This is a genomic window from Herminiimonas contaminans, assembly GCF_015645465.1.
In the GTDB taxonomy this organism is placed as follows: Bacteria; Pseudomonadota; Gammaproteobacteria; order Burkholderiales; family Burkholderiaceae_D; genus Oxalicibacterium; species Oxalicibacterium contaminans.
Map to the genome: position 1 here is coordinate 170407 of NZ_JADOEL010000003.1, position 115343 is coordinate 285749.

Annotated in this window: 107 protein-coding genes and 3 tRNA genes (2 of these 110 only partly in view); 68 read left to right on the top strand and 42 right to left on the bottom strand. The window is 53.6% G+C overall.

Annotated features, from left to right (window positions below; all coding sequences use genetic code 11):
- Window positions 1–409, bottom strand: partial view of a putative toxin-antitoxin system toxin component, PIN family gene (locus IXC47_RS05320; protein ID WP_175626866.1) — the 5' portion only. 65 nt of this gene lie to the left of the window's left edge; only the first 409 of its 474 coding nucleotides appear in the window; the start codon lies at window positions 407–409; the stop codon falls past the left edge of the window.
- A 30-nt stretch (window positions 410–439) separates the two neighbouring features.
- On the opposite strand from IXC47_RS05320, the gene yaaA reads away from it, so the two are divergent.
- From yaaA to IXC47_RS05355, 7 genes are all read left to right on the top strand, one after another.
- The gene (gene yaaA, locus IXC47_RS05325; protein WP_175626638.1) at window positions 440–1216 is read left to right on the top strand and encodes a peroxide stress protein YaaA; all 777 of its coding nucleotides are present in this window, start codon (window positions 440–442) and stop codon (window positions 1214–1216) included.
- Between the two features lie 453 nt (window positions 1217–1669).
- On the top strand, window positions 1670–3331 hold the full coding sequence (locus IXC47_RS05330; protein WP_195874925.1) for a TolC family protein: 1662 nt from the start codon (window positions 1670–1672) through the stop codon (window positions 3329–3331).
- 21 nt (window positions 3332–3352) lie between these two features.
- Window positions 3353–4132 carry an OmpA family protein gene (locus IXC47_RS05335; protein ID WP_175626640.1) on the top strand — a complete coding sequence of 260 codons (780 nt, stop codon included), beginning with the start codon at window positions 3353–3355 and terminating at the stop codon, window positions 4130–4132.
- Window positions 4129–5499, top strand: coding sequence for an HlyD family type I secretion periplasmic adaptor subunit (locus IXC47_RS05340; RefSeq protein WP_175626641.1), 1371 nt, complete (start codon window positions 4129–4131; stop codon window positions 5497–5499). Before IXC47_RS05335 ends, IXC47_RS05340 begins: the two co-directional genes overlap by 4 nt.
- A 51-nt stretch (window positions 5500–5550) precedes the next feature.
- Window positions 5551–7212, top strand: a complete 1662-nt coding sequence (locus IXC47_RS05345) for a biopolymer transporter ExbB (RefSeq protein ID WP_175626642.1) — start codon at window positions 5551–5553, stop codon at window positions 7210–7212.
- A 17-nt stretch (window positions 7213–7229) separates the two neighbouring features.
- The gene (locus IXC47_RS05350; protein ID WP_195874926.1) at window positions 7230–8987 is read left to right on the top strand and encodes a peptidase domain-containing ABC transporter; all 1758 of its coding nucleotides are present in this window, start codon (window positions 7230–7232) and stop codon (window positions 8985–8987) included.
- A gap of 52 nt (window positions 8988–9039) precedes the next feature.
- Entirely contained in the window at window positions 9040–17118 is an 8079-nt protein-coding gene (locus tag IXC47_RS05355) for a beta strand repeat-containing protein (protein WP_195874927.1), read from the top strand.
- 66 nt (window positions 17119–17184) lie between these two features.
- On the opposite strand, the gene IXC47_RS05360 is transcribed toward IXC47_RS05355, so the two are convergent.
- Window positions 17185–17982 (bottom strand): outer membrane protein assembly factor BamD, encoded by a 798-nt coding sequence (locus IXC47_RS05360; RefSeq protein ID WP_195874928.1) that lies wholly within the window; start codon window positions 17980–17982, stop codon window positions 17185–17187.
- A gap of 92 nt (window positions 17983–18074) precedes the next feature.
- Between IXC47_RS05360 and IXC47_RS05365 the strand changes: the two genes are divergently transcribed.
- Window positions 18075–19055: an RluA family pseudouridine synthase gene (locus IXC47_RS05365; RefSeq protein WP_230089407.1), complete on the top strand. Its 981-nt coding sequence runs from the start codon at window positions 18075–18077 to the stop codon at window positions 19053–19055.
- A 35-nt stretch (window positions 19056–19090) separates the two neighbouring features.
- On the opposite strand, the gene IXC47_RS05370 is transcribed toward IXC47_RS05365, so the two are convergent.
- Window positions 19091–19612 (bottom strand): hypothetical protein, encoded by a 522-nt coding sequence (locus IXC47_RS05370; RefSeq protein WP_195874929.1) that lies wholly within the window; start codon window positions 19610–19612, stop codon window positions 19091–19093.
- A gap of 198 nt (window positions 19613–19810) precedes the next feature.
- Between IXC47_RS05370 and pgeF the strand changes: the two genes are divergently transcribed.
- Entirely contained in the window at window positions 19811–20563 is a 753-nt protein-coding gene (gene pgeF / locus IXC47_RS05375; protein WP_175626647.1) for a peptidoglycan editing factor PgeF, read from the top strand.
- An 11-nt stretch (window positions 20564–20574) separates the two neighbouring features.
- Here pgeF and IXC47_RS05380 read toward each other — a convergent pair whose 3' ends face one another.
- Complete coding sequence (locus IXC47_RS05380) at window positions 20575–20817, bottom strand: hypothetical protein (protein WP_195874930.1); 243 nt, start codon at window positions 20815–20817, stop codon at window positions 20575–20577.
- A gap of 69 nt (window positions 20818–20886) precedes the next feature.
- On the opposite strand from IXC47_RS05380, the gene IXC47_RS05385 reads away from it, so the two are divergent.
- From IXC47_RS05385 to IXC47_RS05430, 10 genes are all read left to right on the top strand, one after another.
- Complete coding sequence (locus IXC47_RS05385) at window positions 20887–22509, top strand: PHA/PHB synthase family protein (protein ID WP_195874931.1); 1623 nt, start codon at window positions 20887–20889, stop codon at window positions 22507–22509.
- A 181-nt stretch (window positions 22510–22690) separates the two neighbouring features.
- Window positions 22691–23263: a polyhydroxyalkanoate synthesis repressor PhaR gene (gene phaR / locus IXC47_RS05390; protein WP_012079253.1), complete on the top strand. Its 573-nt coding sequence runs from the start codon at window positions 22691–22693 to the stop codon at window positions 23261–23263.
- A 101-nt stretch (window positions 23264–23364) separates the two neighbouring features.
- Window positions 23365–24726, top strand: a complete 1362-nt coding sequence (rimO, locus tag IXC47_RS05395; protein ID WP_195874932.1) for a 30S ribosomal protein S12 methylthiotransferase RimO — start codon at window positions 23365–23367, stop codon at window positions 24724–24726.
- On the top strand, window positions 24723–25220 hold the full coding sequence (locus tag IXC47_RS05400) for a hypothetical protein (protein ID WP_195874933.1): 498 nt from the start codon (window positions 24723–24725) through the stop codon (window positions 25218–25220). The genes rimO and IXC47_RS05400 overlap by 4 nt, the downstream gene beginning before the upstream one ends.
- A 19-nt stretch (window positions 25221–25239) precedes the next feature.
- A complete protein-coding gene (locus IXC47_RS05405) occupies window positions 25240–26412 on the top strand; it encodes a cystathionine beta-lyase (RefSeq protein WP_195874934.1) in 1173 nt (390 codons plus the stop codon).
- Between the two features lie 328 nt (window positions 26413–26740).
- Entirely contained in the window at window positions 26741–28348 is a 1608-nt protein-coding gene (locus tag IXC47_RS05410; protein WP_195874935.1) for an ABC transporter substrate-binding protein, read from the top strand.
- 62 nt (window positions 28349–28410) lie between these two features.
- Window positions 28411–29361, top strand: a complete 951-nt coding sequence (locus tag IXC47_RS05415) for an ABC transporter permease (RefSeq protein WP_195874936.1) — start codon at window positions 28411–28413, stop codon at window positions 29359–29361.
- A 2-nt stretch (window positions 29362–29363) separates the two neighbouring features.
- Entirely contained in the window at window positions 29364–30260 is an 897-nt protein-coding gene (locus IXC47_RS05420; protein WP_195874937.1) for an ABC transporter permease, read from the top strand.
- A complete protein-coding gene (locus tag IXC47_RS05425; RefSeq protein ID WP_195874938.1) occupies window positions 30257–31318 on the top strand; it encodes an ABC transporter ATP-binding protein in 1062 nt (353 codons plus the stop codon). Before IXC47_RS05420 ends, IXC47_RS05425 begins: the two co-directional genes overlap by 4 nt.
- The gene (locus tag IXC47_RS05430) at window positions 31315–32313 is read left to right on the top strand and encodes an ABC transporter ATP-binding protein (RefSeq protein WP_195874939.1); all 999 of its coding nucleotides are present in this window, start codon (window positions 31315–31317) and stop codon (window positions 32311–32313) included. Before IXC47_RS05425 ends, IXC47_RS05430 begins: the two co-directional genes overlap by 4 nt.
- Before the next feature lie 56 nt (window positions 32314–32369).
- On the opposite strand, the gene IXC47_RS05435 is transcribed toward IXC47_RS05430, so the two are convergent.
- The 3 genes from IXC47_RS05435 to mfd all read right to left on the bottom strand — a co-directional run bounded on the left by IXC47_RS05435 (window position 32370) and on the right by mfd (window position 37129).
- On the bottom strand, window positions 32370–32729 hold the full coding sequence (locus IXC47_RS05435; RefSeq protein ID WP_195874940.1) for a DUF4870 family protein: 360 nt from the start codon (window positions 32727–32729) through the stop codon (window positions 32370–32372).
- A 98-nt stretch (window positions 32730–32827) separates the two neighbouring features.
- Window positions 32828–33673 carry a phosphoserine phosphatase SerB gene (gene serB, locus IXC47_RS05440; RefSeq protein WP_175626659.1) on the bottom strand — a complete coding sequence of 282 codons (846 nt, stop codon included), beginning with the start codon at window positions 33671–33673 and terminating at the stop codon, window positions 32828–32830.
- A gap of 12 nt (window positions 33674–33685) precedes the next feature.
- Window positions 33686–37129: a transcription-repair coupling factor gene (mfd, locus tag IXC47_RS05445; RefSeq protein ID WP_175626660.1), complete on the bottom strand. Its 3444-nt coding sequence runs from the start codon at window positions 37127–37129 to the stop codon at window positions 33686–33688.
- A gap of 192 nt (window positions 37130–37321) precedes the next feature.
- Between mfd and ispD the strand changes: the two genes are divergently transcribed.
- From ispD to IXC47_RS05460, 3 genes are all read left to right on the top strand, one after another.
- The gene (gene ispD, locus IXC47_RS05450) at window positions 37322–38017 is read left to right on the top strand and encodes a 2-C-methyl-D-erythritol 4-phosphate cytidylyltransferase (protein ID WP_195874941.1); all 696 of its coding nucleotides are present in this window, start codon (window positions 37322–37324) and stop codon (window positions 38015–38017) included.
- The gene (gene ispF / locus IXC47_RS05455; protein ID WP_175626662.1) at window positions 38014–38520 is read left to right on the top strand and encodes a 2-C-methyl-D-erythritol 2,4-cyclodiphosphate synthase; all 507 of its coding nucleotides are present in this window, start codon (window positions 38014–38016) and stop codon (window positions 38518–38520) included. The genes ispD and ispF overlap by 4 nt, the downstream gene beginning before the upstream one ends.
- A 254-nt stretch (window positions 38521–38774) precedes the next feature.
- The gene (locus tag IXC47_RS05460) at window positions 38775–39083 is read left to right on the top strand and encodes a hypothetical protein (protein ID WP_175626663.1); all 309 of its coding nucleotides are present in this window, start codon (window positions 38775–38777) and stop codon (window positions 39081–39083) included.
- 111 nt (window positions 39084–39194) lie between these two features.
- On the opposite strand, the gene IXC47_RS05465 is transcribed toward IXC47_RS05460, so the two are convergent.
- Together IXC47_RS05465 and ompR are read right to left on the bottom strand one after the other, a co-directional pair.
- Window positions 39195–40562: a sensor histidine kinase gene (locus IXC47_RS05465; RefSeq protein WP_195874942.1), complete on the bottom strand. Its 1368-nt coding sequence runs from the start codon at window positions 40560–40562 to the stop codon at window positions 39195–39197.
- A gap of 29 nt (window positions 40563–40591) precedes the next feature.
- On the bottom strand, window positions 40592–41359 hold the full coding sequence (ompR, locus tag IXC47_RS05470) for an osmolarity response regulator transcription factor OmpR (protein WP_041296449.1): 768 nt from the start codon (window positions 41357–41359) through the stop codon (window positions 40592–40594).
- 173 nt (window positions 41360–41532) lie between these two features.
- On the opposite strand from ompR, the gene IXC47_RS05475 reads away from it, so the two are divergent.
- Window positions 41533–41868, top strand: a complete 336-nt coding sequence (locus tag IXC47_RS05475; RefSeq protein WP_326838371.1) for a hypothetical protein — start codon at window positions 41533–41535, stop codon at window positions 41866–41868.
- Window positions 41869–41970: 102 nt separating this feature from the next.
- Here the strand turns inward: IXC47_RS05475 and IXC47_RS05480 are convergent, their stop codons facing one another.
- Genes IXC47_RS05480 through flgA form a run of 3 tightly spaced genes read right to left on the bottom strand, consistent with a single transcriptional unit; the run spans window position 41971 to window position 43590 of the window.
- Complete coding sequence (locus IXC47_RS05480; protein ID WP_195874943.1) at window positions 41971–42450, bottom strand: flagella synthesis protein FlgN; 480 nt, start codon at window positions 42448–42450, stop codon at window positions 41971–41973.
- A 6-nt stretch (window positions 42451–42456) separates the two neighbouring features.
- Window positions 42457–42816, bottom strand: coding sequence for a flagellar biosynthesis anti-sigma factor FlgM (flgM, locus tag IXC47_RS05485; protein ID WP_326838372.1), 360 nt, complete (start codon window positions 42814–42816; stop codon window positions 42457–42459).
- Between the two features lie 57 nt (window positions 42817–42873).
- Window positions 42874–43590 (bottom strand): flagellar basal body P-ring formation chaperone FlgA, encoded by a 717-nt coding sequence (flgA, locus tag IXC47_RS05490; protein ID WP_195874944.1) that lies wholly within the window; start codon window positions 43588–43590, stop codon window positions 42874–42876.
- A 198-nt stretch (window positions 43591–43788) separates the two neighbouring features.
- On the opposite strand from flgA, the gene flgB reads away from it, so the two are divergent.
- From flgB to flgL, 11 genes are all read left to right on the top strand, one after another.
- Window positions 43789–44208: a flagellar basal body rod protein FlgB gene (gene flgB, locus IXC47_RS05495; RefSeq protein ID WP_175626668.1), complete on the top strand. Its 420-nt coding sequence runs from the start codon at window positions 43789–43791 to the stop codon at window positions 44206–44208.
- Between the two features lie 2 nt (window positions 44209–44210).
- Entirely contained in the window at window positions 44211–44618 is a 408-nt protein-coding gene (gene flgC, locus IXC47_RS05500) for a flagellar basal body rod protein FlgC (RefSeq protein WP_124575058.1), read from the top strand.
- Between the two features lie 17 nt (window positions 44619–44635).
- Window positions 44636–45313 carry a flagellar hook assembly protein FlgD gene (locus IXC47_RS05505; protein ID WP_195874945.1) on the top strand — a complete coding sequence of 226 codons (678 nt, stop codon included), beginning with the start codon at window positions 44636–44638 and terminating at the stop codon, window positions 45311–45313.
- A gap of 30 nt (window positions 45314–45343) precedes the next feature.
- Window positions 45344–46594 carry a flagellar hook protein FlgE gene (gene flgE / locus IXC47_RS05510; RefSeq protein ID WP_175626670.1) on the top strand — a complete coding sequence of 417 codons (1251 nt, stop codon included), beginning with the start codon at window positions 45344–45346 and terminating at the stop codon, window positions 46592–46594.
- A gap of 67 nt (window positions 46595–46661) precedes the next feature.
- On the top strand, window positions 46662–47402 hold the full coding sequence (flgF, locus tag IXC47_RS05515; protein ID WP_195874946.1) for a flagellar basal-body rod protein FlgF: 741 nt from the start codon (window positions 46662–46664) through the stop codon (window positions 47400–47402).
- Window positions 47403–47468: 66 nt separating this feature from the next.
- Window positions 47469–48251, top strand: coding sequence for a flagellar basal-body rod protein FlgG (flgG, locus tag IXC47_RS05520; RefSeq protein WP_175626672.1), 783 nt, complete (start codon window positions 47469–47471; stop codon window positions 48249–48251).
- Window positions 48252–48305: 54 nt separating this feature from the next.
- Entirely contained in the window at window positions 48306–48977 is a 672-nt protein-coding gene (locus IXC47_RS05525) for a flagellar basal body L-ring protein FlgH (RefSeq protein WP_175626673.1), read from the top strand.
- Between the two features lie 23 nt (window positions 48978–49000).
- The gene (locus tag IXC47_RS05530; RefSeq protein WP_175626674.1) at window positions 49001–50128 is read left to right on the top strand and encodes a flagellar basal body P-ring protein FlgI; all 1128 of its coding nucleotides are present in this window, start codon (window positions 49001–49003) and stop codon (window positions 50126–50128) included.
- 7 nt (window positions 50129–50135) lie between these two features.
- Window positions 50136–51098: a flagellar assembly peptidoglycan hydrolase FlgJ gene (gene flgJ, locus IXC47_RS05535; protein ID WP_175626675.1), complete on the top strand. Its 963-nt coding sequence runs from the start codon at window positions 50136–50138 to the stop codon at window positions 51096–51098.
- A 111-nt stretch (window positions 51099–51209) separates the two neighbouring features.
- Entirely contained in the window at window positions 51210–53156 is a 1947-nt protein-coding gene (flgK, locus tag IXC47_RS05540) for a flagellar hook-associated protein FlgK (protein ID WP_195874947.1), read from the top strand.
- A gap of 12 nt (window positions 53157–53168) precedes the next feature.
- On the top strand, window positions 53169–54383 hold the full coding sequence (gene flgL / locus IXC47_RS05545) for a flagellar hook-associated protein FlgL (RefSeq protein ID WP_175626677.1): 1215 nt from the start codon (window positions 53169–53171) through the stop codon (window positions 54381–54383).
- Window positions 54384–54457: 74 nt separating this feature from the next.
- Here flgL and fliR read toward each other — a convergent pair whose 3' ends face one another.
- The 13 genes from fliR to fliF all read right to left on the bottom strand — a co-directional run bounded on the left by fliR (window position 54458) and on the right by fliF (window position 65561).
- On the bottom strand, window positions 54458–55249 hold the full coding sequence (gene fliR / locus IXC47_RS05550) for a flagellar biosynthetic protein FliR (RefSeq protein WP_195874948.1): 792 nt from the start codon (window positions 55247–55249) through the stop codon (window positions 54458–54460).
- Window positions 55250–55277: 28 nt separating this feature from the next.
- Window positions 55278–55547: a flagellar biosynthesis protein FliQ gene (fliQ, locus tag IXC47_RS05555; protein WP_124575048.1), complete on the bottom strand. Its 270-nt coding sequence runs from the start codon at window positions 55545–55547 to the stop codon at window positions 55278–55280.
- Between the two features lie 7 nt (window positions 55548–55554).
- Complete coding sequence (fliP, locus tag IXC47_RS05560) at window positions 55555–56313, bottom strand: flagellar type III secretion system pore protein FliP (protein ID WP_175626679.1); 759 nt, start codon at window positions 56311–56313, stop codon at window positions 55555–55557.
- Window positions 56303–56755, bottom strand: coding sequence for a flagellar biosynthetic protein FliO (gene fliO / locus IXC47_RS05565; RefSeq protein ID WP_230089408.1), 453 nt, complete (start codon window positions 56753–56755; stop codon window positions 56303–56305). Before fliO ends, fliP begins: the two co-directional genes overlap by 11 nt.
- Window positions 56752–57171, bottom strand: coding sequence for a flagellar motor switch protein FliN (gene fliN / locus IXC47_RS05570; RefSeq protein ID WP_175626680.1), 420 nt, complete (start codon window positions 57169–57171; stop codon window positions 56752–56754). Before fliN ends, fliO begins: the two co-directional genes overlap by 4 nt.
- Entirely contained in the window at window positions 57164–58162 is a 999-nt protein-coding gene (gene fliM / locus IXC47_RS05575; RefSeq protein ID WP_124575044.1) for a flagellar motor switch protein FliM, read from the bottom strand. The genes fliN and fliM overlap by 8 nt, the downstream gene beginning before the upstream one ends.
- A 4-nt stretch (window positions 58163–58166) precedes the next feature.
- Window positions 58167–58676 (bottom strand): flagellar basal body-associated protein FliL, encoded by a 510-nt coding sequence (gene fliL, locus IXC47_RS05580; RefSeq protein WP_175626681.1) that lies wholly within the window; start codon window positions 58674–58676, stop codon window positions 58167–58169.
- A gap of 358 nt (window positions 58677–59034) precedes the next feature.
- On the bottom strand, window positions 59035–60225 hold the full coding sequence (locus IXC47_RS05585) for a flagellar hook-length control protein FliK (RefSeq protein ID WP_195874949.1): 1191 nt from the start codon (window positions 60223–60225) through the stop codon (window positions 59035–59037).
- Between the two features lie 23 nt (window positions 60226–60248).
- Complete coding sequence (gene fliJ, locus IXC47_RS05590) at window positions 60249–60689, bottom strand: flagellar export protein FliJ (RefSeq protein ID WP_175626683.1); 441 nt, start codon at window positions 60687–60689, stop codon at window positions 60249–60251.
- Between the two features lie 35 nt (window positions 60690–60724).
- A complete protein-coding gene (gene fliI, locus IXC47_RS05595) occupies window positions 60725–62128 on the bottom strand; it encodes a flagellar protein export ATPase FliI (protein WP_175626684.1) in 1404 nt (467 codons plus the stop codon).
- The gene (gene fliH, locus IXC47_RS05600) at window positions 62128–62826 is read right to left on the bottom strand and encodes a flagellar assembly protein FliH (RefSeq protein WP_175626685.1); all 699 of its coding nucleotides are present in this window, start codon (window positions 62824–62826) and stop codon (window positions 62128–62130) included. The genes fliI and fliH overlap by 1 nt, the downstream gene beginning before the upstream one ends.
- Window positions 62819–63814 (bottom strand): flagellar motor switch protein FliG, encoded by a 996-nt coding sequence (gene fliG, locus IXC47_RS05605; RefSeq protein WP_175626686.1) that lies wholly within the window; start codon window positions 63812–63814, stop codon window positions 62819–62821. The genes fliH and fliG overlap by 8 nt, the downstream gene beginning before the upstream one ends.
- Window positions 63807–65561 (bottom strand): flagellar basal-body MS-ring/collar protein FliF, encoded by a 1755-nt coding sequence (fliF, locus tag IXC47_RS05610; protein WP_195874950.1) that lies wholly within the window; start codon window positions 65559–65561, stop codon window positions 63807–63809. Before fliF ends, fliG begins: the two co-directional genes overlap by 8 nt.
- 266 nt (window positions 65562–65827) lie before the next feature.
- On the opposite strand from fliF, the gene fliE reads away from it, so the two are divergent.
- Complete coding sequence (fliE, locus tag IXC47_RS05615; protein WP_175626869.1) at window positions 65828–66181, top strand: flagellar hook-basal body complex protein FliE; 354 nt, start codon at window positions 65828–65830, stop codon at window positions 66179–66181.
- Window positions 66182–66331: 150 nt separating this feature from the next.
- Here the strand turns inward: fliE and IXC47_RS05620 are convergent, their stop codons facing one another.
- The 11 genes from IXC47_RS05620 to IXC47_RS05670 all read right to left on the bottom strand — a co-directional run bounded on the left by IXC47_RS05620 (window position 66332) and on the right by IXC47_RS05670 (window position 78023).
- On the bottom strand, window positions 66332–67090 hold the full coding sequence (locus IXC47_RS05620) for a flagellar brake protein (RefSeq protein WP_175626688.1): 759 nt from the start codon (window positions 67088–67090) through the stop codon (window positions 66332–66334).
- Between the two features lie 53 nt (window positions 67091–67143).
- A complete protein-coding gene (locus IXC47_RS05625) occupies window positions 67144–67431 on the bottom strand; it encodes an EscU/YscU/HrcU family type III secretion system export apparatus switch protein (protein WP_175626689.1) in 288 nt (95 codons plus the stop codon).
- A 4-nt stretch (window positions 67432–67435) separates the two neighbouring features.
- The gene (gene fliK, locus IXC47_RS05630; RefSeq protein ID WP_230089409.1) at window positions 67436–68533 is read right to left on the bottom strand and encodes a flagellar hook-length control protein FliK; all 1098 of its coding nucleotides are present in this window, start codon (window positions 68531–68533) and stop codon (window positions 67436–67438) included.
- Between the two features lie 55 nt (window positions 68534–68588).
- Window positions 68589–68930, bottom strand: a complete 342-nt coding sequence (locus IXC47_RS05635; protein WP_407651071.1) for a flagellar protein FliT — start codon at window positions 68928–68930, stop codon at window positions 68589–68591.
- Between the two features lie 3 nt (window positions 68931–68933).
- Entirely contained in the window at window positions 68934–69422 is a 489-nt protein-coding gene (gene fliS / locus IXC47_RS05640) for a flagellar export chaperone FliS (RefSeq protein ID WP_175626691.1), read from the bottom strand.
- Window positions 69423–69443: 21 nt separating this feature from the next.
- Window positions 69444–71465, bottom strand: a complete 2022-nt coding sequence (gene fliD, locus IXC47_RS05645) for a flagellar filament capping protein FliD (RefSeq protein ID WP_175626692.1) — start codon at window positions 71463–71465, stop codon at window positions 69444–69446.
- Window positions 71466–71561: 96 nt separating this feature from the next.
- The gene (locus IXC47_RS05650; RefSeq protein WP_175626693.1) at window positions 71562–71939 is read right to left on the bottom strand and encodes a flagellar protein FlaG; all 378 of its coding nucleotides are present in this window, start codon (window positions 71937–71939) and stop codon (window positions 71562–71564) included.
- An 83-nt stretch (window positions 71940–72022) separates the two neighbouring features.
- Complete coding sequence (locus IXC47_RS05655) at window positions 72023–73534, bottom strand: flagellin N-terminal helical domain-containing protein (RefSeq protein WP_175626694.1); 1512 nt, start codon at window positions 73532–73534, stop codon at window positions 72023–72025.
- Window positions 73535–73995: 461 nt separating this feature from the next.
- Window positions 73996–75588 carry a GGDEF domain-containing protein gene (locus IXC47_RS05660; protein ID WP_195874952.1) on the bottom strand — a complete coding sequence of 531 codons (1593 nt, stop codon included), beginning with the start codon at window positions 75586–75588 and terminating at the stop codon, window positions 73996–73998.
- A gap of 232 nt (window positions 75589–75820) precedes the next feature.
- Entirely contained in the window at window positions 75821–76468 is a 648-nt protein-coding gene (locus IXC47_RS05665; RefSeq protein ID WP_175626696.1) for a response regulator, read from the bottom strand.
- A gap of 109 nt (window positions 76469–76577) precedes the next feature.
- Window positions 76578–78023 (bottom strand): PAS domain-containing sensor histidine kinase, encoded by a 1446-nt coding sequence (locus tag IXC47_RS05670; RefSeq protein WP_230089410.1) that lies wholly within the window; start codon window positions 78021–78023, stop codon window positions 76578–76580.
- A 399-nt stretch (window positions 78024–78422) separates the two neighbouring features.
- Between IXC47_RS05670 and IXC47_RS05675 the strand changes: the two genes are divergently transcribed.
- From IXC47_RS05675 to oxlT, 4 genes are all read left to right on the top strand, one after another.
- Window positions 78423–78499, top strand: a tRNA-Arg gene (locus IXC47_RS05675).
- 790 nt (window positions 78500–79289) lie between these two features.
- Window positions 79290–80633: an NADP-specific glutamate dehydrogenase gene (gdhA, locus tag IXC47_RS05680; RefSeq protein ID WP_175626698.1), complete on the top strand. Its 1344-nt coding sequence runs from the start codon at window positions 79290–79292 to the stop codon at window positions 80631–80633.
- Between the two features lie 282 nt (window positions 80634–80915).
- The gene (locus IXC47_RS05685) at window positions 80916–81233 is read left to right on the top strand and encodes a hypothetical protein (RefSeq protein WP_175626699.1); all 318 of its coding nucleotides are present in this window, start codon (window positions 80916–80918) and stop codon (window positions 81231–81233) included.
- Window positions 81234–81477: 244 nt separating this feature from the next.
- Window positions 81478–82785 (top strand): oxalate/formate MFS antiporter, encoded by a 1308-nt coding sequence (gene oxlT / locus IXC47_RS05690; RefSeq protein WP_175626700.1) that lies wholly within the window; start codon window positions 81478–81480, stop codon window positions 82783–82785.
- A 158-nt stretch (window positions 82786–82943) separates the two neighbouring features.
- On the opposite strand, the gene bamE is transcribed toward oxlT, so the two are convergent.
- The gene (gene bamE / locus IXC47_RS05695) at window positions 82944–83429 is read right to left on the bottom strand and encodes an outer membrane protein assembly factor BamE domain-containing protein (RefSeq protein WP_326838376.1); all 486 of its coding nucleotides are present in this window, start codon (window positions 83427–83429) and stop codon (window positions 82944–82946) included.
- 175 nt (window positions 83430–83604) lie between these two features.
- On the opposite strand from bamE, the gene rpsO reads away from it, so the two are divergent.
- The 21 genes from rpsO to IXC47_RS05800 all read left to right on the top strand — a co-directional run bounded on the left by rpsO (window position 83605) and on the right by IXC47_RS05800 (window position 103472).
- Window positions 83605–83874, top strand: coding sequence for a 30S ribosomal protein S15 (gene rpsO / locus IXC47_RS05700; protein WP_012079314.1), 270 nt, complete (start codon window positions 83605–83607; stop codon window positions 83872–83874).
- A gap of 201 nt (window positions 83875–84075) precedes the next feature.
- Window positions 84076–86211: a polyribonucleotide nucleotidyltransferase gene (pnp, locus tag IXC47_RS05705; protein WP_175626702.1), complete on the top strand. Its 2136-nt coding sequence runs from the start codon at window positions 84076–84078 to the stop codon at window positions 86209–86211.
- A gap of 143 nt (window positions 86212–86354) precedes the next feature.
- Window positions 86355–87113, top strand: coding sequence for a triose-phosphate isomerase (gene tpiA, locus IXC47_RS05710; RefSeq protein ID WP_195874954.1), 759 nt, complete (start codon window positions 86355–86357; stop codon window positions 87111–87113).
- Between the two features lie 44 nt (window positions 87114–87157).
- Complete coding sequence (secG, locus tag IXC47_RS05715; RefSeq protein ID WP_175626704.1) at window positions 87158–87544, top strand: preprotein translocase subunit SecG; 387 nt, start codon at window positions 87158–87160, stop codon at window positions 87542–87544.
- Window positions 87545–87628: 84 nt separating this feature from the next.
- A tRNA-Leu gene (locus IXC47_RS05720) sits at window positions 87629–87713 on the top strand.
- 119 nt (window positions 87714–87832) lie between these two features.
- Window positions 87833–88192 (top strand): NADH-quinone oxidoreductase subunit A, encoded by a 360-nt coding sequence (locus tag IXC47_RS05725; RefSeq protein WP_175626705.1) that lies wholly within the window; start codon window positions 87833–87835, stop codon window positions 88190–88192.
- A gap of 3 nt (window positions 88193–88195) precedes the next feature.
- Entirely contained in the window at window positions 88196–88672 is a 477-nt protein-coding gene (locus IXC47_RS05730) for a NuoB/complex I 20 kDa subunit family protein (RefSeq protein WP_012079319.1), read from the top strand.
- A gap of 13 nt (window positions 88673–88685) precedes the next feature.
- Window positions 88686–89282 (top strand): NADH-quinone oxidoreductase subunit C, encoded by a 597-nt coding sequence (locus IXC47_RS05735; protein ID WP_175626706.1) that lies wholly within the window; start codon window positions 88686–88688, stop codon window positions 89280–89282.
- Window positions 89282–90535, top strand: coding sequence for an NADH-quinone oxidoreductase subunit D (locus IXC47_RS05740; protein WP_175626707.1), 1254 nt, complete (start codon window positions 89282–89284; stop codon window positions 90533–90535). Before IXC47_RS05735 ends, IXC47_RS05740 begins: the two co-directional genes overlap by 1 nt.
- Before the next feature lie 27 nt (window positions 90536–90562).
- Window positions 90563–91042, top strand: coding sequence for an NADH-quinone oxidoreductase subunit NuoE (nuoE, locus tag IXC47_RS05745; protein ID WP_175626708.1), 480 nt, complete (start codon window positions 90563–90565; stop codon window positions 91040–91042).
- Window positions 91039–92334: an NADH-quinone oxidoreductase subunit NuoF gene (gene nuoF / locus IXC47_RS05750; RefSeq protein WP_175626709.1), complete on the top strand. Its 1296-nt coding sequence runs from the start codon at window positions 91039–91041 to the stop codon at window positions 92332–92334. Before nuoE ends, nuoF begins: the two co-directional genes overlap by 4 nt.
- Before the next feature lie 62 nt (window positions 92335–92396).
- Window positions 92397–94736, top strand: a complete 2340-nt coding sequence (gene nuoG / locus IXC47_RS05755) for an NADH-quinone oxidoreductase subunit NuoG (RefSeq protein WP_175626710.1) — start codon at window positions 92397–92399, stop codon at window positions 94734–94736.
- Window positions 94736–95809 carry an NADH-quinone oxidoreductase subunit NuoH gene (gene nuoH / locus IXC47_RS05760; RefSeq protein WP_124574999.1) on the top strand — a complete coding sequence of 358 codons (1074 nt, stop codon included), beginning with the start codon at window positions 94736–94738 and terminating at the stop codon, window positions 95807–95809. The genes nuoG and nuoH overlap by 1 nt, the downstream gene beginning before the upstream one ends.
- Window positions 95810–95841: 32 nt before the next feature.
- Window positions 95842–96330, top strand: a complete 489-nt coding sequence (gene nuoI, locus IXC47_RS05765; protein ID WP_012079326.1) for an NADH-quinone oxidoreductase subunit NuoI — start codon at window positions 95842–95844, stop codon at window positions 96328–96330.
- Between the two features lie 67 nt (window positions 96331–96397).
- Window positions 96398–97039 (top strand): NADH-quinone oxidoreductase subunit J, encoded by a 642-nt coding sequence (locus tag IXC47_RS05770; RefSeq protein ID WP_175626711.1) that lies wholly within the window; start codon window positions 96398–96400, stop codon window positions 97037–97039.
- Window positions 96999–97358 (top strand): NADH-quinone oxidoreductase subunit NuoK, encoded by a 360-nt coding sequence (gene nuoK, locus IXC47_RS05775; protein WP_175626712.1) that lies wholly within the window; start codon window positions 96999–97001, stop codon window positions 97356–97358. The genes IXC47_RS05770 and nuoK overlap by 41 nt, the downstream gene beginning before the upstream one ends.
- A gap of 28 nt (window positions 97359–97386) precedes the next feature.
- Window positions 97387–99486, top strand: a complete 2100-nt coding sequence (gene nuoL / locus IXC47_RS05780; RefSeq protein ID WP_175626713.1) for an NADH-quinone oxidoreductase subunit L — start codon at window positions 97387–97389, stop codon at window positions 99484–99486.
- A gap of 26 nt (window positions 99487–99512) precedes the next feature.
- Window positions 99513–101003: an NADH-quinone oxidoreductase subunit M gene (locus IXC47_RS05785; protein WP_175626714.1), complete on the top strand. Its 1491-nt coding sequence runs from the start codon at window positions 99513–99515 to the stop codon at window positions 101001–101003.
- Between the two features lie 45 nt (window positions 101004–101048).
- On the top strand, window positions 101049–102533 hold the full coding sequence (nuoN, locus tag IXC47_RS05790) for an NADH-quinone oxidoreductase subunit NuoN (protein ID WP_195874955.1): 1485 nt from the start codon (window positions 101049–101051) through the stop codon (window positions 102531–102533).
- Between the two features lie 11 nt (window positions 102534–102544).
- On the top strand, window positions 102545–102850 hold the full coding sequence (locus tag IXC47_RS05795) for a DUF2818 family protein (RefSeq protein WP_175626716.1): 306 nt from the start codon (window positions 102545–102547) through the stop codon (window positions 102848–102850).
- A 67-nt stretch (window positions 102851–102917) separates the two neighbouring features.
- Window positions 102918–103472, top strand: coding sequence for an NUDIX domain-containing protein (locus IXC47_RS05800; RefSeq protein WP_175626717.1), 555 nt, complete (start codon window positions 102918–102920; stop codon window positions 103470–103472).
- 55 nt (window positions 103473–103527) lie between these two features.
- Here IXC47_RS05800 and IXC47_RS05805 read toward each other — a convergent pair whose 3' ends face one another.
- A complete protein-coding gene (locus tag IXC47_RS05805) occupies window positions 103528–105216 on the bottom strand; it encodes an electron transfer flavoprotein-ubiquinone oxidoreductase (protein WP_230089411.1) in 1689 nt (562 codons plus the stop codon).
- 161 nt (window positions 105217–105377) lie between these two features.
- Between IXC47_RS05805 and IXC47_RS05810 the strand changes: the two genes are divergently transcribed.
- Window positions 105378–106154 (top strand): SDR family oxidoreductase, encoded by a 777-nt coding sequence (locus IXC47_RS05810; RefSeq protein ID WP_175626871.1) that lies wholly within the window; start codon window positions 105378–105380, stop codon window positions 106152–106154.
- A 55-nt stretch (window positions 106155–106209) separates the two neighbouring features.
- Here IXC47_RS05810 and IXC47_RS05815 read toward each other — a convergent pair whose 3' ends face one another.
- The 3 genes from IXC47_RS05815 to IXC47_RS05825 form a co-directional block, all read right to left on the bottom strand.
- Window positions 106210–106614: a DUF1801 domain-containing protein gene (locus IXC47_RS05815; RefSeq protein ID WP_195874956.1), complete on the bottom strand. Its 405-nt coding sequence runs from the start codon at window positions 106612–106614 to the stop codon at window positions 106210–106212.
- Between the two features lie 28 nt (window positions 106615–106642).
- The gene (locus tag IXC47_RS05820) at window positions 106643–107029 is read right to left on the bottom strand and encodes a hypothetical protein (RefSeq protein ID WP_195874957.1); all 387 of its coding nucleotides are present in this window, start codon (window positions 107027–107029) and stop codon (window positions 106643–106645) included.
- 85 nt (window positions 107030–107114) lie between these two features.
- A complete protein-coding gene (locus IXC47_RS05825; RefSeq protein ID WP_230089413.1) occupies window positions 107115–107699 on the bottom strand; it encodes a LuxR C-terminal-related transcriptional regulator in 585 nt (194 codons plus the stop codon).
- Window positions 107700–107803: 104 nt separating this feature from the next.
- Between IXC47_RS05825 and IXC47_RS05830 the strand changes: the two genes are divergently transcribed.
- Together IXC47_RS05830 and IXC47_RS05835 are read left to right on the top strand one after the other, a co-directional pair.
- Window positions 107804–108502 (top strand): CoA transferase subunit A, encoded by a 699-nt coding sequence (locus tag IXC47_RS05830; RefSeq protein WP_175626721.1) that lies wholly within the window; start codon window positions 107804–107806, stop codon window positions 108500–108502.
- An 18-nt stretch (window positions 108503–108520) separates the two neighbouring features.
- Window positions 108521–109174: a CoA transferase subunit B gene (locus IXC47_RS05835; RefSeq protein ID WP_175626722.1), complete on the top strand. Its 654-nt coding sequence runs from the start codon at window positions 108521–108523 to the stop codon at window positions 109172–109174.
- Between the two features lie 22 nt (window positions 109175–109196).
- On the opposite strand, the gene IXC47_RS05840 is transcribed toward IXC47_RS05835, so the two are convergent.
- Window positions 109197–109991, bottom strand: a complete 795-nt coding sequence (locus IXC47_RS05840; protein WP_195874958.1) for a 3-hydroxybutyrate dehydrogenase — start codon at window positions 109989–109991, stop codon at window positions 109197–109199.
- A 153-nt stretch (window positions 109992–110144) separates the two neighbouring features.
- Here IXC47_RS05840 and IXC47_RS05845 point away from each other — a divergent pair, with 153 nt between their 5' ends.
- The 5 genes from IXC47_RS05845 to thrS all read left to right on the top strand — a co-directional run.
- Complete coding sequence (locus tag IXC47_RS05845) at window positions 110145–111011, top strand: alpha/beta fold hydrolase (RefSeq protein ID WP_195874959.1); 867 nt, start codon at window positions 110145–110147, stop codon at window positions 111009–111011.
- 33 nt (window positions 111012–111044) lie between these two features.
- Window positions 111045–111395 (top strand): RidA family protein, encoded by a 351-nt coding sequence (locus tag IXC47_RS05850; protein ID WP_195874960.1) that lies wholly within the window; start codon window positions 111045–111047, stop codon window positions 111393–111395.
- Between the two features lie 7 nt (window positions 111396–111402).
- Window positions 111403–113679 carry a RelA/SpoT family protein gene (locus tag IXC47_RS05855; RefSeq protein WP_195874961.1) on the top strand — a complete coding sequence of 759 codons (2277 nt, stop codon included), beginning with the start codon at window positions 111403–111405 and terminating at the stop codon, window positions 113677–113679.
- 105 nt (window positions 113680–113784) lie between these two features.
- Window positions 113785–113861: transfer RNA gene (locus tag IXC47_RS05860), tRNA-Val, on the top strand.
- A 222-nt stretch (window positions 113862–114083) separates the two neighbouring features.
- Window positions 114084–115343, top strand: the 5' portion of a protein-coding gene (gene thrS / locus IXC47_RS05865) for a threonine--tRNA ligase (protein WP_195874962.1). 648 nt of this gene lie beyond the right edge of the window; the window shows 1260 of its 1908 coding nt (coding positions 1–1260); the start codon lies at window positions 114084–114086; its stop codon lies off the right edge, out of view.

Sequence of the window (115343 nt, forward strand, 5' to 3'; positions counted from 1 at the left end):
ACAGGCCATCACGTCGTGTCTTGCGTGCGAGTTTTAACAAGGCCTTGTCCTTGGTAATCAGGACGTCGGCTTTGATGTCGCGTGACAGCTCCAGGAATTTTTGATCATCCTTGTCCTTGCAGACCGGCAGTTTAAGCGGTGCTTCGTCCGGCTCCGGTATCGGCAGGCAGCGTATCAGCGCATCGAATTCCGTCGTCACTTGTACGCGCGCAGCGTCATCCAGTTTGAGATGTGGGTAGCCGAGCACGATGCTCCACTCCTTGCGGCAGTCATCGCGTGTCAACGCTTCTACCTCACCGTTTTGCATGGCGTTGAGCAGCAGTGTCCAACGCGGATCGCGAAAGACGAACAGATCGAGGCAGACATTTGTGTCGAGCACGATGCGCTGAGGAATCAGCTTCGGTATCATAGGCAAAATTATTCTTGTCCGGATGTAGAAATGCTTATTGTTTTATCGCCTGCCAAAACCCTGGATTACGACACGCCCGCCCATACCGAGATCAGCAGCAAACCTGACTTCATCAAACAATCCGCTGAGTTGATTGATATCCTGCGCTTGTCATCACCGGCACAGATTGCGAGCCTGATGCGTATCTCTGATCCGTTGGCGAGCCTGAATGCTAATCGTTTTGCGGCCTGGTCGCCCAAATTTACGCAGAAAAATTCCAAGCAGGCGATGCTGGCATTCAATGGCGACGTTTATGAAGGACTGGATGCTGCCAGCCTGAGCGAGCAGCAACTGGCTTATGCGCAGTCGCATATCCGTATTTTATCCGGCTTGTACGGTGTCTTGCGTCCGCTCGACCTGATGCAACCGTATCGGCTGGAAATGGGTACCCGTCTGGCGAATCCCGCTGGCAAGGATCTGTATGCATTCTGGGGCAGCAGGGTGACAGAGACGCTGAATCAGCGTATCGCCGAGCAGCAGTCGGAGGCGTTGGTCAATCTGGCATCGGAAGAATACTTCAAAGTAGTGAAGCCGACTTTGCTTAAGGCTCCAGTCATTACACCTGTGTTCCAGGACTGGAAAAACGGGCAATACAAGATCATTTCTTTTTATGCAAAAAGAGCGCGTGGGCTGATGGCAAGGTATGCCGCAACCGAGGGTATAACGCGTCCAAATGACCTTAAATCTTTCGACGTTGACGGTTATGCATTTGATGCAGATGCGTCAAATGAAAAAACCTGGATGTTCCGACGCAAGGTTGGGATTTAATTTCCGCGGGGAAATAATATTTCCACATAGAAATCAATTACTTGCCTCGTGGAAATATTCTCAGGTTTCGTCAGAAATTTTTTAATGACAAGTATTTGTTAAATAATTGTCTAGGCTTTATATCATTTTTTACAGCAATATTGCTGCAATGCAATGAATTCCCTGCTGGCAAGCGCTTTCTGCCGAGAAAATTTCAAAATTGTTACAACAGCCATATTGAAAACAATTGTTAAATCAATGGCTTATCGTACAAATTTACAGTTGTGAAGCTACAACTTATTGTAAGTTGGCCGCTCGGGGTGCATGCAAGTTCCCATATAATGCTTTCTGCATATAAACAATAAGAAAAAATTCTGTTTTTTGGTGTTGGGGCAAGGTGCAGTAATGCATTGCATGCGCGTTTTTGCGGCACACACAGTTGCCGGTTAGAGATATTGATCGGCCAGTTGTTAGATGATTAGTACATTGAAATACAGATTACTTTCGAGTATCCCTTTGCTGATTGCCTCACAATTGGCATTTGCGGCCCCATCGACTCCGGACACAGTTGCTCAATCAAATCTGTTTCGTTCCCGTCCTGGTTCAGGCGAGCAGCCTTTTACACAAGATATACAACGGCAAAAGCCGACCTCTGGCGACGAGGCGGTAGCACCTGTCGCGCCACCAGCGCTGCGTCTGCCGTCTGATGTGCCCAAGCGCAGCAAAGGTGAGAGTACTAATGCTGCCAAGGCTTCCGAAACCATGCAGGCAGATGGTTCGCGTGACGATGAAATCCTGCAATTGCTGCGCCAGTCAGACAAGGCATTTACCAATCCTGCCGTGCCTTTGCCGGATGGGATCACGGCCTTAAGCGATGGCCCGCTGCAAAACATGTTGTCGCTGGAGGAGGCGCTGGCACGTACCCTGCAAAACAGTTACAGCTACGCTGCTGCAAGTGCGCAGGCAGAAGGTGCGTTGTACGGCAAAAAAGCAGCGTTGGGACAATTGGGCCCGACCCTGGATGTACGCGCACAACGTGGTCGTGAGTACTCGGCGCCAGCTTCCATCATTAATCCAAATACTGGCCGTGCGTTGAGCAGCGATACGCATATCCGCTGGGATAACAGCGTGATCCTGCGTCAGCCGCTGTTTGCACCAGCTTCCTATTTCGAGTACCGCAAGCAGGCGTCACTGGCGAATGCCGCAGACCTGCGCAAGGAAGATGCACGCGAAGCGCTGTACTACACCACTATCAAGGCTTATTACGATCTCTTGCGTAGCTATGTCGCGCTGACGTTTGCGCGTAGCTATACCGAGCGCATGGATACGCTGCAGGATTACATGAACAAGCGCTTGCAGGGCGGCGGCGCGAGCAAGGTTGATTTCGAACGTGTGCGTGGTCGTGCATTGAATGCGCGCTCGACCATGATCGAAGCGGAAGGCGTGCTCGAAAGTGCGATGGTTACATTGGCGCAATTGACAGGTGTACGCACTCAGCAATTGGGTGTGCCGACCAAGATGATGCCGCTGGTACCAAACACTTCGCGCCTGGCGCTGGAACAGATTTACGAAAACAATCCGGCAGTGCGTGCGGCGCGTCAGGACACCGCAGCGGCAAGCGAAGAATTGAAATCAGCACGTTCACGTTTCTCTCCTAACTTTTCGATCGAAGTATCGCAGGCTCGTACTGATAATGCAGGTGGCGATGGTCGTCTGACCACAGATCGTCGCTACATGTTCGTGATGAATATGAACTTGCTCAACGGTGGTTCCGACTACTACTACCAAAAGCAAATCGGCAGCAAATACGTTGAGAAAGCGAATACGGCATCGGACCTCGAACGCAAGCTGAAAGAACAAATCGAGATCAACTACCGCACGCTGGACGCGGTAAAAAAACGCATCACCATCGCGCGCCAGGCTTATCAGACCAATGCCGATGTGGCGGACGTCTTCCTGGAGCAACTGGCAACCGGCAACAAGCAATTGCTGGATGTACTCGATGCCTACCAACAGGCTTATCTGTCGCGTGTCGAGTTGTCACAGTTGCTGTTCCTGCAGGCCGATATCAGCTATCAAATTTTGCGTAACACCGGGCGCGCTTCTTCCTTCGTGGAAGGCATGCAGCAGCCTTAATGCAGTAATCCAGGGGGAAAGATGGAAGGTGGTAAGGAACAGAATTTCTGGCCGGGCTTCGTAGACGCGCTATCCAACGTTGTGTTGGTGATGATCTTTGTCGTCGTCGTTTTCGTCGTCACGCTGTTCTACTATTCGCAAAAACTGGCTGCATTCAAGGCAGTGAAGTTCATCGAGAAGAAAGAGCTGCAGGAGCAGGTGCATACTCCATCCAAGGACCAGCCGAATATCAGTCGCCTGGATGATGGACAGAATCCGGATGCGGCACGCCTGAAAGCAGAGAGTCAGGAGCAGATCAAGGAAATCGCCGCATTGAAAGGGCAGGTCGCGCTGCTGCAAGCCAAGCTGAATAACAGCAGTACGTCCTTGCAAGGCAGCTTGCGCAGTGATGAAGGCGCACCGACCAAAGCGATCCAGATAGAAAAATCGCGTACTTCGACTGCCAGCGATACGCTGGCCGGTATCAAGCTCGATGGCCGCAGCGATGCGGTCACTTTGCATTTTGATACAGACGGCGTCGAGCTCGACAAGAAAGCAGTGGCGGCGCTGGAAGCCAATCTCAAAGGCTGGACCCAGAAAATCAAAAGTAGTCAGGGCAAGCTGGTGGTGACCGGTGTGGTCGGTACGCTGGCGTATACCGAAGGTCGTCGTCGTGCCTACTACCGCACGATCGCTGTGCGTAACTACCTGATCGACCAGGGCGTAGCGCCTAGCAGCGTCATCAGCCGCGTGGTACCGGGCAATGAAAATGTAGAAACCGATTCCAGCGTCGTGATCCAATACTCAGCGTCGGCCAAATGAAATTCACCCGTCTATCCAGCTTTATAGCGCAGCGCCTCAAACGTGTCGAAAGTGCGACACGCAAGGCCGTGCCTGCGCTGGATCGCGGGATAGAGTCGTATCGCGAAATGCCAGGGCCTAAAGTATTTGTCCTGGCTTTGACGTTCGGTTTGTTGCTGCTGGTGATCTGGGCATACTTCGCGCCTATCGATATGGTGGTGCGCGGACAGGGACGTATCGTGCCATCTGACCATAACCAGATCATCCAGCATCTGGAAGGCGGCATCGTCTCGACTTTGGCAGTGCGTGAAGGTGCGGCCGTGCGCAAGGATCAGGTTTTGATCACGATACGCGATGTACGTGCAGCGTCGGATCAGGGCGAAGGCCAGGTCAAGCTGGCCGGTTTGCGCGCGCGCGTGGCGCGCCTGACTGCTGAAGCAAATGGTGCCAGCCAGTTGACCTTGCCAGCCGATATCGCGAACGATGCATCGGCGCAGAATGAACAGGCTGCATTTATTGCACGCCAGGCCAAGTTGAGTGGCGAGCTGAGCATATTGCGTGAACAAACCACGCAGCGCCAGGCTGAGCTGAATGAAACCATCAGCCGTCAAAAAAGCCTGACCGATGAATTTAATCTCGCGCAACAGCAATACCAATTGGTACATGCGATGTTTTTGAAAAGCGCCGCGTCGCAGCTGGAAGATATCCAGTCGCAAGCACGTGCGCAGGATGTACGCAGCCGTCTGAATGCGGCCAGTTCCATGATCCCGCGTTTGCGCGCAGCGATTTCGGAAGCACAAGCCAAGGTGACTGATGGTGTCTCACGTTTCCGCGCTGAAGCACGCGCCGACCTGACGACCGCTGAAACCGAACTGGCGCGTTTGTCGGAAGAAATGAAATCGCGTAACGACCGGGTGCTGCGTTCTGAAGTCAAGGCACCTATGGATGGCGTGGTCAACCGCATCTTCGTCAATACCGTCGGTGGTGTGGTCAAGCCGGGTGATCCTATCCTGGAGATGACGCCTATCGATGACAAGGTGGTGGTCGAAGCGAATATCAGTCCTACTGACCGTGCTGAGCTTGCCATCGGCAAACCGGCGCGCGTCAAGGTGACCGCATATGACTATGGCGTGTTTGGTTCGATGGCAGGCAGGGTGACGGAGATCAGTGCCGATACAGTGCCGGAAGAACGCGGCGAGCGTCACTACCGCGTAAAGATAGAAGTCAGTCGTGACCCGGCACAACTCAAGAGCGCCAGCGATGGTTTGCCTTTGATGCCGGGTATGACAGCCACTGCAGATATTGTGGTTGGCCGCCGCACCGTATGGCAATACCTGATGTCCCCGATTAATCGTTTCACGCAAAGTGCTTTGCGTGAGCCGCGATGATCCTGATAACAAAAATTTAATTTCAATTACCCGATCGGAATATCCAGCACCATGAAAACGCTCCGCAAATACTACCTTCTTGCGCTGATTCCCTCCCTGGTCCTGCTGACAGGCGGAATCATGTTCAGGGAGTTCGTACTCCACGCGATCCATATCAATCCGGTGCTGAACCTGTTCATCATCGGCGTTGCGGTATTCGGTGTGGCACTGATCATGTACGACATCTACAAGGTCAGCTGGGAATACAACAAGCTGAAAGTGTTTTATGCACGTTCGCAGGCGGGTGAAGCGCTGGAAGACCTGGTCAAGGATCCGACCTTTGAAGGTACCGAGATTGCCAAGGTCCTGGTCAGCGTCGCCAACACCAAAGGTCGTCTGACGACCCGTATCGAACAGGAAACCATCGAGCGCTCGCTGGCTGAATTGCACGCGCATCTGGAAGCGCGTATGGAGTTCCCGCAATACCTGACCGGTTTCATGATTGCCTTGGGTTTGCTTGGTACCTTTATCGGTTTGCTGGAAACCCTGGTGAGTACCGCCGACCTGATTAACGGTTTCGGCCAGGCGACCCAGGGTAGCGATATGGATGCATCGTTTGCCACCCTGGTGACTGACCTGAACAAGCCGTTGGCGAGTATGGGTACCGCTTTCAGTGCATCGATGTTTGGTTTGATCGGTTCGCTGACATTGGGCCTGACCCTGGTCTGCCTGCGCGGTGCGGGCAAACGCCTGGTGGTTGCAGCACGTGAATGCATCAGCGTCATGGTCGAGCACGTGGTGCATGAAATGTCCGGCCCGGGTGCTTCGCAACGCCAGGGTATTTCCGAATCCTTCCTGACTGAATTCCTGCATGACCTGATGGTCTTGCAACGTGAATCGGTACTGACCTCGCGCAATAGTTCGGATGCGTCGCTGCAGGCTGGCATGAAGCTGGAAGCGATGAACGAACGCCTGGCTACTGTGGCGCGTCTGTTCCAGGAAAGCATAGATGAATCGAAAAACGTGCGCCAACTGGTCAGCTTTGGCCCGCGCATGCATGAAGTAGGGCAGCAGACGCTGGAAGAAATTCGCGGCCTGGGCCAATTGATCAATCAAAAACTGGAATCGACACAGGACATTACACAAAGCTTGTCGTTGTTGAATGAACGCCTCAGTGTGAACGGCGATATTGCGTTGCGCAGCTTTGATGTGTTGCCGCAAATTGTCGGTGCGATGCAAAGCGGCCAGACCGCTGTATCGTCGGCCTTGTCGTCCTTGCACGCACAGCAGGCTGATCTGGCTAACGTGCATGAAAAAACTGCACAGCATATTGCGCAATTGCCAGGTCTGTTGTCACAGGTTTCGATACGTCTGGGTGACGAGTTGAATGCGATTCAGCATCAGGCAGAAATCCATTCGAACGTGGCGACCCGCCTGGGTCAGCTCGGTACCGTCATTGGTGAAAACTCCGGCAACATCACCCGCGATGCGCTGGCCGCACGTCAATTGCAGATCGACCTGGCCAAACATATGGCTATGCAAAATGAACGCATCAAGGGGCTGGATGCGATTCCGCAGGCACTGGCCAATATCAATGAAGCATTGGTACGTCAAAACGTGATGTCGCAAACCATCATCGAAGAAATGCGCAATGGTCGTCAGACCATGATCAAGGATTTGCGTCTTGAGTTGCGTGAAGCGATGCGTGAATTGTCGAATCGCGATAGCAAGTAACAAGGACCAGCAGGTTTATGAGCAAGTTGCCCGATCTTCCTGACGCAGCCATTCCGGCCGCCAACAACATCGCCCCGGCGCAGGGCGATGTCGGCGTGTTGCGCGAGGCGTTAAGTGAGATCACGCGTGATCCGATGTACATCACGATGTTGCGGGCATACGGTAAGCGCCTGGTAGAGATCGTGGTCGCCGGTTTCCTGATCAATCTGTTTGGTCTGTTGCTGCCGGTGTATTCGCGCCTGGTGTACGACAAGGTAATCGGTAATCACATACCGGATACCTTGTGGGCACTGACGTTGGGCATGTTGCTCTTCCTCGCGCTGGAATTTGTTTTGCGCGTGATACGTACTTTCTATGTCGAGCAACTGGCTGGCAAGTTCGATATCGATTTCGATCAGGCAGTGGTCAAGAAATTGCTCGCTGCACGCGTGAGCTGGCCGGTCGGCGTGGTGTTGGCAAAGTACCGCGATATCACCGGTGCACGCGATTTATTGTCGTCAAACTATATGCTGGTCATCATCGATTTTCCTTTCCTGTTGCTGTATTTGCTGGCGATCGGTTTGATAGGCGGGCCTATTGTGTGGGTGGTATTGGTCGGCGGCGCTTTGTTGGTGTCGGCGCAATTGCTGTGCAAAATTCCAGCGAATGACTACGCACGGACCGCGATGATGGTAGGCGCGACGAAGACCGACAAACTGGCTGGATTGGTATACGGCATAGAAACGCTGAAGACCTCGGCCTTGCAAAAGCGCGTATTTGAACTCTTCACAAAGGATGCGGAAGATTCGGGTGTGACGCAGGCAAAAAGTCGTTTCTGGTCTTCCGTCGGATTTACGATTTCATCCAGTGGTTATACCTTGATGACCGTGGCTACCCTGGTGGTCGGTGTGTATATGGTGGAAGCCAATGCACTTACCGTAGGTGCATTGATTGCCTCTTCAATGCTGGTCGGTCGTGCCGCTTCCATGTTGTCTTCAGTCGCGATGGTGTTGGGACGTATCGATGCATTTAAACAGGCACGTACCTCGTTTGAGGAATTATTTGTAGAAGCACCGAATACAAATCCGACGAATGAAGTCGATCGGCAGCAAATAGAAGGAAAGATACAGGTAGCCAACCTGGGTTTTAGTATCAAACCGGGTGAGCCAGCAATGTTGAAACAAATTTCCTTTGTTATTAATCCTGGTGAAAAGGTAGGTCTGGTTGGTCGTTCCGGTTCAGGCAAATCGACCTTGCTGCGCTGTCTCGCAGGAGTGCATGCGCCGGATACCGGGCAAGTCTTGATGGATGGCATCTCGGTTGCGGCTTATCCGCAAGAGGTGCGCATGCGTTCGATTGCCTACAAACCGCAAGATCCCTTCCTGTTCGATGGCACGCTGGCTTCCAATATTTTTGTGGATAACACCATCAGTACATCGATTTACCAGACTGCATTGCATGTATCGTGCATGGATGAGCTATTGGCCGGCGGTCAGTTGCGGCTGGACCAGTTGCTGGTGGCGCCGGGAAATCTGTCGGGAGGCCAGCGCCAGATGGTGGCACTGGCGCGTGCGATTGCGACGGTACCGAATGTATTGCTGCTGGATGAGCCGACGACTGGTATCGACCAGGGAACGGAAAACAAGATTATCGAAAGACTGGTCGCGTTTGCAGCCAAGCGTACGTTGGTGGTGGCAACACATAGTCCGGTGCTGTTGAAGCAGATGGATCGCATCATCGTAATTCATGACGGCAAAATTGTTGCCGATGGCCCACGGGCTCAAATATTGCTGTAAACAAGTTTGACGGGCCGTTGAAATCCGGCTCTCACTATGAAGGGACACTCAGATGGCTACCGCTCCTGTTTCCAAATCTGCTAATAACCAGCCAGCGCTGGATAAAAATGGTGCGCCTATCCGTGTGGTTACACCGGATCAGCAGGGCAATTTCCAACTGAAAATCAGCAAGGGCGATATCGCCAAGGTGCACATCGTCGACGTTGATATGGTGCTCTATCTGAACGACGGGACCAAACTGGTGTTGGCGGGCGGTGCGATAGGCGCGATGGATGATAGCGTCATGGTCGACTTCAGCAATGGGCGTGACAGTGCCGCCCATATGATGGATCAGGTCGGCATCATTCCTTTGCAAAAACTTGATCAGCCACGTGTCTTGAGTACTGAGCCGCGAGAATCGGATGGTCGCGGCAATATGCAGGAAGATGCATCCTACCGCCAGACGGAAGGTGCACAAGATCTGGCCGCACAGGCGCAAGCGGCGAATGCGGCGATTTCCGCTATCAGCAAGGCGATGGTGCAATTGGCGAACGTGGTGCAAAGCAATGCAACACCGGTTAATAACTTCAAGTCGAATTATGAAGGGCAGGCTTCGCAACAGCAGCCATTGATCAAACCTGTCGCCCAGGTATTGCCGGAACGTCCGGGTGTTACACCGCAGGAGTTTGTGATCGGACCGAATGCGCCGGCGCTTTCCGTGCATCTGGTGAACACGATAGGTACTACGCAAGATGGCAATATCCTGAAGGGTAGCGGCGGCAGCAGTGCGTTCAATTCAGATACAAATACCTCGAATATCGCGCAGATTGCTCCGCAGATTATTAATGCCGGCAATGACGTTAATGAGATCTGGGCGAATGGTCAGGCACCATTGAACCCAACTACGCCTGATAATACTTTCAGCAAAATACTCAATGTGCAAATTACCGGCGATGGCAAGGTACAAAGCCTGACCATAACGGCAATACTGCCTCCCGGCGTGTCGATTGTGGGCGCAACGTCTTTGGGTAATAACGTTTATCAAATCCCGGTTTCACCAGATACAAAGGATTATCGAATCGAGTTGCGTTATGACACGGTCCCCCCTAATCCTAATGCGCCGATTCATGCGGATTTCAAACTTAATTTTGAACTGACGGTTATCACGACCGAGGGCATACAAGTACTCAATAGCGTGCGGCAGGTTGTGATTAAGGATGCAACGACTGCAGACGATCTGAACTATGCCAATCCGGTAACAGGTGAAAGCGCATTGGTATTGCCGGCGCAGGGTGTCGCGCACGTCGTGCGTGCCGGTGACAATGCAGGTACGACGATCTACGGCAGTAATGCAAACGATTCTCTGTATGGCGGCACCGGTAACGATACGTTATACGGCGGCAAGGGCAATACCTATTTCGAGGGTGGCGCCGGTAACGATACTATAGTCGGCGGTGTGAACGGTGGTGTCGTTCCAAATATCAATACCGTCGGCTATACGAATTCGACTTCGGGTGTGCGGGTTGATCTGAATACAGGAATCGCTCAGGATGGATTTGGCGGGACCGATACACTGCATAATATCCAGAAGGTAATCGGCAGTACACATGATGATACTTTTATTGTTGGTGCCAATACCAAGGGCGTGGATGGTGGCACTGCCGGCAACGATACGATAGATTTTTCCGCATCGAATGCAGCCGTTACGGTAAACCTGACCACCGGTACTGGTACCGGTGGTTATGCACAGAATGTGACCTTCACGAACATTGAGAATGTTGTCGGTAGCAACTACAACGATACTTTCGTCGGTAGCAATGTTGCAAATAAGTTCGATGGCGGAGGTGGCGCACATAATCTGGTGAATTACTCCGGCGATACAGCTGATCTGACGATAGATTTACTCACTCCGGGTGCGGCAGGTATTGGTGGCAGTGCGGCGGGTGATACCTATGTCAACATCCAGGACGTCACCGGTGGTTCCGGTAATGACACCTTTGTCGCCAGTCTCGCCGCAAACAACTTCGATGGCGGCGGTGGTACAAATACGGTTAGCTACGCGGGTTCAGCAACTGGCGTGAAAGTGGATTTTTATAGGGGTGAAGGCACCGGTGGCACTGCGGATGGTGATACTTATAAAAATATCCAAAGTGTCATCGGCAGTTCTTTTGATGACATCTTTACTGCTGACCCGAATAGTGTGAAATTTGACGGTGGTGCTGGCGGCTTTGACACCGTCAGCTACGATCGCTCCTTGTCCGGCATCATCGTTGACGCATCGCGTAATGTTGGCGGCATTGAAACTGCACCCGCAGATCCGTCGACTCCGGGTAGCTTGCCGACTTACTCCAACAGTTACACGAATATAGATAAGTTCATAGGCAGTGCTTACGCTGATACATTCATCGCCAGCAATCGTGCTGATAATTTTGACGGCCTGGGCGGCGTGGACACGGTCAGTTATGCAGCCGATACCGTAGGTGTCGTTGTCAATCTCGTGACAGGACAAGGTTCTGGCGCAGGCAGCCTGGCCGAAGGCGATACGCTGGCGAATATTGAAAATGTAACCGGTGGTAGCGGCAACGATACCTTTGTTGCCAATGATTCCGCCAATGTATTCGATGGCGGCGCAGGTTCCAATACTGTCGATTACAGTGCATCGACCACTGGTGCTGTTACCGTCGATCTGTTCCATGCGAATGGCGTCGGTACCAGCGGTGGTTTTGCGCAGGGCGATAAGTTCATCAACATCCAAAACGTTATCGGCAGCGGCTTTGACGATACGTTTGTCGCCAGCGCGGCTGCGAATACTTTTGATGGTGGCGGTGGTACACATAACCGCGTCAGCTATGCCAACGATACGGTGGGCGTGACTGTAGATCTGGTGAATGGCCAGGGTTCCGGTGCAGGCAGCCTGGCTGATGGCGATAAATTCTTCAATATCCAGGATGCGACCGGTGGTAGCGGCAACGACACTTTTATCGCCAGCAATGTAGCCAATGCCTTCAATGGCGGGCTGGGTACGAATACGGTCAGCTATGAGTATTCGGACGTCGGTGTGACGGTAGATCTGGTGACCGGTACGGGTACTGGCGGCTATGCCGATGGCGATATCTTAAGCAATATCCAAAATGTCAAAGGCAGCACCAGCGATGATTTGTTCATCGCTAATAATGTTGCCAACTCCTTTGTCGGCAACGGTGGTGTGGATACCGTCAGCTATATCAAGGCGACTGACGGTAATGGCGTCACGGTAGATTTGAATGCAGGCGTAGGTACCGGTGGTTATGCAGAAGGTGACCGTTATGACGGCATCCGTAATGCAACGGGTACCAGCTACGACGATACCTTCGTTGCCAGCAATCTGGCGAACACCTTTGATGGCGGACTGGGCTCGAACACGGTCAGTTATGCTGCTTCGGATAGTGGTGTGACGGTCAACTTGTTAACGGGTATGGGTACCGGCGGTTATGCGCAAGATGATCGCTACATTTCAATCCAAAACGTGGTTGGTAGTGCCAGCGATGATTTGTTTATTGCAAATGGCGCAGTCAATCGTTTCGATGGTGGCGTGAGCACTGCCACTTCGCACAATCGCGTTAGTTATGCCACCGACACGGCTGATTTGACGATTGATTTGTTGAATGCAGGTGTGGCAGGCATAGGTGGAAATGCAGAAGGCGACACTTACGTCAATATCCAGGACGTTACCGGTGGTCTCGGCAATGACACTTTTATTGCCAGCGCAGCTGCGAATAATTTCGATGGCGGTGGCGGTACACACAACCGTGTCAGCTATGCGACCGATACGGCAAATCTGACGATTGATTTATTTAATGCCGGAGCGATTGGCCAGGGCGGTAATGCACAAGGTGATACCTACACCAATATCCAGGACATCACTGGCGGTTTGGGTAATGACACCTTCATCGCCAACGCGGCAGCGAATGCCTTTGATGGCGGTGGTGGCACACATAATCGCGTCAGCTATACGAACGACAGCGCTGATCTTATTGTTAACTTGTCTGACAAGACAGCATCGGGTGTGGCGGCAGGTAGTGGTTCTGGCGGCATGGCGGCCGGTGACACCTACACCAACATCCAGGATGCGACTGGTGGTAGCGGTAACGATACTTTCGTAGCGAGCCTGGCAGAAAATAATTTCGATGGCGGTGGCGGTTCCAATACGGTGAGCTATGCATCGTCTGTTGGCGGCGTAACAGTCAACCTGTCATCGCAAACAGTGGGTGGTGTGGCGTCGAATACCGGTAGTGGTAACTACGCAGCTGGCGATACCTACACCAATATCCAGAACGTTATCGGCAGTACGGGTAACGATACTTTTATTGGCGGTGCCGCAGTCAATACCTTCACCGGTAATGGTGGTATCGATACGGTCAGCTATGCGGCATCGACGGCCGGCGTTAAAGTCAATTTGTCGAATGCAGTACTGGAAGGCGTCGGTATAGGTCGTGGCGTGGGTGGTGATGCAGATAATGACAGGTATGTTGCCATCAGCAATGTGACCGGTACTTTGTTTGATGACGTGTTCTTTGCCAATAACTCGGTCAATACCTTTGATGGCGGCGGTGGAACACTGCATAACCGTGTCAGCTATGCGGCATCGGGTACCGGCATTATTGTCAATCTCTCCGACAAGGCGATATTGGGTGTGAACGCAGGTCGCGGTTCGCTGGGCGAGGCTGCTGGCGATACCTATATCAATATCCAGGACGTCACCGGTACTTCGGGGAATGACACGTTTATAGCAAGCGCAGCGGAGAATGTTTTTGATGGCGGTGGTGGCGTCAACACGATGAACTACGGCGCTTCGGATGTGGGTGTGATTGTCAACCTGAGTGCGGTGACACAAAACGGTGTGGCGAGTTTGCGTGGTAGCGGTGGTTATGCGAATAACGATGCCTACACGAACATCCAGAATGTCACGGGTAGTTTGTTCGACGATTTATTCTATGGCAGCAGTGTCGAAAATATATTCGATGGTGGTGGTGGTACGCTGCATAACCGCGTCAGCTATGCCAACGATACCGTTGACCTGGTTATCAATTTGTCGGATAAGACAGCTTCAGGCGCGAATGCTGGGAAAGGTTTAAACGGTAATGCAGCCGGCGACACCTACATCAATATCCAGGATGCGACTGGCGGTAGCGGCAACGACACCTTCGTAGCGAGCCTGGCAGAAAATAATTTCGATGGCGGTGGCGGTTCCAATACGGTGAGCTATGCATCGTCTGTTGGCGGCGTAACAGTCAACCTGTCATCGCAAACAGTGGGTGGTGTGGCGTCGAATACCGGTAGTGGTAACTACGCAGCTGGCGATACCTACACCAATATCCAGAACGTTATCGGCAGTACGGGTAACGATACTTTTATTGGCGGTGCCGCAGTCAATACCTTCACCGGTAATGGTGGTATCGATACGGTCAGCTATGCGGCATCGACGGCCGGCGTTAAAGTCAATTTGTCGAATGCAGTACTGGAAGGCGTCGGTATAGGTCGTGGCGTGGGTGGTGATGCAGATAATGACAGGTATGTTGCCATCAGCAATGTGACCGGTACTTTGTTTGATGACGTGTTCTTTGCCAATAACTCGGTCAATACCTTTGATGGCGGCGGTGGAACACTGCATAACCGTGTCAGCTATGCGGCATCGGGTACCGGCATTATTGTCAATCTCTCCGACAAGGCGATATTGGGTGTGAACGCAGGTCGCGGTTCGCTGGGCGAGGCTGCTGGCGATACCTATATCAATATCCAGGACGTCACCGGTACTTCGGGGAATGACACGTTTATAGCAAGCGCAGCGGAGAATATTTTTGATGGTGGTGGTGGCGTCAACACGGTGAACTACGGCGCTTCGGATGTGGGTGTGATTGTCAACCTGAGTGCGGTGACGCAAAACGGTGTGGCGAGTTTGCGTGGTAGCGGTGGTTATGCGAATAACGATGCTTATACGAACATCCAGAATGTCACGGGTAGCCTGTTCGACGATTTATTCTATGGCAGCAGTGTTGCAAATATATTCGATGGTGGTGGTGGTACGCTGCATAACCGCGTCAGCTATGCTGGCGATACGGCCAATCTGACGATTGACCTGATAGCAGGTACCGGCCTGGGCGGCAATGCGGAGGGCGATAAATATATCAGCATCCAGGATGCGACTGGTGGTAGCGGTGACGATACCTTCATTGCCAGTGCTGTAGCGAATAATTTCGACGGCGGTGGCGGCTCGAATACAGTCAGCTATGCTGGACAGAGTGTTGCTGTGAAGGTCAATCTGTCTTCACAATCAGTGAGTGGCGTTGCTGCAAATACCGGCAGTGGCGGCTTCGCAGCGGGCGATACCTATACCAATATCCAGAATGCGATCGGTGGTAAAGGCGATGACACATTGATTGGTGCCTCAACCGGCAGGACCGTACTGACAGGTGGACTGGGTAACGATACGCTGATTGGTATTGCGGCCAACAGTGCCAATACCTATGCAAGCTATGCCGGCTCCGACGTGGGTGTGACGGTCAATCTATTGACAGGTGTCGGCGCTAATGGCCATGCGGCAGGCGATACCTTGACCAATATCGATAATGTGATTGGCAGTTCCCTCAACGATACCTTTATCGGCAATTCCAAGGTCAATATTTTTGACGGTGGTACTGGCGGTACAGATAACTTGGGTGGTAACGATACGGTCAGTTATGCCGGCTCTAACGGTGCCGTCATTGCGAATCTGAATACCACGGTGGGTTCATCAGGAAATGCCACAGGCGACGTCTACATTCGCATTGAAAACCTGACGGGCTCTGATTACGACGATACCCTGACTGGTTTAGCGGCGGGCGGTTCGATACTGACCGGTGGTTTGGGGGCCGACAAAATGTATGGCCTGGGGACAAATAATACGATTAACTATGCTGGTTCCAGTTTCGGCGTGACTATCGATTTATTCAACGGTAATGCGATTGGTTCGGCTATCGGTAGCGAAGCCTATGGCGATACTTTCTCAGGCATTCAGAATGTCATCGGCAGTACGTCCAACGATATATTTTACGCAAGTAGTGAAGCGAATAAATTTACCGGGAATGGAGGTGTTGATACCGTTAATTATCAATATTCAGATGCAGGCGTGACGGTTAATCTGAATACTGGATTCGGTTCATTTGGATTCGCTGCCGGTGATGAGTATGTGGGTATCCAGAATGTGGTGGGCAGTGCACATAACGATACTTTTGTCGCTAACAATATTGCCAGTGTCTTTAACGGTGGCAGTGCCGGCAGTGATACAGTTGATTATTCTGCTTCTGGACAAGTGGGGGTGACGGTTAACTTGTTTAATGGCACTGGTACAGGTGGCTATGCGCAAGGTGATAGCTATGTGAGTATAGAAAACGTCATCGGAACCGCCGGCAACGATCTGTTTTATGCAAGTGCGGCTGCCAATAATTTTAATGGAGGCACTGGCGGTAACGATACGGTAAGTTATCAGTTTTCGACCGGCCAGCCTATCGTGGCCAACCTGCTCACCGGCCAGGGTACCGGCGGTGATGCGAATGGTGATCGTTATATATCCATCGACAATTTAACCGGTAGTGCATTTGTTGATAGCAATCTGACCGGTGATGGTTTTGCCAATATTTTGACAGCGCTTGGTATCAACACTACCAATATTCTCGATGGTGGTGCCGGCAACGACACACTAGACGGACGTTTAGGCGGCCACAATACGCTGATCGGTGGTGCCGGCGATGATCTCTTCTGGGTCAAGGTTGGTGCAGACGGCTCCACGATTGCCAATGTGGATCATATTACCGGCGGTGATGGCGCGGATACCTTGAGGATAGATGGCTTGCTGGCAAACCTGAATATGACTACCTTCCTGGCCGGTCCCTCACAAAATACCTATAAGGCAAGTGGCATTACCACGCTGGACGTGCGGGATAGTGTATCTACGACCCTGACGTTTACTGCGCAGGATGTCATTAATATGGGCGTGAATAACCAGCTTACCGTTCGAATGGATGGAGGCGACACGTTGAAAGTATCAGGTAATGCCGTAGCAGGTAATGGTTACTTTGCTTTTTACGACGCGAGCAATACCACGGAAGTGGCGCGTATTAATTTCCTGTACGCTTAAGATACTTTCCTTGCGCAACAAAAAAGCCTCGCAATGCGAGGCTTTTTTATTTGAGTATTGAACTGATTACCAGACTTTCCACCAAGGATTATCTTTTTGGGGACCACCGCGGAAGTAGACGCTGTCAGGGAAGTTGTTCTTCATCACACGCTCGGCATCGTCGCGCAGTTCTGGCAGGTTGAGCGCATCGTAGGATTTGATCATTACATACAGTGCGCCTTCTACTGCTGGTGCACCCTGATAGTTCTTCACTGCGGCTTGTGCACGGTTGGCTGCTGCCAGGTACGCACCACGACGGTAGTAGTAATTGGCTACGTGTACATCGTATTGCGCCATGGTATTGATCAGGTAGGCCAGGCGTGCGGTTGCATCCGGCGTGTATTTGCTGTCAGGGAAACGTTCGGTCAGCAATTTGAACGAATCAAATGCTTCACGCGCTGCTTTCGGATCACGTTCGGTCGGGTCCTGGCGCGATACAAAGTCAAAAATGCTGACTTTATCGTTGAAGTTGATCAGACCACGCAGGTAGTACATGTAGTCGACGTTAGGATGATCCGGGTGCAGTTTGATGAAGCGCTCCACAGCAGCCAAAGCCTGCGGCTGGTCGCCCTGGCGATAGTAGGCGTAGGCGATTTCCATCTGTGCTTGCTGGGCGTAGGTGCCGAATGGATAACGGGATTCCAGCTTTTCGAAGTGCGAGATGGCCTTGGTGTAGTCACCTACTGTCATCTCTTCACGAGCCTCCGAGTATAATTTGGACGGAGACCAGTTTTTGGTCTCGTCGAATTTGTCAGGTGTGAGGCTACATGCGGACAGTAGGAAGGCGAGAGCGACGATGGTAATTTTTAGCATTGGTTTTTGCATGAGATTTCGCGAGAATGCCGCTAGACAATGAATGATTATAGCCGATGGGACTTGTAGTGATACCAACCGAAACACCGATTTTGAATAAAACCATGCCTGAAAGTGATCTGGAGGGCGTGGATGATGGCGACGATCTGGCGCTGGAACTGCCGCCGATCGCCTTGGAATTAGGTCCTGAAGTATGTGGCGTCCGTTTGGACAAGGTGCTTTCCACCCTGGTTCCGCAGTATTCCCGCAGCCGCATGCAGCAATGGATAGATGGCGGCCATGTCAGCGTGGATGGCGAAGTTGCCCGCGCGAAAATGACGGTGTATGGCGATGAAAAGGTCGTCATCTACCCGCAACCTGCGCCTGAAGAGCAGGCTTTCAAGCCGGAAGCGATGGATCTGGCCATCGTGCACGAAGACAGTGAAATTCTGGTGATCAACAAACCGTACGGCCTGGTAGTACATCCGGCTGCCGGTAACTGGTCTGGCACCTTGCTGAATGGCTTGTTGCATTATTTGCCATCAATTTCCGGTGTGCCACGTGCCGGTATCGTGCATCGCCTGGACAAAGACACCAGCGGTCTGATGGTGGTCGCCAAAACCCTGATCGCGCATACCGACCTGGTGCGCCAACTGCAGGCACGCACTGTGAAGCGGGAGTACTTGGCGCTGGTTTGGGGTACGCCAAATATTACCGGCAAGGTAGATGCTTCCATCGGTCGCCATGCACGTGACCGCATCAAGATGGCGGTATCGGAAAACCTGACCGCCAAACCGGCGATCACGCATTACCAGCGACTGGCGACTGGCATGCTGGATGGCCGTCCGGTCAGCCTGATGCAATGTCGCCTTGAAACCGGCCGTACGCATCAGATTCGCGTGCACATGCAATCGATAGGTTTTGCACTGGTCGGTGACGCCTTGTATGGCAAGCAGCATTTGATGACAGCATTTCCACGCCAGGCACTGCATGCACGTCGTCTCGGCCTGATCCATCCGGTCAGTGGCGAGCAGCTGGAATGGGAAACAGAGTTGCCGCAGGACTTTGCTGAACTGGTAGAGCGGGCCGGCATTAAAACGTATTGATCGACGCATGTCGTGATCAAGGATGGGCTCACTATTTACGATGGTGAGCCCATTTTCATTATGTGATCCAGACGGCGCAGCGCGTTGCGTTCGCTGCCTTCCCTGGGCAGGGTCAGCGAGAGTACATTCGCACCAAAATGTGCGATATTCCGGGCGTGCAGATTGTGGGATTCCCACATCTTTTTGAATGCCTGGATAGCGATATCGCAAGGGTACTTTCTGGCAATGATGTCGCCCACAGAGAATTGCATTATCTGGCTACGATAAAGTGATGCGTGTTGGATCAAGATATCCAGTAAGGCGTCCTGTTGCGCGTCGGACAGTTTGTCAAAGTCACTGAACAGCGCAGGGATGAAGCTGGCGGTATGTGGTTTTTCTCCCAGTACGGCGTCGCTCAGTATTTCGCTATAAATCAGGAATATTTCATTGGGAATGACGGGGATAGCCAAGGTCAGGTTGTCCAGGGAAAAGGCTATGTCAGATAAGGTGTTGCTCTTCCATCTGGAGTCGCGCCGGCATGCTTGTATGCGCAGACGCAGTGCTTCAAGTGTTTCCATTATTTGCAATCGTTAACGCTGGGAATAAGTGCCTGGTGCGGGTGAGTGGGATTGTCTGGCGTGGCTATTGCTGAACCAACAGGAAAGCTCTCGAATGCGGCTACACATACTCGCTCGTAGTGAAGTTGCGACATTGCGTAAAATACGCACTTCGATCAGTACTTCGCATCATCAAACGTAATTGAAAGCACGCCGACTATGGAATTGATACTCCCGCAATGGGGCACCTCGCTGCCGCACACAGGCGCACTGGCAACCACACGGCCATGTGGGATCAGTACTGCGCCTTACGATGACGGGCAGGGCGGTGGTGGTTTGAACCTGGGCCTGCATGTCGGTGATGTGCTGGCGCATGTGGAACACAACCGTGCGCAAATCCGGCGCCAGCTACCAGCCGAACCGGCTTGGCTGACACAAGTGCACGGCACGACTGTGGTTGATGCAGCACAGGTATCCGGTGCGCCGGAAGCCGACGCCAGCTACACCACACAAGCTGGTGTGGTGTGCGCCATCATGACGGCAGATTGCCTGCCGGTGCTGTTTGCCGATGCCGGTGGTCGTGCGGTCGGTGCTGCCCATGCAGGTTGGCGTGGCCTGGCTGCAGGCGTGCTGGATAACACGGTGGCGCAGATGCGCGCGGCGGGTGCCGAGACTTTGCATGCATGGCTGGGGCCGGCGATCGGGCCGCAGCAATTTGAAGTCGGTGCGGATGTGTTGCAGGCTTTTGTGGCGCAGGACGCTGCAGCAGAGCAGGCGTTCCAACCTATCGCTGATAAACCGGGAAAATACCTGGCGGATATCTATCAATTGGCACGCCAGCGGCTGGCACGGCTGGGTGTGCACAAGGTCACGGGGGGGAATGCCTGCACGGTCAGTGATGCGCAGCGTTTTTACTCTTATCGGCGCGATGGTGTGACAGGGCGCATGGCGGCCCTGATCTGGTTGCGCTAAATCCTATTCTTTCAAGCTTCCGGCGGGCGTTCCGTACTCGCCGCTACTTCCTGTGATTTTTGCAGTTCCTCGCGGCGTTGCATTTCCTGCGCATAACGCTTGCGCTTGCGTCGTCCGCTACCCATCACGTATACAATAATCGTTACCGGCAAGACACCGTAGAGTAAAAAAGTCATAATTCCGGCTACGACCGATGTTTCTGTAATCGCCATCATAAAGACGACGTAGATCCAGGCGATGGCGACGATGTACATAGATATCTGCGGCGACGGTTCGAAACCGCAAAGATACTTGAAAAAGTGACGGAAAAGCGAGGAGCGAGCATGAATCAGCAGCAATCTTCCCCGAACGCCATGCCTGGCATGGGGATAGATCCGGCAGTGGCAGCGCAATTGCAAAGTGATTATGCGCAGCAGTTCATGACCTTATGGCAGCAGATGCTGAATTCAGAGGTGCCGCCGTTACGTGATAAGCGCTTTGCGGATCCGGCCTGGCAGTCCAGCACCATGCATGCCTTCAATGCAGCGGCCTATCTGCTGAATGCCAAATTCCTGGCGGCGATGGCAGATGCAGTACAGATGCCACCCAAAGCCAAACAAAAAGTCCGTTTCGCCGTGGAGCAAATGGTGAACGCGATGTCGCCGGCCAACTTCCTCTTTTCCAATCCCGAAGCGCAACAAAAGCTGATAGAGACCAAAGGCGCGAGCCTGACCAATGGTCTCAAGCATTTGTTCGAGGATATGCAAAAAGGGCGCATCTCGCAGAGCGATGAAACTGCGTTTGAAGTAGGGCGCAACGTGGCGATCACCGAAGGCGCGGTGGTGTTTGAAAATGACTTGTTTCAGTTGCTGCAATACAAGCCACTGACCGATACCGTTTACGAGCGCCCTTTGTTGCTGGTTCCGCCATGTATCAATAAATTCTACATACTCGACTTGCAGGCACATAACTCCTTCGTACGTTATGCAGTCGAGCAGGGACATACGGTATTCCTGATTTCATGGCGCAATGCCGATGCCTCGATCGCGCATGCGACCTGGAACGACTACATAGAAGAAGGCGTGCTGCAGGCCATGCATGTGGCGCAAGCCATCACACGCCAGAAAAAAATCAATGTGCTGGGCTTTTGTGTAGGTGGCACCATGCTGACCAATGCACTGGCGCTGGCGAGTGCGCGGGGCGAAGAACCAGCGGCCAGCCTGACCTTATTGACTACCTTCCTCGACTTCTCCGATACCGGCATCCTTGATGTGTATATCGATGAGGGCAAGATTAAGGAAATCGAGCAAGAGATAGGCAGCGGTGGTTTGATGAAAGGGCTGGACTTCAATGCCGCTTTCGCCAGCCTGCGCTCGAATGAACTGATCTGGAATTATGTCGCGTCGAATTACCTGAAAGGTGAAAATCCAGCGCCGTTCGACATGCTGTACTGGAATGCCGACAGCACCAATTTGCCTGGCCCCATGTATTGCTGGTACGTACGCAATACCTATCTGGAAAACAACCTCAAGCAATTCGGCAAATTCATGTTGGGTGGCAAGCCCATCGATTTGCGCGAAATCGATGCACCGAGTTTTATCTACGGTTCGCGCGAAGACCACATCGTGCCGTGGACCAGTGCATATGAATCAGTCAACATCCTGAACTGCAAAAAACCGCAGCAGAATCGTTTCGTACTCGGCGCGGCCGGGCATATTGCAGGCGTCATCAATCCGCCGGGCAAAAGTCGTCGCCAGTACTGGGTCAATGATGTGCAGGACGGGCTGGACGCCTTGTCATGGCTGGCGGGCGCGCAAGAAGTGGCGGGTAGCTGGTGGCCTGCGTGGACCGAATTCCTGGCTGGTCATTCCGGCAAGCAGGTGAAGGCCAGGAGCAAACTGGGCAATGCCAAATTCAAACCGATAGAGGCCGCGCCAGGCCGTTATGTGAAGGCAAAAGCTGCGTAAATAGCCGCCGCAGCGTAGCCGCAATGGAAAATCGTACTTCTTGAGGTAGGTCAAGGTGTCGCGTAATGTTGCGTAAACCTTTGTTTTTTCGCACTATAATGAAATGTCGAGGTAGACTCCGTTGGCTCTTTTTGGGTCGATTGATATAAACGCGTCGTGACGCAATAAGTTGGGATGACTGATGACGAGTACAAAAAAAATCTCCGAGCGCTTGATTAAGAAATATCCAAACCGTCGTCTGTATGACACGCAAACGAGTTCTTACATTACGCTCGCCGATGTCAAACAGTTGGTGCTGGATAGCGAGCAGTTCTCCGTGCTCGATGCTAAGACTGATGAAGATTTGACGCGTAGCATCCTGTTGCAGATCATCCTGGAAGAGGAAGCTAACGGCTCTCCTATGTTCTCCAGCGCTGCCTTATCGCAAATCATTCGTTACTACGGCCATGCGATGCAGGGCATGATGGGCTCCTATCTGGAAAAAAACATCCAGGCTTTCATCGACATCCAGAACAAGCTGACCGAAAACTCCAAGGACCTGTACGAAGGCAAGCCTTTCAGTCCGGAGATGTGGACACAGTTCATGAATGTGCAAGGCCCTATCATGCAAGGCATGATGAGCAACTACATCGAGCAAAGCAAAAGCCTGTTCGTACAAATGCAGGAACAAATGCAGACCCAGTCGAAAAACATGTTCGGCGCTTTCCCGTTTGCACCGCCAGCACCTCCGCCTGGCGATAAAAACAACAAGTAAGACCTTACTGCCGCTCGCATCATGCCGAGTGGCGGGCGTGGCGGGCAAAAGGGTACAATAGCGGCTTCGCTTTTAATGCCAGCTTTTTGCCCGCCTCAGCCATGACCAACGCTACACAAGTAACTCCCAAAATCGGCTTCGTTTCCCTCGGATGTCCGAAAGCCCTGGTCGACTCAGAACAAATCCTTACCCAGCTGCGCGCTGAAGGTTATGACACTGCCAAGTCTTATGACGGCGCAGATCTGGTGATCGTCAATACCTGCGGCTTCATTGATGCCGCCGTGCAGGAATCGCTGGACGCCATCGGCGAAGCGTTGAATGAAAACGGCAAAGTCATCGTCACAGGTTGCCTCGGTGCAAAGAAAGACGCTGACGGCGACGACATCATCCAGAAAGTCCACCCGAAAGTACTGGCCGTCACCGGCCCGCACGCACTGGGCGAAGTCATGGATGCGGTACATAAACACATGCCCAAGCCGCATGCACCGTTCATCGATCTGGTGCCGGCGCAGGGTATCAAGCTGACGCCCAAGCATTTTGCCTATCTGAAAATCTCCGAAGGTTGCAACCATCGTTGCAGTTTTTGCATCATCCCGTCTATGCGCGGTGACCTGGTATCGCGTCCTATCGCTGATGTCATGCTGGAAGCCGAGAACCTGTTCAAGGCAGGCGTCAAGGAATTGCTGGTGATTTCACAAGACACCAGCGCGTATGGCGTGGATGTGAAATTCCGCATGGGTTTCTGGAACGGCAAGCCGGTCAAAACTCATATGACGCAACTGGTCGAAGCGCTGGGCGAACTGGCCAAGCAATACGGTGCATGGGTCCGCCTGCACTACGTTTATCCATACCCGCACGTGGATGCCATCATTCCTATGATGGCCGAAGGCAAGATCCTGCCTTACCTCGACGTGCCGCTGCAGCACGCGCATCCGGATGTCCTGAAGCGTATGAAGCGTCCCGCCAGTGGCGAAAAGAATATCGAACGCATCCAGGCCTGGCGCGCGATGTGCCCGGACCTGACGATACGTTCCACCTTTATCGCTGGTTTCCCTGGCGAGACTGATGCCGAATTCGAATACTTGCTCGACTTCCTGAAAGAAGCCGAAATTGACCGCCTCGGTTGTTTTGCCTATTCGCCGGTAGAGGGCGCGACCGCGAATGACCTGCCGAATGCAGTGCCGGAAGAAGTGCGCGAAGAGCGTCGTGGCCGTGTCATGTTGCTGCAGGAAGAAATTTCCAAGAAGCGTCTGCAAGCCAAAGTCGGCAAGACCATGCGTGTACTGGTGGATGAAGTCAATCGCAATGGCGGCGTTGCACGTTCGGCTGCTGATGCACCGGAAATCGACGGCGTGGTCTACGTCAAGCCGCCGTATGAACCGCATCTGAAATTGAAAGTAGGTGAATTCATCGACGTCAAAATCACCGGCGCCGATGCACATGACCTGTGGGCCGAAGCATGATGAAAAAAGTTTTACTGAGTACCCTGATTGCGCTGGCTGCTGTCAGCACTGGCGTATCTGCACAAATCGCTGCACAAGGTAATGCACCAGCGTCGCAAACAGCACCTGCACCAGGCACCAACGTGCCAGCGCTGTTCCACAAACCGGTATTTTTTCGTGGCGTGGTCGGCGACATCAATGTGCAAGTCAATATCCGTCTGAAAGCAGATATCGATGAAGGCATAGAAGGTGAATACTTCATCTTTGGTAACTCGCACAAGATTCTGTTGGCTGGTGAAATCGAAGGTGACCAGCTCTTCATGGAAGAGTCGGAAAACGGCACCAACATTTCCGGTCAATGGGATGGCAAGCTGGAAGGCGATAGTCTGGTGGGTAGCTGGATGTCCGCCGATGGCACGATCACCAAACCATTTACGCTGAAAGCCGTCGTGCAAAAGCCTGCTGCACCAGCGCACGCTGCCAAGAAAGCCGCAAGCAATACTGCCAAACCATAATTCACCTCCGGGAGCGCGCGTGACTGACCGACCTACGTTACAGACGGCATTGATCCACAATGACTATCGCGCTCCGGACGGATTCTCCGCACTACCGCAAGCCATCCATCATGCATCGACGGTCCTGTTCAAGGATGTCGCCAGCATGCGCTCGCGCAACTGGCAGGATAAGAACGCCTACACCTACGGGTTGCACGGCACGCCGACCACCTTTACGCTGGAAGCACGACTCGCAGCGATAGAAGACGGCAAGCACTGTGTGCTCGCGCCGAGTGGCCTGGCAGCAATTGCCCTCGTGGATTTTGCTTTTCTCAAAAGCGGTGACGATGTACTGATACCGGATAACGTCTATAACCCGAACCGCGAACTGGCCAACTGGCTGCAGCAGGATTTCGGTATCACGGCACGTTATTACGATCCGCTGATAGGTGGCGACATCGCTGACCTGATCCAGTCGAATACACGCCTGATCTGGACTGAAGCGCCGGGTTCGGTGTCGATGGAAGTGCCGGACCTGCCTGCGATCTGCCGCGCTGCGCACGCCAAGGGCGTACTGGTCGCGCTGGACAATACCTGGTCTGCCGGTCTCGCTTTGCGCGGCTTCGAGCTGGGTGTGGACATCATCATGCAAGCCCTGACCAAATATCAGTCCGGTGGCTCGGATGTGTTGATGGGTGCGGTGATTACACAAGACAAGGCGCTGAACCAGAAGCTGGAAACCGCGCATATGCGCCTCGGCTTCGGCGTGGCGGCGGATGACGTGTATCTGGTCTTGCGCAGCTTGCCAACCATGAAGCTACGCTTCGAAGCGCATGATGCGGCAGCGCGTACCGTGGCTGCCTGGTTGCAGGCACGTCCTGAGATCGCTGCGGTCCTGCATCCGGCCTTGCCGGATTGTCCGGGACACGCGCTGTGGCAGCGTGACTTCAGCGGGGCCGGTGGTTTGTTCTCGGTTGTCTTCGATGCGTGCTACAGCGAAGCGCAGACTGATCGCTTTGTCGATAGCCTGCAACTTTTCAAAATCGGTTTTAGCTGGGGCGGGGTACACAGCCTGGCGGTACCGTATCGCATGCAGCATATGCGGCAGAACTGGCCGCACCAGGGACAACTGGTGCGCCTGAATATAGGGCTGGAAGATCCGCAAGACTTGATCGCCGATATCGAGCAGGCGTTCAAGGCGATGCAGGCATAGCCAGGCCTACGAACTACGGCAGTACAACGAGCACCCAAACGGGTGCTTTTTTATTGTGCGCATCCATTTAATCCCCTGTGCATTCTTGCACCAAAGCACGCCCCCAAGATAGAGCAATTTTGTGATCGCCTGCTCAAAGCGGCGCATCAGGATTGCGCGCTGACGGCTGAATGGCCGATTTCCGGCGAGTACGGAAATTGCTCAGTGTAATGAAGGGCTTAGCACACTGATCAGAGTGCAATCTCCCGCGTAAACAAGGGTTGGCATGCCACGTGCTTATCTCTGGCATGTCACATAGTTTTGGTGGCGTATTTACTGGGAGATTTTTATGGCGTTGGATAAATGGATTGCACGATGGTTGATGGTGGTTCCGGTCGCGCTGGCACTGCATTCGGGGGCACATGCCGAAACAGTGGCACGTTACGGGATCTCGATGGCGGATATTCCGCTGACTACAGGCCAGCCGGATCGCGGAGCTGGTGCTTATCAATTCACAGGTCACACAATTTATGATCCGCTGATCGCATGGGAAGCGAATATCGGCACACGTCCGGGCAAGCTGATTCCGGGTCTGGCAACTGAATGGAAGGTTGATCCCAAAGATCAAAAGAAATGGTTGTTCACGCTGCGCAAGGGCGTGAAATTCCATGACGGTTCCGACTTCAAGGCAGACGCCGTAGTGTGGAATCTGGACAAGGTGCTGAACGACAAGGCACCGCAGTTCGATGCCAAGCAAAGTGCGCAAGTACGTCCGCGTATTCCTTCCATCGTTTCGTATCGCAAGGTGAATGACAACACGGTAGAAATCACGACCAAGGAAGTCGATGCACTGTTCCCTTACCAATTGCCATGGTTCCTGATCTCCAGCCCGGCGCAATGGGAAAAGGTCGGTCGCGACTGGAATAAGTTTGCGTCGCAAGCATCCGGTACCGGCCCATTCAAACTGGACAAACTGGTACCGCGTGAGCGTGCTGAACTGGTCAAGAATGCAGGTTACTGGGACAAGTCGCGCCTGGCACAAACCGATCGCGTGATCCTGTTGCCTATCCCTGATGCACTGACCCGCGCCAATGCCTTGCTGAATGGCCAGGTCGACATCATCGAAACGCCACCACCAGATGTCCTGCCGCAACTGAAAAGCTCGGGCTTCAAACTGGTGACCAACGTGACACCACACGTCTGGCCTTACCACTTCAGCACCCAGCCTGGTTCGCCATGGACCGATATCCGTGTGCGTAAAGCAGCCAACCTGGCAGTCGATCGCAGCGGCATTGTGGCATTGATGAATGGCCTGGCAGTGCCTGCTTATGGCCAGCTCGATCCGACCAGCCCATGGTTCGGCAAACCGACATTCAAAATCAAGTATGACCTCGCTGCGGCACGTGCCCTGATGGCACAAGCCGGTTACAGCCCAAGCAAGCCACTGAAAGCGAAGATCGTGATTGCACAAGGTGGTACAGGTCAGATGTTGTCCTTGCCTATGAATGAATACATCCAGCAAAGTCTCGCGGAAATCGGCATCCAGGTGCAGTTTGAAGTAGTGGAGCTGGAAACCCTGTACCTGCACTGGCGTAGTGGCGCCAAGGGCGATATCAACGCAGGCAAAGGCATCACTGCGATCAACCTTGGTTACGTAACGGCTGACCCGTTCTATGCGCTCACCCGTTTTGCTGACAGCCGTTATGTCGCACCGAACGGCGTGAACTGGGGTGGCTGGTCGAATCCGAAAGTAGATGCTGAACTGGATCAGATCCGCACCACCTTCGACGTCAAGGTGCAGGACAAATTGCTGGCGCAAGTGCACCAGGCGATGGTTGATGATGCCCTGATGCTGTGGGTAGTACATGACGTCAATCCGCACGTGATTTCGCCAAAAGTGAAGGGCTTTATCCAGGCTCAACACTGGTTCCAGGATCTGACCACGATCCGTATGTAACAAGCGTGAAGGGCGGGGCGCTCGCGCCTCGTCCACCCTTTCTGTATCACTGAGAGTTGTCCATGTTTTCCTATATTTTGAAGCGTTTGCTGTATGCAATTCCGATTGCGCTGAGCGTGACGATCTTGTCTTTCATGCTGGTGTATCTGGCACCTGGCGATCCCCTGAATGCGATCGCTCCGGCCGATGCGCCTGCGGATGTGATCGCCGCACTGAAGAGTGCTTATGGCCTGGATAAGCCGGTACCGGTGCAGTACGGCATGTGGCTGGCACGTGCGGTGCAGGGTGATCTGGGTACCTCGATTGCATCTGGTCGCCAGGTGGTGACCGAAGTCATGAGCGCGGTTAGTAATACCTTGTTGCTGGCCGGGATTGCCGGCTTCATCGGTGTGTTGTTCGGTTGTGTGCTGGGTGCGCTGGCCGGCTATTGGCATGGTGGCTGGATAGACCGCATTGCGACCTTTCTGTCAGTCATAGGCGTGAGTGTGCCGCACTATTGGCTGGGTTTGGTATTAACGATTATTTTTTCCATCTGGCTGGGCTGGTTCCCGGCGATGGGTGCAGGGCCCGGCGGCTCGTCCGAGTGGCTGTGGGATTACGAACATATACGGCATTTGATATTGCCTGCGGTCACGCTGGCGGTGATTCCTATGGGCATCATCACGCGTACCGTGCGGGCACTGGTAGCCGATATGCTGGAACAGGAATTCGTGATTGCCCTGCGTGCACGCGGCCTGAGCAATCGCGCCATCTTCCGTCACATCGCAAAGAACACGGCACCAACCGTGCTTGCAGTGGCTGGCTTGCAGATCGGTTACCTGATGGGCGGTTCCATCCTGGTCGAAACTGTATTCGCGTGGCCGGGTACCGGCTTCCTGCTGAACACTGCCATCTTTCAGCGCGACATGCCGCTGCTGCAAGGCACGATCCTGGTGCTGTGCATGTTCTTTGTCGGCTTGAATCTGATCGTCGATATCCTGCAACCGCTGCTTGATCCACGTATGGGACGTTGACTATGGCTTACTCTTTGAATTTTGCACCGCAGGTCGCGGTTCCCGTTTTACCGACACCGGCACGCGGTTACTGGAGCAAGGTCTTGCGCCAGCTGATGCGCGATCCGGTCGCGATGACGGCAGCGCTGGTGGTGTTCCTGATTGTATGTGCGGCGGTGTTTGCGCCGTGGCTGGCACCGATGGACCCGTACAAGGGCAGCATGATACGACGCTTGCTGCCGATAGGTAGCGAAGGCTATCTGCTCGGTACCGATGAATTGGGGCGCGATATGTTGAGTCGCCTGATGTACGGTGGTCGTCTGTCCTTGCTGATGGGCGTGACGCCGGTGCTGGCAGCCTTCGGTATCGGTACATCTATCGGTTTGCTGGCGGGCTATGTCGGTGGACGCGTGAACATGGTCATCATGCGCGTGCTGGACGTGTTCTATGCCTTCCCGTCGGTGTTGCTGGCAGTCGCCATCTCCGGCGCGCTGGGACCAGGCATGACGAACAGCATACTCGCGCTGACGCTGGTCTTCGTGCCACAGGTAGTGCGCGTAGCGGAGAGTGTCACCACACAAGTACGCAAGCTCGATTACATCGAAGCGGCACGCATGAGCGGCGCGAGTGCGTTCTCGATTATCCGCGTGCACGTGCTGGGCAATGTGCTGGGGCCGGTGTTTGTGTATGCGACCGGTTTGCTCAGCGTCAGCATGATTCTGGCGGCAGGTTTGTCCTTCCTCGGCCTGGGCGTCAAACCGCCAGAGCCTGAATGGGGACTGATGCTGAACACCTTGCGTTCGGCCATCTTCCGTAATCCGTGGGTCGCGGCTTTGCCGGGCTTGCTGATTTTTATCACGTCCATCGGCTTTAACCTGTTGGCTGATGGCGTGCGCTCTGCTATGGATATACGCCGATGAAACAAGAAACTGTAAGCCTGGCTTCAACAGATAAAGGCGGCCCTGCGCAGCCACTGTTGATGATCAAGGATTTGAAAAAGTACTTCCCGGTGCGCGGCGAACTGTTCCAGCGCGAACGCAAATTCGTGCACGCAGTCGATGGTGTCAGCTTCTCGGTCGCCAAGGGCAAGACCCTGGGCATCGTCGGTGAATCCGGCTGTGGCAAGTCGACCACGGCACGCCTGATCGCACGCCTGCTTACACCTGATAGCGGCAACATGATTTTCGACGGTGAAGGCGTAGCTGAATTCGGTGGCCTCGAATTCAAGGAATTCCGGCGCAACCTGCAAATGGTGTTTCAGGATTCTTTTGCTTCACTCAATCCGCGCCTGACAATTAGCGAGACGGTCGCTTACGGTCCGCAGGCACACGGTGTTTCGAAAACTCAGGCTACCGAACGTGCGCATGCCTTGCTGGCACGTGTAGGGCTCAGGCCTGAGTTATTCGCCTCACGTTATCCGCATGAGTTGTCCGGAGGCCAACGTCAGCGCGTCAACATCGCGCGCGCACTGGCTTTCGAGCCGCGTCTGGTGATCCTGGATGAAGCGGTCGCAGCACTGGATAAATCGGTACAGGCGCAGGTATTGAACCTGCTGCAGGAATTGAAGGCGGAGCATGACCTGACTTATCTCTTCATCTCGCATGACTTGCACGTAGTGCATTACATCAGCGATGAAGTGATGGTGATGTATATGGGGCAGGTGGTAGAGATGGGTCCGGTCGAAGATATCTACGGCAACTCGCGTCATCCTTATACGCGTGCCCTGTTGTCTGCGGTGCCATCTATGGACCCGGCCAACCGCACGCAACATACGCCGCTCAGTGGCGATCCGCCCAACCCGATCAATCCGCCCAGCGGTTGCCGATTCCGTGAACGTTGCCCGCATGCAGAAGCAATATGCGCGGCGCAGGTACCTGCGTTGATAGCGGCAGATGGCAATGCGGCGCATACCGTGGCCTGCCATATGAATGATCCGGAGTCTGGTCACAAGCAAACCTTGATGGAGGTGGCAGCATGAGCAAGCCTTTGGTATCGGTACGTGACTTGACGGTGGAGTTTGTCGGTAATCGTCGCGCGCATGCTTTGGATAAGATCAGCTTTGATTTGCAGGCTGGGGAAGTGCTGGGTTTGCTGGGCGAATCCGGTTCCGGCAAGAGTGTGACCCTGCGCACGCTGCTGCGTCTGCATCCGCTGCGTACTACCCGTATCAGCGGCAGCATGGAAGTGGATGGCATGGATGTGCTGGCATTGAAAGGCCGTGAGCTGGATGCGTATCGCGGTGGTACAACTTCGATGGTATTTCAGGAGCCGGGTCTGGCGTTCGATCCGGTCTACACCATAGGGCAGCAGATCACTGAAGCGATACGTGCACATGAAGCGCTGGATCATCGTGGCGCGATGCAACGCGCCTTGCAAATGCTGGAACGGGTGCAGATACCTCAAGCGCGTCGCCGCTACGATGCGTATCCGCATGAGCTGTCTGGTGGCATGCGTCAACGCGCCATGATCGCGCTGGCACTCGCATGCAAGCCCAAGCTTTTGCTGGCGGATGAGCCGACCACGGCGCTGGATGCGACCGTGCAAATTCAGATCCTGTTGCTATTGCGTGAGCTACAAAAGGAAACCGGGATGTCGGTGATTTTTGTTACGCACGATATAGGCGCAGCGGTTGAAGTCGCAGACAAAATAGCCGTGATGTACGGTGGTCGTATCGTCGAAGAGAATACGGTGGCTGGCATCGTGCATAGTCCGCGTCATCCATACACGGCGGGTTTGCTGGCATCCACAGTGAGTACCGAGAATCGCGGCAAGCCTTTGCTCGCGGTGCCGGGCTCACCGCCGGATTTGTCGGCCTTGCCGCCGGGCTGCAGCTTCGCGCCACGTTGCAGCAATGCACGGCAACAATGCGCTAGCGAGAAACCGCAAGTGATGTCAGTCAATGGCGAACGTCTGGCTTGCTGGAACCCGGTATTACCTTTGCTGAAGGAGGAGACTGAACTAGCCACTGCATAAGCAGGGCCGGTAAAAAAAAAGCGTCCATACGGACGCTTTTTTTATGGGCTATGCCTTCATGGCATGGGCTTGTTGTCGTTCAGGTCGACTATGCCCTTGATCAGGCGATACAGTTTCCATATCCACGCTACGGTCCACAAGAGGAAGGCAGCCGGTATGCCTATGATGGTGACGTAAAGCAGGCAACCTACTGTCATCCATACGAGATACCACCAAAAGGAGCGGATTTGCCAGCCATGATGGCTGTAGACAAAGGTATTGGCGGAGTCTGCCCGTTTGACGTAGTTGATGATGAGTGGGATGAAGGAAAATAAGCCCAGCGAAAACACCAGGCTGGCTGCGTGGCCCAGATATAGCCACCAGGCAAGGTTCTTTGCGGATCGCAATGAACTGTCTAAAACGAGATTTTGGTTCATGGCGAGTCCTTATTAATATGCACTGCAATAAGATGGCTTGCTGACTACAAAGTTCCTTGTATCAACTTTTGCGAGCTGATACGCATTTACTTACGTACTTACTTGTGAAACAGGTTGAGGATGCCGTCCAGTCCGACGAAGTTCAACGCGATGTCTGCCTGTGCGCGGACCACCGGTTTGGCACGGAAGGCGACTGACAGACCTGCAATGCTCATCATCTTCAGGTCGTTCGCGCCATCGCCCATGACGATAGTCTGTTCCGGTGAGATACCCGTTTCCTGGCACACGCGTTCTACTGTCCGTTTCTTTTCTTCGCCATCGACGATGCCGCCTATGACTTTACCGGTCAGCTTGCCGTCGACGATTTCCAGTTGGTTCGAATGTGTGTAATCGAGTTGCAAGCGTTGCTTCATACGGTCGGTGAAGTAGGTGAAGCCACCGGACACCAGCAGGCTTTTCATGCCGAGCGCCTGCAAGCCCTGCAACATCTTTTCTGCACCAGGCGATAGCTGCAAACGCTCGTCATAGACACGTTGCAAGGCGCTGGCGTCCAGCCCTTGGAGCAGGGCGACGCGGCGTGTCAGGCTTTCCTTGAATTCCAGTTCACCACGCATCGCAGCTTCGGTGATTTCTGCGACTTGCGGCTTCAGGCCTTGCATATCCGCGATTTCATCGATGCACTCGATGGTGATCAACGTGGAATCCATATCCATCGCGACCAGCTTGAAATCGGATAGCGAGCGGCTGCGTTCGATGAAGGCGTAATCCAGTTTGGCGGCCCAGGCTGCGATATCGATTTGTGACTTCACTTCATCGTTATAGCTGCAGTCCAGGCAGCGGTAAGCGTGCTCGCCGATCGCAACGATAGAGCGCGGGCGTGCCAACTCGGCGATTTGTTCGACGATGTGGCGTTGAGTGCTGAGGCCTTGCAGGATCAGATTCATAAGTCAGTCAGTTTAGTTAAGCAGGGCACGTATGGTGTTTTTAATCTGCCCTACGCGTGCAGCCAGATCCGGCATATTTGCAGTGATACGCAATTTGTCCTGGCCGTTCAATTTTATATGACGATTTTTTTGGATCAACTCTATGATACGCATCGCATCGATAGGAGGGTTAGGTTCGAACTGCAGCGTTGCCGATTCTGCGTGTGCATCGATCTTGATAATACCAACCGGAATCGCTGCGACCCGCAAACGGTGTGTTTCTACCAATGCCTGTGCCGCATCCGGTAATTTACCAAAACGGTCTATCAATTCTTCCTGCAAGTCGTTGATGGCGTCTGCCGTTTTGCAGTTGGCCAGGCGTTTGTAGATCGACAAACGCTCATGCACATCGCCGCAATAGGTGTTCGGCAAGAGTGCAGGTACGTGCAGATTGATTTCGGTGGTGCTGGCCAGAGGTGCTGCCAGATCCGGCTCCTTGCCATTCTTGAGCGAACGTACAGCCTCATTCAGCATGTCCGAATAGAGCTGGAACCCGATCTCACTCATCTCGCCGGACTGATTGTCACCCAGTACTTCACCTGCGCCACGGATTTCCAGATCGTGCATGGCCAGATAAAAGCCGCTGCCCAGTTCTTCCATTTGCTGGATGGCGTCGAGGCGACGTTGCGCCAGCTTGCTCAAGCCTTGTACATCGTGCACCAGCAGATAAGCATAAGCCTGGTGATGCGAACGACCGACACGACCGCGCAGTTGATGTAGTTGTGCCAGGCCGAATTTATCGGCTCTGTGCATGATGATGGTGTTGGCAGTCGGGACGTCGATACCTGTTTCGATAATCGTTGTACACAGCAGGATGTTGAAACGCTGCGCCACGAAGTCGCGCATGATACGTTCCAGGTCGCGCTCGTGCAGCTGGCCATGCGCGACGCCTATGCGCGCTTCCGGCATCAGCTCTTCCAGCATGGCTTTGCGGTTTTGTATGGTCTCGACTTCATTGTGCAGGAAGTAAACCTGGCCACCACGCTTCAATTCACGCAAGCATGCTTCGCGTATGACTGAGTCGTTTTCACTACGGACGAAGGTTTTGATCGCCAGACGTTTTTGTGGTGCTGTGGCGATGATGGAGAAATCACGCAAACCTTCCAGTGCCATACCCAGCGTACGCGGGATAGGGGTGGCAGTCAGCGTCAATACGTCGACCTCGGCACGCAAGGCTTTCAGTGCTTCTTTCTGACGCACGCCAAACCTGTGCTCTTCGTCGATGATGACCAGACCTAGACGCGAGAATTTGATGTCACCGGACAGCAGCTTGTGCGTGCCGATCACGATATCGATGGTGCCATCGGCCATGCCTTTGATCGCTTGCGTTACTTCCTTAGCGGTACGGAAGCGTGACAATTCGGCGATGCGTACCGGCCAGTCGGCAAAGCGATCGGCGAAGGTTTGCGCATGTTGTTCCGCCAGCAGCGTGGTTGGTGCCAGGATAGCGACCTGTTTGCCGCCGAGTACCGCAACGAAAGCGGCGCGCAATGCAACTTCGGTTTTGCCGAAGCCGACATCGCCGCAAATCAGCCTGTCCATCGGTTTGCCGCTGGTCATGTCCTCGATCACAGACTTGATGGCGGCAGCTTGGTCGGCGGTTTCTTCAAAGCCGAAGCTTTCGGCAAAGGCTTGGTAGTCATGCGCCGAATATTCGAAGCTGTGGCCTTCGCGCAGTGCGCGGCGGGCATACAGGTTCAGCAGTTCGGCAGCAGTGTCACGGATTTTTTCGGCAGCGCGGCGTTTGGCTTTTTCCCATTGGCCGGAGCCGAGTGCGTGCAGTGGCGCATCTTCCGGTGAGGCACCGGAGTAGCGCGAGATCACGTGCAGTTGCGAAACCGGCACATATAGCTTGGTGTCCTTCGCATATTCGAGGTGCAGGAATTCGGTTTCGCCTTCACCCAGATCCATGCTGGCCAGGCCCATGTAGCGGCCTATACCGTGATTGACGTGCACGACCGGATCGCCGATTTTGAGTTCGGACAGGTCGCGCACCATGGATTCGACCTGGGTTGCTCCCTCCTGCTTCTTGCTGCCGACACGACGGCCGGAGCCTGCGTACAACTCGGTTTCGGTAATGAAGGCGAGGCCACCCAGTGCATTACCCAGCTCGAAACCGGCGTGCATGGGCGCGACGCCCAGCATCAGTTTGGCAGACGCTGTGCTGAAGTCGGCAAAGCCTTCAGTCGGGGTCAGCGCTAAATCATATTCATTGAAATACTGCTGCAAGGTTTCGCGCCGGCCATTGCTTTCCGCGCAAATCATGACGCGCTTGTCGGTTTGCAGCAGGTAGGCGCGGAGGTTGACTAGCGGGTCGTCGGCACGACGATTGACTGCGATATTCGGCAATGGTGCTGATAATTCGGACGCGACGTCCTGGTTCTGTATCACCCAGCGGCCAAATGGTTTGGCCAGCGTGAAAAAGTTTTCATCGCTGAGGAAGATTTGTTCCGGCGCGAGGATAGGGCGCTCACGATCCGACTTGAGGAAGCGGTAGCGCGATTGCGTATCGTCCCAGAAGCGTTTGATTGCAGCTTCTATATCGCCTACCAGTGCGAAGGTCGCATCGCCGGGCAAATAATCGAACAGGGTATTCGTTTGTTCGAAGAACAGCGGCAGATAGTATTCGATGCCGGCAGATGCAATGCCGCTGCCTATGTCTTTGTAAATCACCGAACGGCTAGGATCACCCTCGAACACTTCACGCCAGCGACCACGGAAAGCGGTGCGCGCTTCTTCGTCCATCGGGAATTCGCGCGCCGGTAACAGGCGCACTTCCTTGACCGGATACAGCGAGCGCTGCGTATCGGCGTCAAAGGTGCGTATGCTGTCTATGGTGTCGCCAAACAAGTCGATACGGTAAGGCAGTACCGAACCCATAGGATAGATATCGATCAGGCCACCGCGCACCGAGTACTCGCCGGGCGACATGACTTGCTTGACCGGGCTGTAACCAGCCAGTTGCAATTGCGCCTTCAGCTTGGCTTCGTCCAGCGTTTCGCCTTGTTTGAAGAAAAAGGTATAGGACGCAAGGAAAGCAGGCGGTGCCATGCGCACCAGCGCCGTGGTGGCCGGTACGATCAGGACGTCGCAGTGACCGTTCAAGACTTCGTACAGCGTTGCCAGACGCTCGGAAACCAGGTCCTGGTGTGGTGAAAAGGCGTCGTAAGGCAAGGTTTCCCAATCCGGCAGCAAATGGCAGCGCAGATCGTTTGGTTCTTTGCCGAACCACGGGATTTCTGCCAACAGGCGTTGCGCGTCGCTGGCGTTCGCCACGACGACTGTCAACATGCGTTTCTGCGACTTGAGTTCAGCTGCGGCTTGCGCCAATACATAGGCATCCGCCGAACCGTGTACCGGGGGCAGGACAAAACGCGTAGCGGGCTTGGGAAGTGATTTTTTTAGGTCGAATGACATCAAATAGTGACATTAAAAATGTCAGGGTGGTCAAAAAGCACCGGCTAACTTGCCTGCAGGCACTTCATTTGACAGTGAAAAATTATGATGAGATTATAAACCAAGCCCTCCCTCCCGTCGGGCGCGTGCGCAATCCATAAGGGATAGCCCCATAATAATGAGCGCACCCACGCATCTTCCCAAGACCAAAACATGAGCTCACCCCGTTATTTCGCCCTGATTCCTGCCGCCGGCGTCGGTGCGCGCATGGGCGAAAAGATACCCAAACAATATGTGCAGATAGCCGGGAAACCGATGCTGCGCCATGTGCTGGACACTTTTTGCCGGGCCGATGCGATAACGCATACCTTTGTCGTCGTCAGCGCCGAGGATGGCTATATCGACGCGACCATGGCCGCTTTGCATGATGATTCCTACGCCACCGTATTGCATGTCGGCGGCGCGACGCGCCATCAGTCTGTACTGAATGGTCTGCACGCCATGCGTAGTGAGATCAATGACGATGATTGGGTGCTGGTACACGATGCCGCACGTCCGGGCCTGAGCATAGGTCTGATCGATAAGCTGATCAATATCCTGCAAGATGATGAGGTCGGCGGCTTACTGGCGGTACCGGTGGTCGATACCCTGAAGCGTGCGGGTGCGGAAGGGCGGGTGGATCAGACCGTCACGCGTGATCGCCTGTGGGCGGCACAGACGCCGCAAATGTTTCGTTACGGTTTGCTATTGCGTGCGCTGGAGCAGGCAACGGCGGTGACGGATGAGGCGAGCGCGATTGAGGCGTTGGGCTTGCAGCCCAGGCTGGTCGAAGGCGACGCCAGGAATTTCAAAGTGACTTTGCCGCACGATGTGGCATTGGCAGAACTATATTTAAAAGGATTTGTATGAGTGTTTCCCAGAACGCGGGCCTGCCTTTCCGTATCGGCCAGGGCTACGATTGTCACGCACTGGTCGCAGGCCGCAAGCTGATCATAGGTGGCGTGACGATACCGCACAGTACCGGTTTGCTTGGCCATTCTGATGCGGATGTGCTGTTGCACGCGATTACCGATGCCTTGTTTGGTGCGGCGGCACTGGGTGATATCGGCCGTCATTTCCCGGATACTGCCGTGGAGTTTGCAGGTGCTGATTCGCGGGTCTTGTTGCGGGAGGCGGTCAAGCGTGTGGCGGCGGCAGGTTACAGCATAGGTAATGTGGACGCGACTATCATTGCGCAGAAGCCGAAGATGGCACCGCATATCCCGTCCATGGTGGCGCATATCGCTGCCGATCTGGGCGTCGCCATCGATCAGGTGAATATCAAGGCGAAAACCAATGAAAAACTCGGTTACCTGGGGCGTGAAGAGGGTATCGCGGCTGAAGCAGTGGCGCTGATTTATCGTAACGCCTGATAACAACTACAGGGATTACAGCGAAAATCGGTGTGAAAAGAATAATTTTGTGTCGGGATAGCGGTGTTTTTCACGGTTTTAGCGACGATTTTTAAGAATTAATCTCTGCTCGTATTGAATTTTTAGGTAAAAGCGCTATCTATCATTGCATACGCATAGCGCACCCGGCATGGCTACATTGGCAGCATCCGGATCAGGAAAATATCGTTTGCGCTGAATTGGCGTATACTACAGAGACAGGAGTGATTACAACTATGGCATCTTTCTTTTTCAGCCAGCAGGCTCAGAATTGGCAACAAGTCTTCCGCCGTCATCAATCGGGTGGATTTTTTTCGCGTCTGATCGCGTGGCTGGTATTGGGTCTGGTGCTTGCCGTAGGATTGCTGGTCGTGGTGACCGTGCTGTTGCTGAGCTGGTTGCTGATCCCTGTGCTGCTGTTCAAGAAACGCAAGGCAGCGAAAGCGCGTTTTGCCGCTGAGCGTTACGCCTACCAGCAATCGCAAGGACGTAGCGATATCATCATTGAAGGTGGTATCACTGAAGTGAAAGACGAGCGCGCTTAAGTATTTCGCGCTATACGCATAGCCTTCATGCTATGCGGATCCAAATAAAAAACGCACATCCTCATTGAGCATGTGCGTTTTGTTTTGTGCGGGTCATATTAGATGCGCATTTTAACCAGCTAATACGCCATGACGTTTCTTCGCCTGATTGAGTGCGATGTGTATCGTCAGGCCACCACCTTCACGATTCAATAATTGCAGTTTGCCGCTATGCCGCTTGACGATGCGGTCTACGATAGCGAGGCCGAGTCCTGCACCATTCGCTTGCCCGCGTGCGCTATCCATCCGTGTAAACGGCCGTAACAGGCGGTCTATCTCTGCTTCCGGTACACCGGCTCCGTGGTCGCTGACTTCGATGATGACTTTGTCGCCTTCCAACTGGCAGCGCAGATCGATTTCTACATAATCATTGCCCGGCAGTTTGCCGTAGCGTCGTGCATTCTCGATGATATTGTTGATGACGCGTTTGATGTCGATCGCATTGCCGAGTACGACCAGCTTGTCATCGACTTTGCTATTGATGCGCACATCCTGCATGCGCAAGGCTTCCTGTGCCGCGCTATTCATCAGCGTGCTCATGTCTATAGGCTGGAAGTGGCTGCTGTCGCTCGGTTTCGCATAGTCGAGGAACTGGCCGATGATGGCGTCCATTTGCTCGAGATCAGACTGCATGCCGACGCGCGCTTCCGGTGGCAGGCCAGCCAGCTCGACTTCCAGTTGCATGCGTGCCAGTGGCGTGCGCAAGTCATGCGAAATACCGGCCAGCACGACGGCGCGATCCGACTCTACGCGATTCAGGTCGTCGACCATTTGATTGAAACTGTGATTGGCTTCGCGGATTTCGGTCGGGCCACGTTCAGGCAGTGGAGCAGGGCGCTGGCCATTGGCGATAGCGCGGGTCGCGGCCGTCAGGCGTGCCAGCGGTTGATTGATGAGGCCGGAGATCATCAGTGCGCCGAGTAATGACAGCAACAATGTCATCGCACCCCAGCCCAGCCATTGCACACCCGAACTGCCTTCGATGCGGTCGCGGTCCAGCATCAGCCAGTATTCATCATCCGAGATGGTGAAGCTGACCCAGAAGCCGGCAACGTCATTGACAGCGCGCGCAAAGCGGGTGTCCTGTCCCAATCCGGAGCGTACATGCTCCTGTATGGTACGCATCATGCTGTTCTGGATAGGCGGCTCGATACGATCGTTTTCTTCCAGCGGGTAGACGCGTATGCCTTCATTGCTGGCGAGGTCGAACAGCAATTCACGCCGCAGGTCCGGTGCGGAGTGGGTCAGCGCAGCGCGTGTGATGGTGACGACTGAAATCACCTGCGCTGCGATCTGGTTCGCGCGCGGTGTTTGTTCGATGATGCGATAGCTGGCGACCCAGGCCGCCATGCTGGCTGCAATCAGGAAGGCGAGCAGGAAAAAAGTGCGCCAGAACAGGCCGCTTTTGATCCAGTTCAGGCGATTGGTAGTGGTGGGCATCCTTGTTTTTTTCGGCTGCGGCTGTGTGTTTAGCGTGGCTTGCCTTCAGGGATGAAGACATAACCCAGACCCCATACCGTCTGGATGTACAACGGGGTCGAAGGATCTGGCTCTATCAGTTTGCGCAGGCGTGAAATCTGGACGTCCAGGCTGCGATCAAATACTTCGTATTCGCGGCCGCGTGCCAGTTCCATTAATTTTTCTCGGGACAGTGGTTGACGCGCGTGACGTGCGAATACTTTCAGGACTGAGAATTCGCCGGTCGTCAGCGGGACGGTTTCATCATTCTTTTTCAATGTGCGCGTACCGAGGTCGAGTACGAATTCACCGAAGGTAAATGATTGCGGTGTTTCGGATGGTGCGCCTGGAATTTCTTCGGGGCCGACACGACGCAGGACTGCGCTGATACGTGCCACTAATTCGCGCGGATTGAAAGGTTTTGCGAGATAATCGTCGGCGCCCATTTCGAGGCCGACGATACGATCGACGTCTTCGCCCTTGGCGGTGAGCATGATGATCGGGGTTTTGTCGCCAGCACCGCGCAGACGGCGGCAGATGGACAAGCCGTCTTCACCCGGCAACATCAAATCGAGTACCAGCAAGTCATAGCGTTCGCGCAGCCAGAGCTTATTCATGGCTTGCGCGTTTTCCGCGGTGACTACATTAAAACCTTGTTCGGACAGGTAACGGCGCAGCAGATCGCGCAAGCGCAGATCGTCGTCTACCACCAGGACTTTGGTCTGGTGGGAATTGGTCGAGTGAGCCGTGTCCTTCATGGATGCATTTGTCGTATTCATATGGCTATGGTAACTTCAGAAGGTCTTCTCGACATAGCGAGGAGGTGTGGCATTACAAAGTGTTACAACCTTTACGGAATTGGACTTAGGACTAAGAGCAAAGCAGCATAAACTTTGAACATGGTAAATAAGAAGTGCGAAGGACCTGGTAACTGTTCAAAGCGCTGCGGAAGATGATGATGAATATAACATTGAAAAGAATGGGATTGGTGTTGCTACTGGTCAGTACCTTTGCAAGTACGACGATGGCGCTTGCGCAATCGCGATTTCAGAATAATTCATTCGGTTCTTATGTGCAAAGCGATAATCGCTATCGTGGCAACCAGGATCAGGGACACTATGATTCCAGACGTCAGTCGAATGATCGTGCCTACGACAACAATCGCAATATGGAACGGCAGCAGCAGGAGCAATCGCGCCGCGATGCACGCCTGTCGCCGGATGAGCGTCGCGCATTGCGTCGCCAGATCGATGAAGCAGGGCGCGATATTTATGCGCCGCGTCGCTAAGCCTGCATACGCTTGCTAGCGTGCAATAAAAAAGCCACCAGTATCTGGTGGCTTTTTCTTTGGGTGCTGAGTGTGATTACTTATCTGAGATAGATAGTGGCATTAGCCTGCAACGAAGTGACGACCGACGCTTTTGCTCGCGGTCTGGCCATTCGGGCCATAGACATTGCTGTCTTGTACGTTGCCGTGTTGCAGTATGTTGAGCACGTTTTGATTGCGCACCATCTGCTTGTTGATCAGGGTGCCGTTGACGCGATTGAGTTCGTTGGCGACTTGCGCCAGTTCGATCAATTCTTGCCAGCTTTTCTTTGCTGATTGCGCCTTTGGTGAGCTTTCCAGCCAGGCTTGCATGCTCGCTTCGGCTGGCTCAAAACCGGCAGCAGCCAACGCGTTGTGACGCCAGTTAGCCAGCTCTGCCATTTGAGTTGCAGCTTTTGCTTTTTCTTCAGTGAGGGCAGCGATGCCTTCAACATTCGCAGAAATCAGATGTTCCTGTTCCAGCTTCAATAATTCGGTCAGAGCACGGATGGCTTTGTGTTCTTCAATCAAACTATCTGCAGGGCTGGTACCGAACGATTTCATGAATATTTAACCTTTACGTGTGGAGATCAGGTCTTTCACCGTATCCATCAATCCGTCGGCAACGCGTTCTGCATTGACCTGGAATTGACCACCGGCAATAGCTGCCTTGATCTCATCTACTTTTTTAGCATCAAAAACGCTCGCGCTGGCGACCTGGCTGGTCAAGGCCTGCACTTGCGACGATAACGTTACATTCGAAGACACCGAGCCGGTATCGGCCTTTTCCGGTGCCTTGCCTGCGCGAGTCTGCGTAGCTGCTACGCCGACTCCCGCGATTTTCTTGCTTGCGTCATTAATTTTCACGACTTCACCCCGTTTGGTTTGCGGCAAAACGCCTATCTCTGCTTGGTCTATCGGCGTTATCACAGCAAACTTTAGTCCTAAATGGGGCAAACGTAAAATATTGTGTACTAATTTATATTGTCAGTATGCTAACTCGACGATGCCGCCCAGCTTGGCAATCCCGCTGATGACCTGGCCTGCAGCGGTTCTTACCTGAGTCAGTTGACCCTCGTTAGCATTATTCAAAGCGCGTGCTTCGCTGGATACGCTGAAGCCGTCGCCATTCAAAATGACGCGTACTGCCTGGCCTTGCTGGATCGCCTGCTGGTTGCGCAAGGCATCCTGTCTTAATGGTGCGCCCAGTGCAATTGTGCTGGCTGCGGTACGACCTATCGCCTGCGAGGCGTCGGTGATTACACCGGATGGCAGATTGGTCAGGTCGCCCTTGACCGTGGCGATATCGCCCGGGCCGATATTTTGTCCTTGCGCCAGTGGTGCGGCGGCGGCGATGTATTCACCGTGTACACGCACTTGTGCGGATATATAGATAGTCCAGTTGGTCGGCACATTGCAGCGCACACCTACCGTGGTTTTGCCCCAGGCTTTGCTGGAAGGTGGCAGGAACGCTTCCGGTACCGGACAGACCGGCAATTTCAAACGCGGATCGATGGCGCCGACCGTCACTTTTACTTCACCCGGCAAGCCCTTGGCTTGCGTCAGCAAAAACTGTTCAGCGGTTTGTTTCAGCAGCGCCAGATCCTGACGCGGTTCGGCGACGGCTTGCGCCCACGCCAGCTGAGTAGTCAGCGAGAGTGCGGCGGAGAAAGCGGCGATAGCGATGTGGATAGAGTGTTTCATGGCAGCCAATGAAGTGGTGGTGAGCTAATTGCACGATCATGGTACCGATTCGAGGTTCAGCTAAAGCGGGGAATAGCATGGATTTTTGTCTTCTTATCGTTTGATCGAAGCATACGGTCGCTCCGTATGATCGACGCTATAGAAATCCATGATTAGTGCAGGGTAGCCATTCCTTGAACGCACACTTCGGAGAACGGAATGATGGGAAAACTTGATGACATGATGCGCTTTCAGGAAACCGCGCTGAGTTTGCGCGGTCAGCGTCAGCAAATACTGGCGTCCAATATAGCGAATGCGGATACGCCCAACTTCAAGGCGCGTGACGTTGATTTTAACAAGGCCCTGCAAGGTGCGCTAGCACGCAGCAAGACCAGTGCTGCCGCGCCGAGTGAAATGGCCAAGACTTCCAGCGCGCATCTGTCTTCCAAGGTCTTGCCGACTTTGGGTGGCGCACCTTTGTTATACGCCAATACGGCACAGGGCAATATCGACGGCAATACCGTGGATATGGATGTGCAACGCAATCAGTTTACCGATAACGCCTTGCGTTACGAAGTCGGCCTGACCCTGGTCTCTTCGAAGATCAAGGGCATGTTCACCGCTATCCAGGGGCAATAATCATGTCGCTATTTAATATATTCAATGTCTCCGGTTCGGCGATGAGCGCACAAGCTCAGCGCCTCAACGTCGTCTCCAGCAATATCGCGAATGCTGAAAGTACCACCAGCGCCGATGGCAAGACCTATCGCGCCAAACAAGTGGAATTTCAGGCGCAGCAAATGAAGGGCGGTGCGACTTCGACTGGTGTACGTGTCAATCGCGTGGTGGAAGATACGTCGCCACTGAAGATGGTGTTCGATCCCAAGCATCCGAACGCAGATGAAACCGGCCACGTCGCCATGCCTAACGTGAATGTGGTGGAGGAAATGGTGAATATGATTTCCGCTTCGCGTTCCTACCAAACCAACGTCGAAACCATGAACACGGCCAAGACCATGCTACTCAAAACACTGACGATCGGTCAGTAAAACAATCAGGATTAATCATGACCACAGTCAATAGCAATGCCACCGTCCTGCCACAGGCTTTACTGGACCAGATGAATGGTTCCGGCGCGGCCAAGAAGAGCACTGCAGAAGAAGCGCAGGATCGTTTCCTGACCCTGCTCGTGACCCAGATGAAGAACCAGGATCCTTTGAATCCACTGGATAACGCGCAAGTCACCAGTCAGCTGGCACAGTTGTCGACCGTCACCGGTATCGACAAACTGAACGGCACACTGGAATCGATGATGGGCAGCTATCAGTCGAATCAGGCATTGCAGGCTGCGAACATGATAGGTCACGGTGTATTGGCGCCGGGCTCCGAGATCGGCCTGGCCGAAGGCAAAGGCTTGATGGGCGTTGAATTTCCGCAGGATGTGGACACCGCGCAAATCCTGGTCAAGGACTCTTCCGGCAACGTCATCCAGACCATCGAACTTGGTCCGCAAAAATCTGGCACCGTGCCTCTGTTGTGGGACGGTACCAAGGCTGACGGTACCAAGGCAGCGGATGGCACATACAAGTTTGAAGTGACATCCAGCCTGGCTGGCAAGGCCGTCACATCGAATCCATTGCAATTCGGCATAGTGACCACGGTTTCCACTTCTGCCAGCGGCATACAGATCAACGTTCCAGGCCTGGGTGGATTGACCCTCGCAGACATCCGTCAAATTCTTTAATACAGCGGCACATCAACCAGGAGAAAGAGCATGAGTTTCCAACAAGGTTTGAGCGGATTGAATGCCGCAAGCAAAAGTCTCGAAACCATCGGCAACAACGTTGCCAATGCGAATACAGTCGGTTTCAAACAATCGCAAATGCAGTTTTCGGATATCTACGCCAGCACATTGTCTGGTTCCGGCGCAGCACAAATCGGTATCGGTACCCAGATCGCGCGCGTCGCGCAACTGTTCAGCCAGGGCAATATCACCGCTTCCAACAATCCGCTGGATATGGCGATCAATGGTGACGGTTTCTTCCGCATGAGCAGCGGCGGCACGATTACTTATGCCCGTAACGGCCAGTTCGAATTGACCAAGGAAGGCTATATCGAGAATGCTGCCGGTGGACGCCTGACTGGTTACATGGCGGATGCGAATGGCGTGGTTGCGATCGGCGCACCGACTGAAATTATCATCAACAAGGCTGACCTCGCGCCTAAGGCAACCACCAAATACGAACTCAAGCTGACACTGGATTCGCGTAAAGATCCATTGGTCGCGAATAACTTCAATCCGGACGATCCAACTACCTTCAGCGATTCGACCTCGGTACCTGTCTATGACAGCCTGGGTAACTCGCACGTGCTGCGTACTTTCTATGTCAAAACAGCGGGTGGTCAATGGAGCGTATTCGCTACCAATGACGGCGTGCCTATCGGTTACACCCTGCCTACCAGTGCAACCAACCCGCCAGTACCTCTGGGCACGATGCAATTCGGTACCGGTGGTGTATTGACCGGCACCACACCTTCGCCGCTGGTAGCTGCAATGGCAGTCACGACAGGTGCGGTGACACCTTTCAATATCTCTATCGATCACGCAGGCACCCAGCAGTTTGCACAAGCTTTTGGTGTGGCGCGTCAGCTGCCGGATGGTTATAAGGCAGGTACCCTGACTGGTTTTGACGTTGCCAACGACGGTTCTATCGTCGGCCGTTACAGCAATGGCCAGGTGAATGTGCTGGGCCAGGTCATCCTGTCGCGTTTTGCCAATCCTAACGGCTTGCAAAACATCGGCGACAACCAATGGGTGGAAACCGCTGAATCTGGCGTGCCACTGACCAGTACGCCGGGTAGCAGCGGGCTCGGTGCAGTGCAGTCGGCACGTGTCGAGGAATCGAACGTCGACCTGACAGCCGAGCTGGTCAACATGATCACTGCGCAACGTTACTACCAGGCGAATGCGCAAACCATCAAAACGCAAGATCAGATCATGCAGACACTGGTGAACCTGCGTTAATGCATGAAGCAAGTCATGACCGCCTGGCTGTTTAGCGACAGCCGGGCGTAGTCACAGGAGGAATGAAATGGATAGGCTGATATACACCGCAATGTCGGGCGCCAAGCAGATCATGGAGCAGCAATCCACGACTGCACATAATCTGGCGAACGTCTCGACCACGGGTTTTCGTGCCCAGCTCGATACTTTCAGGGCGATACCTGTCGTCAGCAATGGTTTGCCGACACGCACCTTCGTGGTTGATTCGACCATAGGTACCGATTTTCGTGCCGGTCCGATCCAGCAAACCGGACGTACACTGGATCTGGCAGTGCAGGGGCCAGGCTGGCTCGCAGTTGAGCGTGCCGACGGCACCGAAGGCTACACCCGCAGCGGCAGCCTGAAGATCAATGAAAACGGCGTATTGCAAACCGAAGGTGGTTTGAATGTACTGTCTGACGGTGGCCCGATCACGATTCCGCCCAACGTCAGAATTTCGTTCGCCAAGGATGGCACGATTTCATCGGTAGATTCCGGCAACGTGCCAGGTGCAACCATAGAAATCGCCCGCCTGAAACTGGTGAATCCTGAAATAGGCAATCTGGAACGCAGCAGTGACGGCATGTTCGTCACCAAAGACCGCCAGCCAGCTGATGCCGATGCCAACGTAGGCGTGATCAGCGGTGCGGTTGAAGGCAGTAACGTCAACGTGGTAGATGCGATGGTGAACATGATCAGCCTCGCACGCCAGTTCGAATTAAACATGAAGTTGCTGAAGGATGCGGATAGTAACGCTGCTAAAGCCGATCAATTCCTCGCTTTGAGTTAATGCAGGTACAGGCACAATGAAGGTGGCGATATATGCCACGCGTTTGCCGAAATATTGGAGAAAAGAATGATACGTTCACTATTTATTGCTAAAACAGGTCTGGATGCGCAACAAACGCAGATGGACGTCATTTCCAATAACTTGGCCAACGTCAGCACCAGCGGCTTCAAGCGTTCGCGCGCAGTGTTTGAAGATCTGCTGTATCAAAACATACGCCAGCCGGGTGCCGCTTCGTCGCAGCAGACGCAACTGCCATCCGGTCTGCAAATTGGTACTGGTGTGCGTCCGGTCGCAACTGAGCGTATCCACAGCCAGGGCAATCTGCAACTGACCAGCAATAGCAAGGATATGGCTATCCTCGGTGATGGCTTCTTCCAGGTGATGATGCCGGACGGTACCACTGCTTACACCCGTGACGGCTCGTTCCAGACCGATAACCAGGGCCAGATGGTGACCTCCAGTGGTTTTCCTATCCAGCCAGCAATTGTGATCCCGGCCAATGCGACGGCGATCTCGATCAGCCGTGACGGTATCGTCAGCGTGACTGTTCCTGGTACCACCGGCCAAACCGAAGTTGGTTCCTTGCAACTGGCGACCTTCATCAATCCGGCCGGTCTGGAAAGCAAGGGTGAGAACCTGTATGTGGAAACCACCGCATCGGGCAATCCGACCACCAATAATCCAGGCACCAACGGCGCTGGTTACGTCAAACAAAACTATGTTGAAACCTCGAACGTGAACGTGGTCGAAGAGATGGTCAATATGATCCAGACCCAACGCGCTTACGAAATCAACAGCAAGGCGATTACAACGTCGGATCAAATGCTGCAACGCCTGACACAGTTGTAAACAGCAGTGATAAGCCGCAGTGGTAAGAGTAAAGGAATGATGATGAAGATGACGATGTCTAAGCTCAAGCTGTCAGCGCTGGTGATGTTTGCCACACTATTGGCAGGTTGCGGTGGCATGCCGGAAACCGTGGTGCAGACACCATTGACCGCGCGGCCACAGGCGGCAAGTGCGGTGACGCCACCTATGAATGGCGCGATTTTTCAAACTGCATCGTATCGCCCGATGTTTGAAGACCGTCGCGCACGCCTGATAGGCGACACCATCACCATTACCATCAACGAGCGTAGCTCGGCGGGTAAACAGGCTGGCAGCTCTGGCAGCAAGACTGGCTCGGTGGTCGCAGCAGCACCGAATATTTTTGGCATATTCGGAAATACCACGGATAGGTTCAGTGCGAGCGCTTCAAGTGCTTCCAAGTACGAAGACAAGGGTGTGATTACTTCGGGTAACAACTTCGTGAGTACGCTGACAGTGACTGTCATCGATGTACTTTCGAACGGCAACCTGGTCGTCGCCGGTGAGAAGCAAGTCGCGCTCGATAAAGGTGGTGAGTTCATTCGTTTCTCTGGCGTCGTCGATCCGGCCACAGTTGAGAAGGGCAATATCGTTTCCTCGACCCGCGTCGCAGATGCGCGGATTGAATATCGTACCAACGCTCGTATAGATGCAGCCGAAGTGATGTCCATGCTGGCGCGTTTCTTCCTGAGCGTCATGCCTCTTTAATCTTGAGGCTGATAGGAATTTCCATGCATACCGTTTCTCTACCATCGTTTAAAAAATCACTGCGCGTCATCGCGTGTTCAGTTTGCCTGTTGCTGCCATTTGCAGCGCATGCAGAGCGCCTGAAAGACCTGGCTACCGTGCAAGGCGTCCGGCAAAACCAATTGATCGGCTATGGTCTGGTTGTTGGCCTGGACGGCAGCGGCGATCAAACTACACAAACACCATTCACCATCCAAAGTATCGTTAGCATGATGCAGCAGATGGGTGTCAACCTGCCGCAAGGCGTGAACATGCAATTGAAGAACGTCGCTGCGGTGATGGTGACGACTTCGCTGCCTGCCTTTGCGCAACCTGGCCAGACGCTGGACATCACTGTTTCTTCCATGGGTAATGCGAAGAGCTTGCGCGGCGGTACCTTGTTGATGACACCACTGAAAGGTGCGGATGGACAGATCTACGGTATGGCGCAGGGTAACGTCGTGGTCGGCGGTGCCGGTGCTGCAGCGAATGGCAGCAAGGCGCAGATCAATCACTTGGGCGTAGGGCGTATCTCGGCTGGTGCAACAGTGGAGCGTGCGGTGCCGAGCAGCCTGGGGCAGGGCGACCAGATTTTCCTCGAGTTAAAAGACAGTGATTTCTCTACTGCCAGCCGGGTAGTGGATGCCGTCAACAAACGTTTCGGTCCTGATACCGCAGCAGCACAGGATGGCCGCGTGATCCGTGTGCGCGCACCGATGAGCAACGATGAGCGCGTGAGCTTCCTCGGTGCATTGGAAAGCATTAGCGTGACGCCAGCTCAAGTCAGCGCCAAGGTGATCCTGAATGCACGTACCGGCTCGGTCGTCATGAACCAGGCCGTGACACTGGATACCTGTGCGGTATCGCACGGCAACCTGTCGGTAGTGATTAATACCCAGCCAGTCATCAGCCAGCCTGCACCGTTCTCCGGTGGTCAGACCGTGGTGGCGCAGCAGTCGCAAATCGAAATCAACAAAGATCCGGGCAAGGTCATCTTGCTGAAAAATTCCGCTTCATTGGCAGACGTGGTTAAAGCCCTGAACTCGATAGGCGCAACACCGCAAGACTTGCTGGCCATCCTGCAAGCGATGAAAGCGTCGGGCTCTTTGCGCGCAGAATTGGAAATTATCTAAGCTGAATATGATTACGCCTGCAGACAATTCGAATACCGCCCTGGCGATAGATTCCAAAGGACTGGAATCGCTCAAGCAATCTGCGCGGCAGAATTCGCCTGACTCGCTGAAGGCGGCGGCCACGCAGTTTGAAGCACTCTTCGTGAATATGATCATGAAGAGCATGCGTGAAGCAACGCCGCAGGATGGACTGTTCGACAACCAGCAAACCAAGATGTACACCTCCATGCTGGATCAGCAACTGAGTCAGAATATGGCCAGCCGTGGCATAGGCCTGGCTGACGTGCTGATACGCCAGCTCTCCAGCACGCAGATGGCAACGGCGGTCACGCCGGATGGTGCTGATGCGACGAAAGCAGTATCGGACACGAGTGATCTGCGTGCTGAAATCCTGCGCAATATGGCGGAACGTAATGCACTCGCGCACCAGCGTTCGAGTGAAGCCCATGCCATGCAGGCACGTGGCGGTGTGAATAACACCACCACCGCGGCCAGTGCTGTCAGCAAACCAGCTCACGTACAAGCCTTCCAGGACAAAGTCGCCGCGCATGCGGAAGAGGCCAGCCGTACCACCGGCATCCCGGCCAAATTCATGTTGGGGCAGGCGGCACTGGAGAGTGGCTGGGGCAAGCGTGTGATACGTACCGCCGATGGTGGCAGCAGCCACAACCTGTTTGGCATCAAGGCTGGTGCCAACTGGAAAGGCAAAACAGTAGACGCGGTGACAACTGAATACGTGGACGGTGTTGCGCAGAAGCGGGTCGAGAAATTCCGCGCCTATGATAGCTATGCGGATTCCTTCCGCGATTACGCGCAACTGATGCGCAACAATCCGCGTTACGAAAAAGTGCTGGCCAATGCCAGTGACGTCAAAGGCTTCGCCCAGGGCTTACAGCGCGCCGGGTATGCGACTGACCCGAATTACGCGACCAAACTGACCAACATCATCAATCGCAACTTGTCGGCCTGATTACATTTGTTTGCATGAAACGCAAGATTTGGGGTTAATAGTCTGATCTTCCGGCTCAAGTTTTCCATCAACGTGCCGTACACACCAACATAGAGTTAGAAAAGCCAAATTATGTCCAGTTTATTCAGCATTGCTCAATCCGGACTAGCTGCAGCACAAGCAGGTATCGCTACCACCGGACACAATATCGCTAACCAGGCGACTCCCGGTTATAGCCGCCAGGTTGTGGTCCAGTCGTCGCTGGGCGGGCAAAACCTGGATGGCGGCGGTTACATCGGTAGTGGTACCAATGTGGAAACCGTCAAGCGCATCTTTAATGACTTCCTTGCCGCGCAAGTAGTCGGTGCGCAATCGAGCAAAAGCCAGCTGGACACGTATTACAGCCAGATCAGCAAGGTCAACAATATGCTGGCCGATTCTTCGGTTGGTCTGTCACCTGCGATCCAGGACTTCTTCAAGGGTGTGCAGGATCTGGTAGCCAACCCGGGCTCGGCGTCATCGCGTCAAGCCATGTTGTCGGGCGCAGAAGCGCTGGCTTCGCGCTTCCAGAGCATGGATGCGCAGCTAACCAGCATGCGCAACGGTGTGAATAACGAAATTGCCGGTGCGGTAACCAATATCAATGCCTATGCCAAGCAGATCGCACAACTGAATGATGCGATCACGAAAGCGCAAAACGGTACCGGACAACCGCCGAATGATTTGCTTGATCAGCGCGATTTGCTGGTTTCAGAACTCGCCAAACAAACCAAAGTATCGGTGGTGCAGCAGGGCGATGGCTATAACGTCTTTATCGGTAATGGTCAGCCATTGGTCGTCAGCAATCTCAGTTATGAACTGATGACGCTGTCCTCGCCGACCGACCCGGGACGTCTGGGTGTTGGTTATAAGACCGCGACCGGCACTATCATCAGCATGCCGGAAAACTCACTGGTCGGCGGCAATCTGGGGGGCTTGTTTGAGTACCGCAACAAGACGCTGGATCCGATCCAGAATTCCCTTGGCCGCATTGCGCTTGGCCTGGCGGCAACCTTCAATGCACAACACCGTCTTGGTCAAGACCAGAACGGCAATCTTGGTGGTGACTTCTTCAACCTGGCATCGCCGGTCGTCAATCCGAGCGACAACAATACCGGTAATGCAAGTGTTGCTGCCAGCATCAGTAATGTGGATGCGCTCACGACCAGCGATTATCGCCTGACCTATGACGGCACCAATTACACGGTGACCCGCATGTCAGACAATGTGTCGATGTATTCGAACACGACATTCCCGGCGGGTGCCATCGATGGTGTGAATTTCTCTATGCCTAGCGGCACCATGGCGTCCGGTGATGAGTTTGTCATCAAACCGACTATCAATGGTGCATCTGGTCTCAGCGTGCTGATCAAGGATGTGAAAAACATCGCTGCCGCGACCCCGATCCGCACCGACGCACCGGGTACCAATACCGGTACCGGTGCCATCAGCGCGGGTAACATCAATTCCAGCTTCACTGGTGCGACAGTGGCGTCGCCAGTCACGCTGACTTTTGATTCCGCAACCGGAACCCTGAGCGGTTTCCCGGCAGGTATGCCAGTGACCGTGACCACCAATGGTGTCACGACCACATTCCCGGCAGGTACGCCGGTGACTTATACCGCTGGCTCCGTCATTGCGTTCGGTGGTGCTGAAGTCAAGATCAGCGGTACGCCTGCCAATGGCGACAAATTTACCATCAGCGCCAACACCAATGGGGATGGTGACAACCGTAATATGCTGGCCCTGGGCGAACTGCAAACCAAGAATGTCCTGCTCGGCGGCACAGCCAGCTACAACGGCGCTTACAGCCAGCTGGTGAGCCTGGTCGGTAATAAAACCCGTGAGCTGCAAACCAATAGCGCAGCCGAAGGTACTCTGCTCAAGCAGCTGCAAACCGCACAGCAATCCGATTCAGGCGTCAACCTTGACGAGGAAGCGACGAATCTGTTGCGTTATCAACAGGCTTACCAGGCATCCGGCAAAGTGATGCAGACCATCAGCGATATGTTCAAGGTGTTGATTTCTCTGGGTGTATAAGGATTAAAGATCATGCGCATTAGCACCAATACGATATTTGAAATGGGTTCGGGCAAGATTAGCGATCTGCAAACCGCTATGTTCAAGACCCAGCAGCAAATTTCTACCGGTATGCGCATTTTGTCGCCAGCCGATGACCCGGTCGCGGCCGCATCGGCTTTGGGTGTAAACCAGGCGATATCGATCAATGCACAGTTTGCGACCAATCGTGCGAACGCGAAGAGTGCATTGTCGGAAGAAGAAAGTGTGCTGCAAAGTGTGACCACCATGCTGCAATCGATCAAAACTTCGATTGTGGCAGCCGGTAATTCGTCGCTGGATGACTCGCAGCGTCAGGCTTTTGTCACACAATTGCGTAATAACTTTGAAGAATTGATGGGCCTGGCCAATACCCGTGGCGCGACTGGCGACTATATCTTCGGTGGTTATCAGGTGTCATCCAAGCCATTTACGGAAACCGCGACCGGCGCGGCGTATAACGGCGACCAGGGTCAGCGCATGCTGCAGGTAGGGGCTGCGCGCCAATTGTCGTCCAGCGATTCCGGCGCGGCAGTATTTGAAGGTGGTGTGACCGGTAACGGACGTTTTGCTACTTCTGCCAGCACGGCAAATACCGGTAACGGCATTATCAGTACGGGTTCGGTCAAGGATCTGACGCAGCTGACGGGTGCCAAGTACGACATTACCTTCTCGATCGATGCGGCTGGCGCAACCACTTATCTGGTGACCCAGACCCCGCCGCCAGCGACACCGGCGACACCGCAGCCTTATGTCAGTGGACAGGCGATTACTTTCGACGGCATGACTTTCGACATCAAAGGTGTGCCTGCCAATGGCGATACCTTCAGCATAGAGCCGAGCAAGAGTCAGAGTATCTTCACGACCATCACGGATTTGCTGAATGTGCTGTCGACTTCGACCACCGGTGACGGCGGCAAGACCCGTCTGACCAATGGTTTGAACACTGCGAATACGAATATCGATAATGCCTTGAACAATATCTCCCTGGTCCGCACAACCATAGGTACGCGTTTGCAGGAAATCGAAAACCTCGACAACGTCGGCTCCAGTCTCAGCCTGCAATACACGGCGACGCTGAAACAATTGCAGGAAATCGATCCGGTCGAGGCTTATTCGCGCTTCACACAGCAACAATTCACTTTGGACGCTGCGCAAAAAACCTTTATCAAGATTGCCGGTTTGTCTCTGTTCAATATGTTGAACTGATTACTGCCACGCTTAATAAAAAAGGCTTGCCGATCAGGGCAAGCCTTTTTTGTTTTTGCGGTAGCGATATTTCTTTAGCTCAGGGGTGTCATTGCCATCGTAATCCACCCCATTGCATCTATGCCTTCCTGTATCAGGTTGATGATGGGATTCATCAGGTAGGGCAGGACGATGCCTATCATGATGAAGCCGACGCCGATGGTAATCGGGAAACCGATACCGAAGATGTTCAGCTGTGGCGCCGCGCGAGTCAGGATACCCAGGGCGATATTGGTAATCAGCAAAGCAGCAACCACCGGTAGCGAAAGCTGGACCCCGGCGCTGAAAATACGACCACCCCATTTCACTACTTCCAGCATGCCGCCAGCCGATACGAAGCTGCTGCTGATGGGCAGCATGTCAAAAGTCTGTGCCAGCGTCGACAGCACCACCAGATGCAGATTGGTCGCCAGGTAAATCATCAGGGTCAGCAAGGCCAGGAACTGGCTGATAGCGGACGAGCGTGCACGTGTCTGTGGATCAAAGAAGCTGGCAAAGCCCAGACCCATGGTCATGCCGATGATCTCACCCGCCATCTCAACGCCTGCAAAAGTGATGCGCATGGCGAAGCCTATCGCCAGGCCGATGATGAGCTGCTGTGCCAGGATCAGGAAGCCGGGGAGTGACAGTGGATCGAGTGAGGGTATCGCAGGCACGGTCGGCGAAATGATCAGCGCCAGCATGATGCCGAGGCCGATTTTCACACGTGCCGGTACGCTGACATTGCCGAACAGCGGCGCTACCGAGATCATGCCTATGATGCGCGTGAGCGGCCACAGGAAGGCAGCGATCCAGGTATTGAGTTCAGCGCTGGTAATGGAAATCATGCGGGGACAGCAGTGCCGGAATACGGCACTAGCTGACGTAGAGCGGTATGTTGGTAAACATCTCGCGCATGTAATCGAGCAAGACCGTCAGCATCCACGGTCCGGCGATGACGAGCGCTACAAAGATACCGATCAGCTTCGGGATGAAGGAGAGGGTGGTTTCATTGATCTGCGTCGCTGCCTGGAAAATACTGACGATCAGGCCGATGCCGAGGGCAACCAGCAACATCGGCGCGGCCACCATCAAGGTCACTTCGATCGCGTGACGGCCCATGGTCATGACGGTTTCTGGTGTCATAGCGTCCTCAGTAGAAACTTTGTGCGAGCGAGCCGATCAGCAATTGCCAGCCATCGACCAGAACGAAGAGCATCAGCTTGAACGGCAGCGCCACAATCGCCGGTGACACCATCATCATACCCATCGACATCAGGACGCTGGCGACCACCATGTCGATAATGAGGAAGGGAATGAAGATGGCAAAGCTGATCTGGAATGCCGTCTTCAGTTCGCTGGTCACGAAAGCAGGAACCAGTACGCGCAGTGGAATATCTTCCGGCCCTTGCAGCTCGGGTCCCTTCGACAGCTTGACGTAGAGCGCCAGGTCGGATTCGCGGGTCTGCTTGACCATAAATGTCTTCAACGGTGCGACCGCTTTCTCCAGCGCTTCCTGCATCTGTATCTTGTTTTGCGAGAAAGGCTGATAAGCGTCGACGTAAATTTTGTCGATTACCGGACTCATGACGAACAAGGTCAGGAACAGGGACAAGCCGATGATGACCTGGTTCGGTGGTGAGCTCTGGGTGCCGAGGGCCTGACGCAGCAGCGACAGCACGATGATGATGCGGGTAAAGCTGGTCATCATCAGCAAGACGGCTGGCAGGAAGGAAAGGCCGGTCAACAGCAGCAGTGTTTGCAGGCTGAGCGAATAGGTCTGGCCACCGCCTGGTGCAGGTGAGCTGGTAAATGCTGGCAAGCCAGCCTGTTGCGCCATCGCTGCCATAGGCAGGGCGAGCAGTACCAGCGGCAGAGCGCGACGCAGCAGTGGGGAAATATTATTGGCCATTGCGTTTTTCTATGGTTTGCGCGAGCCAGGTCGAGAAATTACCGGAAGACGGTGCTTCGGGTGTCAGAGTGGTTTCCTGCTTTTGCATGGTAGCGAGCGCATTAACGCGGCCGGGCGCAACGCCGACGACTATCCATTGATCAGCGATTTCAACCACGACCACGCGTTCACGTGTGCCGACGCTGGCAGCACCGACGACTTTGATGCTGGTATTGCTGATGCCCTTGGCGGTGTTGAAGCGGCGCAAGAGCCAGGCTGCGCCCGCCATCAGGGCCAATACGACTATCAGGCCGAGCAATACCTGGAACAGATTACCTGCAGTTGACGGAACGGCAGTGCCGGCTGCGGTTTCAGCATAAGCACTGGCCGTGAACAAAGACGATGCAAGCAAAGACGACGCTGATAAGCCCGTCGTCAGGAAGGCAGGACGGGAACAAATCATCGGTTCAGTTTTCGGATACGTTCCGCAGGGGTGATGATATCGGTCAGGCGGATACCAAACTTATCGTTGACGACCACGACTTCACCTTGTGCGATCAGGCAGCCGTTGACCAGCACGTCCATAGGCTCACCAGCCAGGCCGTCGAGTTCGACGACGGAACCTTGTGCCAGTTGCAGCAGGTTCTTGATCGCGATCTTGGTGCGGCCGAGTTCTACCGTCAGCTGTACCGGGATGTCGAGGATGAAATCGATATCGTTGTGCGTACCTGTTTTCAGGTCACCACCAGCAAAGTCTTTGAATACGGTTGCCGATGCAGGTTTGGCGTCAAGGGCAGCAGCTTCGCTCTGCTCTTGTTCCGCCATCGCTGCACCCCAATCGTCTTCTACTGCGGTTTGCGGTTCGTTTTCATCAGCCATGATCTTCTCCTTGCGTTGTATCACTTGCGCTGTAGATCAGTTTTTCCACGCGCAATGCGTATTGTCCATTCAGTTTTCCGTACGAGCATTCCATCACTGGCACGCTGTCGACTTCGGCGGTAATTGTTTCCGGCACGGCGATAGGGATGATGTCGCCTTTTTGCATATTCAGGATGTCGCCCAGTGTGACTTTGGCCGAACCCATGTTCGCCAGGATTTCTACTTCGGCGGTCTGGATCTGCTGTGTCATCAGGCGTATCCAGCGTTTATCCATTTCCAGTGTTTCACCCTGCATGCTGCTGGTGAGCAGGTCGCGGATAGGTTCTATCATCGCGTACGGTGTGCAGAAGTGCATGTCGCCACTGACCGGGCCGAGCTCGATCGTGAAGGTGGTCGCAACCACGACTTCGTTCGGCGTCGCGATATTGGCAAACTGGGTATTCATTTCTGAACGGATGTATTCGAATTCGACCGGATACACCGGTTCCCACGATTTGGCGTAGGTTTCAAAAATGATGCCGAGTATGCGCTGGATGATGCGTTGTTCGGTTTGCGTAAAGTCGCGGCCTTCAACCCGGGTATGGAAGCGGCCATCGCCGCCGAACAGGTTGTCGACCAGCAGGAATACCAGATTCGGATCGAGCACGATCAGACCGGTACCGCGCAGCGGCTTCATGTGGATCAGGTTGAGATTGGTCGGCACCACCAGGTTGCGGATGAATTCGCTGTACTTGGAAACACGGACCGGACCGATAGATACTTCAGCACTGCGATGCAGGAAGTTGAACAGACCTATGCGCAGCAGGCGCGAGAAACGTTCATTGATAATTTCCAGCGTAGGCATCCGGCCACGGACGATACGCTCCTGGGTCGCCAGATTGTACGGGCGCACGCCCGCTGAGTCTTCCGGCTTGCCGGTCTCATCCTGATCGCCGTTGACGCCTTTTAATAGCGCATCAACTTCTTCTTGTGAGAGGAAATTATCAGCCATGGTCTTATTGCACGACGAATGAAGTAAACAAAACGTTGGTAACGTTCACGGTAGGGCCTTGAGGCGTGAATGGCTGCCTGAAGACAGCGATGATTTCTTCGGATAATTTGTTTTTGCCATCGACGGTCAGGATTTCCGACGCTTTTTTGCCGGACAACAAAAGCAGCAGGCGGCTACGCACATGCGGCATGTATAACTTGATCAAATCCAATTGCGCCTGATTCGATACTTGCAGCGTGAAACTGGTTTGCAAGAATTGTTCGCCATTCTCAGGTTGCAGATTGACCGTGAAAGCCTCCATCGGCAGGAACACCGGTGGTTTGCTCAGATCGACTGCATCAGCCGCTTTGGGTGCGTGCGTTTCCGCTTTTTGCCCGAGAAAATACCAGGCAGCCGCGCCCCCGCCACCACCGAGCACGAGCAATGCGGCCAGGATGATGATCAATAAGCGGGACTTCTTCGGTTTATCCGCTGTGTCTGCGGCTGCTTTAGCGCCTTTTGCTGCTGTTGCCATCTGTTTTCCTCAAGTACGACATGAGTTTTTTAAAGTCACATGCCATTATTAAAAAAAAACGACACACAGGATGCATTGAAAAGAGAGGGGAACACGACGCATATCGACGTATTCGCCTTTTCCGGGCCTGGGTCGATTCTTCTTGCTTGCCCCGGTTTGGTACTGCACTACCGAAGCAAGGCTGCAGTCGCTATTAAACCATTATTAATTGCGGCAAACACCCGTGACAGACGAAAACTGTACGAATTTTTCAGATGATCCTGCTGACGTTGCAGTTCGGCGACTGCGCTGATGGCCGGTTGTGCTTATTTCGGGGGGGAGAAGGGGATGCGTGCCGCGCCCCCTTCGCGCTCAGTGATCAGGCAAAGGTGTCGACCAGGCCATTGCCGCTGGCTGGGGTCGGGACATGACTGACGTGGACTGCGGAGTCGGCGATATCAATTTGATTCGACTGGCGTGCGCCGCTGCTTTGACGTTGTTCGGCAAAGCCGCCTTGCTGGTTAGGTGTGCCGGCGCTGACGTTGGATTGGCCCAGCTGGATGCCCGCATCATTAAGCATCTCGCGCAGGCGTGGCATCGCAGCTTCCAGCGCATGGCGTACTTCAGGCTGGTGCGCGGTGAAGTTGGCGGTGGCCTGGTTGTTATTGACGTGTACCGTGACCTGCATAGGACCGAGGTCGGGCGGATTCAGTGTCAGGGTGGCGCTTTGTTGCGCGCCTTGCACCATCCACAAGACTTTCTGGCCGATCGCCTGATCCCAGCCGGGATTGCCGACTTGCGGCGCGATCTTGTTGGACTGCGGGCCTTGTGCATCGTTTAACTGCTGCAGAGCGGCTGCGGTGACAGCCGCAACGTTTTGCGGATTGCTGACTGTGGCAGGCTCCAGTGCCTTGGCACCTTGGGCGATGGCAGTGGCGATGTCGATTTCAGTTTTAGTCGTCGGGGTGGCTGTGGCAGCAGCAGGTGTGTTCTTGGCATCTGCACCGCCTTTGGTGGCCTTATCCAGCGCCGCGACAAAGTCGGATTTCTTGCCGACTGCTTCTTTTTCGCTATCGGCAGCGGCGGTCAGCAGGTTGCCATTTAATTTGGTATCGACTGCGGTATCCAGTTCAGCGTCGCCTTGGCCCGAGACGCCGATTTCGGCGTCGGCGCTGGCCGCGGGTGCGGTGGTCGCGACTGCGGCGGTATTGGCTTGCGTCAGGGCCGCGACAAAGGCCAGCAATTCTGCCGATACGGTGACTGGTTCGCTATCGCTGTCTTCGGTTTTGGCTTCCGGTGCGGCGACTTTGCCATCTTCTGTCGGTTTGGCAGCTTCAGCAGTCGGGCCAGTTTCGGTTTTGGTCTTGTCGCCCTGATTGGCAGGCGTATCCTTGCCCGGATTCTTGCTGGCTTCGCTGGCGTTATTGGTGGTATTGCCACGGTTAGACATTTCACGTGACAACACTTGATTGAAAGAGCCGACATCGGCGTTGGGTGCGCTATCCGGTTTGCTGCCGGGTACCGGTGCCTGCAATACGGCGAGAGGGCTGTTGACTGCTGTAGTGTTCATCGTTGTGCGTCCGTCTAGATCGTTTATCGTTTGTAGAGCAGGGCTCTTGCCGCGTGTTCGTCAGTTTGCTTCTGGTCGCGTTTATTCTCTTGCAACTGCCTGGTTTTCTCCGCGCGATTGGCCAGTGTGCCGTAGGACATGCGTTTGCGTTCGCTGGCTTGCCAGGCTGAACGTTCGCGCTCTACACGCAGGTGGGCGTCGCGTACTACCAATTGTTGACTGCTGATAGCCTGTTCCAGTTTGCCGAGGAAGAGCTGGTAATTCTGGTAGCCGAGCGCGCTTAAGCCGGTGCTCAGGTTTTGCTGGAAGCGGGCCGCGTAGTCATCGCGGTATTGCACCAGCAGGGCCAGTTTTTGCTCGCTTTCTTCGGCGGTTTTCATGCATTTACCCAGGCGTTTGGCGGCCTCGTCAGTTTCCTTGGTCGCCAGTTCGATCAATGTGTCTAATGCAGTAGATGTAGCCATCGTGACTAATTATATTTTTTGCAGGGCAGCGGCAATCAGTCGAATAGCGAGGCAAGTTGCCCCAAGCTCTCGTTTATGCCGCACCGTTCGGTAATATCCTGTTGTAAAAATGACTCTATTTTCGAGTTCAGGGCGATCGCCTCATCCAGCACAGGGTCGGAACCTGCACTATAAGCGCCCACGCTGATCAAGTCACGATTGCGTTGGTAGCGCGAAGTCAGCTGTTTCAGCTTGCGTGTCTGCTTCTGGTGCTCAGGCGTGGTGATGTTATGCATCGCACGGCTGATCGATTGTTCGATATCGATCGCAGGATAGTGACCGGCTTCAGCCAGCGAGCGGTTCAGCACGATATGGCCGTCCAGGATGGCGCGGGCGGAGTCGGCAATCGGATCCTGTTGATCGTCACCCTCGGTCAGCACGGTATAAAAGGCCGTAATCGAGCCGCCGCCTTCTTTACCATTACCGGCGCGTTCGACCAATGCTGGCAATTTGGCAAAAACCGATGGCGGATAACCTTTGGTCGCTGGTGGCTCACCGATGGCCAGCGCAATTTCACGTTGCGCCATTGCGTAACGGGTCAGCGAATCCATAATCAGCAAGACATCCTTGCCTTCATCACGGAAGTGTTCGGCGATCGCGGTGGCGTAAGCGGCACCTTGCAGACGCATGAGCGGCGGTGTGTCAGCCGGGGCGGCGACCACGACCGAACGAGCCAGGCCTTCCGCGCCCAGGATTTGTTCGATGAATTCCTTGACCTCACGACCCCGTTCGCCGATCAGACCAACCACGATCACATCGGCGGTGGTGTAGCGCGCCATCATGCCGAGCAAGACACTCTTACCGACGCCGGAGCCTGCGAACAGCCCCATGCGCTGGCCACGACCAACGGTCAGCATGCTGTTGATGGCACGCACACCGACGTCCAGTACATCGGTAATCGGAGCACGTGACAATGGATTGGCAGCGCGTACGTTCAGCGGCGCAGCATGAGCCGCATTGAGTGGTCCGAGATTGTCGAGCGGGCGACCAGCGCCATCGAGTACCCGACCCAATAGCTCTATGCCGACCGGCAGGTGACGACCGCGGTCGCTAGGACGACGGCGCGGGTGGGTAACGGCACCGGGACGCGGTAGCGATTGCACGACTTCGACCGGATACACGCGGGTGCCAGGGATGATGCCTTCGACATCGCTTTGCGGCATCAGGAATAAACGGTCATTTTCAAAGCCGACGACTTCAGCTTCGATGCGTGCACCGTTCGCCAGCGGCACGGTACAGGCGCTGCCGACCGCGAGTTTGAGTCCGACTGCTTCCATGACCAGGCCAGCGACACGCGTAATGCGGCCAGATACCTGCATCGGTTCGGCGATGTCCAGCAACATCCGGCAATCGCGCAGATAGGCTTGCCAGCGGCCGCTGTTGGGATGGTCGGTCAGCATCAGATCAGCCAGTCAGATTCTTTGCCGAGGGCCGCGGCGATGCGTTGCCAGCGGGTGGTGGTAGTGGCGTCGATTTGGTTGGTGACGGTTTCGACACGGCAGCTGCCTCTATCCATGTGCGGATCTTCGACTACACGCCAGGCAGCACTGCTCAGTTCATCGCCGAGGTGGGTGGCGATGATGGCGGCGTCATCCGGATGCAAATGCAGCATCGCAGGTTGTTGCAGCGTAGGCAGGTAGTGGATGGCTTCGCGTACCAGTGGAATGATGAGTTCCGGGCGCACGTTGAGCGCGGTTTTCAGCATTGCTTTGGCGAGGTCGAGTGCCAGGTCCAGCATATCGCTGGCGATCAGTTCGTTGGCTTGTGCAACTTCGGTGCCGAAGGTATCGGCGATATCCAGCAAGGTTTGCTTTTCCTGCTCGGCTTGCGCGCGGCCTTCGGCCAGACCGGCAGCACGACCTTCCTCCATGCCAGCGGCATAGCCTTCGGCATGCGCTTCCGTACGCGCGTTTTCGATTTGCTCGGCCATGGCTGCAATGTTTGCAGTGTGGGCGGCAGCGGCTGCATTCGCGGCTGCCAGTTCGGCGGCATGGTCTTTGACCGGTTCGACTTTGGCGCTGGGTTTTACTTCGTTGAACGAAGTCATTTCCCAACGTTGATAAGCGGACTGGCGCTCTTTCGGGATGACGTTAGACATAAGCATCTTCCGCTTTGCCGCCCAATGTCAGCTGACCTTCATCTGCCAGGCGGCGGATGATTTGCAGTATTTCTTTTTGATTGGTTTCGACTTCGGACAGACGCACCGGACCTTTGGATTCCAGATCTTCGCGCATCATTTCACCGGCACGTTGCGACATATTCTTGAAGAATTTTTCGCGTAGTTCTGGGGTTGCACCTTTGAGTGCAATGATCAGCGACTCGGACTGGACTTCGCGTAACAACAACTGGATGCCACGATCTTCGATATCCATGATGTTGTCGAAGACAAACATCTCGTCCATGATTTTTTGCGCCATGTCGTTGTCATAGCTTTTCAGATTCGCCATGACCGAGATTTCATTTTCACCGCTGAAGAAGTTGAGTATCTCCGCGGCAGCACGTACGCCGCCCATCGGTTTTTTCTTCAGGTTTTCATTACCAGTCAGCAGCTTGGTCAGTACTTCATTGAGTTCGCGCAGGGCGGCTGGCTGCACGCCATCCAGTGTCGCGATACGCAATACCACGTCGTTGCGCAGGCGCTCGGTAAAGCGTTCCAGTACTTCGCATGCCTGGTCACGTTCAAGGTGAACCAGGATGGTTGCAATGATTTGCGGATGTTCGTTACGCACCAGATCGGCGACTGATTGGCCATCCATCCATTTCAGGCTTTCAATACCGCTGGCATCGCGCGCACCGAGGATGCGGTTAAGCAGGGAAGCGGCTTTGTCGTCGCCCAGCGCCTTGGTCAGTACGTCGCGGATGTAGTCATCGGAGTCCAGGCCGAGCGAAGTGTTCTTCTCGGTTTCAGCACGGAACTCACTGAGGACGGCAACCAGTTCTTCGCTCTGGATGGCTTTCATCGTGGACATGGCTGCGCCCAGTTTTTGCACTTCGCGCGGACCCAGGTACTTCATCACTTCGGCTGCTTCGTCAGCACCGAGTGCGAGCATCAGGATGGCACCTTTATGTACGCCGTTATCAATCATTTCCCACCCACGATTTCACAATGTTAGCGACGACTTTAGGATCTTTCCTTGCCAGCTCTTTGGCAGCTTCCAGATTCTGTTGATACGTATTCTGTATGCCCATCGGTTTGCCATCTTCTTCCAGATGCATTTTCTCTACTGCTGCAGCGGTTTCATCTTCCAGCGACAGCGGTTCTGGCGGCGGTGGGTTCAGTTTGTTGAGCATAGGCTTCAACATTTTGCGATAGAGCATGAAGAGGATGATGCCGAGCGCCAGGTACTTGGCTGCCTGGATCGCCATCTCAATCACTTCTGGACGTTCCCACAGTGGTGGCTGCACGATCTCATCTTTTTCCACGCCGGCGAAAGGACTATTCACGACGTTCAGCGTATCGCCCCTATCCTTGTTGTACCCCATCGCTTCCTTGACGAGGTCACTGATCTGGTTTTTCTCTGTTTCGCTCAGAGGGACGATGGTGACTTTGCCGTCTTTCGCGACCACACGTTTGTAGTTGACGACGACCGCGACCGACAGGCGTTTCAAACCACCCATAGGTTGTTGTACGTAGCGGATCGTTTTATCCACTTCGAAGTTGGTAGTCGTGTCTTTTTGTGTCGGCTGCGCATTCGCAGCTGCGCTGGCTGCTGCAGCAGCAGCTGCGGCGGCAGGGGTACCAGGAGCGGGTGGATTGGTTGCAGTCGATGGTGTGCCGTCCGCTGCCAGTGGTGGTGCTGTTAACGGTGCAGTCGCATTCGGTGCAGGCTGGTTGGTCAATGCGCCTGGTACACCTGACGCGCCATTGCCGTTACCGCGCGATTCGCTGGTTTGCAGGCTGCGTACGGTAGCGCTGTTAGGCACCTGATTCGGTTTGTAAATTTCTGCAGCCTGTTCGCTGGTAGAGAAGTCCACATCAGCGGTTGCTTCCGCACGGATATTATTCACACCGACGATAGGGGTGATGATGGATTCAATACGTTTGGTGATGCTTTGCTGCAGTTCCTGTACATATTTCAGTTGTGACGGATCCAGCGTATTGGAACCGGCAGGTTTGTTGGTTTCTGACAGCAGATTGCCGGATTGATCAACGATGGTGACGTTTTTCGGCGACAGCTCAGGTACGCTGCTGGCGACCAGATGGACGATGGCGCTGACTTGCTGTTGATCGAGCGCGCGACCCTGACGCAGGTTGAGCAAAACGGAAGCGGTTGGTTTTTGCTGGTCACGTACGAAGACCGACGCTTTTGGCATCGCCAGATGGACACGTGCGGCCTGCACTGCGCCTACTGATTGAATCGAGCGCGCCAGTTCGCCTTCGAGTGCACGCTGGAAGTTGACCTGTTCGAGGAATTGGGAAACGCCGAGCTTTTGGTTTTCCATCAGCTCGAAGCCGACGCCGCCACCTTTAGGCAAGCCTTCAGCCGCCAGTTTCAAACGGATTTCGTGGACTTTATCGGCCGGAACCAAGATGGCACCGCCGCCTTCAGCGAATTTGTAAGGAACGTTGGATGCCTGCAGTGACGACATGATGGCACCGCCGTCGCGATCTGAAAAATTGGAGAAAAGCACCTTGTATTCCGGCTTTTGGCTCCACAGCACCAGTGCGATCATGACGGCGATTACGGCTGCGCTACCCAACATCAGCAATACCTTGCGTCCGTTCGGCGACTTCGCCATATCCATGAAGGAGTTCTGCATATTAGGGGTGGCGTTTGCCTCGGCCGGAACGCCAGGTGGCAGACCGCCTTCGCCTGCTACGACTACTGCCATGATTGTGCTCCTGCGTGGCTATCGTCAAATCGGATTGGTGTATTCATCGCTGTTCTCGCTATTCAAGCTTTTTTCCGTAGCTTGAATTGTCGGGCTTGCGGGGAATTTCAATCTTTGGAATAGAGCAATATTTCTATGGCTTATCAGCCCGATCCAAATCAGGGTGCGTGATAACTTGTCGAGGTAGTTTGAACACCCTTGTGGGCAACAGATCAAGATCAGCTTAGGCAATTATAGTGCTTGCAAGCAACAAGATGGAGAGAATGATGAAAGTCGGTGGAATTGATTCAAGCGCGATAGACGCGATGGTGGCACAGCTCAGAGCCGCCGCAGCGCGCTCCCAGCCTGCGGTGAATCCGCTGGGCGGGATGGCGCAACCGGAAAAGACGGCGACCCGCGCCGACTTTTCACAGGCCCTGAAAGCGTCGCTCGATAATGTGGCCAGTGCGCAGAGCACCGCCAATCAGATGGGCGAGAAATTTTCGATGGGGGATGACAGCGTCAATCTGTCAGATGTAATGATTTCGATGCAAAAGGCGAGTATTTCATTCCAGGCAACGGTGCAAGTACGCAACAAGCTGGTATCGGCCTATCAGGAAATGATGAATATGCAGGTGTAAGCAAGAAACAAATAAGAAAACGGGGCTGTTCAGCCCCGGTATTTTTCCTGCAGCACCCACTTCAGATTATCTTCAGATGCCGCATTGCGCGGCATCGTCTTCCCGCAGTATCCAGCTCAGTACTTATCTGAACCTTGAACCGACCCGGATTTAGCCGAGTCCGGTCGCTTTGGCGTTTTGCTCGCGTTCTATTTTGGTGATGTATTTTTGCACCACGGCGAGGGTGCCGTTCGATGGACGTATGAATTCACAGCCGAGGCGATTGATGCTTTTGCCATTGGTCAGCGTCAGTTCCAGCACATTGCGGACTTGCAGTGTAACGGTGATGACACCGCTGCCGGGTAAATCAATCTTGCAATTATCATAAGTCTGGCCTATGGCCGTACCCAGCAGTTTCTTTTCGTCGACGATGGAGATCCCGCCGCCGCTGATGTTGTGCAGGGTAGTGGGGATTTCGGTCGTGACGCCTTCCCGGGTGTAAGGAACGATGCAGGACACCGGAGAAGTCAGTGGTGTCGGTACGCGATAAAACTCACGACGCTGCAAGCGTATGACGCTGGTCGGCAAATCGATCACGAAAGCTGGCAGGTTTTCGTAGACGCAGCTTTCGGCCGATGGTGCGGTGAACAGGATGCGGATATTTTCCAGCACGGTTTCAAATGACAGACGTTTACTGTCCAGCACCCGCTGGTTCATGATCGCGGTCGGTGCACAATCCAGCAGGACCGTGTCATTTGTTTCGTCTATGTTGAGAATGGATGTGACAATTGTGTCGGCACCGTGATTGATGACCATACGGACCAGCTGGTTGCGCTCGCCTATGCTGCGCAGCAAGGCAATAACTTCCCGGCGTGAGCGAACCCGGAACGGGTTCATGTCGTCATTTTCGTAGTCGCTTACAAGTGTCATTATTATTTCTTTAAAACCGTAGGTAATTCACCGGCACTAAAAATTGCAACTGGTCATGATACATTGCCGCCGCCTTGTTGGGCAGCCTCAACGCGATATAACCACGCCAGGAGTTCCGCCACCGCCCGGTACAGGGCAGGCGGGATATGCTCATCCAGCTCAACTTGCAATAGAAGTGCCACCAACTCTTTCGACTCATGGATGGCAACGCCATGTTCTCTGGCGCGTTCTATGATTTGTTCGGCAATTGCACCGCGCCCTTTCGCCACGACACGTGGCGCCGAGTCATTACTCTGGTAGGCAAGCGCAACGGCTTGCTGGGGCGGGGTGGGTTTGTCCATCCTGTTATCCCCCTTGCTTCACCAGGAATGATTCCAGCGGCGATCCTGCTGCACCCAGTGCATCGGCCAGTAACTCGCCATGCGTACGCAAGGCGCTGGCGGTTTCTGCACTGGGCGTATTAACCTGTATTTGTACCCGGTCTCCTACCAGTCTGATGGATGCGGATACTGCACCCAGCGTCGGCAGGGAAAACTTTACTGTGCTGTTCCAGACCGGCTCCGGTTCGGCCTGATCTTTGCCCTTTTGCGGCGTTTCGTCCTTGATTTCCCATTCCAGCGGTTGCCCGGGGAATAGTTCGCCTTGCCACATGATGCGGCGCTGCTCCAGTGCATCGAGTTGCAGGCTGATCAGCTTGACCGCTTCGGTGCCCGCTACTTCAGGCTGTTTGTTGCTAACAGGTGCTATCGCTTCCTGCAGGTCGGCGCTGCGTGCCAGTACTGCTGTTTTTTGTACATCTGCGGGTTGGGCACGCTCACCTGTCACCAGGCCACGCAGATTATTGACGAGGTGATTCAGCCCGTTACCGGTTTCTGGTTCCGATGCCGGTGTCGGTTGTGGCGTACCGAGGATCGAGGTAGCAACGCGCTTGGCTGGTGGCTCACGCAGCAAGTCTGCCGTCGGACGTGCGCCGAGTGCCCATTGCGCCACGTGCGACTCATAGAACAGACCGCTGAAGGCTATCGTGTTCTGTAGGGCTGCGGCGATTTGCGGAGCGGGTGCGCCAGGAGTACTCAGCACCGGAGCTTTTCCGACCAGGGTAGTTGGCATGCTGCCTTCTTGCGTCTGCTGCAGCATATTACCGATCAGACGTCCGGCGTTACTCAGTGAGATAGTCGCACCGGGATCAGGTTTGCCGAGCAGGAAAGTAGGGCGTGGCTGGACCGCCAGCAGTGTCAGATCCAAGGTGTCGCCCGCTTTGGTGCCGGGCGGCAGCACCATGTTGGCAGGCGCATTATTGATCTTGACGAGGAAATTGCCGTCAGCCAGGCGTGACAACACTTGCGCCTGGTATTCCTTGCCAAGCGTAAGCTGGATGAGCCGGTCTAGTGATTCCTGTTTGGCTTGTCCCAACGCCGTTGCCGGCGTGGTTGCCTCGATCAAGATTACGGGCCGGGTACCTGTGATATCGGCCCGTGGCAGCATAAGTTAGTCCGGATTAATTCGAACGGCCACCGGCACCATAGGCGTGATTGAGTTTGCGCTCAGTCCCGGTACTATTGATGAGCATGGATAGTTTGGCCATCCATGGTTCGGTGATGTTACGGATTTCACGGTCATCAGCCAGGATCTTTTTAATGATCTCTACCTTGCGTTCACGCTCTGCACCTGTCAATGCAACCGGTGCCTCACCGTTTTTCAGGATGCTTACCTGCGCCGCACAGCGTTGTTCGAGTGCCGTCAATTCTTCCCAATCACCGCTGCGTGCAGCAGCCAGCATCTGATCGGTTATGGTCGCAACGTTTTCGTACAGACAAATGATTTCTTGTTCGTTCATCATCGATCAGGCTTTCATTAAACGGGACATGTTAGGCGCGAGTGCATCGTAGGAGGATGCTTGTATTTGTCCTGGCAATCCGTTCACCGGTGCCGGTGCGGCGGATTGTGGAGCGATTTCTTCCCATGCACTTTTAATATCGTTGAGCAGGGTTTGTACTTCCTGGATGATGGCCGGGTCGTTATTCAGGTTTGCGAGTAACAGACGTCCGCCCATGTATTCATACAGCGCATCAAGGTTGATAGCGATTTCGCCGCCTACTGATTTGTCGAGGCTGGCACGCAGGCCGTTTTCGATAATCATGATGGCTTTGGAAATGGCCTTGCCTTTTTCCGGGATGTTCCCCGCCTGCATTTGCTGTAATGCATTGTTGAGTGCGATTTGCGCACCTTCAAACAGCATGATGATGAGTTTGTGCGGATTGGCAGCTATCACGCCAGTTTCCATGCCAACCTTGGCATAGGCGTTTGCTCCGCTTTGCGATGATCCAAACATTGATGTCTCCCGGAGTTCTACTTAGCTACTCGAGCTGGTATTCGCAGCAATCGCGGCGAGCTGTTGTGTCAGATAAGTTTGCGTAGCCTGCATGCTGGAAACCAGGGTATCCAAAGCAGTGAATTGTTTGCGATAACGCGCCTCAATTGCCGCGAGGCGGACCTTGAATGCATCCGCATCATCCGTCAGGCGTTTGATGTTGCTGTTGAGACTGTTGGTATTGCCGGCGATCAGGCCGTCACTACCGATGAAGCTATCGGTGAGTTTGCTCAGGCGATCCGCATAACCTTGCGAGAAGTCGATTTTGCCGCGGCTACCCAGGGTGCCGCCGATAACTTCTATCTTTAGCCCAGCTGCATCCGAGCCTTTGGCTGCCGTCAGGATCTGGCCGGAGCCGGTGGCCAGCATGCCGCCTATGGTGCCTTCTACGTCGACACCATTGGTACCGCTAGATACCGAACCAAGCAAGGTTGAGACTGGTGTCCCGGTTTCAGAGTTAATGCTGATTTTGGAAGCGGAGCCGTAACGATCCGATTGCAAATTCAGGAAGCCATTGCTGTCTATGGTTGCGGTTACTTTGGAACCTGCCTTCGAAATTTCGGAGGCGCCGTTGATGGCAGACTGCACCATCGCCGCGAGTTCTTTCGCGGTGTAGGTACCTTCAGTCAAATTGATCTTTGCGCTGACGCCATCGAGCGTGATGTTCATCTTCGTGTTGGGCGCAATGGTGGTGCTGCCGGCATTCAGATTGACCGTGCCGGTCATCTCGGCGCGAGTGGCCAGTTTGGTGACCGTGATGTCGTAGCTGCCAGCCTTGGTGGCCGAACTTGAAGCATTGAAATTGATCAGGCTGTCGGTAGCCTTACCGACCGTGGCAAACAGGCCAGCGATGTCGTTGTAATTGCTCTCCATTACTTTGCTGAGCTTGGCGGAATCAAGCGCAAGTGTGCCGTCGCGTTGTACCGTCACGCCGAGCTGCGGCAAGGACATATTTGTATTGCTCAATCCTTCCAGCGACGCCGACAATGTCTTGCTGAGCTGTTCCTGGATGGTACGAGCCGTCGAGTCACCAACCAGCAGGCCACCGGTCTTGGTGGTGGCATCGTATGCGGTCAGTTTTTTGATGGTGCCGGTGAGATCGTTGTACGCTTTGATAAAGGCCTTGACGCTGGTCTCCACCGCAGCCGTATCCTTGGCGATGCTCATCGTGGTGTTGCCGATTTTGGAAACATTCAAGGTCACACCTTGTATCGCTTCCTTGACTTCATTCGTCGGGCTGTCGACGAAGAAGCCATTGACCGTCAATTGGGTGTTTTGTCCTGCGCTGTTTTGTTTCAGCGATTGGGTGCCGGCCGGATCGTATCCGAGCAGACTTTGCAAAGCCGGGTCACCATCGACATCGATCTTCATGCTGGAAACCGCACCGGTTTTATTCGATGTGAAAACCAGGTGATCAGGTGCCGCGCTACCGTTGGAAACCAGGGTGGCGGTTACGCCGATATTGGCAGCATTGACTGCATCGCGTATGCCTTGCAGTGAGTTGTCGCCATTCTTGATGGTGACGGTGCCGGTCGCCTGTTTGGCGTCTTGCGTGAAGGTCGCGCCGCTATATACACCGTCGGTCAGGGTGCCGCCGCTAATGGTGCCGAACTGGAAGGTCAGCGTCGTCGTTGCGCCCGTGCCGATCAGCGCGGTTTTGCTGGTTTGTCCCGCGGTGGACAGGCTGTGCGCCTGCGCCAGTTGTGTGACATTGATCTGATAGTTGCCGGTTGCTGCCTTGGTGCTTGCAGTACCGCTCAGGATAGTTTTGTCCGCAACCGTGGTTTGCAGGTTTTCAAAGGTCGAGCTTTTCCCCAGCGATGACATCGCTGTCTGAAATGCGCTGAGTGCGCCACTGAGGGTGCCGTATGCTGTTAACTTGGCTTGATAGCTCGCTTCCTTTTGCGCCATCAATGTCAGAGGCTGGCTTTCAGCCGTCATGAGATTGGTCAATAAGGTGTCGAGGGGTAAACCGGAGCCAACGCCGATTGATGAAACGGCCATTTGCTTCTCCTGCTAGAGAAAAACCACAATATATAGGAAGGCAGACGAGGGTAAGCCCAAGGTAAGAGGGTGATTTACCCGTCTGTTTGATGCAATTTATGCTTTTTGCTTCACCAACAAACCTTGCAACTTATCCAAGGCTTTGGAAATTTCGATCGCTTCGAGCGACGGCATCTGGCGTATGACTTCCTTCGTCTGTTGATCAACTACCTTGACGATGGTGCGATTGCTGTCTGAGTCGACTGTAAATTCCAGGTTGGAAGATAAACCTTGCAGTGCTTTGTTGATGCTTTGTAGTGCCTGGCCGACCTGGCTTTGCGCGCTGGCGGCATCCGGTTGCTGGACAGCTCCGGTGGTGAGCACAGGGGAAGAGACTGCTTTGGCTGCGGGATTTACCGCGCTGCTGACTGGCGACGGTTGCGGATCGATACGTGTACCTGCCTTGGCGCTACTAGCAATTTGTCCGATATCCATAATTGACTCCTGTTGTAACGAATCCCCGGCTACCAAAATGCAGCCGGGGATTCATTTCTTACTACGCTGCTGACGGGCTAGGATTAGCCACGGAGCAGAGCGAGCACGCCGTTAGGCAGCGAGTTCGCTTGTGCCAACATTGCGGTACCAGCTTGTTGCAAGATTTGACCGCGTGTCAGGTTAGCTGTTTCCGAAGCGAAGTCAGCATCCAGGATACGGCTGCGAGCTGCGCTCAAGTTTTCGCTGGTGGTGCTGAGCGAAGAAACAACTGATGTGAAGCGGTTTTGCAACGCACCCAGCGAAGCGCGGGAGGAGCTGATGTTTGCCAGAGCGGAGTCAATGACTTGCAATGCATCGTTAGCGCCGCTTGGGATACCGTTGGTCAGCGTGGTGATGTCGATGCTAGCAACCGACGACAGTGCGCTCGAGTTAGCAGCTGCGGCGAGCACGGTACCTGCAGCCGATGTGCCGACTGTGAACGAACCCGATGAGTTGAATGCCAGCGAACCACCGACAGTTGCCGAGTCACCTGCTGCTGCAGCATTTGCTGCACCACGAACCAGAGCAACGCCTGCACCGCTAGCACCGGTCAATGTGGTCGTGTTGTTTGCGGTAAGGTTGTTGGTTACACCGATGTCATAGCCTTGCGCTTGTGTCAGCGAGATTTTACCCGTAGATGTATCGGCAATTGCGTTGATGCCGGTTACGCCGGATTGGGCATTGATCGCAGCAGCCAGGCCGCCGACGTCAGTTGCGGTTGCCATTGTTGCCGTAACAGTAACTGGGTTAGCTGAACCGTCAGCTTTTGGTGCGCCTTGGATCGTGAACGATTGGCTGCCTGCAGTGAAGGCCGACAGGGTAGCAGTAGTTGTTGCTGTTGCAGTTACACCGGTCGAACCCGAAGCTGCATTGACACCTTTAGCGATAGCATAAGCGCTTGCGCCAACAGCAGCAGCGTAGGTTGAGGTTGTACCGTTACCTTGAACGGTGAATGTTTGTACTGCTGTGCTATTCGCACCAATGGTACCAGCGACTGTACCTGCAGTAGCAGCGGTGCTTGTGCCATTGCTTTTGATCGCATTGTTACCGATAGCGGACGCTTGGGTGTTGCCGATCGAGAAGTTGATCGTTTGGTTAGCATTTGCGCCGACTTGGAATTGAGCGTTGCTCAGCGAGCCGTCCAGAACGTTTTGGCCGTTGAACTGGGTTGTGTTAGCAACACGGTTCAACTCTTGTTGCAGTTGGCCGACTTCTTCTTGCAGCGAAGCACGGTCAGATGCGGAGTTGGTGCCGTTGGCAGATTGAACTGCCAGGGTACGCATACGTTGCAGCAGGTCGGTTGCTGTTGCCAGACCACCCTCAGCTGTTTGCGTCATCGAGATGCCGTCGTTGGCGTTACGCGCTGCCTGGTTCAAGCCGTTGATCTGGCTGGTCATACGATCAGAAATTGCCAAGCCTGCAGCATCATCTTTTGCGCTGTTAATACGCAGACCTGAGGACAGGCGTTGCAGCGAAGTAGCGAGGGAAGATTGCGATGCGGTCAGGTTGCGTTGTGAATTCAGCGACGAGATGTTGGTATTAATGACTGCGGCCATGTTAATTCTCCTGTTGTAGTCCGATGGAAGTCCGACTGAAGCACTTCAACGTCTGCTGTGCGATTTATTGCATATGCAGCGTCGTTGTAAGTTTTATCGGACGGTTCCGGGAAAAGTTTAGTGAAAGACTGAAACTAATTTTTTCCCGGTCTCGCCCGAACTGCAGCCAGATATGTCCTTTGTCGGTCGCTATCTGGAAAATCTTTAAGAAAATAATGTGAGATTTAAAACAAATAAAAAGAGAAATCGCCCTTAATTTTTCCGAATTCCTGTCGAATGGGAAGTTGCCAAAAAGCACACTATCTGGCTTGTTTGAGCAGTCAGTCGCAGCAAAAAATAATTGCAAAATATTGTGAAAAAGTGACGGCGTGCCGAAGAATCAATAAAAAGCCCCGCATCTCTGCAGGGCTTTTATTGCTTAATTCGTCATTAAAGGCCGTTTTTACCGCCTCTGTTTAAGCTTATTGCGCCGGGATGACGCGATTTTTGCCGGCTTTTTTCGCTTCGTAGAGGGCGATGTCTGCACGTTTGATCATCGCGGCCTGGTCTTCCAGCTCTTTGCGCAGGGCAACGCCGGCACTGAAAGTCATCAGCAGGCGTGTGTGGTTGTGCATGAAAATCTGTTTGGTCAGCTCACGTTGTAGGCGCGTGATGGTCATGATAGCCTCCTCCATTGGGGTATCCGGCAGGACGATGAGGAACTCTTCGCCACCGAAACGGGCGATGACATCCATAGTGCGCAGCGTTTCCTTGATGACGCGGACCAAATGGATCAATGCTTCATCACCAGCGATGTGGCCATACTTGTCGTTGATCTGTTTGAAATCGTCCAGATCCAGCATAGCGATGCACAGTGGCGTTGCACGTCTGTCGGCACGTGCTATCTCGCGTTCCAGCACATCATCCAGGCCGCGGCGGTTGAGACTGCCGGTGAGCTGATCTTCACGCACCAGTTCGCTCATCTGTTCAAGTTGCTGTTCCAGATTATGTATGCGTGCTTCTGCATCTTCGACATCCTTGCGTGCTGCCAGTACGATGTCACGCGAGCGCAGCGCTTCGGTTTGCGCGATACGTGTTTCGCGTTTGACCTCGTCGAGGATTTTGCTCAGCTTGTTGATATCCGCAGTTTGTGTGAGTTCTTTTGAATACCGGTCAATTTGCTGGTGGTAGTTGCCGGTGCTATTGGCTATGTCTGCCAGACGATCGATAAATGTGTTGACCATGTTTTTGACGGAAACCTTGGCGTCGTTGATGCTGTTCTTCAACGTGCCTTGTTTGTAGATAACTTCTTTCAGACTGCGCATCACTTCATTGAGCGCAACGTCATTGATAGGCGCCGAAATCAAATCGCGTACTGCTTCAATCTGTCCGTGCATCCATGAGTCCTGCTCCAGCAGGCCGCCTATGTTTTCCAGCAGCAGGCGGAACAATCGCAACAGCATTTCCTGCTGCTGCGCCATGTCGCCGCTCTTGAGTTCGATCTTGAAGCAGAGTTGCTTGAGCTTGCCGGAGACTTCATTCAGGCTGGCTTCGGTTTTCGCATCCTTGATCGAGCGGCCGAGTGCCTCTGCCTCCGCGGCTAGCTCAGGGGCACCCTGCAAGAGGGAAGCCACTGCCAACGTCAGTGTGCGTGTAAGCAAATCGCGCAGGAGGGCAGGTTGTGGATCGTCAACCAGGGACAAACCGGCGCTGCTGGCAGCAACCGGGGCTGCCGCGGTATTGGCGGCACTATTGGTTTGTATCGCCAGCTGTGTCTGGTAATGCTTGACCAGTTGCGTCAGTCCCTTGCTGAAGTCTGGCCAGTACGAGGTGGAGGCGGCTTCTTCCAGGGTTTTGCCTATGATGGCGACACCGTCTGGTGCCGTCGATAAGGACGCGGCAAACTCGCTCAGGATTTCTTCCGGAGTGGGTTGCGGCGTATAACCAGCGATCTCGTCGTAAATGGCGCGATAAGCGTCCGGGGTCGGGGCTATTTTGCGGACGGCCAATTGGCGAAAGGCTTCTCGTGCGATTTCAGCAGGGTTTTGTGGCGGGGTGTCTCGCTTGTCTTGCATGAATGCACGCGCGTTTCTTTATTGTTGATGGACCGGATATCGGCCTGTTTCGCAATAATATAACTATGCAGACAAGTCTGATAAGGGGATTAAGCAGGCAAATGCTGACCACTTTGACGCTTTATCCAAAATGCAACAAAAACCGCCAAATGGCACGGCTTTCCTTGTCTTAAAGCTAAAGATTGTGAGCGCAGGCAGAGCAGGCGAGGTGGCAACTGATCAGTTGCGTAAATCAATCGACCAAATGATTTTTGATCGCGTAATGCGTCAGCTCCGCATTATGGCGAAGTTTCATTTTCTGCAATAAGCGTGAGCGATACATGCTGATGGTTTTGACTGACAGCACCAGTTCGGTGGCGATGTCACTGACGGTTTTGCCGGAAGCAATCATGGTCAGGGTCTGGTATTCGCGATCAGACAGGGTTTCATGCAGCGGTGTTTCGTGGTCGTCGCTGATCTGGTTGGCCAGCTCTTGTGCGAGCGCGGCGCTAATGTATTTACGGCCAGCGGCAACCTGGCGGATTGCATTTACCAGTTCGGCTGGTGCGCTTTGTTTATTCAGGTAGCCGGAGGCGCCGGCCTTGAGTGAGCGTATCGCGTATTGATCTTCGCGATGCATGGAGAGCATGAGAACGGCGGTCTTTGGGGATTCCTTCTTGACCTGCTTTAGTACTTCTATCCCGCTACGATCCGGCATCGAAATATCCAGCAACAGCACCTGACAAGTACCTTCACGGGTAAGCTTGATCGCTTCGATGCCGTTTTCGGCATGACCCGCTACAACGATATCTTTCGTGTCAGCAAGAATTTGCTTTAAACCCTCACGTACGATCGCATGATCGTCGGCAATCAAGACTTTAATTACGTTCTTCGTTGTCATTGTTATGCTTTATGGCTGTCTGGATAGCAGTGCCAGATTCGAGTTAACTATTTGTCTATATGTGACAAATTTTGGCGCAACAAGGTTCCTGACCGCCAAATTCTGTCGCTTAATGCCCAATATTATTCGTCTGGATATTGTCAGATACCGGCCTAGTGGGCAAAGGCAGGTTAATAGCAACGACTGTGCCACCTTTCGGCGCGGTGCTGACAGAAAGGCTGCCGCCTAATGCCACCGAACGCTCGACCATGCCACGTATACCAAATGATTTTGGTTTTGCGCGATCCGCCAGCTCTATGCCGCGTCCGTTATCGATAATCTCCAGCCGTACATACTGCGGCGTATGCATGAGCTGTACCGTTACCAGGCTGGCTTGCGCATGTTTGGCAATATTGGTCAGCGCTTCCTGGAAGATGCGGAACAACGCTGTCGCCTGATCCATATCCAGATCTATTTCCGCCTTGTTTGAAACAAATTCACATGGCATGCCCATTTGCTTCTCGAATTCCTTGCTTTGCCAGTCGATCGCAGCGACCAGGCCGAAATCGAGTATGCCGGGACGCAGGTCACCAGCGATGCGGTGCACGGTTTCTATCGTGCGGTCTACCAGTGACTCAACGTAGGCGGCTTTCTCATATAGCTCCGGAGATTTGGTCGGCAAGCGTCGTGTTAATAGCGCCAAAGCCATTTTGATCGCGGTCAGGTTGCCGCCGAGATCGTCATGTATCTCGCGGGCGATACGGGTGCGTTCTTGTTCTTTAACGGTATTGACGTGTGCCGACAGCTCAGCGAGCTGCGCGCGGGAACGGATGATTTCTTCCTGCTCGAGTTTGCTGGCGGTGATATTTGTCATGATGCCTTCCCACTGCACACTGTCATCATCCAGTGCACGCGGGGTGGCGCGCAGATTAATCCACTTGATGTCTTTCCATTCCTCGACCCAGATCCGGCCTTCCCAGTTCCAGTTGCTCATCTGCTCGGCAGAGATACGCATGGTGTCGCGGAATGAAGACATGTCCTGATGCAAAATCAAACCGGTAAACAGGGTCGGGTTGTCGCATAGTTTTTCTGAACTGATGCCCAGCAAGGCTTCGCAGCCATCGCTGACATAAGGGAAGGAGAACCTTCCATCCTTGCGGAGGCGGAACTGATAAACCAGGCCCGGTGTATTGGACACCATCGTACTCAGGCGCGCTTCGCTGGCGCGCAATGCCTTGTCTGATTTGTAGCGCGAACTGACATCATTGCCGATAGCGATGATGGCCGGTGTCGTGTCGGATGCCAGGTAGAACAACTGGAATTCGATCGGATAGCTGCTGCCATCCTTGCGTGTGTGCTGGGTACTGATGGAGACGGAGGTATTGCTGTCGTTTTGCAGATCTCGGATAAACTGCGCGTACGCTTCTTGCGTGACATCCCTGGCGATGCAGGTGGGCGACATCGCACTTAATTCATCGTGGTTGTATTGCAGGTTTTTGCATGCACTTGGATTGACGTACTCAAAGCGTAATGTGTTGTAGTTTAAAACGTAGATTTCGCTGGACGATCCTTGCAAGATCGTTGGCAACCACTCAGCATGCATCGTGTTAATGACAATTCCCTTTTGTTCAATATGTCTTTTGCTTGTAGCGCGGTGACCAGGCATCTCGTCTCCTGCAAGCTAAATGTTGGATGTTATTTCAACTGAAAACAACTGCGACGACTTTAGCATAAGTTATTCGTATTCATGCTCGTAGTTATTTACAGTTGTAGGGGCGGGCGTTGATGTCTGCGGCAATTTATTGATGGCCCTATATCGGCCCGTCTTGAGAAAGACGGCAGATTGGAGAACTGTCGAATGAGGGGTGCTACTTTGCGTGGAATGAGGAAAAATGCCTTTGTAGAATTATTTAGATAAAAAATTGCAATCAAGGCTTCCAATCTGAAATATAGTCATGCTATAATTTTTTCTTTCGCGGCTGTAGCTCAGCTGGATAGAGTACTTGGCTACGAACCAAGGGGTCGTGGGTTCGATTCCTGCCAGCCGCACCAGATATAAAGGGTCCATCGCAAGATGGACCCTTTTTTCTTTTCTGGATTCGATTTGCCTCGTGTGCGATACGGCTAAACAAAGGCTTCCTCCTGTCCTGTTTTGCAAAGCTAAAAAGCGAACGGTTTGCTAAGTCCGCACCTCATTGGTGGGCGGTGTAGAGCTCCCAATTCTTTCTATTCTCCAAATTTGTATCCATATCCTAAGTAATAGCGGATGGCGTCCTGCATCAGGTGGTTGGCTTGATCTCGTCGCTTGCATAGAAGTGCTTGTCGCATCGTCATGCGATGGGCGTTGCGGTAATTGGAATGCGTCCCGGCATGGTCCCGAATGGATGGATCGAACTTTTTAGCCGCAGGCACATGCTGTTCTCATCTTTGTTCGGGATTGAGGCGGACTGCTAACTAGGGTGCAGGCGGCTCCTTGTGGTCAGGCGCGAGCGGTTTCTGATTGTGCATGCTGGTCGTTAGTTTTCCGCCGCAGCACAAATTTTCGGGTTGATTGTATGTGCCCTGTGTAGGTCACAGCCGGTCGTTTTCAGACTTGGCAGCACCCGGAATAATTGCAAGCGCCTGTTAGACGTCGATATTTTTCAACATATTTGTAACATGGCAGATAGCTTTTAGCTGCTTATCTTGTCGAATTGCACTAAAATAGTGCGCTCTGTGAAAGATGCAGATTCAGCCTATTCCTTCACGTAGTAAAGCGACGCTATACATCAATTGCGATCGCAGACTGTGATCCGGTACTGAACCGGATGCGCACTTCCCCCATTTATTGTTAGGAGCAATTTTGACTCACGCCACCGTGGACGGCTTTCTTGCCATGGTCGCCAAGCGCGACCCTCATCAACCAGAATTTTTGCAAGCTGTTAAAGAGGTCATGCTCAGCTTGTGGCCTTTTATTGAAAAAAATCCGAAGTATGCAAAGGATGGTTTGCTGGAACGCCTGGTTGAGGCAGAACGCGTCATTCAGTTTCGTGTGTCATGGGTAGATGATCGTGGCCAGGTGCAGGTCAATCGTGCTTTCCGTATCCAGCACAGCTCGGCGATTGGTCCGTTCAAGGGCGGTATGCGTTTCCACCCATCGGTCAATCTGTCCATCCTGAAGTTCCTCGCATTCGAGCAAAGCTTTAAGAATGCATTGACGACCCTGCCTATGGGCGGCGGCAAGGGCGGTTCCGATTTCGATCCTAAGGGCAAGAGCGATGGCGAAGTGATGCGTTTCTGCCAGGCTTTGATGTTTGAACTGTATCGTCACCTTGGTTCGGATACCGATATTCCGGCTGGCGACATTGGCGTTGGCGCGCGTGAAGTTGGTTACATGGCTGGCATGATGAAGAAGCTGTCGAATGATACTTCGGCCGTTTTCACAGGTAAGAGCCTGGCCTACGGTGGCAGCCTGATGCGTCCTGAAGCGACCGGTTACGGCACAGTCTATTTTGCTGAAGAAATGCTGCGTCATAGCGGCAAGTCATTCGACGGCATGACAGTTTCGGTTTCCGGCTCCGGTAACGTCGCGCAGTTTGCAGTTGAAAAAGCGATGGAGCTGAATGCGAAAGTCGTGGCGATGTCCGACTCCGGCGGTACCGTTTACGATAAGGACGGCTTCAACGAAGAGAAGCTGGAAGCCATGAAAGAATTGAAGAACGTCAAACGCGGTCGTGTTGAAGAGTTCGCCAAACAATTCAAGTTGCAATACGAAGAGGGCAAGCGTCCTTGGCATATCCCGGTACAGATCGCCTTGCCTTGCGCAACGCAGAATGAGCTGGACGGTAACGATGCGGCAACCCTGATCAAGAACGGTGTTGTATGCGTAGCCGAAGGCGCCAACATGCCTTCGACGCTGGAAGCGGTTGATGCTTTCATCAATGCACGTATCCTGTACGCACCTGGCAAAGCCAGCAATGCAGGTGGTGTTGCTACTTCCGGTCTGGAAATGTCGCAGAATGCCTTGCGCCTGTCCTGGCACCACGCTGAAGTTGACGAGCGTTTGCATAGCATCATGAAAGAAATCCACGCCAACTGCGCACACCACGGCAAACGTGCTGATGGTTCTATCAACTATGTTGATGGCGCGAACATCGCTGGCTTCGTCAAGCTGGCAGACGCGATCCTGGCGCAGGGCGTTTATTAAGTAGTACTATTTGCTTAATACTTTGCTTCCTGGCATCAATCTGAACGCTTCCTTAACGGAAGCGTTTTTTTTTCTACGTGTTATCCCTCATCAACTAGCGTTGGTCGAGCATCCCAAACTGTGCCATTATGGGCGGATCGAATATCTGTCAGTCGGCGATCGAATATCTGTCGGGCAGCAAACGCCGAAAAGATCTATAATTGCTTCATTGATGAAATAAATGAGTCGAATGGATTTTGCTTGTAACTGGTTTCACCTGTCACTAGCGAGGTCACCTCAAACATGAAATCCCGTTCATCCTTTGTCTATATCTGGTTCGCCTTCCTGCTGCTGTTTTCGCAGCATGTTGCGTTCGCTGGTGCGCTGACATATGTACAACAAACGGCTTTCGACCATCAATGTACGCTCGAAGAGGGCGACTCCGCTGATGGTAATCTCTCCAAACACCTAGCATTAGACGAATTCGATGATGGCGCATCGTCGCTGTCGATCCAACCGTTTGTGCCACAGATGATCGTGGCCAAGCTCGAAGTCACTTTCGAGCAATTCCTCTCGGTAGCCGCGCTACCATATCGCTCCCGCGCACCTCCAGTCGTATAGCAGGCATTTGACGTAATGGCGTGCGCTGTTTCTATCCATGCGCGCACATCTGGCCGTGTTGGTCAACGTCATCAATCACACGAATAAGTCACAGATCGTCGATGGTCTTGACCCACATCGGAAACCTTACGTTTCCTTATTCGGATGCCTGCCGTCAAACAATTCATTCGAAACAAGCTGGTGGCCCGTTATGGCCAGACCGACTCTGTTTCAACGTTTATGACTTCTTGAGAGGTGGTTAGAAATGAGCAACAATCAAACAAGCACGGCTGTACAAGCCGGCACAGGTTACAAAAATCGCTGGATGCAACTCGTCATCGGTATCGTATGTATGGGTTTCGTGGCGAACTTGCAGTATGGCTGGACCTTGTTCGTAACACCGATGGACAATGCCCATCACTGGGGCAAGGCTGCGATTCAACTCGCATTCTCGATCTTTATCGTGACCGAAACATGGCTGGTACCTATCGAAGGTTACCTGGTCGATAAATTCGGTCCTCGTCCTGTTGTTGCCGGTGGTGCAATCTGTGCTGGCCTGGGCTGGATCATCTACAGCTTCGCTTCGTCGCTGCCTATGCTGTACGCAGGTGCAGTTGTGTCGGGTATCGGCGCTGGTTGCGTCTACGGTACTTGCGTTGGTAATGCGTTGAAATGGTTCCCGGACCGTCGTGGTCTGGCAGCTGGTTTGACCGCTGCCGGTTTCGGTGCTGGTGCTGCGATCACAGTGATTCCTATCGCTAACATGATCCAATCGGCTGGCTACGAAAAAACCTTTTTCACCTTCGGTATCATCCAAGGCGTAAGTATCTTCATCCTGTCGATGTTGCTGGTAAAACCAGTTGCACCTAAAGCCGCATTGGCTAAAGCCGGTTCCGCTACCAAGGTTGATTACACCACCAAGCAAATGCTGAAATCGCCAGTATTCTGGGTTCTGTACCTGATGTTCGTACTGGTTGCTTCCGGTGGCTTGATGGCAACTGCGCAATTGGGTCCTATCGCTAACGACTACGGCCTTGCTTCGCTGCCAGTTACCCTGTTCGGCGTTACCTTGCCACTGTTGACCATGACCTTGTCGATCGACAACGTTGCCAACGGCATCACCCGTCCACTGTGTGGTTTCATCTCCGACAAAATCGGTCGTGAAAACACCATGTTCATCGTCTTCATCGGCGAAGGCCTGGCACTGTTGGGCTTGATGACCTGGGGCCACAATATGTACGCGTTCATGTTCTTCGCAGCTTTGATCTTCCTGTTCTGGGGTGAAATCTTCTCGATTTTCCCAGCAATCTGCGCTGACATCTTCGGTAGCAAATTTGCTGCTGGTAACTCGGGTACCCTGTACACCGCTAAAGGTACCGCTGCTTTGTTGGTGCCACTGGCATCGGTACTGGCTGCTGGTGGTGGCTGGAGCCGCGTATTCGTGGTTGCAGCAATCATCACAATCTTCGCTGGCTTGTCGGCAAAACTGATCCTGAGCCCTATGCGTAAAAACATGCAGGCTAAAGAAGCAGCATTGCAAGCTTCGTCGGAAGACAAGCGCGTTACAGCTTAATCGGCTGGTAGTGAATTCTCAGGGCTTGCGCGCCGCCATGATCGTGGCGCCAGGCTCCTGAAGCAGCGCTCCCTGTGAGGAGGGCGATAAAAAAGGCTGATGCCATAAGCATCAGCCTTTTTGTGTTTACGGACGTTTATTGCAAATTTGCCGTTGTTTTACATGCGCCCGAAGCCAAACATGCCATCCCGCTCAAAACGCATATCCTGCGCGTTTTGCATCATCTTGACTACGCCGTTATTGTCGAAATGCACATGCATCACGGAGTTCCAGACGCCAGCTTCCTTGTATGGATAGCTCCAGACTTCAAGTTGCAACCTGGAGAGGTAGGAAGTTTCCGAGGGGTGGCCTATGGTACGCAGCACATCATTCTTGATCGCGATGCCGGGTTTGATGGTGGCGAATTTTTCTACTGTTAACACTTGTTCATAGGAAACCAGCCTGCCGCTGCGGTCAAAGCGCGCCATATTGGTGGCCTGGCCCCACGGGTTGCGCGTATACTCCAGCAAATACCCGTTTTTATCCTCGATCCGGGAGGTGGGTTGTCCCAGCTTGGAGATGACTGAAGCCTCGGGTTCGCCGATGTTGATAGGTGGTGGCATGAAGCTGGCGCAAGCGCCCAGCATCAGGAGTAATCCCCCCAAGATTGCTTTTTGACCATATTTCATGCTGTTTTCCTCAAATAAATACGCTAAGTGTTTGAATCGGCTAGGTCTTTCCGTTATACTGCGGGGCTGGTTAATTCGACCAGTTTTTTTAATCGTTGTTCACGGTGTGTGGGGTTCAGACTCTATGCATCGCATGTGAAAGGTAGTTTTTATGTCTCTCGAAAAAGCAAGCAAGGCAGCTATTGTTGCCGATAACGCCCGCGGTCAAAACGACACCGGATCGCCGGAAGTTCAAGTCGCATTGTTGACAGCTCGTATCAACGAACTCAACAGCCACTTCAAAGCACACACTAAAGATCATCATTCCCGTCGTGGTTTGATCATGATGGTTAATCGTCGTAAGAGCCTGTTGTCCTACCTCAAAGGTAAAGACGCTACTCGTTACCGCGATCTGATTGTAAAGCTCGGTCTGCGCAAGTAATTTCGTTGCGCTATTTTATCCGGCTTTCATAGATAAAAATGCCTGCGTCAGTTCTCTGATGCGGGCATTTTGTCTTTTGGTGGTTTGTACTTGTTTGTAATGTAGTTAGTAATAAAAACAATCGTTCATACTGCTCGATTGTTTGTGGTGAGGTGTACGACAGCGCCTGAAAATCTGTCGGTAAAATTAGAAAGGAACACCGTGTTTAATAAAGTCACTAAAACCTTCCAGTATGGCCAACATCAGGTCACGCTTGAAACCGGCGAAATCGCCCGTCAAGCATCTGGCGCCGTACTCGTCTCGATTGAAGACACCGTTGTACTGGCTACTGTAGTGGCAAAAAAAGATGCCAAGCCAGGTCAGGACTTCTTCCCGTTGACCGTTGACTACGTAGAAAAAGCCTACGCTGCTGGCCGTATCCCGGGCGGTTTCTTCAAGCGTGAAGGCCGTCCTTCCGAAAAAGAAACACTGACATCGCGCCTGATCGATCGTCCGATTCGTCCGCTGTTCCCGGAAGGTTATTTGAACGAAGTTCAGATCATCATTCACGTACTGTCGGTCAATCCTGAGATTGATCCGGACATCGCTTCCATGATCGGCGCTTCGGCTGCATTGTGCGTAGCTGGTATCCCGTTTGCAGGTCCTCTGGGTGCGGCTCGCGTTGGTTACATCGATGGTCAATACATCCTGAATCCGACTGCAACACAACTGAAAACATCGCAGATGGATCTGGTTGTTGCCGGCACTGAAACAGCAGTGTTGATGGTTGAGTCCGAAGCGCAGCAATTGTCGGAAGAAGTCATGTTGGGCGCGGTTGTTTATGGCCACGATCAAATGAAAGCAGTCATCGACGCGATTCACGATTTGGTGCGTGATGGCGGCAAGCCAGAAGTGCAATGGGCGCCTCCGGCAAAGAACGAAGCGCTGATCGCACGCGTAACTCATTTCGCAGAAGCGAAACTGCGCGCTGCATACCAAACCAAAGACAAGCAAGCACGTACCACCAAGCTGAAAGATGCATTTGCTGAAGTGAACAACGAGTTGGCGGCAGAAGCTGCTTCCATCGGCGCTGCGGCACCTGACGCAGCTGAAGTCGGCAACATTCTGTTTGATCTGGAAGCAAAAATTGTACGTTCGCAGATCCTCGAAGGCGAACCACGCATCGACGGTCGTGATACCCGTACCGTACGTCCTATCAGCATCCGTACTGGCGTATTGCCACGTACCCACGGTTCGGCATTGTTCACCCGCGGTGAAACACAGGCTCTGGTTATCGCAACCCTGGGTACCGCACGTGACGAGCAAAAGATCGATGCATTGATGGGTGAGTACTCGGATCGCTTCATGCTGCACTACAACATGCCTCCGTTCGCAACTGGCGAAACCGGCCGTGTCGGTACACCTAAGCGCCGTGAAATCGGCCATGGTCGTCTGGCCAAGCGTGCACTGGTTGCTGCCTTGCCAGCGCCGGAAGAGTTTAGCTACTCGGTACGTCTGGTATCGGAAATCACCGAATCCAACGGTTCGTCGTCGATGGCTTCGGTCTGCGGCGGCTGCCTGGCGCTGATAGACGCTGGCGTGCCTATGCAATCGCACGTTGCCGGTATCGCTATGGGCCTGATCAAGGAAGGCAGCAAATTTGCTGTTCTGTCCGACATCCTGGGTGATGAAGATCACCTCGGAGATATGGACTTCAAAGTGGCTGGTACCGCTAACGGCATCACCGCTTTGCAAATGGATATCAAGATCCAGGGCATCACCAAGGAAATCATGCAAGTCGCTTTGGCGCAAGCTAAAGAAGGCCGCGTGCACATCCTCGGCGAAATGGAAAAAGCGGTACCTAGCGGTGTTGCTGGCGAGTTGTCCGATTTCGCGCCACGCCTGATCACCATCAAGATCAATCCAGAAAAAATCCGTGACGTCATCGGCAAGGGCGGTGCAGTTATTCGTGCATTGACCGAAGAAACCGGTACCCAAATCGATATCAGCGATGAAGGCGTGGTCACCATTGCATCGGTAGATGCAGCTGCTGGTCAGGAAGCCAAACGTCGTATCGAAGAGCTGACCGCTTCGGTTGAAGTCGGCAAGATCTACGAAGGTACAGTTCTGAAATTGCTGGATTTCGGTGCCATCGTGCAAGTAATCCCAGGTAAAGATGGTCTGTTGCACATCAGCCAGATTGCCAACGAGCGCGTCAATGCAGTTGCTGATTACTTGCAAGAAGGTCAGCAAGTACGCGTTAAAGTTCTGGAAACAGACGACCGTGGTCGCCTGAAGCTGTCGATGAAAGCAGCGGTTGCGGAAGAGAATCCGGAACCAGCGGCAACACAAGAGTAATCGACTCCTGACATACCAGATGGTTAAAAACCGCCCACCGCGCAAGCTGTGGGCGGTTTTTCATTCTGTCAGAGTGGTATGACGTTTGACCATGCTCGCTGCAAGGGGATAGAATAGCGGGTTATTGAAATTATGGGTCTTATATGCGCCGCAAACTCGTCGCTGGCAATTGGAAAATGAATGGCAGCCTGGCTGCCAATGCGCTATTGCTGACGGAGATTGAAAGCGGATTAAAAAGCAATATGAGCAGCGCAACTTGTGATGTTGCTGTCTGTGTCCCAGCTCCTTATTTTGCGCAGTGCCAAGGCTTGTTAAATGGCTCTGCGATCACCCTCGGTGCGCAGGATGTCTCCGCCCACGAAGCAGGTGCATATACCGGTGAAGTATCGACCAGCATGCTGCAGGAATTCGAGTGCCGTTATGTAATCGTTGGCCACTCGGAACGTCGTGCCTATTTCGCCGAATCAAATGAATTGATCGCACAAAAAACTGTGCGTGCACTGCAAGCAGGTTTGACTCCTATCGTCTGCGTTGGTGAAACGCTGGCGCAACGCGAAGCAGGGCAGACCGATAGCGTGGTTGCAGAACAACTGAATGTCGTGTTGGCAGCGATTGCTGTAAGCGATCTGGCAAAGATTGTTGTAGCATACGAGCCGGTTTGGGCAATAGGTACCGGTAAGACAGCAACGCCAGCGATGGCGCAGGAAGTGCATGCGATGTTGCGCAAGCAGCTGCAGGTCAAGAATGCCGAAGCCGCAGCACAAGTCAGAATTCTGTACGGCGGCAGCATGAAGCCGGACAACGCGAAAGAATTGCTTGCCATGTCAGATATCGATGGCGGTTTGATCGGTGGGGCAGCATTGAAGTCGGTAGACTTTCTCGCCATCATCCAAGCGGCTTGAGTTGCAACAGATTTATTACGAATTACCTCAATACTGGAACTTAAATGAATAGCTTTCACACCATCATCGTCGTTGTTCAGGTTTTGTCTGCGTTGACGATTATCGGCCTCGTATTATTGCAGCATGGTAAAGGCGCTGACATGGGCGCATCGTTTGGTTCGGGTGCTTCGGGCAGCTTGTTTGGTGCGACCGGATCGTCCAACTTCCTTTCCAAATTTACCGGTGTTGCCGCGATCATATTTTTCTCTGCAACATTGGGTCTGGCATTCATCGGTAACAAGCCATCTACACCAAGCGCTGGTGTGATGGAAAACCTGCCAGCTTCAGCTGTTCCTGGCGCTGCTGCACCTGCACAAAATGCGCCTGCTGCTGCACCTGAAACACCAGTTGCGCCGAGTGGAACTGGTCAATCAAATCAGATTCCAAAATAAGCGTGTTTTATTCGCTGTTTGTTCTTGTTTTAATGCAATTGCGCATTGAACAAATGTGTCAAGGCGGGTTAGAATAGAAGTCTTGCCGACGTGGTGAAATTGGTAGACACGCTATCTTGAGGGGGTAGTGGCGAAAGCTGTGCGAGTTCGAGTCTCGCCGTCGGCACCAACAAAAATTCTAAGCCAGCAAGGGGGCATACCTAAGCTGGCTTTTTATCGACAAAACTGTCGTTTGATTTAACGGATTATTTTGCAAGCCAATTAATCGTTCAACATACTGCGCTAATCGTGAACCTCGAAAACTATTTCCCCGTATTGCTTTTTATTCTGGTCGGTATCGGCGTTGGTGTCGTACCACAAGTGTTGGGTCGTGTTCTGGCTCCGCATAATCCGGATGCACAAAAACTGTCCCCTTACGAATGCGGTTTTGAAGCGTTTGAAGATGCACGTATGAAGTTCGACGTGCGCTACTACCTCGTCGCGATTCTGTTCATTCTGTTCGATCTCGAAGTTGCGTTCCTGGTGCCTTGGGCAGTAGCAATGCGCGAAGTAGGGATGCTGGGATTTTGGTCAATGATGATTTTCCTTGGAGTGCTGACCATCGGTCTGGTGTTCGAATGGAAAAAAGGCGCGCTGGATTGGGAGTAAGTCATGGCAATTGAAGGCGTATTGAACGAAGGTTTCGTAACCACCACAGCTGACAAGCTGATCAACTGGACACGCACAGGCTCGATGTGGCCTATGACATTCGGTTTGGCATGCTGCGCAGTTGAAATGATGCACGCAGGTGCTTCGCGTTACGATCTGGATCGTTTCGGTGTTGTGTTCCGTCCATCCCCACGTCAATCCGACGTGATGATCGTGGCAGGCACACTGTGCAACAAGATGGCACCTGCATTGCGCAAGGTGTATGACCAGATGGCTGAGCCGCGTTGGGTTATCTCGATGGGTTCCTGTGCCAATGGTGGCGGTTACTACCATTATTCGTATTCTGTTGTGCGCGGCTGTGATCGTATCGTTCCAGTCGATGTCTATGTTCCTGGTTGTCCTCCAACCGCTGAAGCGTTGTTGTACGGGATCATGCAGTTGCAAAACAAGATCCGTCGTACCAACACGATTGCTCGCTAAGGCTGGTTTTTAAATGACGATCAAACTTGAACTCCTTGAAGCCGCTCTGCGCAATGCGCTCGGCGACCAACTTCAAAGCCTGACTCAGGCATTGGGCGAAGTCACCATTGTTGTTAAGTCGCATGACTATGCGTCTGCAATGCGTGTACTGCGTGACCACGCTGACCTGCGCTTTGAAGAAATGATTGATTTGTGCGGTGTCGATTACTCGACATATGGTGATGGTTTGTGGGAAGGCCCGCGCTTCGCTGTGGTTTCGCACTTGCTGTCGATCAAGCATAACTGGCGTGTTCGCGTACGTGTATTCGCCGCTGACGACGAAATGCCGGTAGTCGCATCAATGATCGATATCTGGCCTTCGGCTAACTGGTATGAACGTGAAGCTTTCGACTTCTACGGCATCCTGTTTGAAGGCCACAACGATTTGCGTCGTATCCTGACTGACTACGGTTTCATCGGTCACCCATTCCGCAAAGATTTCCCAGTCTCTGGCTATGTTGAAATGCGTTACGATCCGGAACAAAAACGCGTCATTTATCAACCTGTAACGATAGACCCGCGCGAAAATGTGCCGCGCGTCATTCGTGAAGAACAATACGGGGCGAAATAATGGCCGAAATTAAGAACTACACCCTCAACTTTGGTCCTCAGCATCCTGCCGCGCACGGTGTGTTGCGTCTGGTTCTGGAGCTCGACGGCGAAGTTATCCAGCGTGCTGATCCGCATATCGGCCTGTTGCACCGTGCGACAGAAAAGCTGGCTGAGCAAAAAACCTATCTGCAATCCGTGCCTTACATGGATCGCCTCGATTACGTCTCGATGATGTGTAACGAGCACGCGTATGTGATGGCTATCGAAAAGATGCTGAACATCGAAGTGCCGCTGCGTGCACAGTACATCCGCGTGATGTTCGATGAAATCACCCGTATCCTGAATCACCTGATGTGGCTCGGCGCGCATGCGCTGGACGTTGGTGCGATGGGCGTGTTCCTGTACGCATTCCGCGAACGTGAAGACCTGATGGACTGCTACGAAGCAGTGTCGGGTGCACGTATGCATGCTGCTTACTACCGTCCAGGTGGCGTATATCGCGATCTGCCGGATGCCATGCCGCAACATAAGGCGTCGATCATCCGCAATGCAAAAGCGATCAGCCAGTTGAACGAAAACCGTCAAGGTTCCTTGCTCGACTTCATCGAAGACTTCACCAATCGTTTCCCGACCTATGTCGACGAATACGAAACACTGTTGACCGATAACCGTATCTGGAAACAGCGTCTGGTCGGTATCGGTGTTGTGTCGCCAGAGCGTGCAATGGCCATGGGCTTCACCGGCGCGATGCTGCGTGGTTCGGGCGTTGAGTGGGATCTGCGCAAGAAACAACCATACGAAGTGTATGACCTGATGGACTTCGACGTTCCAGTCGGCACCAACGGCGATTGCTATGATCGTTATCTGGTACGCGTTGAAGAAATGCGTCAGTCGAACCGCATCATCAAGCAATGCGTGGAATGGCTGCGTAACAACCCGGGTCCTGTGATGACGAACAACCACAAGGTTGCGCCGCCATCGCGCGTCGGCATGAAGTCGAACATGGAAGATTTGATTCACCACTTCAAACTGTTCACTGAAGGCTTTCACGTGCCGACAGGTGAGGCATATGCAGCGGTGGAACATCCGAAGGGTGAGTTTGGCGTGTATCTGATTTCGGATGGCGCGAACAAGCCATATCGCATGAAAATCCGCGCACCGGGCTTCCCGCATTTGCAAGGCCTGGATGAAATGGCCAAGGGCCACATGATTGCCGATGCAGTAACCATCATCGGCACACAAGATATTGTGTTTGGTGAGATTGACCGCTAATCGCGGCTCAATATTTGAGGCATAGACATGCTGTTATCAGAGCAAACGTATAAAAAAATCGACCGCGAGGTCGCCAAGTTCCCTCCGGACCAGAAGCAGTCCGCCGTGATGGCTGCGCTGCAGATCGCCCAGGATGAAACCCGTTGGCTGCCGCCTGAAGTCATGCAAGATATTGCAGACTACCTGGGCATGCCTGCGATCGCGGTGCAAGAAGTTGCGACCTTCTACAACATGTACAACACCAAGCCGGTCGGCAAGTACAAGATCTCGGTGTGTACAAATCTGCCATGCCAATTGTCTGGCGGCGAGAAGGCTGCGCATTACCTGAAACATAAACTCGGTATCGATTATCGCGAAACCACGGATGATGACCTGTTCACCCTGGTTGAAGGCGAATGCATGGGCGCGTGCGGTGATGCGCCTGTGATGCTGGTCAATAACAAGCGTATGTGCAGCTTTATGTCGGATGACAAAATCGACGCCCTGGTAGAGGAATTGAAGAAATGACCAGTCTGCATAATCGTCATATCAAGCCATTGATTTTCGCTGGCCTCACCGGTGATAACTGGGGCCTGGAAGAGTATGTCAAGCGCGGTGGCTACGCTTCGTTGAAGCGCATCCTGAGCGAAGGCATGACCCCTGACCAGGTCATCGCTGAAGTCAAAGCATCGACCCTGCGTGGTCGCGGTGGTGCGGGCTTCCCTAGCGGCCTGAAGTGGAGCTTCATGCCTAAGAATTTCGCGGGCCAAAAATATCTGGTCTGTAATTCAGATGAGGGCGAACCAGGTACTTTCAAGGATCGTGACATTCTTCGTTACAATCCGCATTCCGTGATCGAAGGCATGACCATTGCTGCTTATGCGATGGGTGTCAGCGTTGGTTACAACTACATCCACGGCGAAATTTTCGCTGAGTACGATCGTTTCGAAGAAGCGCTGGAGCAAGCACGCGCAGCTGGCTTCCTGGGCGATAACATTCTGGGTTCGACACACAGCTTCCAACTCCATGCATTCCATGGCTTTGGTGCGTACATCTGCGGTGAAGAAACTGCCTTGCTGGAATCGCTGGAAGGCAAAAAAGGCCAGCCACGCTTCAAGCCGCCTTTCCCTGCAAGCTACGGTCTGTACGGCAAGCCAACCACGATCAACAACACTGAAACATTTGCTGCAGTACCGTTCATCTTCCAGGTGGGCGCTGAAGCATATGCAGCATTGGGCAAACCGAACAACGGCGGCACCAAGATTTTCTCGGTATCCGGCGACGTCGAGCGTCCAGGCAACTACGAAATCCCATTGGGTACACCGTTTGCTGAATTGCTGGAGCTCGCCGGTGGCGTGCGCGGCGGTAAAAAGCTCAAGGCTGTGATCCCTGGTGGTTCGTCGGTGCCGGTAGTGAAGGGCGACCTGATGATGGCTACCGATATGGATTATGATTCGGTCGCGAAAGCAGGTTCGATGCTGGGTTCGGGTGCTGTCATCGTGATGGATGAAACACGTTGCATGGTCAAAGCGCTGTTGCGACTGTCTTACTTCTACTTTGAAGAGTCCTGCGGTCAGTGCACACCTTGCCGCGAAGGTACTGGTTGGTTGTATCGCATGGTGCATCGTATCGAGAACGGTCAAGGCCGTCCGGAAGATATCGATATGCTGAATTCGGTCGCCGACAATATTCAGGGTCGTACCATCTGCGCACTTGGTGATGCAGCTGCGATGCCTGTACGCGCAATGATTCAGCAGTTCCGTGAAGAATTTGTATATCACATTGAGCATAAACATTGCTTGGTGCCCGCTTACATTTAGCCGATCACTTCGTTTAGCAGCACAAACCTAGTGAGAACACTGAAGTCAACAAAAGCAAAGCCATGGTTGAAATCGAAATAGACGGTAAAAAAGTCGAAGTGAAAGAAGGCAGCATGGTGATGGACGCTGCCAATAAGCTTGGCACTTACATCCCACACTTTTGTTACCACAAAAAATTGTCCATCGCGGCGAACTGCCGTATGTGCCTGGTAGAGGTTGAAAAAGCACCTAAGCCATTGCCAGCCTGTGCGACTCCTGTCGCCCAAGGCATGATCGTCCGCTCCAATAGCGAGAAGGCCGTCAAAGCGCAAAAAGGCGTGATGGAATTCCTCCTGATTAATCACCCGCTCGATTGCCCTATCTGCGATCAAGGTGGCGAATGCCAATTGCAGGATCTGGCAGTCGGCTACGGCGACTCTTCTTCGCGTTACGAAGAAGAAAAACGCGTAGTAGCGCCGAAAGATGTCGGCCCGCTGATCTCGATGAAAGAGATGAGCCGTTGCATCCACTGCACACGCTGCGTCCGTTTCGGCCAGGAAGTTGCAGGCGTGATGGAATTCGGTATGTTGAATCGCGGTGAGCACGCAGAAATCACTTCCTTCGTTGGCAAAACTGTAGACTCCGAATTGTCGGGCAACATGATCGATCTGTGCCCGGTCGGCGCGTTGACATCGAAGCCGTTCCGCTACAGCGCCCGTACCTGGGAATTGTCGCGTCGCAAATCAGTCAGCCCACACGATAGCCTCGGTGCAAACCTGATCGTGCAAGTTAAAGCTGGCAAAGTCATGCGCGTGCTGCCGTTGGAAAACGACGACGTCAATGAATGCTGGATTTCGGATAAGGATCGCTTCGCCTATGAAGGCTTGAACAGCGAAGACCGTCTGACCAGCCCGATGATCAAGCAAGACGGCAAATGGCAGGAAACTGACTGGCAAACCGCCCTGGAATACGTTGCGCACGGTCTGCGTAACATCAAGCACGAACACGGTGCTGACTCCATCGCTGCGTTGGCTACGCCGTACTCGACACTGGAAGAAATGTCGCTGTTGCAAAAACTGGTGCGTGGCATCGGTTCGGAAAACATCGACTTCCGCCTGCGCCAATCCGACTTCTCGCTGGATGCTGGTGTTACTCCTTGGCTCGGCATGTCGATCGCAGAGTTCGGTGCATTGAAACGTGCATTCGTCATCGGTTCCTTCCTGCGCAAAGATCACCCATTGCTGGCAGCGCGTCTGCGCCAGGCAGTGAAGCAGGGCGCCAGCGTCAGCATCTTGCACGCAAGCGACGACGACCTGTTGATGCCAGTTGCAAACAAAATGATCAAGGCACCGTCGGATTGGTTGTCGGCCCTGAGCGAAGTCGTTGCTGCCGTGGCACAAGCCAAAGGCATCTCGGCACCAGCCGGTTTCGACGCGATCCAGCCTTCGGCTGAAGCGAAACAAATCGCAGCCAGCCTGTTGTCCGGTGAGCCTAAGGCAGTCTTGTTGGGTAATGCAGTATTGCAGCACCCACAGGCAGCGAAATTGCACGCAGCAGCACAATGGATTGCACAAAACACCGAAGCCAAGTTCGGCTTCCTGACCGAAGCAGCCAACAGCGTTGGTGGCTATCTGGTCAATGCAGTTCCAGGTGCCAACGGTGCTAACGCAGCGCAAGCATTTGCGCAGCCACGTAAAGCATACGTTTTGCTGAACGCAGAACCAGAACTCGACAGCTTCAACCCGCAAGTAGCACGTGCTGCGTTGAACCAGGCTGAAATGGTTGTTGTGATGTCTGCATACAAGCACGGCAATGATTTTGCTGACGTCTTGTTGCCGATCGCACCGTTCTCCGAAACCTCGGGTACTTTCGTCAACTGCGAAGGTCGTGCACAAAGCTTCAACGGTACCGTCAAGCCTCTGGGCGACACACGTCCGGCATGGAAAGTATTGCGCGTACTCGGTAACCTGCTGGAACTGAGCGGTTTCGACTACGAAACATCGGAAGCTATCCGCAATGAAATCATCGGTGCGAACGCTCCTGCAGATGCAAACCTGGTACCACGTCTGAACAACCTCGGCAAAGCAGCGCCGCAGGCAGAAGTCGCTGCAGCTGGCTTGCAACTGGAACGCGTTGCTGATGTATCGATTTACGCAACTGACGCGATCGTACGTCGCTCGCTGCCTCTGCAACAGACCAACGACGGTGCTGCACCTAAGGCATGGTTGTCGGCTGATCTGGCAGGCAAGCTCGGCGTCGCGGCTGGTGATCAGGTCAAGGTAACGCAAGGTGCGGGTAGTGCAGTGCTGGTTGCCGCCATCGATGCGAAGTTGCCGGTTAATGTGGTGCGCGTAGCGGCAGGACATCAGTCCACAGCCGGTCTGGGCGCGATGTTTGGTTCTATCAGCGTGGAGAAAGCGTAATGGATCAATTGTTTGCATCCATCCACGCGACGGGTCAATCTTTCCTTGGATACTATTGGCCGTTAGTTTGGAATCTGGTCAAAATTATTGCAGTTGTCGCGCCATTGATGGGTGCCGTAGCTTATTTGACTTTGTGGGAACGTAAGGTCATCGGCTGGATGCACGTGCGTCATGGCCCCAACCGTACCGGTCCTGCAGGTTTGCTGCAACCGATCGCCGACGGCGTCAAACTCTTGCTGAAAGAGATTGTTGTTCCGGCCAAGTCGAGCAAAGCTTTGTTCGTCATTGCTCCTATCATGACTATCATGCCGGCACTGGCCGCATGGGCTGTGATTCCGTTCGGACCAGAAACCGTATTGGCCGACGTCAATGCAGGTTTGCTGTTCGTGATGGCGATTACTTCGCTGGAAGTATATGGCGTGATCGTCGCAGGCTGGGCATCGAACTCCAAGTACGCTTTCCTCGGTGCGATGCGTGCATCGGCACAAATGATTTCGTATGAAATCGCGATGGGCTTCGTGTTGGTGATCATCCTGATGGTTACCGGCAGCATGAACCTGACGACTATCGTGAACTCGCAAAACACTGGTCGCTTTGCCGAGATGGGCCTGACTTTCCTGTCGTGGAACTGGTTGCCATTGCTGCCTATGTTCTTCATCTACATTATCTCGGGTACGGCTGAACTGAACCGCCATCCGTTTGACGTGGTTGAGGGCGAATCGGAAATCGTTGCCGGTCACATGGTTGAATACTCAGGTATGTCGTTCGCGATGTTCTTCCTGGCTGAATACGCCAACATGTGGTTGATCTCGATCATGGCTACCCTGATGTTCCTGGGCGGCTGGACATCGCCGATCGATATGGCGCCGTTCACCTGGGTACCAGGCTGGATCTGGTTGGGTCTGAAGACCTTGATGGTCGTAACCATGTTTATCTGGTTCCGTGCATCGTTCCCACGCTATCGCTACGATCAAATCATGCGTTTGGGTTGGAAAGTGTTTATCCCACTGACACTCGTTTATCTGTTGATCGTCGCGATCTGGATGAAGACTCCGTGGAATATCTGGAATTAATGCAGCAGGGCTGAGCAAAAAGGGAAGCCAAGATGGAAGCAATTAAGGATTTTTTCGGTAGCTTGATGCTGCGCGAGCTCTTCAAAGGGCTGGCGCTGACAGGTCGCTACATGTTTGCACGCAAAATTACCGTGCAGTTCCCGGAAGAGAAGACTCCGCAGTCGCCACGTTTCCGTGGTTTGCATGCGCTGCGTCGTTATCCGAACGGGGAAGAGCGTTGCATCGCATGTAAGTTGTGCGAAGCAGTGTGTCCTGCAATGGCAATCACGATCGAATCGGACCAGCGTGAAGACGGCACCCGCCGTACCACCCGTTACGACATCGATCTGACCAAATGTATTTTCTGCGGCTTCTGCGAAGAGTCGTGCCCGGTCGATTCGATCGTGGAAACACATATTCTGGAATACCACGGCGAGAAGCGCGGCGACTTGTACTACACCAAGGAAATGTTGCTGGCAGTAGGTGATCGCTACGAACCAGAAATCGCAGCAGCACGCACCGCCGACGCGGCCTATCGTTGATTTAATAGTATGGGTCGCTGTTACTGGCTGACCTCTTGCTGACTTTTTGCTGATTTTTAGACTGCTTATGGAATTTACAACTGTCTTGTTCTACGTGTTTTCAGCGATACTCGTACTCGCTGCTATACGCGTTATCACCGAATCGAATCCGGTTCACGCGGCGCTGTTCCTCGTGCTCTCATTCTGTTCGGCTGCTGCACTGTGGATGTTGCTCAAAGCTGAGTTCCTGTCCATCGTACTGATCCTGGTCTATGTCGGTGCGGTTATGGTGCTGTTCCTGTTTGTGGTCATGATGGTTGACATCAAGCTCACCAAACTGCGTGAAGGTTTCTGGGGTTACCTGCCATTGGCAGCAACCATCGGTGTCGTGATCGTGCTGGAAATGGCAGCGGTATTGTTCCGCGGCTTCTGGCGCTCGCATACCCAAGTCCCTGAAGTGTCGTCGACCATCGGCAACGCCAAGGAATTGGGCAAACTGATCTACACCGACTATCTGTATGCGTTTGAGATTGCAGCGGTGCTGTTGTTGGTCGGTATGATCGCGGCAGTGGCGTTGACCATGCGCAAACGTAAAGACAGCAAGTACTTCGCTCCTGGCGACGCAGTTCGAGTTAAAGCCAGCGATCGTTTGCGTGTCGTAAAAATGAAGGCGGATTCCGCTCGCGCCAATGGCGATTCACCAGCTGCTCCTGCAGCAGAACAAAAGTAAGGGGAGTGTTGTGGAGTTATCGCTCGTACATTACCTGATTCTTGGCGCGATTTTGTTCGCGATCTCGATCGTTGGTATTTTTCTGAATCGTAAGAACATCATCATCTTGTTGATGGCTATCGAATTGATGCTGTTGGCGGTGAATATGAATTTCGTCGCTTTCTCCTATTTCCTGGGTGATGCAGCCGGTCAGATTTTTGTTTTCTTCATCTTGACGGTGGCTGCTGCTGAAGCTGCGATTGGTCTTGCCATTTTGGTTTCCATGTTCCGTACTCTGGATACCATCAATGTCGAAGATCTTGACGGCCTCAAAGGCTAATCCCAAAAAATAACGATAAGGTTCACTCATGGCGGGGCAACTTAACCCACACCTCCTTCTAGTCGTACCGCTGGCACCACTTGCCGGCTCTATGATTGCTGGATTGTTCGGTACAAAATTTTTCGGTAACTTGATCGGTCGCAAGACGTCGCATACTGTGACGATCCTGGGCGTTCTGATTTCTTTCATCTTGTCATTGCACACGATGTCGCTGGTGTTGGATGGTGCGACTTTCAATGGCAACCTGTACACATGGATGACGGTCGTCGGGCTCAAGCTTGAAGTCGGTTTCCTGGTCGATAGCCTGACCGCGATGATGATGTGCGTCGTGACCTTCGTGTCGCTGATGGTGCACATCTACACGATCGGCTATATGGAAGAAGACGAAGGCTACAACCGCTTCTTCTCGTACATCTCGCTGTTTACGTTTGCGATGTTGATGCTGGTCATGAGCAACAACTTCCTGCAACTGTTCTTCGGTTGGGAAGCAGTGGGTCTGGTTTCTTACCTGCTGATCGGCTTCTGGTACACCAAGCCAACTGCTATCGTGGCGAACATGAAGGCTTTCCTGGTCAACCGTGTCGGTGACTTTGGCTTCATCCTCGGTATCGGCCTGTTGCTGGCGTACGCTGGTTCGATGGACTACGCAGAAGTCTTCGCGAAGAAAGAACAACTCGCGACCCTGACCCTGCCTGGTACCGACTGGATGCTGTTGACCGTTGCCTGTATCTGCCTGTTCATCGGCGCGATGGGTAAATCGGCGCAGTTCCCGCTGCACGTCTGGCTGCCTGACTCGATGGAAGGCCCGACCCCGATTTCCGCACTGATCCACGCGGCGACCATGGTTACCGCAGGTATCTTCATGGTGGCTCGCATGTCGCCACTGTTTGAATTGTCGGATACCGCCTTGTCCTTCGTATTGATCATCGGTTCGATCACTGCGCTGTTCATGGGCTTCCTGGGCATTATCCAGAACGATATCAAGCGCGTGGTTGCTTACTCGACCCTGTCGCAACTGGGTTACATGACTGTTGCACTGGGCGCGTCTGCTTACTCGGTTGCTGTATTCCACCTGATGACCCACGCGTTCTTCAAGGCTTTGCTGTTCCTTGCCGCGGGTTCTGTCATCATTGGTATGCACCACGATCAGGACATCCGCAACATGGGTGGCTTGCGTAAATACATGCCGATTACCTGGATCACTTCCTTGCTGGGTTCGCTGGCATTGATCGGTACACCGTTCTTCTCGGGTTTCTACTCGAAGGACAGCATCATCGAAGCAGTGCACGCAACCACTCTGTTTGGTTCCGGTTTTGCTAACTTCGCTGTATTGGCTGGTGTATTCGTTACGGCGTTCTACTCGTTCCGTATGTACTTCCTGGTATTCCACGGTGAAGAGCGTTTCGGTAAAGAACACGCACACCATGACGACCATGCACATGCTAAAGCTGCTCACGCTGACCACGGTCACGATGATCATGCACATGACGCGCATGATGACCATGGCCATGACGAACACCACGGTCTGGCCCCAGGTCAGAAGCCGCACGAGTCGCCTTGGGTTGTTACCTTGCCGCTGATCTTGTTGGCGATACCATCGGTATTGATCGGTTTCTTCGCGATCCAGCCTATGTTGCACGGCGACTTCTTCAAGGGCGTGATCACCGTCAGCGATACACACGGTGCGATGGCTGAGTTGAAAGAACACTTCCATGGCGCAGTAGCAATGGCGATCCACGGTGTGTCGACCGCGCCGTTCTGGCTGGCACTGGCTGGTGTTGTGACTGCCTACTATTGCTACATGATCAATCCGCGTGTACCAGCATGGTTCTATAAGCACTTCCATGCTCTGCACACGCTGCTTGAGAACAAGTACTACATGGACAAATTCAATGAAGTTGTCATCGCTGGCGGTGCACGTCTGCTGGGTGGTGGCTTGTCCAAGGTCGGTGATAAGACATTGATTGATGGCCTGATTGTTAACGGTAGTGCCAAAGTAGTAGCTTGGTCCTCCCGCGTGATCCGTGTATTCCAAAGTGGCTACATTTATCACTACGCATTTGTCATGATTCTCGGCATGCTGGGTTTACTGAGTTATTTCGTGATATTCCCGTTGTTCGCCAAATAAGTTAGCGAAATAAAGTAAATAAAAACATGATGCAGTCAACTTTTCCCCTCTTGAGTCTCGCGATCTGGCTACCAATCGCGTTCGGTGTGTTCATCCTGGCCGTAGGCCGTGATACCAATCCAAACGCGGTGCGCGTCCTGTCGCTGTTTGGTTCTATCGTCAGCTTCCTCGTGACTTTGCCTATCGTGGCAAAGTTCGACAATGCCGCTCACGGCATGCAGTTCGTCGAGAAGCTGAAATGGATCGACATTTTCAACATTAACTACTCGCTGGGCGTAGACGGCCTGTCGATGTGGTTCGTCATCCTGACTGCCTTCATTACGATTTTCGTCGTGATCGCAGCATGGGAAGTGATTGAAAAGCGCGTGGCTCAGTACATGGGTGCCTTCCTGATCCTGTCCGGTCTGATGATCGGCGTGTTCAGCGCATTGGATGGCGTACTGTTCTATGTATTCTTTGAATCGACACTGATCCCGATGTTCATCATCATCGGTGTATGGGGTGGTGCGAACCGTGTTTACGCTTCGATCAAGTTTTTCCTCTACACTTTCTTCGGTTCGTTGTTGATGCTGGTGGCATTGCTGTACCTGTACTTCAAGTCCGGCCACAGCTTTGACATCCTGGCATGGCACACATTGCCGTTGCCTATGGATGCACAGATCCTGATCTTCCTGGCATTCCTGATGGCGTTTGCGGTCAAGGTTCCGATGTGGCCAGTACATACATGGTTGCCTGATGCCCACGTGGAAGCACCTACCGGTGGTTCCGTCGTACTGGCAGCGATCATGCTGAAACTCGGTGCATACGGCTTCCTGCGTTTCTCGTTGCCGATCACACCAGACGCCAGCCACTACCTGTCGGGCTTCATGATTACTTTGTCGCTGATCGCTGTTATCTACATCGGTCTGGTCGCTCTGGTACAAACCGACATGAAAAAGCTGGTTGCTTATTCGTCGATTGCACACATGGGCTTCGTTACCCTCGGCTTCTTCATGTTTAACGACATGGCAGTGCAGGGCGGTATCGTACAAATGATTTCGCACGGTTTCGTATCCGGCGCAATGTTCCTGTGTATCGGTGTCCTGTACGACCGCATGCATACCCGTAACATCGCTGACTACGGTGGCGTTGTGAATGTCATGCCTAAGTTCGCTGCATTCTTCGTACTGTTCTCGATGGGTAATGCAGGCTTGCCAGCAACCTCCGGTTTCGTCGGCGAATTCATGGTTATCCTGGGTGCAGTCAAATTCAATTTCTGGATAGGCCTGCTGGCAGCAACCGCTCTGATCCTGGGTGCAGCGTACTCGCTGTGGCTGGCTAAACGCGTGATCTTTGGTGCTATCACCAATCACCACGTGTCTGAGATGAAAGATCTGAACAAACGTGAATTCCTGATGTTGGGCCTGTTGGCTATCGCTGTATTGGCGATGGGTCTGTACCCAGCTCCATTCACCGATGCGATGCAAACTTCGGTTACTGACCTGCTGAAGCACGTCTCGATCTCGAAACTGAATTAATAAACGCCGCGACCGCGAAAGTAAACGCACAAGAACTGCGACAAAATGAATAATTTGAATCTGATACCCGTCCTTCCTGAAATATTCCTGGCAATTGCGATTTGCGCAATTTTGCTGATTGACTTGTTTCTGAAGGACGAGAAACGCCACATCACTTACGTGCTGTCGATTATTGCATTGCTGGTTTGCGGTGTGCTTAGCCTGTCTGACTTCAATACAGGTGCGACTGTCTACACCTTCAACAATATGTTCGTCTCGGATCCGATGTCGAGCTTGTTGAAGATCTGTTCGTATGTTGCAGTTGGCCTGACACTGATTTACTCGCGCCAATACGGTCTGGACCGTGAAATGGTAAACGGCCGCCTCGGCGGTGAGTTCTACCTGCTTGCGCTGTTCTCGCTGCTGGGTCAGATGGTCATGATCTCGGCCAACAACTTCCTGATCATCTACCTGGGTCTGGAACTGATGTCCTTGTCGCTGTACGCACTGGTTGCTATGCGTCGTGACCACGCGGTCTCGACAGAAGCGGCGATGAAGTACTTCATCCTGGGTGCGCTGGCTTCCGGTTTCCTGTTGTACGGTATCTCGATGTTGTACGGCGCGACCGGTTCGCTCGACCTGACCGAAGTGGCACGTGCTACTGCGGCTGGTACTGTGAACAAACCTATCCTGATCTTCGGCCTGGTATTCCTGGTCTCTGGTCTGGCGTTCAAACTGGGCGTGGTACCGTTCCACATGTGGGTACCTGACGTTTATCAAGGTGCACCTACATCGGTGACCCTGTTGCTGGGTGGTGCGCCTAAACTGGCTGCATTCGCAATTACCATCCGTTTGCTGGTGGAAGGCTTGCCAGCACTGGCGATCGACTGGCAGCAAATGCTGACCATCCTGGCTGTACTGTCGATGGCGATCGGTAACGTTACTGCGATCGTGCAAACGAATATCAAGCGCATGCTGGCGTATTCGACGATTTCGCAAATGGGCTTCATCCTGCTCGGTTTGTTGTCCGGCGTGGTGGTTGGTGCTGATGGCACCACTACCAACGGTTACAGCGCAGCGATGTTCTACTCGATCACCTACGTGCTGACTACCCTGGGCATCTTCGGCGTCATCATGTTGTTGTCGCGTGCCGGTTTCGAAGCTGAAAACATCGACGACTTCAAAGGCCTGAACCAACGCAGCCCATGGTTCGCGCTGGTTACACTGATGCTGATGTTCTCGTTGGCAGGTGTGCCTCCAGTCGTCGGCTTCTACGCCAAGCTGTCGGTATTGCAAGCTGTATTGAGCACAGGCCAAATCTGGCTGGCGATCGTAGCGGTATTGTTCTCGCTGATCGGTGCTTACTACTACCTGCGTGTGGTCAAAGTCATGTACTTCGACGAGCCACTGGATAACTCCAAGATCGTGGTCAGCAAGGACGTTAGTGTTGCACTGAGCATCAACGGCGCATCCTTGCTGGTGCTCGGCCTGGTGCCGGGTCCTTTGATGACAGCTTGTGCTGCTGCTATCGTCAAGACGCTCGCGTCCTGATCTGTCACTGAGTGGATGTCTCGCTTGCCAGCTGGTTTGTGATTTTGTTGGCGCTATTCAGCGCCAACCTTCCATTCTTCAATGAACGGCTGTTCGCCGTTCTCCCCTTGTCTTCTTCCAGTAAGCCGGTCTGGCTGCGTCTGATCGAACTGTTCGTCCTGTATCTGGTCGTCGGTTTGGTCGCACGCGGACTGGAATCCCGCATCGGCAGTGTGTTCCCACAAGGCTGGGAATTTTTCGCTGTGACCAGCTGTCTATTTATTGTGCTGGCCTATCCAGGCTTTGTCATGCGCTATATGCGCAAGCGTCATCACTGACAGACTTTACTGACATCTTTCCCACATCGGCTTCCTCCCGGCCGCCGAGTGCCTACCGGAGCTGCAGATGGATAATCACCTTAAAGAAATTCGCATCGACAGCACGCTTGCCTACGACGGTCATTTCCTGAAAGTACAACGCGATACCGTGCGTCTGCCGAATGGCCAGCCGACTACGCGTGAGTACATCAAGCATCCAGGTGCGGTAGTGGTCCTGCCTTTGTTTGATGACGGCAAAGTGCTGATGGAACGGCAGTTCCGCTATCCTATCGATCGCGTCTTCATCGAATTCCCGGCCGGTAAGATAGATGCGGGGGAGGAGCCGCTGGCCTGTGCAAAACGTGAATTACTGGAAGAGACCGGTTATACCGCGACTGACTGGCAGTTCGTCTGCACCATACACAATGCAATCGCTTATGCCGACGAGCATCTGGATTTATATCTGGCGCGCGGCCTGACGGCTGGTGAGCGCAAGCTGGATGACGAGGAATTCCTCGATATCTTTACGCTGGGTGCAGATGAATTACCTGGCTTGATACGCGAAGGAAAGATCACCGACGTGAAAACCGTGATCGGGGCATTCTGGCTGGAGAAGATCATCAGCGGGGAATGGAAGCTTTGAGTTGATCACTATGTGATGCAAAATAAAAAAGCCGCTGAAAAGCGGCTTTTTGTTTTTACATATTCGAATAGTTGGGACCGCCGCCACCTTCAGGTGTGACCCACACGATGTTTTGCGTCGGGTCCTTGATGTCGCAGGTTTTGCAATGCACGCAGTTTTGCGCATTGATTTGCAAACGGTCGTCACCGGCATCTGTTTTGACGAATTCATACACTCCGGCCGGGCAGTAGCGTGCTTCAGGACCCGCATACTCTGCCAGGTTAACCTGTACCGGTACATTCGGATCTTTCAGTGTCAAGTGGATAGGCTGGTCTTCGCTGTGGTTGGTATTCGAGATAAATACCGATGACAGTCTGTCGAAGGTCAGCTTGTTATCCGGCTTAGGATAAGCAATAGGCTGGAACTCGGAGGCTGGACGCAAACAAGTGTGGTCAGCGTGTGTGTTACGCAGGGTCCACGGTGCCTTGCCGCGGAAGATGAGCTGGTCTATGCCTACCATTAGAGATCCGGTGTACAAGCCTTTGCTCATAAACGGTTTGAAGTTGCGTGCGACGTGCAGCTCTTCATGCAACCAGGATTGTTTGAAGGCGATAGGGTAGTCGCTCAACTCATCAGCCTGACGACCTTCACCCAGGGCAACGAAAGCCGCGTCGGCCGCCATCATGCCGCTTTTCATCGCCGCGTGGCTGCCCTTGATGCGGCTGGCGTTGAGGAAGCCGGCGTCGCAACCGATCAGTGCCCCACCGGCAAACACCAGCTTGGGCAGCGATTGCAAGCCGCCCGCAGTGATGGCGCGCGCACCGTAGGAGATACGTTTGCCACCGACGAAGAAGCGGCTGATTTCCGGATGCGTTTTGTAGCGCTGGAATTCTTCAAATGGCGATAGGTAAGGATTGTCATAGCCGAGACCGACCACATAACCGACTGCGACCTGATTGTCTTCCAGATGGTAGAGGAAGGAGCCGCCATAGGTATCGCTGGCGAGTGGCCAGCCTGCGGTGTGGATCACCAGGCCAGGTTGATGCAGGGCCGGATCGATTTCCCACAATTCCTTGATGCCGATGGCATAGGTTTGTGGTGCCTTGCCTTCATTCAAATTGAATTTTTCCATCAACTGCTTGCCGAGGTGGCCACGCGAGCCTTCGGCAAACAAGGTGTACTTGGCATGCAACTCCATCCCCAACTGGAACGATGCGGTAGGCTCACCAGCGCGATTCACGCCCATATTGCCGGTCGCTACGCCTTTGACCGAGCCATCGTCGTTGTACAGGATTTCAGCAGCCGGGAAGCCTGGGAATACTTCCACGCCCAGTGCTTCGGCTTGCTGCCCCAGCCAGCGCACTACGTTGGCCAGTGAGACCACGTAATTGCCGTGGTTCTGGAAGCAGGCTGGTAACAGGAAGTTGGGTGTCTTGTAGGCTTTTTTCTCGCTCAGGAACAGGAAGCGGTCTTCGCTTACAGCTGTATTCAAAGGTGCGCCGAGTTCCTTCCAGTCGGGAAACAGTTCGGTGATCGCTTGCGGATCCATCACGGCGCCGGACAGGATATGCGCACCCAGTTCGCCGCCTTTTTCCAGGATGCAGACGGATACTTCAGTATTTTTTTCAGCGGCTAGTTGTTTGAGGCGTATCGCCGCAGCAAGGCCTGCAGGGCCGCCGCCGACGATCACGACGTCGTATTCCATCGCTTCACGCGGGCCGTATTGTTCGAGCAGGCTGGAATCGGAAGTTTGGGTATTGGTCATTGTTTATTGCAGTCTAAATATCTTTCACGCGGAAGCCGATATTGTCCCTTGTTTTAGCGGCAATACGAAGGGCAAAAACACGCATTACTGCGCTTTCGTGTAATCATAACGCGTAAGTCATGCATTTTTATTTGCAGTGCGTCAACAATCAGGGGAATTCAGTGGGTATAGAAGTCAATTTTGAGGGCAAGGTAGCCCTTGTTACCGGTGCTTCCAGTGGTCTGGGTGCACGTTTTGCAAAAGTATTGGCGATGGCGGGTGCGCAGGTCATCTTGGCCGCACGTCGGGTCGATCGCCTGAAAGAATTGCGCGCCGAGATCGAAGCTGAAGGCGGAGCCGCCCAGGTCGTCAGCCTGGATGTCACTGATTACGCCAGCATCAAGTCCGCAATCGCGCATGCCGAAACTGAAACTGGCGCGATTGATATCCTGGTTAACAACTCCGGCGTCTCGGCCAGCCAGCGCCTGGTTGATGTGACGCCGGAAGATTATGCCCACATGATGGACACCAACCAGCGTGGCGCATTTTTCGTCGCGCAGGAAGTCGCGAAACGCATGATAACCCGCTACAAAGGCGATCCCAAAAAGCAGCACCGCATTATCAACATCGGTTCGGTTGCAGGTTTGCGCGTGGTACCGGAACTGGGTCTGTATTGCATCAGCAAGGCTGCCGTGGTGCACATGACCAAAGCGATGGCGCTGGAGTGGGGCAAGTTTGGTATTAACGTTAATGCCATTTGTCCCGGCTATATCGGCACCGAAATAAATGCTGACTATTTTAAGAGTGAACAAGGCCAACAAGTACTGGAAATGTTGCCACGCAAACGCATAGGAAAACCCGAGGATCTGGATGGTTTGTTGCTGTTGCTGGCGGCTGAGGAATCGCACTTTATCAACGGTGCCATCATGACTGCTGACGATGGCATGAGCGTGCAGTAATTCTGATGTCAAAGATTTCCATCTGACCGGCTTCAGATGGAAATCAGTGTTCGTTTCATTTCTTCAAGTGGTAGGTCAGGGCTGCGGCTATACAGATAGCCACTGCATCTTGCGGCGGCTCGTCTTCCAGTTTGAGGATCAGGGCACGGTTACCCTGGAATGCGAAGTCATGTGGAAACATGGTCCGGAACATTGCGACCAAACTGGTCTGGCAATGAAAGTACATTGCGTAGTTCAGTGGATCCTTTGCTTTCCAGTCCATACGTATCGTCGTGCCCGCCTTGTTTTTTCCGATGTAGGCCGGCTCGCCCCATTTCAGCGATTCTTCCAGTTCACCGACCCCGTCCGTATTTTCCGCCGTCTGAAAAATCAGTTCACGCAGGTCTAGCAAGCGCCGACGTGCCTTGGCTGGGTATGCGTCAAATTTGGCCTGGACCTGATGATGCGCAAAGGGTTTCACGATGAAGCGCTCGGTGACGATCAGACGCTTACTGCCACTTCCCGCCTTGAGCCTGGCATCCCGATTTGGTAGAGGCTAAAGTCTTGGGGTCGCGTTTGTAATAGTGGCTGCTTAAAGGTTGCCCAAAGAATCCCACGCAGACGCCTTGTGCCTGGGCCGGGCAAGCTGCCATATAGGTCGTCTTGGCAGGTGGCCCGCCGAATGCTGCCGTCGCTTGCGACAGGCTATTGCAGGTTTCGACGAATTGCCCATGTGGGATGCCATTGTTTTGCAAACAATCCTTGATCTCTGTTTTTTCGCCTGCGACGGTGAAGCTGCCTTCCATCAGGCAAGCTTTTTGTTGCGCCATGGCGAGGAGGGGGAAAGCGAGGGTGAATATCGCAACAAGGCGAAGAGAACCAGGATTCGTGTGCATTTATCGGCTCCAGTCTTTGGGCAAAGGAGAAGGGCAGGATACAAGAACGCAGTAGCAAAAGGATGATCTCTACTAGCGTTTAATTTTATATTTGACGCGCCACGCCGAGCAAGCGGTTCACCAATTCACTGGATGTGGTTGCGGTGAATTTCCGCATCAGCTTGGCCCGGTGCATTTCCACCGTGCGCGGACTGAGGCCGATTTGCTTGGCGATCAGTTTGCTGGTTTTGCCGTCTACTAGCAGCGCGGCAATTTCACGCTCACGTGGTGTCAGTTCGGCCGTGACCGGACGTTTCTCACTCAAATCTTCAAAAGTCCAGATGCCGGCAGCATGCGGGTCTTCGCTATGCAGCGCCCGTCCGCTCACATGGCACCAGAATAATTGCCCGTCTGCACGCTTCATGATGCGCTCGTCCGAATAACAACCCTTGGCATTCATGATGGGAACGATGCGGGCGCCGGTCCGCTCAAATTCCACATAACTTGGGTAGAGCTGCGCGAATGAGAGTCCGTTCAGCGCGCCATGCTCATAGCCAAACATCACCGCCAGCGCGTGATTGCAGTCATGCATGACGCGATGTTGCGATATGCACATGCCGATAGGCGCATGCCGGAATATGCTTTCATAATCGATGTCTGCGCGTTCATTCATGCCGGATTCAGCCTTCATTCCTCGTAGTTCTACGGTATTGTGACTATGACAGCGCCGCCGTATGCTGGCAGATGCACTTTTGTTGTTCCGTTGCGGTTTACTCTACACAAAGAAGGGTGCCTATGAACAAAGTTTATCCTGATGCGGCTTCCGCACTGGCGGATATAGTCCGGGACGGACAAACCATCGCGGTCGGCGGTTTTGGACTGTGCGGTATCCCGGAAGCCCTGATTGCCGCCTTACGCGACTCCGGTGTGCAAAACCTGACCGCTATTTCCAATAATGCCGGGGTGGACGATGCCGGTCTGGGCCAGTTACTGCAAACACGCCAGATCAAGAAAATGATTGCCTCCTATGTAGGTGAAAACAAGGAATTCGAACGCCAGTACCTGGCCGGCGAACTGGAATTGGAATTCACGCCGCAAGGAACACTGGCCGAAAAATTGCGCGCTGGTGGTGCAGGCATACCTGCTTTTTTTACTAAAACCGGTGTCGGTACCGTGGTTTCTGAAGGTAAGGATGTGCGCGAATTTGATGGCGAAAAATACGTGATGGAACGATCGCTGGTTGCGGATGTGTCGATAGTCAAAGCGTATATGGCAGACAAGGCCGGTAACCTCGTTTATCGCCGTACCGCGCGCAACTTCAATCCGAATGTGGCGATGGCCGGGAAAATCACCGTGGTCGAAGTCGAAAAGCTGGTCGAGATCGGCGAAATCGATCCGGATCACGTGCACACACCGGGCATCTTCATACACCGCATCGTGCTGAATGCACATCCGCAGAAGCGGATAGAGCAACGCACCCTGCGTGCAAGCTAATCAACACGGAGACATCACATGGCCTGGACCCGGGAAGAAATGGCAGCGCGTGCAGCGCAGGAATTACAGGACGGTGCTTACGTCAACCTCGGCATAGGCTTGCCGACGCTGGTGGCGAATTACGTGCCGGACGATATCCATGTCTGGTTGCAATCGGAGAATGGCTTGCTCGGCATTGGACCGTTCCCGACTGAAGATGAAATCGATCCCGACCTGATCAATGCCGGCAAGCAGACGGTCACTTCCTTGCCTGGTTCATCTTATTTCAGTTCGGCCGATTCCTTCGGCATGATACGGGGCGGCAAAATCGATATCGCCTTGCTGGGAGCGATGCAGGTATCCGCACAAGGCGACCTTGCGAACTGGATGATCCCCGGCAAAATGGTAAAGGGCATGGGCGGTGCGATGGACCTGGTTGCAGGTGTCAAACGTATCGTGGTATTGATGGAGCATGTGGCGCGTGCTAAGGACGGTACGGTATCGCACAAGATATTGCCGCAATGCAGCCTGCCGTTGACGGGTGTTGCGGTGGTCGATCGCATCATCACTGATCTGGGTGTGATGGATGTGACACCGCAAGGTTTGCAGTTAGTCGAATTGGCGACAGGTGTCACGCTGGAAGAAATCCAGGCCGGCACCGGCGTACCGCTGGATAGCAGCAAGCTGCAATAACGCTGAGAGCAGGGCGCTGGACTTATTGTGCAGTCCAGCCGCCATCCATATTCCACGCAGCACCACGCACCTGTACTGCAGCCTCACTGCAGAGGAATACAGCGAGCGCACCCAATTGCTGCGGCGTGACAAATTCGCCGGACGGCTGCTTCTCTGAAACCAGATCCTTCTTCGCTGCCTCGTCCGACAAACCTTCACGGGTGGCGCGCGCATCCACTTGCTTCTGCACCAGCGGCGTCAAAACCCAGCCCGGACATATCGCATTGCAGGTAATGCCAGTATGCGCCATCTCCAGTGCTGTTACTTTGGTCAGGCCGACGATGCCGTGCTTGGCTGCGACATAAGCTGATTTCTGTACCGAGCCGACCAGTCCATGTACGGATGCGATGTTGATGATGCGGCCCCAGTTCTTCGCCTGCATCATAGGCAGTGCGAGGCGGGTAGTGTGGAAAGCGGAGGACAGGTTGATGGCGATGATGGCATCCCATTTTTCAACCGGAAAGTCTTCTATGGTTTCGGTATGCTGGATACCTGCATTGTTGACGAGGATGTCAACAGCCCCAAACTGCTCGGCAGCAAAGGCCATCATGGCGGCGATTTCTGCCGGTTTCGACATGTCTGCCGGATGATGCACACACTTGACGCCATGCTTGCGCATCAATGCTGCTTGCAGTGTCTTGATCTCATTCGCATCACCGAAACCGTTGAGCACGATATCGGCACCTTGCTGCGCCAGTGCCTGCGCAATTCCCAATCCTATGCCCGAAGTCGAGCCGGTTACCAGCGCGGTCTTGCCGTGTAGAGGAGCTTTTTGCATGGTCTGCCTTTCAATCTGAAAGTTTCTGCGTAGCGATCTTTGGTAAGATTCTACGCGTAAGCGCAAAAAAAGAAGCAATAAAGAGACAAGAAATCAACAAGAGAAAACCGCAATTGTCGCGCACCACGCGCCGACTACCTGATGGCGAGACATATGACCCAGCTACAAATCAAGTCCGTGCAATGCCTTTCCCCGACTGGCTTGCATCAAATGGCATACAAGGAATGGGGCGATAGTAACAATCCCAAAACACTGGTTTGCGTGCATGGCCTGAGCCGTGTTTCCGACGATTTCGACATGCTGGCGCAAGAGCTGGCCCGTGATTATCGCGTGATCTGTCCGGATGTGGTCGGACGTGGTCGCTCCGGTCGCCTGCTGGATCCGCAGTACTACCAGATTCCACAATACGTCAGCGATATGGTGACATTGATCGCGCGCCTCGGTGTAAGTGAGCTGCACTGGCTGGGAACATCGCTGGGTGGCGTAATAGGCATGGCACTTGCATCACTGCCTGCGAATCCGATACGCCGACTGATACTGAATGATATCGGTCCGGAAATGGATGCGGTGGCCCTGGCACGGATAGGTGAATACGTTGGCAAGGATGTACGCTTCGCAACTTTTGATGAGGCATGGAATTATGTGCGGGCAATTTCGCTGTCCTTTGGTCAGCATAGTGATCCGCAGTGGCGCAAGCTGGCGGCGGACGTGATGCATCAGGATGCCGACGGGCAATGGGTGTTTACATACGATCCCGGGATTGCTGTGCCATTCAAGGCAACTACCGTGCATAGCGTGCAGGCAGACACCCAGCGTCTGTGGGCTGCCTACGATGCCATTACCTGTCCGACGCTGGTGATACGTGGTGCCGAGTCGGATTTGTTGTCGAACCAAACAGTGCAGGCGATGTCACAACGCGGGCCGAAAGCACAAATTGTCGAGTTGCCAGGGGTAGGCCACGCGCCGACTTTCCTGCATGCAGACCAGATTGCAATCGCGAAGAATTTTTTGCTGGCTTGATATTTCCAGGTCGGTTTTTATATTGGATACATGATGAACATTACACGCTTGCACATAGGCGATACGCTGTCCGAAGTGGCGATACACAACGGCACGGTATACTTGGCGGGACAAATCGCCGAAGACACGACACAAAACATCCAGGGGCAGACCCGCGAAGTGCTGGGTCATATTGACCGTCTGCTGGCGGAAGCGGGCAGCGACAAGACGCGTATTTTGTCGTGTCAGATTTTTGTTGCCGACGTCAAGGATTTTGACGGGATGAATGAAGCGTGGAACGAGTGGGTGCCGGAAGGCCACACGCCGCCGCGCGCCACAGTGGGTGCGCAGTTTCCTGATCCTAAGCGCCTGGTAGAGATAATTGTAGTTGCAGCATCTTCTTAGGTTTTAAATGGTTTCCTTAGCTTCATCACAGAGCGATACGCAAGAGCTACTTCGCTCTGGTTTGACCGAACACGACAGTGCGCGCGTGATGGATGCGCTCGCCTTCGTCAAACCGATTTATAGCGGTAAAAATGTCTCGGCCGGACAGGATGCATTTGAAAGTGAACAGGATACCTTCGAGTTTGCGCAAGGCGTCGCCACTGTTCTCTCTCAATTGGAAACTGATGCCGATACCCGGATTGCAGCCTTGTTGTTCGAGTTGGCAACCGTTGACCCGGCCGCGGCCGAGAAGATAGAAGAGCGCTTCGGTACGGAAGTAAATAATCTGGTGCAGGGTGTGCGGCAATTGATGCGTCTGCACGAAGTCACCTTCGTCCAGCATGAAGCTGCCCGCAGCAAGAATGCGGCGCAGGAAGCAGCAGCGCAACTCGAAGTCGTACGCAAGATGTTGCTGGCGATGGCATCCGATATGCGCGTGGTGCTGGTGCGTCTCGGCACCCGCGTGACCACGCTGCGCTATTTCGCTGATAACAAGGTACAGAACGAACGTTCGAAACAATATGCACGTGAGACTTTCGATCTCTATGCACCGCTGGCTAACCGTCTCGGCGTGTGGCAGCTGAAATGGGAGCTGGAAGATTTATCTTTCCGTTTCCTGCAGCCGGAAGCCTACAAACGCATAGCCTCGCAACTCGAAGAAAAGCGCGTCGAGCGCGAAGCCTTCATCGCCAACGCGATCAAACGTTTGCAATCGGAAATGGCCGCTGCCGGTATCAAGGCGGAAGTCTTTGGTCGCCCCAAACATATCTTCAGTATCTGGAGCAAATTGCGCGGCAAGGCGATCGAGTTTTCCGATCTGTATGACGTACGCGCATTCCGCGTGATCGTCGACGATGTGAAAACCTGCTACACGGTGCTGGGCATCATCCACAACATCTGGGCGCCAATACCGGAAGAATTCGACGACTACATTTCGCGCCCGAAACCGAATGGCTATCAATCGCTGCACACCATCGTCATTGCAGAGGACGGACGTCCGCTCGAAGTGCAGGTGCGCACCAACGATATGCACGACTTCGCCGAGTATGGCGTAGCCGCACACTGGCGTTACAAGGAATCCGGCGGTTCGAACTTCTCCGGGCAAAAGTACGACGAAAAGATTGCCTGGTTGCGCCAGTTGCTGGCGTGGAAAAGCGAGGTGGTTGATACCGTCGTCGGACAGGAAGAAGTGCACCGCGACTGGGTCGAGAAACTCAAGTCGGCGACGCTGGATGATCGCATCTATGTCTTGACGCCGCAGGCGCGCGTGATCGAATTACCAAATGGCGCGACGCCTATCGACTTTGCCTATCACTTGCACAGCGATGTCGGACATCGCTGCCGTGGTGCGCGTGTCGATGGCGTATTGGTACCGTTGAATACTGTGCTGAAGAACGGCCAGACCGTAGACATCATTACCGCCAAGGGCGTTAGCACCGTGACCGGTACTGTCGGTCCGTCGCGTGACTGGCTGTCACCTGGCTATGCGGCAAGCTCGCGTACCCGCGCCAAGGTGCGCGCATGGTTCAATGCGATCGATATGCAAGAGACCTTGTCGCATGGTCGTGGCCTGGTGGAAAAAACCTTGCAGCGCGAAGGTAAAACAGCTGTCAACCTTGAAGAACTGGCGCACAAGCTGGGCTTCTCCAAGGTAGATGATCTCTTCCTGGCGGTGGGCAAGGATGAGTTCAGCCTGCGTACGGTAGAGCAGGCCCTGCACGGCGAAGATCCGAATGCTGCCGAACCGGAAGATGCGGTCATCCCGCGCAAGAGCCGTGCGTCCAGCGTGGTGCATGGCGCCAAGTCCGGCGTGCTGGTGGTCGGCACCGATGGCTTGATGACGCAATTGGCAAAGTGCTGCAAACCGGCACCGCCGGATGAAATCGTCGGTTTCATTACGCGTGGCAAAGGTGTGTCCATCCATCGTGCCGATTGCAAGAATTTCGTCGAGATGCGCAACAAGGCACCGGAGCGTGTGATCCAGACTGCCTGGGGCAGGCCGGAGTCGGCCACTGTGTATCCGGTCGACATCTTCGTGCTGGCCGGCGACCGGCAAGGCTTGCTGCGCGACATCTCGGATATTTTCCTGCGTGAAAAAATCAATGTGATCGGCGTCAGCACGCAAAGCGTGAAAGGGCAGGCACGTATGGCCTTTACTGCAGAAATTGCTTCGACCGCGCAATTGCAGAAAGCGCTGAACGTGATCCGCGAAGTCAGCGGTGTGCTGGAAGCCAAGCGGCATTGATGAGCTGTTTTTCGCTGGCGAAATCAAATGGCGATGAATTTTTTGCACTTAGTTCACGGAAGCACTAGCTAAGTAAATAATTTGCCGCTATAATTTCGCTTCTTTAGGCGCGTAGCTCAGCTGGTTAGAGCACTACCTTGACATGGTAGGGGTCGTTGGTTCGAGTCCAATCGTGCCTACCAACGAAAAATTGGTAAAACCTGTAAGAGCGAGAAAGGCAACCCGGTTATGACACCGCGAACGGCAACCACATTGGTTTCCAGGCGACGCTAAGTCGGGTTCTTTTTCGTCATTACCATTGAAAAAGCGCGGCTAGCCCGCGTTTTTTTTCGTCCGCATTTTTTGTTGTTCAATTTATCCAGTCTAGCGTCAGCATGCAGGGTCCCGCTGAAACGGAGAGCAAAATGATTACAGTCCGACTTCCCGATGGTTCGCAACGTGAATTTGATGCGCCTGTCACCGTAGCGCAAGTTGCCGCCAATATTGGCACTGGCCTTGCCAAAGCGGCATTGGCAGGCAAGGTCAACGGCGATGTGGTCGATACCTCGTATCTGATCGATAAAGATAGCGACCTGGCTATCATCACGGACAAGGATGCCGAAGGTATCGATGTGATCCGTCATTCGACTGCCCACTTGCTGGCATACGCGGTCAAGGAATTGTTCCCTGATGCGCAAGTCACCATCGGCCCTGTGATCGATAACGGCTTTTACTACGATTTCTCGTACAAGCGTCCGTTTACGCCGGAAGACCTGGTCGCGATCGAAAAGAAAATGACCGAGCTTGCGAAGAAGGATGAGCCGGTTACGCGCAAAGTCATGCCGCGTGATGAAGCTGTTGCCTATTTCAAATCGATAGGTGAGGCGTACAAGGCTGAGATCATCGAATCCATCCCGGCAGACCAGGAAGTTTCGCTCTACACCGAAGGCAAGTTCACCGACCTGTGCCGCGGACCGCACGTGCCGTCGACCGGCAAGCTGAAAGTATTCAAGCTGATGAAACTGGCCGGTGCGTACTGGCGTGGTGATTCCAAGAATGAAATGCTGCAGCGTATCTACGGTACCGCCTGGGCCAAGAAGGAAGAGCAGGAAGCTTACCTGCACATGCTGGAAGAAGCCGAGAAGCGCGATCACCGCAAGCTGGGCAAGCAGCTCGATTTCTTCCATTTCCAGGAAGAAGCGCCAGGCTTGATCTTTTGGCATCCAAAAGGCTGGTCGATCTGGCAACAGGTTGAGCAATACATGCGCAAGGTCTACCAGGACAACGATTACCAGGAAGTCAAAGCACCGCAAATCCTGGATCGCGGCCTGTGGGAAAAAACCGGTCACTGGGATAACTATCGCGAAAACATGTTCGTGACCGAGTCGGAAAACCGTTCATACGCGCTCAAGCCTATGAACTGCCCGGGTCATGTACAAATTTACAATAGCGATATGCGCAGCTATCGCGACCTGCCTTTGCGCTACGGCGAATTCGGCCAGTGCCATCGTAATGAGCCATCCGGCGCCTTGCACGGCATGATGCGCGTGCGCGGCTTTACGCAGGATGACGGCCATATCTTCTGTACAGAAGAGCAAATTGCTGAAGAAGTTACAGCATTCCACGCGCAGGCGATGGCGGTGTATGCAGCTTTCGGCTTTGAAAATATTGATGTCAAACTGGCT

Coding starts and splice junctions, on each gene's coding strand:
- IXC47_RS05665 (WP_175626696.1), bottom strand. CDS start 76,468: ATGACAACGAAGAACGTAATTAAAGTCTTGATTGCCGACGATCATGCG.
- fliN (WP_175626680.1), bottom strand. CDS start 57,171: ATGGCTGATGAAAACGAACCGCAAACCGCAGTAGAAGACGATTGGGGT.
- nuoK (WP_175626712.1), top strand. CDS start 96,999: ATGGCGATTCACCAGCTGCTCCTGCAGCAGAACAAAAGTAAGGGGAGT.
- fliS (WP_175626691.1), bottom strand. CDS start 69,422: ATGTTTGGATCATCGCAAAGCGGAGCAAACGCCTATGCCAAGGTTGGC.
- flgL (WP_175626677.1), top strand. CDS start 53,169: ATGCGCATTAGCACCAATACGATATTTGAAATGGGTTCGGGCAAGATT.
- nuoF (WP_175626709.1), top strand. CDS start 91,039: ATGACCAGTCTGCATAATCGTCATATCAAGCCATTGATTTTCGCTGGC.
- ispF (WP_175626662.1), top strand. CDS start 38,014: ATGAGTGTTTCCCAGAACGCGGGCCTGCCTTTCCGTATCGGCCAGGGC.
- IXC47_RS05505 (WP_195874945.1), top strand. CDS start 44,636: ATGACCACAGTCAATAGCAATGCCACCGTCCTGCCACAGGCTTTACTG.
- oxlT (WP_175626700.1), top strand. CDS start 81,478: ATGAGCAACAATCAAACAAGCACGGCTGTACAAGCCGGCACAGGTTAC.
- IXC47_RS05350 (WP_195874926.1), top strand. CDS start 7,230: ATGAGCAAGTTGCCCGATCTTCCTGACGCAGCCATTCCGGCCGCCAAC.
- pgeF (WP_175626647.1), top strand. CDS start 19,811: ATGGAATTGATACTCCCGCAATGGGGCACCTCGCTGCCGCACACAGGC.
- IXC47_RS05530 (WP_175626674.1), top strand. CDS start 49,001: ATGCATACCGTTTCTCTACCATCGTTTAAAAAATCACTGCGCGTCATC.
- flgE (WP_175626670.1), top strand. CDS start 45,344: ATGAGTTTCCAACAAGGTTTGAGCGGATTGAATGCCGCAAGCAAAAGT.
- IXC47_RS05660 (WP_195874952.1), bottom strand. CDS start 75,588: ATGCAAGACAAGCGAGACACCCCGCCACAAAACCCTGCTGAAATCGCA.
- fliM (WP_124575044.1), bottom strand. CDS start 58,162: ATGGCTGATAATTTCCTCTCACAAGAAGAAGTTGATGCGCTATTAAAA.
- IXC47_RS05730 (WP_012079319.1), top strand. CDS start 88,196: ATGGCAATTGAAGGCGTATTGAACGAAGGTTTCGTAACCACCACAGCT.
- fliR (WP_195874948.1), bottom strand. CDS start 55,249: ATGATTTCCATTACCAGCGCTGAACTCAATACCTGGATCGCTGCCTTC.
- IXC47_RS05525 (WP_175626673.1), top strand. CDS start 48,306: ATGTCTAAGCTCAAGCTGTCAGCGCTGGTGATGTTTGCCACACTATTG.
- IXC47_RS05360 (WP_195874928.1), bottom strand. CDS start 17,982: ATGCAAAAACCAATGCTAAAAATTACCATCGTCGCTCTCGCCTTCCTA.
- flgJ (WP_175626675.1), top strand. CDS start 50,136: ATGATTACGCCTGCAGACAATTCGAATACCGCCCTGGCGATAGATTCC.
- IXC47_RS05770 (WP_175626711.1), top strand. CDS start 96,398: ATGGAATTTACAACTGTCTTGTTCTACGTGTTTTCAGCGATACTCGTA.
- fliL (WP_175626681.1), bottom strand. CDS start 58,676: ATGGCAACAGCAGCAAAAGGCGCTAAAGCAGCCGCAGACACAGCGGAT.
- serB (WP_175626659.1), bottom strand. CDS start 33,673: ATGAATCTGATCCTGCAAGGCCTCAGCACTCAACGCCACATCGTCGAA.
- IXC47_RS05685 (WP_175626699.1), top strand. CDS start 80,916: ATGAAATCCCGTTCATCCTTTGTCTATATCTGGTTCGCCTTCCTGCTG.
- tpiA (WP_195874954.1), top strand. CDS start 86,355: ATGCGCCGCAAACTCGTCGCTGGCAATTGGAAAATGAATGGCAGCCTG.
- nuoH (WP_124574999.1), top strand. CDS start 94,736: ATGGATCAATTGTTTGCATCCATCCACGCGACGGGTCAATCTTTCCTT.
- IXC47_RS05370 (WP_195874929.1), bottom strand. CDS start 19,612: ATGGAAACACTTGAAGCACTGCGTCTGCGCATACAAGCATGCCGGCGC.
- IXC47_RS05805 (WP_230089411.1), bottom strand. CDS start 105,216: ATGACCAATACCCAAACTTCCGATTCCAGCCTGCTCGAACAATACGGC.
- IXC47_RS05435 (WP_195874940.1), bottom strand. CDS start 32,729: ATGAACCAAAATCTCGTTTTAGACAGTTCATTGCGATCCGCAAAGAAC.
- rpsO (WP_012079314.1), top strand. CDS start 83,605: ATGTCTCTCGAAAAAGCAAGCAAGGCAGCTATTGTTGCCGATAACGCC.
- IXC47_RS05380 (WP_195874930.1), bottom strand. CDS start 20,817: ATGTACATCGTCGCCATCGCCTGGATCTACGTCGTCTTTATGATGGCG.
- IXC47_RS05430 (WP_195874939.1), top strand. CDS start 31,315: ATGAGCAAGCCTTTGGTATCGGTACGTGACTTGACGGTGGAGTTTGTC.
- flgK (WP_195874947.1), top strand. CDS start 51,210: ATGTCCAGTTTATTCAGCATTGCTCAATCCGGACTAGCTGCAGCACAA.
- IXC47_RS05825 (WP_230089413.1), bottom strand. CDS start 107,699: ATGAAGGCTGAATCCGGCATGAATGAACGCGCAGACATCGATTATGAA.
- fliJ (WP_175626683.1), bottom strand. CDS start 60,689: ATGGCTACATCTACTGCATTAGACACATTGATCGAACTGGCGACCAAG.
- mfd (WP_175626660.1), bottom strand. CDS start 37,129: ATGTCATTCGACCTAAAAAAATCACTTCCCAAGCCCGCTACGCGTTTT.
- IXC47_RS05585 (WP_195874949.1), bottom strand. CDS start 60,225: ATGAACACTACAGCAGTCAACAGCCCTCTCGCCGTATTGCAGGCACCG.
- IXC47_RS05820 (WP_195874957.1), bottom strand. CDS start 107,029: ATGCACACGAATCCTGGTTCTCTTCGCCTTGTTGCGATATTCACCCTC.
- nuoN (WP_195874955.1), top strand. CDS start 101,049: ATGAATAATTTGAATCTGATACCCGTCCTTCCTGAAATATTCCTGGCA.
- IXC47_RS05475 (WP_326838371.1), top strand. CDS start 41,533: ATGATGATGAATATAACATTGAAAAGAATGGGATTGGTGTTGCTACTG.
- IXC47_RS05385 (WP_195874931.1), top strand. CDS start 20,887: ATGAATCAGCAGCAATCTTCCCCGAACGCCATGCCTGGCATGGGGATA.
- IXC47_RS05785 (WP_175626714.1), top strand. CDS start 99,513: ATGATGCAGTCAACTTTTCCCCTCTTGAGTCTCGCGATCTGGCTACCA.
- fliE (WP_175626869.1), top strand. CDS start 65,828: ATGAAAGTCGGTGGAATTGATTCAAGCGCGATAGACGCGATGGTGGCA.
- phaR (WP_012079253.1), top strand. CDS start 22,691: ATGACGAGTACAAAAAAAATCTCCGAGCGCTTGATTAAGAAATATCCA.
- fliP (WP_175626679.1), bottom strand. CDS start 56,313: ATGGCCAATAATATTTCCCCACTGCTGCGTCGCGCTCTGCCGCTGGTA.
- IXC47_RS05845 (WP_195874959.1), top strand. CDS start 110,145: ATGACCCAGCTACAAATCAAGTCCGTGCAATGCCTTTCCCCGACTGGC.
- yaaA (WP_175626638.1), top strand. CDS start 440: ATGCTTATTGTTTTATCGCCTGCCAAAACCCTGGATTACGACACGCCC.
- fliD (WP_175626692.1), bottom strand. CDS start 71,465: ATGGCCGTTTCATCAATCGGCGTTGGCTCCGGTTTACCCCTCGACACC.
- IXC47_RS05650 (WP_175626693.1), bottom strand. CDS start 71,939: ATGGATATCGGACAAATTGCTAGTAGCGCCAAGGCAGGTACACGTATC.
- IXC47_RS05655 (WP_175626694.1), bottom strand. CDS start 73,534: ATGGCCGCAGTCATTAATACCAACATCTCGTCGCTGAATTCACAACGC.
- secG (WP_175626704.1), top strand. CDS start 87,158: ATGAATAGCTTTCACACCATCATCGTCGTTGTTCAGGTTTTGTCTGCG.
- IXC47_RS05420 (WP_195874937.1), top strand. CDS start 29,364: ATGGCTTACTCTTTGAATTTTGCACCGCAGGTCGCGGTTCCCGTTTTA.
- nuoI (WP_012079326.1), top strand. CDS start 95,842: ATGGAAGCAATTAAGGATTTTTTCGGTAGCTTGATGCTGCGCGAGCTC.
- IXC47_RS05850 (WP_195874960.1), top strand. CDS start 111,045: ATGAACATTACACGCTTGCACATAGGCGATACGCTGTCCGAAGTGGCG.
- rimO (WP_195874932.1), top strand. CDS start 23,365: ATGACCAACGCTACACAAGTAACTCCCAAAATCGGCTTCGTTTCCCTC.
- IXC47_RS05340 (WP_175626641.1), top strand. CDS start 4,129: ATGAAATTCACCCGTCTATCCAGCTTTATAGCGCAGCGCCTCAAACGT.
- flgB (WP_175626668.1), top strand. CDS start 43,789: ATGATGGGAAAACTTGATGACATGATGCGCTTTCAGGAAACCGCGCTG.
- IXC47_RS05365 (WP_230089407.1), top strand. CDS start 18,075: ATGCCTGAAAGTGATCTGGAGGGCGTGGATGATGGCGACGATCTGGCG.
- IXC47_RS05625 (WP_175626689.1), bottom strand. CDS start 67,431: ATGGACAAACCCACCCCGCCCCAGCAAGCCGTTGCGCTTGCCTACCAG.
- IXC47_RS05425 (WP_195874938.1), top strand. CDS start 30,257: ATGAAACAAGAAACTGTAAGCCTGGCTTCAACAGATAAAGGCGGCCCT.
- nuoL (WP_175626713.1), top strand. CDS start 97,387: ATGGCGGGGCAACTTAACCCACACCTCCTTCTAGTCGTACCGCTGGCA.
- IXC47_RS05635 (WP_407651071.1), bottom strand. CDS start 68,930: ATGATGAACGAACAAGAAATCATTTGTCTGTACGAAAACGTTGCGACC.
- IXC47_RS05855 (WP_195874961.1), top strand. CDS start 111,403: ATGGTTTCCTTAGCTTCATCACAGAGCGATACGCAAGAGCTACTTCGC.
- IXC47_RS05800 (WP_175626717.1), top strand. CDS start 102,918: ATGGATAATCACCTTAAAGAAATTCGCATCGACAGCACGCTTGCCTAC.
- IXC47_RS05830 (WP_175626721.1), top strand. CDS start 107,804: ATGAACAAAGTTTATCCTGATGCGGCTTCCGCACTGGCGGATATAGTC.
- IXC47_RS05620 (WP_175626688.1), bottom strand. CDS start 67,090: ATGACACTTGTAAGCGACTACGAAAATGACGACATGAACCCGTTCCGG.
- IXC47_RS05330 (WP_195874925.1), top strand. CDS start 1,670: ATGATTAGTACATTGAAATACAGATTACTTTCGAGTATCCCTTTGCTG.
- IXC47_RS05415 (WP_195874936.1), top strand. CDS start 28,411: ATGTTTTCCTATATTTTGAAGCGTTTGCTGTATGCAATTCCGATTGCG.
- IXC47_RS05355 (WP_195874927.1), top strand. CDS start 9,040: ATGGCTACCGCTCCTGTTTCCAAATCTGCTAATAACCAGCCAGCGCTG.
- fliF (WP_195874950.1), bottom strand. CDS start 65,561: ATGGCAGTAGTCGTAGCAGGCGAAGGCGGTCTGCCACCTGGCGTTCCG.
- IXC47_RS05345 (WP_175626642.1), top strand. CDS start 5,551: ATGAAAACGCTCCGCAAATACTACCTTCTTGCGCTGATTCCCTCCCTG.
- IXC47_RS05410 (WP_195874935.1), top strand. CDS start 26,741: ATGGCGTTGGATAAATGGATTGCACGATGGTTGATGGTGGTTCCGGTC.
- IXC47_RS05740 (WP_175626707.1), top strand. CDS start 89,282: ATGGCCGAAATTAAGAACTACACCCTCAACTTTGGTCCTCAGCATCCT.
- IXC47_RS05465 (WP_195874942.1), bottom strand. CDS start 40,562: ATGCCCACCACTACCAATCGCCTGAACTGGATCAAAAGCGGCCTGTTC.
- IXC47_RS05480 (WP_195874943.1), bottom strand. CDS start 42,450: ATGAAATCGTTCGGTACCAGCCCTGCAGATAGTTTGATTGAAGAACAC.
- IXC47_RS05460 (WP_175626663.1), top strand. CDS start 38,775: ATGGCATCTTTCTTTTTCAGCCAGCAGGCTCAGAATTGGCAACAAGTC.
- nuoG (WP_175626710.1), top strand. CDS start 92,397: ATGGTTGAAATCGAAATAGACGGTAAAAAAGTCGAAGTGAAAGAAGGC.
- fliO (WP_230089408.1), bottom strand. CDS start 56,755: ATGATTTGTTCCCGTCCTGCCTTCCTGACGACGGGCTTATCAGCGTCG.
- IXC47_RS05835 (WP_175626722.1), top strand. CDS start 108,521: ATGGCCTGGACCCGGGAAGAAATGGCAGCGCGTGCAGCGCAGGAATTA.
- IXC47_RS05400 (WP_195874933.1), top strand. CDS start 24,723: ATGATGAAAAAAGTTTTACTGAGTACCCTGATTGCGCTGGCTGCTGTC.
- flgF (WP_195874946.1), top strand. CDS start 46,662: ATGGATAGGCTGATATACACCGCAATGTCGGGCGCCAAGCAGATCATG.
- IXC47_RS05335 (WP_175626640.1), top strand. CDS start 3,353: ATGGAAGGTGGTAAGGAACAGAATTTCTGGCCGGGCTTCGTAGACGCG.
- fliG (WP_175626686.1), bottom strand. CDS start 63,814: ATGATTGATAACGGCGTACATAAAGGTGCCATCCTGATGCTCGCACTC.
- fliQ (WP_124575048.1), bottom strand. CDS start 55,547: ATGACACCAGAAACCGTCATGACCATGGGCCGTCACGCGATCGAAGTG.
- flgC (WP_124575058.1), top strand. CDS start 44,211: ATGTCGCTATTTAATATATTCAATGTCTCCGGTTCGGCGATGAGCGCA.
- IXC47_RS05840 (WP_195874958.1), bottom strand. CDS start 109,991: ATGCAAAAAGCTCCTCTACACGGCAAGACCGCGCTGGTAACCGGCTCG.
- ispD (WP_195874941.1), top strand. CDS start 37,322: ATGAGCTCACCCCGTTATTTCGCCCTGATTCCTGCCGCCGGCGTCGGT.
- IXC47_RS05735 (WP_175626706.1), top strand. CDS start 88,686: ATGACGATCAAACTTGAACTCCTTGAAGCCGCTCTGCGCAATGCGCTC.
- flgG (WP_175626672.1), top strand. CDS start 47,469: ATGATACGTTCACTATTTATTGCTAAAACAGGTCTGGATGCGCAACAA.
- nuoE (WP_175626708.1), top strand. CDS start 90,563: ATGCTGTTATCAGAGCAAACGTATAAAAAAATCGACCGCGAGGTCGCC.
- flgA (WP_195874944.1), bottom strand. CDS start 43,590: ATGAAACACTCTATCCACATCGCTATCGCCGCTTTCTCCGCCGCACTC.
- ompR (WP_041296449.1), bottom strand. CDS start 41,359: ATGAATACGACAAATGCATCCATGAAGGACACGGCTCACTCGACCAAT.
- fliH (WP_175626685.1), bottom strand. CDS start 62,826: ATGTCTAACGTCATCCCGAAAGAGCGCCAGTCCGCTTATCAACGTTGG.
- fliI (WP_175626684.1), bottom strand. CDS start 62,128: ATGCTGACCGACCATCCCAACAGCGGCCGCTGGCAAGCCTATCTGCGC.